The 114,297-nt window shown below is 50.1% G+C and carries 109 protein-coding genes, 1 tRNA gene, 1 rRNA gene and 5 pseudogenes (1 of these 116 only partly in view); 35 read left to right on the forward strand and 81 right to left on the reverse strand.

What is annotated here, in order from left to right:
* Nucleotides 1-319, reverse strand: a 16S ribosomal RNA gene (locus tag R2K26_RS11905); the annotation flags it as partial.
* 576 nt (nt 320-895) lie between these two features.
* Between R2K26_RS11905 and metA the strand changes: the two genes are divergently transcribed.
* From metA to R2K26_RS11920, 3 genes are read left to right on the forward strand one after another with little or no spacing between them, the layout of a single operon-like run.
* Nucleotides 896-1,816, forward strand: coding sequence for a homoserine O-succinyltransferase (gene metA / locus R2K26_RS11910; protein WP_176820968.1), 921 nt, complete (start codon nt 896-898; stop codon nt 1,814-1,816).
* A 46-nt stretch (nt 1,817-1,862) separates the two neighbouring features.
* Entirely contained in the window at nt 1,863-2,483 is a 621-nt protein-coding gene (locus R2K26_RS11915; protein WP_316521619.1) for an HAD family hydrolase, read from the forward strand.
* A 46-nt stretch (nt 2,484-2,529) separates the two neighbouring features.
* A complete protein-coding gene (locus tag R2K26_RS11920; RefSeq protein ID WP_316521621.1) occupies nt 2,530-3,171 on the forward strand; it encodes a GNAT family N-acetyltransferase in 642 nt (213 codons plus the stop codon).
* On the opposite strand, the gene R2K26_RS11925 is transcribed toward R2K26_RS11920, so the two are convergent.
* The 5 genes from R2K26_RS11925 to R2K26_RS11945 all read right to left on the reverse strand — a co-directional run bounded on the left by R2K26_RS11925 (nt 3,139) and on the right by R2K26_RS11945 (nt 8,577).
* Complete coding sequence (locus tag R2K26_RS11925; protein WP_316521624.1) at nt 3,139-3,783, reverse strand: sigma-70 family RNA polymerase sigma factor; 645 nt, start codon at nt 3,781-3,783, stop codon at nt 3,139-3,141. The two genes, R2K26_RS11920 and R2K26_RS11925, sit on opposite strands and share 33 nt — an antisense overlap.
* Complete coding sequence (gene spoIIAB, locus R2K26_RS11930; RefSeq protein WP_308449306.1) at nt 3,773-4,216, reverse strand: anti-sigma F factor; 444 nt, start codon at nt 4,214-4,216, stop codon at nt 3,773-3,775. The genes R2K26_RS11925 and spoIIAB overlap by 11 nt, the downstream gene beginning before the upstream one ends.
* Nucleotides 4,213-4,542 carry an anti-sigma factor antagonist gene (locus R2K26_RS11935; protein ID WP_176820964.1) on the reverse strand — a complete coding sequence of 110 codons (330 nt, stop codon included), beginning with the start codon at nt 4,540-4,542 and terminating at the stop codon, nt 4,213-4,215. The genes spoIIAB and R2K26_RS11935 overlap by 4 nt, the downstream gene beginning before the upstream one ends.
* A gap of 133 nt (nt 4,543-4,675) precedes the next feature.
* On the reverse strand, nt 4,676-5,956 hold the full coding sequence (locus R2K26_RS11940) for a folylpolyglutamate synthase/dihydrofolate synthase family protein (protein WP_316521636.1): 1,281 nt from the start codon (nt 5,954-5,956) through the stop codon (nt 4,676-4,678).
* Nucleotides 5,956-8,577, reverse strand: coding sequence for a valine--tRNA ligase (locus tag R2K26_RS11945; RefSeq protein WP_316521640.1), 2,622 nt, complete (start codon nt 8,575-8,577; stop codon nt 5,956-5,958). The genes R2K26_RS11940 and R2K26_RS11945 overlap by 1 nt, the downstream gene beginning before the upstream one ends.
* 424 nt (nt 8,578-9,001) lie before the next feature.
* Between R2K26_RS11945 and R2K26_RS11950 the strand changes: the two genes are divergently transcribed.
* The 5 genes and pseudogenes from R2K26_RS11950 (at nt 9,002) to R2K26_RS11970 (ending at nt 15,201) form a co-directional block, all read left to right on the forward strand.
* A complete protein-coding gene (locus R2K26_RS11950; RefSeq protein ID WP_316521643.1) occupies nt 9,002-10,594 on the forward strand; it encodes an SH3 domain-containing protein in 1,593 nt (530 codons plus the stop codon).
* Nucleotides 10,595-10,859: 265 nt separating this feature from the next.
* Nucleotides 10,860-11,945 carry a CdaR family transcriptional regulator gene (locus R2K26_RS11955; protein ID WP_176820960.1) on the forward strand — a complete coding sequence of 362 codons (1,086 nt, stop codon included), beginning with the start codon at nt 10,860-10,862 and terminating at the stop codon, nt 11,943-11,945.
* Between the two features lie 295 nt (nt 11,946-12,240).
* Nucleotides 12,241-12,894 (forward strand): annotated as a pseudogene (gene ftsE / locus R2K26_RS11960) (cell division ATP-binding protein FtsE); the annotation flags it as partial.
* A 215-nt stretch (nt 12,895-13,109) separates the two neighbouring features.
* Nucleotides 13,110-14,021, forward strand: a complete 912-nt coding sequence (gene ftsX / locus R2K26_RS11965; protein WP_176820958.1) for a permease-like cell division protein FtsX — start codon at nt 13,110-13,112, stop codon at nt 14,019-14,021.
* A complete protein-coding gene (locus R2K26_RS11970; RefSeq protein WP_316521652.1) occupies nt 14,014-15,201 on the forward strand; it encodes a peptidoglycan DD-metalloendopeptidase family protein in 1,188 nt (395 codons plus the stop codon). Before ftsX ends, R2K26_RS11970 begins: the two co-directional genes overlap by 8 nt.
* A 98-nt stretch (nt 15,202-15,299) precedes the next feature.
* Here R2K26_RS11970 and R2K26_RS11975 read toward each other — a convergent pair whose 3' ends face one another.
* From R2K26_RS11975 to R2K26_RS11990, 4 genes are all read right to left on the reverse strand, one after another.
* Entirely contained in the window at nt 15,300-16,262 is a 963-nt protein-coding gene (locus R2K26_RS11975) for an RluA family pseudouridine synthase (protein ID WP_176820956.1), read from the reverse strand.
* The gene (locus tag R2K26_RS11980) at nt 16,259-16,723 is read right to left on the reverse strand and encodes a threonine/serine exporter family protein (RefSeq protein ID WP_316521657.1); all 465 of its coding nucleotides are present in this window, start codon (nt 16,721-16,723) and stop codon (nt 16,259-16,261) included. The genes R2K26_RS11975 and R2K26_RS11980 overlap by 4 nt, the downstream gene beginning before the upstream one ends.
* A complete protein-coding gene (locus tag R2K26_RS11985; RefSeq protein WP_316521661.1) occupies nt 16,720-17,505 on the reverse strand; it encodes a threonine/serine exporter family protein in 786 nt (261 codons plus the stop codon). Before R2K26_RS11985 ends, R2K26_RS11980 begins: the two co-directional genes overlap by 4 nt.
* A gap of 114 nt (nt 17,506-17,619) precedes the next feature.
* Nucleotides 17,620-19,782, reverse strand: a complete 2,163-nt coding sequence (locus tag R2K26_RS11990; RefSeq protein WP_316521665.1) for a Tex family protein — start codon at nt 19,780-19,782, stop codon at nt 17,620-17,622.
* A 236-nt stretch (nt 19,783-20,018) separates the two neighbouring features.
* On the opposite strand from R2K26_RS11990, the gene R2K26_RS11995 reads away from it, so the two are divergent.
* Nucleotides 20,019-20,621: an HAD family phosphatase gene (locus R2K26_RS11995; RefSeq protein ID WP_316521668.1), complete on the forward strand. Its 603-nt coding sequence runs from the start codon at nt 20,019-20,021 to the stop codon at nt 20,619-20,621.
* Nucleotides 20,622-20,680: 59 nt separating this feature from the next.
* Nucleotides 20,681-21,583, forward strand: a complete 903-nt coding sequence (locus R2K26_RS12000; RefSeq protein WP_316521671.1) for a sugar phosphate isomerase/epimerase — start codon at nt 20,681-20,683, stop codon at nt 21,581-21,583.
* Between the two features lie 107 nt (nt 21,584-21,690).
* Here the strand turns inward: R2K26_RS12000 and R2K26_RS12005 are convergent, their stop codons facing one another.
* The 15 genes from R2K26_RS12005 to R2K26_RS12075 all read right to left on the reverse strand — a co-directional run bounded on the left by R2K26_RS12005 (nt 21,691) and on the right by R2K26_RS12075 (nt 36,029).
* A complete protein-coding gene (locus tag R2K26_RS12005; protein ID WP_308449317.1) occupies nt 21,691-22,008 on the reverse strand; it encodes a hypothetical protein in 318 nt (105 codons plus the stop codon).
* A gap of 134 nt (nt 22,009-22,142) precedes the next feature.
* Nucleotides 22,143-22,724, reverse strand: coding sequence for a Fe-S-containing hydro-lyase (locus R2K26_RS12010; RefSeq protein WP_176820950.1), 582 nt, complete (start codon nt 22,722-22,724; stop codon nt 22,143-22,145).
* Between the two features lies 1 nt (nt 22,725).
* Nucleotides 22,726-23,568: a fumarate hydratase gene (locus R2K26_RS12015; protein ID WP_316521677.1), complete on the reverse strand. Its 843-nt coding sequence runs from the start codon at nt 23,566-23,568 to the stop codon at nt 22,726-22,728.
* Nucleotides 23,569-23,596: 28 nt separating this feature from the next.
* The gene (locus tag R2K26_RS12020; RefSeq protein ID WP_316521680.1) at nt 23,597-25,198 is read right to left on the reverse strand and encodes an FAD-dependent oxidoreductase; all 1,602 of its coding nucleotides are present in this window, start codon (nt 25,196-25,198) and stop codon (nt 23,597-23,599) included.
* A 13-nt stretch (nt 25,199-25,211) separates the two neighbouring features.
* Nucleotides 25,212-25,886, reverse strand: coding sequence for a 4Fe-4S dicluster domain-containing protein (locus tag R2K26_RS12025; protein WP_316521683.1), 675 nt, complete (start codon nt 25,884-25,886; stop codon nt 25,212-25,214).
* A gap of 18 nt (nt 25,887-25,904) precedes the next feature.
* Nucleotides 25,905-26,762, reverse strand: a complete 858-nt coding sequence (locus tag R2K26_RS12030; protein WP_316521688.1) for an FAD/NAD(P)-binding protein — start codon at nt 26,760-26,762, stop codon at nt 25,905-25,907.
* Complete coding sequence (locus tag R2K26_RS12035) at nt 26,755-27,798, reverse strand: 4Fe-4S dicluster domain-containing protein (RefSeq protein WP_316521691.1); 1,044 nt, start codon at nt 27,796-27,798, stop codon at nt 26,755-26,757. The genes R2K26_RS12030 and R2K26_RS12035 overlap by 8 nt, the downstream gene beginning before the upstream one ends.
* Before the next feature lie 3 nt (nt 27,799-27,801).
* Nucleotides 27,802-28,770: a 4Fe-4S dicluster domain-containing protein gene (locus R2K26_RS12040; RefSeq protein ID WP_176820944.1), complete on the reverse strand. Its 969-nt coding sequence runs from the start codon at nt 28,768-28,770 to the stop codon at nt 27,802-27,804.
* Nucleotides 28,758-29,201, reverse strand: coding sequence for a hydrogenase iron-sulfur subunit (locus R2K26_RS12045; protein WP_176820943.1), 444 nt, complete (start codon nt 29,199-29,201; stop codon nt 28,758-28,760). The genes R2K26_RS12040 and R2K26_RS12045 overlap by 13 nt, the downstream gene beginning before the upstream one ends.
* Nucleotides 29,192-31,180, reverse strand: coding sequence for a 4Fe-4S binding protein (locus R2K26_RS12050; protein ID WP_176820942.1), 1,989 nt, complete (start codon nt 31,178-31,180; stop codon nt 29,192-29,194). The genes R2K26_RS12045 and R2K26_RS12050 overlap by 10 nt, the downstream gene beginning before the upstream one ends.
* Nucleotides 31,181-31,184: 4 nt before the next feature.
* Nucleotides 31,185-31,571, reverse strand: a complete 387-nt coding sequence (locus tag R2K26_RS12055; protein WP_308449322.1) for a 4Fe-4S dicluster domain-containing protein — start codon at nt 31,569-31,571, stop codon at nt 31,185-31,187.
* On the reverse strand, nt 31,568-32,362 hold the full coding sequence (locus R2K26_RS12060; protein ID WP_308449396.1) for a CoB--CoM heterodisulfide reductase iron-sulfur subunit B family protein: 795 nt from the start codon (nt 32,360-32,362) through the stop codon (nt 31,568-31,570). Before R2K26_RS12060 ends, R2K26_RS12055 begins: the two co-directional genes overlap by 4 nt.
* 38 nt (nt 32,363-32,400) lie before the next feature.
* A complete protein-coding gene (locus tag R2K26_RS12065; protein ID WP_316521704.1) occupies nt 32,401-33,339 on the reverse strand; it encodes an L-lactate dehydrogenase in 939 nt (312 codons plus the stop codon).
* 484 nt (nt 33,340-33,823) lie between these two features.
* A complete protein-coding gene (locus R2K26_RS12070) occupies nt 33,824-35,329 on the reverse strand; it encodes a HAMP domain-containing sensor histidine kinase (RefSeq protein WP_316521708.1) in 1,506 nt (501 codons plus the stop codon).
* Between the two features lie 13 nt (nt 35,330-35,342).
* Nucleotides 35,343-36,029, reverse strand: a complete 687-nt coding sequence (locus tag R2K26_RS12075) for a response regulator transcription factor (protein ID WP_316521711.1) — start codon at nt 36,027-36,029, stop codon at nt 35,343-35,345.
* A 381-nt stretch (nt 36,030-36,410) separates the two neighbouring features.
* On the opposite strand from R2K26_RS12075, the gene R2K26_RS12080 reads away from it, so the two are divergent.
* On the forward strand, nt 36,411-37,040 hold the full coding sequence (locus R2K26_RS12080) for an AAA family ATPase (protein WP_176820939.1): 630 nt from the start codon (nt 36,411-36,413) through the stop codon (nt 37,038-37,040).
* 113 nt (nt 37,041-37,153) lie between these two features.
* On the opposite strand, the gene R2K26_RS12085 is transcribed toward R2K26_RS12080, so the two are convergent.
* Complete coding sequence (locus R2K26_RS12085; protein ID WP_316521716.1) at nt 37,154-37,522, reverse strand: NusG domain II-containing protein; 369 nt, start codon at nt 37,520-37,522, stop codon at nt 37,154-37,156.
* A 13-nt stretch (nt 37,523-37,535) separates the two neighbouring features.
* A complete protein-coding gene (locus R2K26_RS12090; protein ID WP_316521717.1) occupies nt 37,536-38,624 on the reverse strand; it encodes an FAD:protein FMN transferase in 1,089 nt (362 codons plus the stop codon).
* 102 nt (nt 38,625-38,726) lie between these two features.
* Here R2K26_RS12090 and R2K26_RS12095 point away from each other — a divergent pair, with 102 nt between their 5' ends.
* Both R2K26_RS12095 and R2K26_RS12100 read left to right on the forward strand, forming a co-directional pair.
* Nucleotides 38,727-39,263 carry an SLOG family protein gene (locus R2K26_RS12095; protein WP_316521720.1) on the forward strand — a complete coding sequence of 179 codons (537 nt, stop codon included), beginning with the start codon at nt 38,727-38,729 and terminating at the stop codon, nt 39,261-39,263.
* Between the two features lie 243 nt (nt 39,264-39,506).
* A complete protein-coding gene (locus R2K26_RS12100) occupies nt 39,507-40,013 on the forward strand; it encodes a Gx transporter family protein (RefSeq protein WP_316521724.1) in 507 nt (168 codons plus the stop codon).
* Nucleotides 40,014-40,087: 74 nt separating this feature from the next.
* Here the strand turns inward: R2K26_RS12100 and R2K26_RS15485 are convergent, their stop codons facing one another.
* Both R2K26_RS15485 and R2K26_RS12105 read right to left on the reverse strand, forming a co-directional pair.
* The gene (locus R2K26_RS15485; RefSeq protein WP_396897249.1) at nt 40,088-41,389 is read right to left on the reverse strand and encodes a 2-hydroxyglutaryl-CoA dehydratase; all 1,302 of its coding nucleotides are present in this window, start codon (nt 41,387-41,389) and stop codon (nt 40,088-40,090) included.
* A gap of 15 nt (nt 41,390-41,404) precedes the next feature.
* Nucleotides 41,405-44,350 (reverse strand): acyl-CoA dehydratase activase, encoded by a 2,946-nt coding sequence (locus R2K26_RS12105; RefSeq protein ID WP_396897250.1) that lies wholly within the window; start codon nt 44,348-44,350, stop codon nt 41,405-41,407.
* Between the two features lie 312 nt (nt 44,351-44,662).
* Here R2K26_RS12105 and R2K26_RS12110 point away from each other — a divergent pair, with 312 nt between their 5' ends.
* Together R2K26_RS12110 and R2K26_RS12115 are read left to right on the forward strand one after the other, a co-directional pair.
* Nucleotides 44,663-45,658, forward strand: a complete 996-nt coding sequence (locus tag R2K26_RS12110; RefSeq protein ID WP_316521728.1) for a hypothetical protein — start codon at nt 44,663-44,665, stop codon at nt 45,656-45,658.
* Nucleotides 45,659-46,013: 355 nt separating this feature from the next.
* Complete coding sequence (locus R2K26_RS12115; RefSeq protein ID WP_316521730.1) at nt 46,014-46,730, forward strand: MBL fold metallo-hydrolase; 717 nt, start codon at nt 46,014-46,016, stop codon at nt 46,728-46,730.
* Between the two features lie 50 nt (nt 46,731-46,780).
* Here R2K26_RS12115 and R2K26_RS12120 read toward each other — a convergent pair whose 3' ends face one another.
* The 7 genes from R2K26_RS12120 to R2K26_RS12150 all read right to left on the reverse strand — a co-directional run bounded on the left by R2K26_RS12120 (nt 46,781) and on the right by R2K26_RS12150 (nt 53,805).
* On the reverse strand, nt 46,781-47,662 hold the full coding sequence (locus tag R2K26_RS12120) for a CehA/McbA family metallohydrolase (RefSeq protein ID WP_316521733.1): 882 nt from the start codon (nt 47,660-47,662) through the stop codon (nt 46,781-46,783).
* Between the two features lie 122 nt (nt 47,663-47,784).
* Complete coding sequence (locus R2K26_RS12125; RefSeq protein WP_316521734.1) at nt 47,785-48,354, reverse strand: ECF transporter S component; 570 nt, start codon at nt 48,352-48,354, stop codon at nt 47,785-47,787.
* 221 nt (nt 48,355-48,575) lie between these two features.
* Nucleotides 48,576-49,286, reverse strand: a complete 711-nt coding sequence (nagB, locus tag R2K26_RS12130) for a glucosamine-6-phosphate deaminase (RefSeq protein WP_316521739.1) — start codon at nt 49,284-49,286, stop codon at nt 48,576-48,578.
* Nucleotides 49,287-49,444: 158 nt separating this feature from the next.
* The gene (locus R2K26_RS12135) at nt 49,445-50,365 is read right to left on the reverse strand and encodes a DMT family transporter (protein WP_316521743.1); all 921 of its coding nucleotides are present in this window, start codon (nt 50,363-50,365) and stop codon (nt 49,445-49,447) included.
* A gap of 24 nt (nt 50,366-50,389) precedes the next feature.
* Entirely contained in the window at nt 50,390-51,751 is a 1,362-nt protein-coding gene (locus R2K26_RS12140) for an MATE family efflux transporter (protein WP_316521746.1), read from the reverse strand.
* A 139-nt stretch (nt 51,752-51,890) separates the two neighbouring features.
* The gene (locus R2K26_RS12145) at nt 51,891-53,171 is read right to left on the reverse strand and encodes a peptidoglycan-binding protein (protein ID WP_316521749.1); all 1,281 of its coding nucleotides are present in this window, start codon (nt 53,169-53,171) and stop codon (nt 51,891-51,893) included.
* Nucleotides 53,172-53,499: 328 nt separating this feature from the next.
* Complete coding sequence (locus tag R2K26_RS12150; protein WP_316521752.1) at nt 53,500-53,805, reverse strand: hypothetical protein; 306 nt, start codon at nt 53,803-53,805, stop codon at nt 53,500-53,502.
* A gap of 158 nt (nt 53,806-53,963) precedes the next feature.
* Between R2K26_RS12150 and R2K26_RS12155 the strand changes: the two genes are divergently transcribed.
* A tRNA-Ser gene (locus tag R2K26_RS12155) sits at nt 53,964-54,051 on the forward strand.
* Nucleotides 54,052-54,197: 146 nt separating this feature from the next.
* Here R2K26_RS12155 and R2K26_RS12160 read toward each other — a convergent pair.
* From R2K26_RS12160 to R2K26_RS12210, 11 genes are all read right to left on the reverse strand, one after another.
* On the reverse strand, nt 54,198-55,364 hold the full coding sequence (locus tag R2K26_RS12160; protein WP_117705379.1) for a site-specific integrase: 1,167 nt from the start codon (nt 55,362-55,364) through the stop codon (nt 54,198-54,200).
* 91 nt (nt 55,365-55,455) lie between these two features.
* Nucleotides 55,456-55,674, reverse strand: coding sequence for a helix-turn-helix domain-containing protein (locus tag R2K26_RS12165; RefSeq protein WP_087375964.1), 219 nt, complete (start codon nt 55,672-55,674; stop codon nt 55,456-55,458).
* The gene (locus tag R2K26_RS12170) at nt 55,671-56,036 is read right to left on the reverse strand and encodes a type II toxin-antitoxin system PemK/MazF family toxin (protein ID WP_117705380.1); all 366 of its coding nucleotides are present in this window, start codon (nt 56,034-56,036) and stop codon (nt 55,671-55,673) included. Before R2K26_RS12170 ends, R2K26_RS12165 begins: the two co-directional genes overlap by 4 nt.
* A 584-nt stretch (nt 56,037-56,620) precedes the next feature.
* On the reverse strand, nt 56,621-57,097 hold the full coding sequence (locus R2K26_RS12175; protein WP_117705381.1) for an RNA polymerase sigma factor: 477 nt from the start codon (nt 57,095-57,097) through the stop codon (nt 56,621-56,623).
* Nucleotides 57,098-57,545: 448 nt separating this feature from the next.
* Nucleotides 57,546-58,271: a transglycosylase domain-containing protein gene (locus R2K26_RS12180; RefSeq protein ID WP_117705382.1), complete on the reverse strand. Its 726-nt coding sequence runs from the start codon at nt 58,269-58,271 to the stop codon at nt 57,546-57,548.
* A 33-nt stretch (nt 58,272-58,304) separates the two neighbouring features.
* Entirely contained in the window at nt 58,305-58,694 is a 390-nt protein-coding gene (locus R2K26_RS12185; RefSeq protein WP_117705383.1) for a GntR family transcriptional regulator, read from the reverse strand.
* 155 nt (nt 58,695-58,849) lie between these two features.
* The gene (locus R2K26_RS12190; RefSeq protein ID WP_117705385.1) at nt 58,850-59,350 is read right to left on the reverse strand and encodes a hypothetical protein; all 501 of its coding nucleotides are present in this window, start codon (nt 59,348-59,350) and stop codon (nt 58,850-58,852) included.
* Between the two features lie 15 nt (nt 59,351-59,365).
* Nucleotides 59,366-59,650, reverse strand: a complete 285-nt coding sequence (locus R2K26_RS12195) for a hypothetical protein (protein WP_117705386.1) — start codon at nt 59,648-59,650, stop codon at nt 59,366-59,368.
* Nucleotides 59,651-59,657: 7 nt separating this feature from the next.
* Nucleotides 59,658-60,428 carry an ABC transporter permease gene (locus tag R2K26_RS12200; RefSeq protein WP_117705387.1) on the reverse strand — a complete coding sequence of 257 codons (771 nt, stop codon included), beginning with the start codon at nt 60,426-60,428 and terminating at the stop codon, nt 59,658-59,660.
* Nucleotides 60,425-61,147, reverse strand: coding sequence for an ABC transporter permease (locus tag R2K26_RS12205; RefSeq protein WP_117705388.1), 723 nt, complete (start codon nt 61,145-61,147; stop codon nt 60,425-60,427). Before R2K26_RS12205 ends, R2K26_RS12200 begins: the two co-directional genes overlap by 4 nt.
* Nucleotides 61,144-61,899: an ABC transporter ATP-binding protein gene (locus R2K26_RS12210; RefSeq protein WP_117705389.1), complete on the reverse strand. Its 756-nt coding sequence runs from the start codon at nt 61,897-61,899 to the stop codon at nt 61,144-61,146. The genes R2K26_RS12205 and R2K26_RS12210 overlap by 4 nt, the downstream gene beginning before the upstream one ends.
* Nucleotides 61,900-62,055: 156 nt before the next feature.
* On the opposite strand from R2K26_RS12210, the gene R2K26_RS12215 reads away from it, so the two are divergent.
* Nucleotides 62,056-62,760: a response regulator transcription factor gene (locus R2K26_RS12215; RefSeq protein ID WP_117705390.1), complete on the forward strand. Its 705-nt coding sequence runs from the start codon at nt 62,056-62,058 to the stop codon at nt 62,758-62,760.
* 1 nt (nt 62,761) lies between these two features.
* Nucleotides 62,762-64,150 carry a sensor histidine kinase KdpD gene (locus R2K26_RS12220; RefSeq protein WP_117705391.1) on the forward strand — a complete coding sequence of 463 codons (1,389 nt, stop codon included), beginning with the start codon at nt 62,762-62,764 and terminating at the stop codon, nt 64,148-64,150.
* Between the two features lie 57 nt (nt 64,151-64,207).
* Here R2K26_RS12220 and R2K26_RS12225 read toward each other — a convergent pair whose 3' ends face one another.
* Genes R2K26_RS12225 through R2K26_RS12235 form a run of 3 tightly spaced genes read right to left on the reverse strand, consistent with a single transcriptional unit; the run spans nt 64,208 to nt 66,308 of the window.
* Nucleotides 64,208-64,396, reverse strand: a complete 189-nt coding sequence (locus R2K26_RS12225) for a cysteine-rich KTR domain-containing protein (protein WP_117705392.1) — start codon at nt 64,394-64,396, stop codon at nt 64,208-64,210.
* Complete coding sequence (locus R2K26_RS12230) at nt 64,383-65,447, reverse strand: C45 family peptidase (RefSeq protein WP_199523054.1); 1,065 nt, start codon at nt 65,445-65,447, stop codon at nt 64,383-64,385. Before R2K26_RS12230 ends, R2K26_RS12225 begins: the two co-directional genes overlap by 14 nt.
* A 3-nt stretch (nt 65,448-65,450) precedes the next feature.
* Entirely contained in the window at nt 65,451-66,308 is an 858-nt protein-coding gene (locus R2K26_RS12235) for an AraC family transcriptional regulator (RefSeq protein WP_316521782.1), read from the reverse strand.
* Between the two features lie 272 nt (nt 66,309-66,580).
* On the opposite strand from R2K26_RS12235, the gene R2K26_RS12240 reads away from it, so the two are divergent.
* Nucleotides 66,581-66,940 (forward strand): helix-turn-helix transcriptional regulator, encoded by a 360-nt coding sequence (locus R2K26_RS12240; RefSeq protein ID WP_021425648.1) that lies wholly within the window; start codon nt 66,581-66,583, stop codon nt 66,938-66,940.
* Between the two features lie 27 nt (nt 66,941-66,967).
* On the opposite strand, the gene R2K26_RS12245 is transcribed toward R2K26_RS12240, so the two are convergent.
* From R2K26_RS12245 to R2K26_RS12395, 31 genes and pseudogenes are all read right to left on the reverse strand, one after another.
* On the reverse strand, nt 66,968-68,710 hold the full coding sequence (locus R2K26_RS12245; RefSeq protein WP_117705394.1) for a CHAP domain-containing protein: 1,743 nt from the start codon (nt 68,708-68,710) through the stop codon (nt 66,968-66,970).
* Between the two features lie 54 nt (nt 68,711-68,764).
* Entirely contained in the window at nt 68,765-69,529 is a 765-nt protein-coding gene (gene srtB, locus R2K26_RS12250) for a class B sortase (RefSeq protein WP_117705563.1), read from the reverse strand.
* Between the two features lie 10 nt (nt 69,530-69,539).
* Entirely contained in the window at nt 69,540-71,873 is a 2,334-nt protein-coding gene (locus tag R2K26_RS12255; protein WP_021425631.1) for a VirB4-like conjugal transfer ATPase, CD1110 family, read from the reverse strand.
* A gap of 3 nt (nt 71,874-71,876) precedes the next feature.
* Entirely contained in the window at nt 71,877-72,272 is a 396-nt protein-coding gene (locus tag R2K26_RS12260; RefSeq protein WP_117705395.1) for a PrgI family protein, read from the reverse strand.
* 13 nt (nt 72,273-72,285) lie between these two features.
* Entirely contained in the window at nt 72,286-73,122 is an 837-nt protein-coding gene (locus R2K26_RS12265) for a hypothetical protein (RefSeq protein WP_117705396.1), read from the reverse strand.
* 87 nt (nt 73,123-73,209) lie between these two features.
* Nucleotides 73,210-73,566: a glutamyl-tRNA amidotransferase gene (locus R2K26_RS12270; RefSeq protein ID WP_117705397.1), complete on the reverse strand. Its 357-nt coding sequence runs from the start codon at nt 73,564-73,566 to the stop codon at nt 73,210-73,212.
* Between the two features lie 16 nt (nt 73,567-73,582).
* Nucleotides 73,583-75,373, reverse strand: a complete 1,791-nt coding sequence (locus R2K26_RS12275; protein WP_021425625.1) for a VirD4-like conjugal transfer protein, CD1115 family — start codon at nt 75,371-75,373, stop codon at nt 73,583-73,585.
* A complete protein-coding gene (locus R2K26_RS12280) occupies nt 75,360-75,557 on the reverse strand; it encodes a hypothetical protein (protein ID WP_032521084.1) in 198 nt (65 codons plus the stop codon). Before R2K26_RS12280 ends, R2K26_RS12275 begins: the two co-directional genes overlap by 14 nt.
* 15 nt (nt 75,558-75,572) lie before the next feature.
* Nucleotides 75,573-76,436 carry a hypothetical protein gene (locus R2K26_RS12285; RefSeq protein ID WP_117705398.1) on the reverse strand — a complete coding sequence of 288 codons (864 nt, stop codon included), beginning with the start codon at nt 76,434-76,436 and terminating at the stop codon, nt 75,573-75,575.
* A 6-nt stretch (nt 76,437-76,442) separates the two neighbouring features.
* Nucleotides 76,443-77,258, reverse strand: a complete 816-nt coding sequence (locus R2K26_RS12290; RefSeq protein WP_117705399.1) for a PcfB family protein — start codon at nt 77,256-77,258, stop codon at nt 76,443-76,445.
* The gene (locus tag R2K26_RS12295; RefSeq protein WP_117705400.1) at nt 77,200-78,609 is read right to left on the reverse strand and encodes a relaxase/mobilization nuclease domain-containing protein; all 1,410 of its coding nucleotides are present in this window, start codon (nt 78,607-78,609) and stop codon (nt 77,200-77,202) included. The genes R2K26_RS12290 and R2K26_RS12295 overlap by 59 nt, the downstream gene beginning before the upstream one ends.
* Entirely contained in the window at nt 78,609-78,938 is a 330-nt protein-coding gene (locus tag R2K26_RS12300) for a plasmid mobilization protein (RefSeq protein ID WP_117705401.1), read from the reverse strand. Before R2K26_RS12300 ends, R2K26_RS12295 begins: the two co-directional genes overlap by 1 nt.
* Nucleotides 78,939-79,028: 90 nt before the next feature.
* On the reverse strand, nt 79,029-79,322 hold the full coding sequence (locus R2K26_RS12305) for a hypothetical protein (protein WP_117602805.1): 294 nt from the start codon (nt 79,320-79,322) through the stop codon (nt 79,029-79,031).
* Between the two features lie 74 nt (nt 79,323-79,396).
* A complete protein-coding gene (locus R2K26_RS12310) occupies nt 79,397-80,380 on the reverse strand; it encodes a DUF3991 and TOPRIM domain-containing protein (RefSeq protein WP_117705402.1) in 984 nt (327 codons plus the stop codon).
* 106 nt (nt 80,381-80,486) lie between these two features.
* Nucleotides 80,487-80,813: a DUF6664 family protein gene (locus R2K26_RS12315; protein ID WP_117705403.1), complete on the reverse strand. Its 327-nt coding sequence runs from the start codon at nt 80,811-80,813 to the stop codon at nt 80,487-80,489.
* 75 nt (nt 80,814-80,888) lie between these two features.
* Nucleotides 80,889-87,971 carry an LPD25 domain-containing protein gene (locus R2K26_RS12320; protein ID WP_316521824.1) on the reverse strand — a complete coding sequence of 2,361 codons (7,083 nt, stop codon included), beginning with the start codon at nt 87,969-87,971 and terminating at the stop codon, nt 80,889-80,891.
* A complete protein-coding gene (locus R2K26_RS12325) occupies nt 87,899-88,252 on the reverse strand; it encodes a TnpV protein (protein WP_087375893.1) in 354 nt (117 codons plus the stop codon). Before R2K26_RS12325 ends, R2K26_RS12320 begins: the two co-directional genes overlap by 73 nt.
* A gap of 853 nt (nt 88,253-89,105) precedes the next feature.
* Nucleotides 89,106-89,564 (reverse strand): hypothetical protein, encoded by a 459-nt coding sequence (locus tag R2K26_RS12330; protein WP_117705405.1) that lies wholly within the window; start codon nt 89,562-89,564, stop codon nt 89,106-89,108.
* Entirely contained in the window at nt 89,561-89,767 is a 207-nt protein-coding gene (locus R2K26_RS12335) for a hypothetical protein (protein ID WP_032521093.1), read from the reverse strand. Before R2K26_RS12335 ends, R2K26_RS12330 begins: the two co-directional genes overlap by 4 nt.
* Before the next feature lie 12 nt (nt 89,768-89,779).
* Entirely contained in the window at nt 89,780-90,478 is a 699-nt protein-coding gene (locus R2K26_RS12340; RefSeq protein WP_117705406.1) for a hypothetical protein, read from the reverse strand.
* A gap of 1 nt (nt 90,479) precedes the next feature.
* Nucleotides 90,480-91,082, reverse strand: a complete 603-nt coding sequence (locus R2K26_RS12345) for a hypothetical protein (RefSeq protein WP_117705407.1) — start codon at nt 91,080-91,082, stop codon at nt 90,480-90,482.
* Nucleotides 91,075-91,221, reverse strand: a complete 147-nt coding sequence (locus R2K26_RS12350; protein ID WP_316522066.1) for a hypothetical protein — start codon at nt 91,219-91,221, stop codon at nt 91,075-91,077. Before R2K26_RS12350 ends, R2K26_RS12345 begins: the two co-directional genes overlap by 8 nt.
* Nucleotides 91,211-91,480, reverse strand: a complete 270-nt coding sequence (locus R2K26_RS12355; RefSeq protein WP_079275717.1) for a hypothetical protein — start codon at nt 91,478-91,480, stop codon at nt 91,211-91,213. Before R2K26_RS12355 ends, R2K26_RS12350 begins: the two co-directional genes overlap by 11 nt.
* Nucleotides 91,481-91,488: 8 nt before the next feature.
* Nucleotides 91,489-91,791, reverse strand: coding sequence for a hypothetical protein (locus R2K26_RS12360; protein WP_032521095.1), 303 nt, complete (start codon nt 91,789-91,791; stop codon nt 91,489-91,491).
* Nucleotides 91,792-91,956: 165 nt separating this feature from the next.
* On the reverse strand, nt 91,957-96,153 hold the full coding sequence (locus R2K26_RS12365; protein WP_316521843.1) for a SpaA isopeptide-forming pilin-related protein: 4,197 nt from the start codon (nt 96,151-96,153) through the stop codon (nt 91,957-91,959).
* 82 nt (nt 96,154-96,235) lie between these two features.
* Nucleotides 96,236-96,943, reverse strand: coding sequence for a hypothetical protein (locus R2K26_RS12370; protein ID WP_117705409.1), 708 nt, complete (start codon nt 96,941-96,943; stop codon nt 96,236-96,238).
* 200 nt (nt 96,944-97,143) lie between these two features.
* Nucleotides 97,144-98,088 (reverse strand): ParB/RepB/Spo0J family partition protein, encoded by a 945-nt coding sequence (locus R2K26_RS12375; protein WP_117705410.1) that lies wholly within the window; start codon nt 98,086-98,088, stop codon nt 97,144-97,146.
* Nucleotides 98,042-98,869: an AAA family ATPase gene (locus R2K26_RS12380; protein WP_347474785.1), complete on the reverse strand. Its 828-nt coding sequence runs from the start codon at nt 98,867-98,869 to the stop codon at nt 98,042-98,044. Before R2K26_RS12380 ends, R2K26_RS12375 begins: the two co-directional genes overlap by 47 nt.
* Before the next feature lie 125 nt (nt 98,870-98,994).
* The gene (locus R2K26_RS12385; protein ID WP_087375883.1) at nt 98,995-99,174 is read right to left on the reverse strand and encodes a hypothetical protein; all 180 of its coding nucleotides are present in this window, start codon (nt 99,172-99,174) and stop codon (nt 98,995-98,997) included.
* Nucleotides 99,175-99,220: 46 nt separating this feature from the next.
* Nucleotides 99,221-99,826: a helix-turn-helix domain-containing protein gene (locus tag R2K26_RS12390; protein WP_087375882.1), complete on the reverse strand. Its 606-nt coding sequence runs from the start codon at nt 99,824-99,826 to the stop codon at nt 99,221-99,223.
* Nucleotides 99,827-100,571: 745 nt separating this feature from the next.
* Nucleotides 100,572-100,796: pseudogene (locus R2K26_RS12395) on the reverse strand (tyrosine-type recombinase/integrase); the annotation flags it as partial.
* A 260-nt stretch (nt 100,797-101,056) separates the two neighbouring features.
* Between R2K26_RS12395 and R2K26_RS12400 the strand changes: the two are divergent.
* From R2K26_RS12400 to ltrA, 16 genes and pseudogenes are all read left to right on the forward strand, one after another.
* The gene (locus tag R2K26_RS12400; RefSeq protein WP_316521858.1) at nt 101,057-101,971 is read left to right on the forward strand and encodes a ParB/RepB/Spo0J family partition protein; all 915 of its coding nucleotides are present in this window, start codon (nt 101,057-101,059) and stop codon (nt 101,969-101,971) included.
* Between the two features lie 51 nt (nt 101,972-102,022).
* Nucleotides 102,023-102,637, forward strand: coding sequence for a hypothetical protein (locus R2K26_RS12405; RefSeq protein ID WP_205488139.1), 615 nt, complete (start codon nt 102,023-102,025; stop codon nt 102,635-102,637).
* A complete protein-coding gene (locus tag R2K26_RS12410) occupies nt 102,627-102,890 on the forward strand; it encodes a DUF5720 family protein (protein WP_021633188.1) in 264 nt (87 codons plus the stop codon). Before R2K26_RS12405 ends, R2K26_RS12410 begins: the two co-directional genes overlap by 11 nt.
* Before the next feature lie 19 nt (nt 102,891-102,909).
* Nucleotides 102,910-103,413, forward strand: a complete 504-nt coding sequence (locus R2K26_RS12415; protein ID WP_007883215.1) for a hypothetical protein — start codon at nt 102,910-102,912, stop codon at nt 103,411-103,413.
* Nucleotides 103,414-103,447: 34 nt separating this feature from the next.
* Nucleotides 103,448-104,230: a phosphoadenosine phosphosulfate reductase family protein gene (locus R2K26_RS12420; RefSeq protein WP_316521877.1), complete on the forward strand. Its 783-nt coding sequence runs from the start codon at nt 103,448-103,450 to the stop codon at nt 104,228-104,230.
* A 27-nt stretch (nt 104,231-104,257) separates the two neighbouring features.
* Nucleotides 104,258-105,094, forward strand: a complete 837-nt coding sequence (locus tag R2K26_RS12425) for a DUF6017 domain-containing protein (protein WP_316521878.1) — start codon at nt 104,258-104,260, stop codon at nt 105,092-105,094.
* 48 nt (nt 105,095-105,142) lie between these two features.
* Nucleotides 105,143-105,490, forward strand: a complete 348-nt coding sequence (locus tag R2K26_RS12430) for a hypothetical protein (protein ID WP_116705172.1) — start codon at nt 105,143-105,145, stop codon at nt 105,488-105,490.
* Nucleotides 105,491-105,572: 82 nt separating this feature from the next.
* Nucleotides 105,573-106,049: a PcfB family protein gene (locus R2K26_RS12435; RefSeq protein WP_118684023.1), complete on the forward strand. Its 477-nt coding sequence runs from the start codon at nt 105,573-105,575 to the stop codon at nt 106,047-106,049.
* On the forward strand, nt 106,046-107,833 hold the full coding sequence (locus R2K26_RS12440; protein WP_316521890.1) for a VirD4-like conjugal transfer protein, CD1115 family: 1,788 nt from the start codon (nt 106,046-106,048) through the stop codon (nt 107,831-107,833). Before R2K26_RS12435 ends, R2K26_RS12440 begins: the two co-directional genes overlap by 4 nt.
* A gap of 93 nt (nt 107,834-107,926) precedes the next feature.
* Nucleotides 107,927-108,055, forward strand: a pseudogene (locus R2K26_RS12445) (Maff2 family mobile element protein); the annotation flags it as partial.
* A 785-nt stretch (nt 108,056-108,840) separates the two neighbouring features.
* A pseudogene (locus R2K26_RS12450) lies at nt 108,841-108,939 on the forward strand (Maff2 family mobile element protein); the annotation flags it as partial.
* Nucleotides 108,940-109,019: 80 nt separating this feature from the next.
* The gene (locus R2K26_RS12455; RefSeq protein WP_021633196.1) at nt 109,020-109,889 is read left to right on the forward strand and encodes a VirB6/TrbL-like conjugal transfer protein, CD1112 family; all 870 of its coding nucleotides are present in this window, start codon (nt 109,020-109,022) and stop codon (nt 109,887-109,889) included.
* Between the two features lie 13 nt (nt 109,890-109,902).
* Entirely contained in the window at nt 109,903-110,343 is a 441-nt protein-coding gene (locus tag R2K26_RS12460) for an XF1762 family protein (protein WP_118739823.1), read from the forward strand.
* 12 nt (nt 110,344-110,355) lie between these two features.
* Nucleotides 110,356-110,787, forward strand: coding sequence for a PrgI family protein (locus R2K26_RS12465; protein ID WP_007883202.1), 432 nt, complete (start codon nt 110,356-110,358; stop codon nt 110,785-110,787).
* Nucleotides 110,708-112,180: pseudogene (locus R2K26_RS12470) on the forward strand (VirB4-like conjugal transfer ATPase, CD1110 family); the annotation flags it as partial. The gene R2K26_RS12465 and the pseudogene R2K26_RS12470, both read left to right, overlap by 80 nt.
* 547 nt (nt 112,181-112,727) lie before the next feature.
* On the forward strand, nt 112,728-114,297 hold the 5' portion of the coding sequence (ltrA, locus tag R2K26_RS12475) for a group II intron reverse transcriptase/maturase (RefSeq protein ID WP_117477556.1). The gene runs 113 nt beyond the window's last position; 1,570 of the gene's 1,683 nt are visible here — the first part of the coding sequence; the start codon lies at nt 112,728-112,730; its stop codon lies off the right edge, out of view.

The following is a 114,297-nucleotide window of genomic DNA, read 5'->3' on the forward strand; positions in this document are numbered from 1 at the left end:
ATGTGGCCGATCAACCTCTCAGTCCGGCTACCGATCGTCGACTTGGTGGGCCGTTACCCCGCCAACTATCTAATCGGACGCGAGTCCATCTTTCAGCGGATTGCTCCTTTGATTGCTGTTCCATGCGAAACTACAATCTCATGCGGTATTAGCGTTCTTTTCAGAACGTTATCCCCCTCTGAAAGGCAGGTTACTCACGCGTTACTCACCCGTCCGCCACTGAGTTGAAAAAAGCAAGCTCCTTTCAACTCCGTTCGACTTGCATGTGTTAGGCACGCCGCCAGCGTTTGTCCTGAGCCAGGATCAAACTCTCTAAAAAATTGTATCTAAACGCTTTCGCATTCAAATCTTTTTCAGAGCTTTAATTCGCTCATAACGTCGTTCTGACGTTCGTCACAGATTTGTTGAGTTCTGTTTCTCGTAAGTTTCTTTGAGTTTCTCAAAGAAATTACAGGTTCCATTCTTTCTCTCGTTGTTTAATTTTCAAGGTCCTGTGCTCTCTTTCAAGCGGCTTTCCTTTCAAGCTTTTCGCTTTCGGTTTTTTGCCGTCTCTCTCGAGCGCTTGTATATAATACCACGGGGAACCCTTTTTGTCAACACTTTTTTTCGTTTTTTTTAAGTTTTTTTCGATTTTCTTTCTTGTGTACATATATTGTGTTTTGCTTTCGCAAAATCAACAACATACAGTGTAAACAAAACCACCGCTTTTGCTTTTTCTTTTGCGTTTTTCGGTTTTTTCTGAAAAAAGTCCGAAAAACTTTTGAAAAAACTTTGAAAAAAATCGCTTCAAACCGCTTTTACTCTCTTTTACAGAGGGACAAAGTATGCTATACTGAAACGTATCGGGCCCCTGTGCCCTATATAATAGTATATATGACGGAGGTAAAAAAAAGCAATGCCTATTCGTATACAGGCGGATTTGCCCGCCATTGAGGTTTTGGAGTCCGAAAACATCTTTGTGATGACGCACGAGCGTGCCGCTTTGCAGGACATTCGCCCTTTAAAGATTGCGATACTTAATTTGATGCCGACAAAGATCGAGACCGAGACGCAGCTTTTGCGTTTGCTGGGCAACACGCCGCTGCAGGTGGACGTTGAGTTGCTGCACATGGCATCGCATGTCAGCCGCAACACGAGCTCTTATCATCTGAATACATTCTATAAGACCTTTAACGACGTGAAGGACCAGCGCTTTGACGGCCTCATCATCACGGGCGCGCCGGTGGAAAAGATGCCGTTTGAGGAAGTGGACTACTGGGACGAAATGTGTGCCATTATGGAATGGAGCAAAACGCATGTGTATTCCGTTCTCTATATTTGCTGGGGTGCGCAGGCCGGTCTTTACTACCATTATGGCATTCAGAAGCATTTGATGAAGGAAAAGCTCTCCGGCATTTACAATCACCATGTGTTGAACCCGTATCACCCCTTGATGCGCGGCTTTGACGATAACTACTTTGCGCCGCACTCGCGCTACACGGAGGTTTACCTTGACGACATTAAAAAGCACGACGAGCTCATTGTACTTTCGCTCTCCGACCTTGCGGGCGTGCATATCGTCGCCGAAAAGAGCGGGCGCAAGTTCTTTGTGACGGGCCACGCGGAATATGACCGCGACACGCTGGCGAAGGAATACTTCCGCGACATCAATAAGGGCTTGAATCCCAAAGTGCCGTACAATTATTTCCCGGATGACGACGACCAGAAGACACCGCCGTTTACGTGGCGCAGCAACGCACATCTGCTTGTTGCGAACTGGCTGAACTACTACGTTTATCAGCAGACGCCGTATGATCTGAACCATTTGGAGGGCTGAGCGCCCTCTCCCCTATACTATTATATATAAAGGAGAAAGATTTCCGATGAAATACGATGGCATTATTTTTGACCTGGACGGCACCCTATGGGACGCTGTGGAGGAAGGACGCCTGGTGCTGCTCGAATATTTGAAGACGCAGCCGGACGTGACGCACCTGCCCACAAAAGAGGAATACGCAGGCGTGATGGGCCTTGGTATGGACGATCTGGCGGAGAAGCTGTTCCCGTACCTTTCTTACGAGCGCCGAATGCAGATCTTTAACGAGAATTTCAAACTGGAATGTGAATATCTTGCGGAGCACGGCGCAAAGCTGTACCCACACATGCACGAGACACTGAAAAAGCTTTCCGAAACGCACACGCTGTGCATTGTGAGCAACTGCGACAACGGGTATATTCAGGCGTTTTTGAAGGCGCACAACATGGCGCAGTATTTTACGGACTATGAGTGCATGGGCAGCACAGGTAAGCCGAAGGCAGACAACATCGCGCTGGTCGCGGAGCACAATCACTTGAAAGCCCCGGTATACGTGGGCGACACGGTGTGGGATTATAACTCCGCGACACAGGCGGGCGTGCCGTTTATTTTCGCCGCTTACGGCTTTGGCAATGTGGAAAACGTGCCGAAGATTTACGACATTGCGGAGCTGCCGGCACTGGTTTAAGACGCCGCTTCCGCTTACGATACTATGAGGGATGGGAGAAACCGAAATGAGAACCGAATTGCTTTTTGAGAGCTGCCCGTTTCTCACCAGTGCAAACGTGACGCTGAGCCGCCTTGGCTTTGCGGACGGCGACGCACTGTGGGAGATTATGCAGGACGAAGAACTGTATCGCTACGAATATGAAGCGCCCGCCAAGGAGCGCGTGCAGGCGGAATATAAGATTCAGGATGCAAACGCGCAGTTTGCCGCAAAGCGCACCGTAACGCTCGGCGTATATGCAAACACCGACCTCGCACACCTCATCGGGTGGATCGAGATCGGCGGTGCGGACGAGGGCATGAACATGGTGCAGCTGCGCTTTTTGTTCGGCCGCCGCTGTGTGGGCACGGAATATCCGGCAGAAGCCATAGGCGCGCTGTGCCGCTACCTGTTTGAGATGGCACGCGTGAACCGCGTGCAGTCCGTTTGCTTAGATGCGGACATTGACAAGCAGCGCATTTTGGAGAAATCCGGCTTTCAGCGCGAGGGCGTTCTGCGCGAATGCCACCGTTGGGAGCGCCAGGGCGTTGTGAATTTGGCGTATTACGCCATGCTGCTGAGCGACTACAACTTCTTAAAGAACACGCGCACCGTTTTGGCGGGCGCGGAAACAAGCTCACAGCAGCAGACCACGCAGACGGAGGAGTAATTTTTTCTCGCGACGGCTGATTTGCACCTGTGTGGTGCCGAGCCTTTTGGCCGTTTCCGTTTGGGTCTGATTTTTAAAATAGCGATAATAGATAAGGCGCTGATCCTCCTCGGGCAGCGCCTTTAGTATTTGCTGCAAGGCAAGGTGATCGGTGATTTTTTCTTCCGGTGCGTCGACGGGAATGTCCGTCTCGTTGTTTTCGTCATCACCGGTGAGGGAGACGGGCTGTGCCGCGGCATTCAGGGCTTCCGCGCACTTTTCTTCGGGAACACCGAGCTTTTCCGCAAGAACGGACACACTCGGCGCTTTGCCGGTCTCCGTTTCGATCTGTTCGGATAGGCGCACCGCTTTCATGGAAAGCTCTTTCAGCCCGCGCGAGACCTTTACCGTGCCGCCCTCGCGGAACAGGCGGCGCATTTCGCCCAAAATGACAGGCACGGCGTATGTGGAAAACTTATAGCCGCGGTCGGGGTCAAAGTGTGCGGCGGCTTTGATGAGCCCCTCGCAGCCCGCCTGAAAGAGGTCGTCGTATTCGATGCCGCGCCCGAGAAAACGCGGCACAAGCGCGCGCACAAGCCCCACGTTGCGCTCGGCAAAGTCTTTATTCTCCATTCGGCTTGCGCTCAAACCGTTTTGTGAGCGTCACGGTGGTGCCTTTTTGAGGCTTTGAAATGACACGCACGCTGTCGCAGAAACTTTGCATCACGGCAAAGCCGAGCCCCGCACGCTCCTCTCCCCCGGTGGTAAACAGCGGCTCCATGGCTTTTTCGATATCCGGGATGCCGCAGCCGCGGTCGCGCACCTTGACCTGCACGGTGCCGTCCGCGTAGATTACAGCCGTTATGTACACGGTGCCGATGGTATCGCGGTAGCCGTGAACGATGGCGTTCGTCACGGCTTCGCTGACGGCGGTCTTTAAATCGTTTAAGTCTGTGACGAGGGGGTCAAGGCACAGGACGAACGCGGAGACCGCGCCGCGCGCAAAGCTTTCGTTGACGGAGCCGGACGGGAAGCGCAGCTCCATGCGGTTGATGATCTGTTTCATGTTTTCGCTCCTTTCCCGGCGTCTTCCAGCACCGCGAGCGCGGAGACGCCGGAAAGCTCCGCCATTTTCTTTAACTGCGGTGACAATCCGCGTACGGTGACGTGCCCGCCCCACAGTGCCGCCGTGCGGACACGGCCGAGAATCAGCCCGATGCCGGAGGAATCCATAAACGGTACCTCTTTAAAATCTAAAATCAGTTTTTGCGGGCGCACTTTTTTCGCTGTACTGTCGATCTGCTCCCGCATTTCACCGGCAGTGTGGTGGTCAAGCTCGCCGCGCATGGAGGCCGTCATCGCACCGCCTTTTAATTCAATTCGCAAGTTCATCGTGTTCGCTCCTTTAAGGCCCGAAATGTCCGTTTGAAATTTAAATAATAACAAAAAGGACAGGCTCCTTAGAAAATTCTAAAGGAACCTGTCCGTATTTTTTGCCGCAGTGTGTCGGCCGATTAAATTTGTGTTACGCCTTGTATTTTTCGATGGCGAGGTCGCGAATTTCAGATGCTAAGAAGAATGAACCGCAGATGACGAGCACTTCGTCGCCCGAAACGGTCGCTTTCTCTATCGCGTCTTTCATGCTCTGCGCAGGCTGCACGTCTTTGCAGAAGTGCTTTGCTTCGTCCGCGAGGGCTTCCGCCGATAAAGAGCGCGGGTTTTGCGGCTGCACCGTGATAATTCTCTCAAAGTGCGGCGCGGTCAGCTCCAGATAGCGCATGCTGTCCTTATCCGCCATCATGCCCATAATGGCTGTGATATGACGGCCGGAAAGATGTGTTTTGAGCACTTCATGCAACGCAGAGGCACAGCCGGGGTTGTGGCCGCCGTCTAAAAGCACGAGCGGCTTTTTGGATAAAATCTCCATACGCGCCGGGATATACGCCGAGGCAAATCCCTTTTGCAGCGCCTCATCGGTGATGTTTGCGTGCTTTTCGCGCAGAACGTCGAGCACGGTAAGCGCCGTGGCGGCGTTGTGCACCTGATGCGCGCCCGTAAACGGCAGCGTGAGCGGCAGGCCGCGCCATGTGAGCGCGGTGCCCGTAAGCGCCGTGCCGTTTACCTGCATGTTCTTTTCATCCGGAATATGCAGGTGTGCACCGCGCTCGTTGCACGCCGATTCGATGGTCTCGAACACGGACGGATCCTGCACGGGGTACAGCACGACGTCGCCGCCTTTTTTGATGATGCCCGCTTTCTCGAACGCGATCTTCGCGTAAGTATCGCCTAAAATCGCCGTGTGGTCGAGCGAAATGGACGCAATGGCCGCAGCTTCCGGCGTATCGATGACATTCGTCGCGTCAAATCGGCCGCCAAGACCGACCTCGAGCACGACAAAATCGCAGTCTCGCTGCGCGAACCAATCGAACGCGAGCGCAGTGATGAACTCGAACTCCGTGATTGTCTCGCCTTTGGCTTCGAGCTCATCCGCAACGGGCGACACGCGCTCCACTTCTTCGATGAGCTCCGCCTCGGGGATCATTTCGCCGTCGATGCGGAAGCGCTCGCGGAAATCAAGCACATACGGGGACGTATAGAGGCCCGTGCGGTAGCCCGCCGCCTTGAGCACGCTCGCGATGAGCGTGCAGGTGGTACCCTTACCGTTCGTGCCGGCTACGTGGACAAACCGCGGCTTTTTCTGCGGATCGCCGAGCTTTTTGCAGAGCGCCTCAATGCGCTCCAATCCCGGCTTAATACCAAAAAGCAGCCGGGAATTGATCTTTTGCAGTGCTTCTTCGTAGGTCATTATTGATAGCCCTCCAATGTTTCGAGAATCAGTTTGATCTTTGCTTCCAGCTTTTCGCCGTTTGCCTTTACGCCGTCGATGACATTCTGCGGCGCTTTGGAGGTGAATTTTTCATTTGCAAGCTTCGCCTTGACGGTATCGAGCTGCTTCTGTGCGTTTGCAAGCTCCTTGTTGAGACGTGCGGTCTCCGCTGCCTTATCGACAAGATCGTCCATCGGCAACAACGCCTTTGCATCGTCGGTCACAGCCGTTACGGCACCCTGTACGTCAAAGCCCGTGCCGATCTCGACCTTGGAACCGTAAGCGAGGCGTGCGATAAATTCGCTCGCTTCCTCATACGGTGCCGGATGCGCGGTATCGATGTAGATGTGCGCTTTCTTCGACGGCGGCACATTCATCTCATTGCGGCGGGTGCGGATGGCACGGATGAGCGCCATAACGTTTTCGAGGTTCTTTGCTTCCTGCGGGAAGGAGAGGGCTTCGTCGTACTCCGGCCACTTTGCGACGATGAGGGCTTCACCGTCATGCGGCAGCGTCTGCCAAATTTCTTCCGTGATGTACGGCATAAACGGGTGCAGGAGCTTTAAGGTGTTGCTCATCGTCCAGACGAGAACGCGGCGGGCGCTGTCTGCGCTCTCTTCGTCCGCGCCGTTCATGCGGATCTTTGCAAGCTCAATATACCAATCGCAGAAATCGTCCCAGATGAAGTCATAGAGCTTGCTGACCGCCATGCCGAGCTCGAACTTCTCGAGGTTTTCGGTGACGGCTGCCGTAACGTTATTGAAGCGGTTTAAGATCCACTTATCGCTTGTATAGAGCTTCTTCGGCAGGGCGCAGTCGATGTCCTTGCCTTCGATATTCATAAGGATAAAGCGTGCGGCGTTCCAGATCTTATTGGCAAAGTTTCTGGAAGCGCTGACCTTTTCCTCGGAGAAACGCAGGTCGTTTCCGGGGCTGTTGCCCGTAACGAGCGTAAAGCGCAGGGCATCTGCGCCGTAAACGCTGATGACATCGAGCGGATCGACACCGTTGCCGAGAGACTTACTCATCTTTCTGCCCTGTGCGTCGCGGATGAGGCCGTGGAAGAACACCGTGTTGAACGGCACTTCGCCCATGTGCTCAAGACCCGAGAAAATCATGCGTGCCACCCAGAAGAAGATGATGTCATAACCCGTGACGAGGGTATTGGTCGGGTAGAAATATTTGAGCTCTTCGGTGTTATCCGGCCAGCCGAGCGTGGAGAACGGCCACAGCGCGGAGGAGAACCACGTATCAAGCGTATCGGGGTCGCGGGTCAGGTGTGTGCCGCCGCACTTCGGGCAGACGGTAGGCACGGTCTCGGAGACGATGGTCTCGCCGCACTCGCAGTACCACGCCGGAATCTGGTGACCCCACCACAGCTGACGGGAGATACACCAGTCCTTGATGTTCTCCATCCAATTATAATAGACCTTATCCATGCGCTCCGGAATGAAGCGAATGTCGCCGTCCTTAACGGCATCAATGGCCGGCTTTGCGAGGGGCTCCATTTTGACAAACCACTGCGTGGAAACGCGCGGCTCCACAACGGTGCCGCAGCGATAGCAGGTGCCGACGTTGTGCTTGATCGGCTCGATTTTAATGAGGAAGCCTGCTTCGTCGAGATCCTTGACAATCTGCTTTCTGGCCTCGAGCGCCGGCATACCGGCGTATTTGCCGCCATTTTCGTTGATGACACCGCCGTCGTCCATGACGTTGATGACGGGCAGATTATGGCGCAGACCAACCTCGAAGTCGTTCGGGTCATGTGCCGGGGTGATCTTCACAACACCGGTACCGAAGTCCTGCTCCACATAGCTATCGGCAATGATCGGGATTTCTTTATTGACGAGCGGCAGAATGACCGTTTTGCCGACGAGTGCTTTGTAGCGCTCGTCATCCGGGTGCACCGCCACGGCGGTATCGCCCAGCATGGTTTCCGGGCGGGTGGTCGCAAGCTCAATGTAGCCGGAGCCGTCGCTCAACGGGTAACGCAGATGCCAGAAGGAGCCTTCCTTTTCCTCGAACACGACCTCGGCGTCGGAAATGGAGGTCTTACAGTGCGGGCACCAGTTGATGATGCGCTCACCGCGGTAGATGAGCCCCTTATCGTACAGCTTCTTGAAAACGTGGTTGACGGCCTTGTTGCAGCCCTCGTCCATCGTGAAGCGCAGGCGGTCCCAGTCACAGGAGGAGCCGAGCTTTTTGAGCTGCTCGACAATCCTGCCGCCGTACTGATCCTTCCACGCCCAGGCGCGCTCCAGGAACTTTTCACGGCCGATTTCTTCCTTTGTGATGCCCTCTTTGCGCATGGCCTCTACGATCTTTGCCTCCGTTGCGATGGAAGCGTGGTCGGTGCCCGGCAGCCACAGAGCGGAATAGCCCTGCATTCTGCGCCAACGAATGAGCGTATCCTGCAGCGTTTCATCCATGGCATGGCCAAGGTGAAGCTGACCCGTGATGTTCGGGGGCGGAATGACGATGGTGTACGGCTTCTTTTTGGGATCTACCTCGGCATGAAAGTATTTGCCCTTCATCCAGAAGTCATAGATCCGGTCTTCAACTTCTTTCGGCTCGTAAGCCTTAGCAAGCTCTTTAGACACGTTTTCTCCCTCCAGTTTATCAAAACACAAGCGTGTTTATAAATAGTGTGTTTGATGACATTCTATTGACTTAATATTATTGCATTTTCACGGGATTTTGTCAAGGTTTCCGGGCGTTTCGGCGGGGGATTCTGCGGTTTTTACGGATACACCCAACTTTCCCCCACAGGGTGAGCGATTTGTGGAAAACCCGGCGGTCTTATAACATTTCACAGCGTGAAACATTCTGCGTTTTCAATGTTGTATACAGATCGTATAAGTCTCTTTGCACGTGAAAACGAATAGGGGTTGCATTTTTGTAATCTTTGTGATACAATGTTACCGATTTGTAATAACTGTTGCCCACATCTTTGCGGCGGACCGTCCGCCGTGAACACACGCTTATACGTTTATATAATGTAATGACGAACGGAGGAACTCAACAATGCAGAACGTGAAAAAGCTTTCCCGAACGGCTGCGGTCTTTTTGCTTGCCGCGCTTATTTTGATATGCAGCACTGTACTGCCGAACACCGGCACGACCGTCAGCGCGGCTTCCGCGGAGCTGACGTCCATCGGCCTTGCGGAGCACGCTTTAAAGGCCTATCGCGACGGTTGGCAGTATTCTTACGGCGCTTACGGCAACTTCAACTCGAACGGTGTGCGTGCCTCGGATTGCAGCGGTCTTATTTATTCTTACTTCTGCTGGGTGGATGATAACAGCAACATTCAGCCGAACTGGAACTATCCCCGCACCGTTACGGCGCAGGCGAACGACGCGGTGGAATCCGGCCCTATCGATACGATCCCGCGCACGCACGGCCTAATTGTGACCATTGCGAACTATGACCATGTGGGCGTGTACGTCGGCAACGGCATGGTGGTGGACAACAGCACATGGGGCGTTAATATGCGCTACGAATCCATTCCGGGCCATGGTTGGCTGCAATGGCACAAGCTTGGCAGCATTACATACCCCACGACAGGCTGGTATAAGTTTGACGGCGACTATTTCTATTATGAAAACGGCGAATATGTCATCAACACCACCCGCACCATCAACGGTGTGACGTATACCTTCGGCAGCGACGGTGTTTCCGACAAAACGCCGTCTTCCGCAAACGGCAGCTTCTCCGAAGCAGACTCCGCATTCAACGCGAAGACGACTGCCGGTGTGCGCCTGCGCAAGGGCCCGGGCCTTAGCTATGACACCATTACGGTGCTGGCAGAGGGTACAAAAGTGAACGTGACAAGCACGAAGAACAGCGAATGGTATGCCGTGACAACGGCTTCCGGTCAGAAGGGCTACGTTTTCTCCGAATATCTAAACGTGACCGGCACGGTGAACGAGGATGATTCTTCCGACTCCGGCAGCTCCGATAATTCCAACACGGGCACAAACGGCGAGGCCGCAAAGACGACCACCGGCGTGCACCTGCGCAGCGGCAAAGGCACGAATTACAGTTCACTCGGCGTGATTCCGGGCGGCACGGCCATTACCGTAACGGATAAAAGCGACGTGTGGTATGCAGTGACCGTAAACGGCAAAAGCGGCTACATGTACAGCGAATACATCAAGCTGACCGACACGGATAGCTCCGATAACAACACGTCTTCCGGCAGCACAGACGGCTCCGCTTCCGCACAGACGAACGAAGACGTACACCTGCGCGAAGGCCGCGGCACAAACTACCGCTCCCTCGGCGTTATCGCAAACGGTACGGCCATCACTGTGACGGACACAAGCGTGAGCGACTGGTACGGCGTGACCGTGAACGGCAAGAGCGGATATATGTTCAGCGAATATATCACAATGAACGGCAGCAATTCCGGCAGCACGGACAACTCCGTTTCTTCCGATACGATGCGCACCACGGCATATCTTAACCTGCGTGCAGGCACCGGCACGGACACAAATGTGCTGACGGTCATCCCGGAGGGCGCAAGCGTGACGGTTTTGGAAAAGACCACAAGCGAGTGGTACAAGGTGAGCTACGGCAGCCGCACAGGCTATGTTTTCACCGAATACTTAAAGTAAAGAGCATCGCAATTTCGGGCGGCACGGGCGTTTTTCCTGTGCCGCTCCTGTTTTTAGTCGCTATATGGGGCCTAAATTGCTTACAGAGCAAAAAAGAGTTTTTCAGTTTGTGCAGATTTACGAACTCTCAAAAAAAATACTCAAAAAGACTTGAAAAATCGGTTTTAATTCTGTAATATAGATAACATAGAGAATGGATAACTGTGCGGGAGCCGTCGAAAACCGCGCAGGACTGAATTTGAAGCGACGGAGAAAAGAGGAAATCATGTCCAATAGACTGTTTCAGGGCGTCATTCATCAGATGCGCGATTCCATTGACCGCACGATCGGCGTCATCGACGAGTCCTCCGTGATCATCGCATGCAGCGAGCTCGGCAAGATCGGCGAAGTAACGGAATCCGTAACGGCGGAAGACATTGCATCTCAGGCTGCATTTGTTTCCGGCAACTACACATATAAATCCTTCGGCAGCCGCCCGCGCCCGGAATACGCAGTGTTCGTCTCCGGCAACGACCCGGAAGCCGCAAAATATGTCGGCCTGCTGGCTGTTTCTCTGAACAGCATCAAGCAGTATTACGATGAAAAATACGACCGCAGCAACTTCATCAAGAACGTTATCCTCGATAACATCCTGCCCGGCGACATTTATTTGAAGAGCCGTGAGCTGCGCTTCAACTCTGATGTCAGCCGCGTCTGCATGCTCATCAAAGTGACGAACCAGACCGACGTTTCCGCGTACGACGTGGTGCAGAATTTGTTCCCGGACAAGAACAAGGATTTCGTCATCAACATCAATGAGACGGACATTGCGCTCGTGAAGGAGATTCGCTCCAACATCGACCCGCGCGACATCGATAAGCTTGCCGGTTCCATTGTAGACACGCTTTCGAGCGAGTTCTACACCCACTGCGTTGTGGGCATCGGCACCGTTGTGGACAGCATCAAGGATCTTGCGCGCTCCTTTAAGGAAGCCCAGATTGCGCTTGAGGTCGGCAAGGTATTCGACACCGAAAAGACCATTGTCAGCTATAACAACCTCGGCATTGCCCGCCTGATTTATCAGCTGCCGACCACGCTTTGCGAAATGTTCCTGAAGGAAGTTTTCAAGCGCGGCTCCATTGAGTCCCTTGACCATGAGACGCTGTTCACCATTCAGCGTTTCTTTGAAAACAACCTGAACGTTTCCGAGACCTCCAGAAAGCTGTTCGTCCACAGAAACACGCTTGTTTACCGCCTTGAGAAGATCAAGAAGATTACCGGCCTTGACCTGCGTGAGTTTGAGGACGCCATCGTCTTTAAGGTAGCGCTGATGGTCAAAAAGTACCTTTCCAGCAGCCCCTCTAAATTCTGATTGATTTCTCGTTTTATTTATTCCTAATGCAGCGCCGCACAGAGCCTTTACACGGCTTTGTGCGGCGCTGCTGCTTTCTGCGCAAATTTTTCATTACAAGAAGTTACAAAAGTTACAAAAGTATAACGAATAATTCTTTTTTAGAATTAAAAATGCAAACCATGTTGGTATAATAGCAAGGTGGTATCGTAGGCTTTCTGCGGTATTTCACCCAAATGAGATTTTCATTTGCAAATGACCGGGCGGGCATTCTGCCGCGCCGAGTTTATTTATATCTCCAAAGGAGGAGTACACTTTGATCGAATTCCGCAATGTTTCTAAAGTTTACAATAACGGTACGGAAGCGCTGCACAACATCAACCTGAAGGTCGAAAAAGGCGAGTTCGTCTTTATCGTCGGTTCCAGCGGCGCGGGCAAAAGTACCTTTTTGAAGCTCATCACCTGTGAGGAGCGCCCGAACGAGGGTCAGGTGCTCATTGACGGACAGGACATCAGCCACATCCGCAAGGGTAAAATCCCGTATGTGCGCAGAAAAATGGGCCTTGTGTTCCAGGATTTCCGTCTCATCGACCACATGACCGTGTACGACAACGTGGCGTTTGCCATGCGCGTTGTGGGCGCCTCCCCGAAGGCCATTAAAAAGCGTGTGCCGTATATTCTGGGTCTTGTGGGCTTACAGCACAAAGCAAAGCATTACCCCACCGAAATGTCCGGCGGCGAACGCCAGCGTGTGGGCCTTGCGCGCGCCCTTGTCAATAACCCCTCCATGATCATCGCGGACGAGCCGACCGGCAACATCGACCCGGCACTTTCCTACGAGATCGTAGATCTGCTCAGCGCCATCAACGAGCGCGGCACCACCGTGCTGATGGTCACGCACGAGCACTCCCTTGTCAAGCACTTCCACAAGCGCATCATTCAGATTCACAGCGGCGAGATTGTGGCCGATACCGCTGCCATCTCCAAGGAGCAGCAGGCTGCGGCACAGGCTGTTGCCACACAGGAGACCGTAGCCGTAGACCGCGAGGCCATTCGCCGTGCAAAGGAAGCACGCGCCAAGGCGGATGCCGACGCACAGCCGTATGCAACGAAAGAATTCACAACTCCGCAAAACAACGACCAGGCAAACGGCTGACCTGTGTGAAAGGATGGTAACAGATTCCCATGAAGTTTCATAATTTCGGATATTTGCTCAAAGAAGGCGTAAAAAACCTTTGGAAAAACAGAACGATGAGTATCGCCTCCATCGGCGTGCTGATCTCTTGCCTGCTTTTGACCGGCTGCGCAAGCCTTGTTTCCATCAACCTTACCTCCATGATGTCCTCCATTGAAGACAACAACAGCATCACGGTGTATCTGACGAACGGTTTGCCGTCACTTTCCGCCGTGCAGGTTGGCGACCAGATTCGCAGCATTGAAAACGTGAGTGAGTGCACCTTTGTACCGAAAGACGATGGTCTTGCCGACATGATGGACTTGCTCGGCGAAAATGCCGTTGTGCTGGAGGGTTTGGACGGCGACGAAAACCCGCTGCCGGACGCTTATCAAATTTCCATGCATGATCTCTCCAAATATGACGAAACTATACAGCAGATACAGGCCATTGAGGGCGTGGATCACTACACCGATTACAGCGACATTGCCACAAAGCTTTCAAACATCGATATGATCGTGCGCGTGGCAAGCCTCGCAATCATCGTCATCCTCGCCATCGTTTCCCTGTTCATCATTTCCAACACCGTTAAGGTCACGATGTTCTCCCGCCGCACGGAAATCAGCATTATGAAGTCCGTCGGTGCAACGAACGGCTTCGTGCGCATCCCGTTCATCGTAGAAGGCATGCTCATCGGCCTCATTTCCGGCGGCATTTCCGTTGCGATTCTGCTCGTTGCCTATAAGTACGCGGTACAGGCGCTTTATAACATCGTGCCGTTCCTTAACGCTGTGGATATCGACCCGTATGTGATGTACATCATTGCGGGCTACGCCATTGTCGGTGCGCTGTTCGGCCTCTTCGGCGGCAGCATTTCCATCGGCAAATATCTCAATAACGAAGGAGAGAACGCAGTTGCGTAAGCACAGCTTTCTGCGCGGTCTGACCGCGTTTACGCTTGCAGGTCTTTTAGCCTTTTATTCCGGCGTGGTGCAGCTGCCGAACGTTTCGGCAGAATCCATCACGGACTTAAAATCTCAGCTTGCCGAACTCGAAAAGCAAGAGGAAGAAAACAACAAGCGCCTTGAAGAACTGCGTGATGACGTAAGCCAAAAGCGCGCCTACCGCGACGAGCTGCAGGGCAAGATTGATATTATCCAGCAGCAGCTTGACATTCTGGTGCAGCGCATCAACGAGCTGGATGCGCAGATCGAACAGGGCGAGCAGGATATTGCCGACACACGCATCAGCATCAACGCAAATTATACGAAACTGAAAAAGCGCCTGCGCGCCTTATACATGGCGGGCGAAGCTTCTAACCTTTCCATTTTGCTGAGCAGCACAAGCCTTGTGGATTACACGCAGAAAAGTGAAGTCATACAGTCCGTTACAAAGCACGACACCGAGCTTTTGGACACGCTTGAAGAGCAACTGACCTCCATTCAGGAGCAGGTGGAAAAAATCAACGCGGACAAAGAAGAACTGAGCACCGACAAAAAGGATCTCGATTCCAAAAGCGATGAGCTCTCCGCACTGTACCTCGAAAACCAGAAGCTCTTAGACGAGGCCGAGCAGAACGAAGCCGAAGCACAGGCGGAAGCCGAGCGCCTCGAAAAGGAAAAAGAAGAGGCCGATGCGGCCATTGATAAATGGTACGAAGATTACTACGCCGCTTTGAAAGCCGCAAGCACGAACTCCGGCGGCTCTTACGACAGCGGTGTCGGATATATCGGCACGGGCAGCTTTGTGTGGCCGATGCCGGGTTACACCTACATCACCTGCTATTACGGCGACGGCGGCCACCGCGGCATCGACATTGCGGGCGGCGGCATCTACGGTAAGCCCATCGTTGCGGCAGACGGCGGCAAAGTCATTTACAGCGCTTGGATGGACAGCTACGGCTACTGCGTGTTCATTGACCACGGCAACGGCTATTCCACGCGCTACGCGCATGCCAGCGCCCTTGCGTGCTCTGTGGGTGATACCGTCTCCCCCGGCCAAACGATCGCCTACGTGGGCTCTACGGGCAATTCTACGGGCCCGCACCTTCACTTTGAAGTTATTTACTACGGCAGCACCACGAACCCGTTCAATTACTTTTAATATCACACTCCTCTGATCCTTATAACACACAAGAAACGCTCCCGTTCCTCTGCACTGCGCAGGGAAACGGGAGCGTTTCTGTTCTATTGGGATTTGAATTACTTTGGAAACGCGCGGAATTCATCGAGGAACCAGACGTCCTGTGCCGTGAACTCGCGGCCGTCGAGGTAGCTTAACATGCCGGCCTCGGTCGTAAAGCGGAAGATGAGCTTATAGGAATAAAGCGCCTGATACGGGAAGCCCGTCTTTTTGTTCTGCACGTTTTTGCCGTATTTGCCGTCGCCCGCAAGCGGGTGGCCGATGGACGCCATATGCGCGCGGATCTGGTGCGTGCGGCCGGTAAGCAGCTCCACCTCGAGCAGGCTGAAATCGCGGCGGGTCTCAAGCACCGTGTATTTTGTCCTGATGCTGCGGCTTTCGGGCGTTTTTTTATTCGAGATATACACGCGGTTCTGGCTCTCGTTTTTCTCAAGATAGCCCGTTAAAATATCCGTTTTTTTCTTCGGCACGCCGCACACAACGCAGAGATAGAGCTTATCCATCTCACGGTCCTTAACCTTTTGGTTCATGATACGCAGTGTCTCAGCATTTTTGGCCGCCATAACGATGCCGCCCGTGTTGCGGTCTATGCGGTTGATAAGCGCCGGGGCGAAAGAATTTTCCGCTTCCGGGTCATACTCCCCGTTTTCGTAAAGATAGTGCTGCACGCGCGCGATGAGCGAATCAAAATGATAGTGCTCGTCCGGGTGCACGATGAGCCCCGGCTTTTTATCGAGGATCATGATGTTCTCGTCTTCATAGATGATGTTGAGCTTCAGTGGGGCTTTCAGAAAATCGTATTCCTTCGGCGCCTGCGCGAAGAACTCGTCTTTCAAGTACATCGTCAGCACGTCGCCCTCCTGCAATCGCGTGGAAATCTCGCAGCGCTTGCCGTTTACCTTGATGTCCTTTTTGCGGATAGCCTTATACAGCATAGACTGCGGCAGGTTAGGGTATGTTTTTGTGAGAAATTTATCGACGCGCTGGTTAGCGTCGTTTTGAGCGATGGTAACCTGTTTCAAGTGGTGCTTCCTTTCCGGCGCAGTGTGAAGAAAAAGCGCGGCAGTGAGACGACGATGCCGATGCCGAGCGCAATGGCAATGGCGATTTTAATGGTCTCCACGCCCTTGGACATCGCCTCTACGTTGTTGTTCATGAAAATGTGATAGCCCGTATAATAAATACCGGCGCCGGGCACAACGGGAAAAATTCCGGCGATGAGGAACACGGGCAGCGGCGCTTTGCGCGCAAACGAGAATACACGCGCCAAATAGGTGAGGCCGAGCGCCGCAAAAAACGACGCGAACACAACGTCACCCGTAAAATAGACATAGACGATATAAATGAGCCAGCCGAACGCGCCGACAAGCCCGGCGCAGATGTATTGCTCGCGCGGGGTATGGAAAATGATGGCGAACGCGATGGTGGACACAAACGCCACCGCGGTCTGGATTGCCCAATCGAAAACAACTTCCGGTGTCATAAGAGCGGCGCACCTCCTGTTAGGCTGATGTAGGTCATCACCACGGCACCGACGCCGATGGCGATGCACCCGCCGACCAGAAATGCGTCGATTATGCGGATGGTTCCGCTCAGATAATCTCCGTTTAAAAAGTCGCGGATGGAGGTCGTCAGCGCCACGCCGGGCACAAGACGAATGATGGAGCCGATGATAATCTTATCTAAGCTGTCGCCGAGCCCCACGGTAAACAGCAGCACGGCGCAAACCGCCACAACGGCGCTTGACGCCAGATTGATGATGAATTTAGAGGCCGTGCGGCTATCGATGGCGTTTAGGAACACCTGCAAAACAAAGCCGCAGATGAACGCCGCAGCGGCGTCGAACACGGTGCCGCCAAACAGGTAGCTGAAGCACGCGCTGCCTACGGCACACGCAAGGTCGAGCCGAATGGGGTGCGTATACGGAATAGAGACGATCTCACGCAAGCGCGCATAGGCTTCCTCCACCGTGACTTTGCCCTCCACGATTTCGCGTGAAAGCTGGTTGATGCCCGCAATACGCCCGAAATGAATGGTGGAGCCGGGCACGAATTTTAGCTTCGTGTCGATCTTCTCTCCGTTTTCCACTGCGTTTGCAAAGATTGCGTTGGAAAGCACGTACACGTCGTATTCTTCTATGTCATAGGCGCGCGCCACGCGCTCCATGGTCTCCTGCACGCGAAAAATCTCCGCGCCGTTTCTGAGCAGCGCCTCCCCCATTTTAAAGGAAAGTCCCGCTGCACTTTCACTGCGTTCTTCTGCCATCTTATTTCCTCTTTCGCCCCATGTTTTCTGTGTTTTGCCGAAAACAAGTTTACCGCGTCCGAGCCTTCGTGTCAACCGTTCACGGACAAAAAGCGCAAAACTGTCCGCGATTTTTTAATTTTGCTGCTCTTTCGGCTTTTTCATCGTGAGGGAAATACGACCGCGCGCGACGTCTACGGCAAGCACCCACACGGTCACAATGTCGCCAACCTTCAAAACATCGGACGGGTGACGCACAAATTTATCAGAGATCTGCGTGATGTGCACAAGGCCGTCCTGATGCACACCGATATCGACGAATGCACCGAAATCGATGACGTTGCGCACCGTGCCGCGCATTTCCATGCCGGGCTTCAAATCCTTCATGTCCTTGATGTCGCTGCGCAGGATGGGACTGGGCAGCTCGTCACGCGGGTCGCGGCCGGGCTTTTCAAGCTCCGCGATGATGTCTTTTAACGTCGGCTCGCCTACACCGCACTGCACGGCGAGCTTTGCGATGCCCAGCTTTTCCGCTTTCTCCTTGAGCCCCTTAAAGCCGCCCTCCGACGCTTTTTTGAGGTCATAGCCGCAGGCGGTGAGTAAAGTGCCTGCCGCATCATACGATTCCGGATGCACACCGGTGTGGTCTAAGATATTCTTGCTTTCCGGCACACGCAGAAAACCTGCGCACTGCTCGAACGCTTTCGGCCCGAGCTTCGGCACTTTTTTGATCTGTGTGCGCGTTGTGAACGCGCCGTTTTCCTGCCGATACGCGACGATGTTCTTCGCCACGGCGGAGGAAATGCCCGCGATGTTTTCGAGCAGCGACGGTGATGCCGTGTTGAGGTCAACACCGACCGCATTCACGCAGGCTTCGACTACGCCGCCAAGCGCTTCATCCAGACGCTTTGCGGGCATATCGTGCTGATACTGCCCCACACCGATGGCCTTCGGGTCAATCTTCACGAGCTCTGCAAGCGGATCCTGTAAGCGGTGCGCGATGGAAACGGCGCTGCGCAGCGTCAGGTCGTACTCCGGATACTCTGCCGCCGCAAGCTTCGACGCGGAATAGACCGATGCGCCCGCCTCGCTGACAACCATGTAATCGATATCAAGATGATTTTCGCGCAGCGTTTCGTCGGTGAAGATCTCTGTTTCCTTCGACGCCGTGCCGTTGCCGATGGCGATGAGTGTGACGCCGTACTTTTTGATAAGCCTTACGAGCGTCTGTTTGGCTTCGCGCACGCGTGCCTCACTGTGCGTGGGATAAATAACGCCGGTGTCGAGTACCTTGCCTGTGGCATCGACGACGGCGACCTTGCAGCCCGTGCGGTAGCCGGGATCAAGGCCGATGGTCACGCGGCCTTTGACGGGCGGCTGCATCAAAAGCTGGCGGAGGTTTACGGAGAACACCTTAATGGCGTTGTCGCACGCTTTTTCGGTCAGCTCCGCACGAATTTCCCGCTCGATAGACGGGAAAATGAGACGGCCGTATGCGTCAACTGCGGCTTCGCGTACGACTTCGCTGCACGCGGAATTGCCCTTTACGTAAGCAGAGGTCAAGATTGCCTGCCCGCGCACGTCATCCATTTCGAGCGAAACTTTTAAAAGGCCCTCGCGCTCGCCGCGGTCCAGCGCCAGAACGCGGTGGCCTGCGATTTTTGCCGCCGGCTGAGAGAATTCATAATACATGCGATACACGGAATCCTCGTCCTTTGCGGCGCGACTCGTGATGACGCCCTGCGCCATGGCAGCCATGCGCAGGCGACGGCGCATAACGGCATCGTCGGAAATTGTCTCCGCGATGATATCCTTCGCGCCGCTCAGCGCGTCTTCCGATGTATTAACACCCTTTTCTGCGTTGACGTAACCCTCGGCGAGCTTCATCGGGTCAACACCCTTTTCCTGCGCCAGAATTTTCTTTGCAAGCGGCTCTAAGCCGCGCTCTTTCGCCATGCCGGCACGCGTTTTGCGCTTTGGGCGGAACGGGCGGTAAATATCGTCGATCTCTGCCAGCGTTGCCGCATTTGTAAGGCTTTTTTCAATTTCAGGCGTCAAATTTCCCGTGCCCTCGATAAGCTCGCGCACTTCCGCCTTGCGCGTATCAAGATTGCGCAGGTACTGCAGGCGCTCGTACACCGTGCGGATGGTCTGGTCATCGAGCGATCCGTGCTCCTCTTTTCTGTACCGCGCGATAAACGGGATGGTGTTGCCTGCGTCGATGAGCTCAATGAGCTTTGCCGTTTGCTGTTCTTTTAAGTGAAACTGCGCCGCCAGCGCGGCCGCGTAATTTGTCATGCTGTTTTCCCCGGCTTTCAAATTTGTGAAAGCTATCCTTTCCGTATAGACGCCCGACTTTACACACGGCAACTTCCCTTAAATGCGTATGTGTATTCCGTCTAAAAGGCATTGCAATTTTGAGTTTTTCATAGTATAATAAACAAAAGAATGTGAATTTTACCTGAAATTCCGTCTCTATTATAACACAAATCATCACAAAGGAAAAGCCGTGTTTGAGGCGAAGAAGATTTTTTATGATTGATACCGTTATTTTTGATATTGGAAATGTGCTGACCGAATGGCACTGGCACAACAGCTTTGTGGAGTGGTTCGGCGAAGATCTTGTCGATACACTTGCAAACGCAACCGTGATGAGTCCCGAGTGGGCAGAGATCGACCGCGGCGTGCTGACAGAGGAAGAAGTTGTCGCGCTGTTGACGAAAAACGCGCCGGACTACCCGGAGCAAATCAGGCGCATTGTTCACGACAGCCATGAGCTTGTCACCGTGTACCCTTACGCGGCGGACTGGGTGCGCGATTTGAAAAAGAAAGGCTACAAGGTCTACATACTTTCAAACTTCAGCGAATTCGGCTTTAACCGTGTGAAAGACACGTTTGATTTCCTGCCGTATGCGGACGGCGCACTCATTTCGTATGAGGTAAAGCTCGTAAAGCCGGACAGGAAAATTTATGAAACACTGTGCGAGCGCTTCGACATCACGCCGGAAAACGCCGTTTTCCTCGATGATAACGCGAAAAACACCGAAGCTGCGCGGAAATTTGGTCTGCACGCCATCACGGTAGAAAACAAGGAACAGACCGACCGCGACTTGCACGTGCTCGGTGTAACATGGTAAAAATCGGCAGTGTTTGCCGATCAAGTTATTGTTTAGTTTTTATGAGAGGATGAATCACAATGAAACTCGGTATTATCGGTGCACCGGAAGCCAAAACACTGGTGCACGCAAAAGAACTCGGACTCGACTTCGTTGAGTTTGACCTGAACCCGCCTGAATTTTTCGGTCGTCCGCTGGACGAAGTCGTCAAGAACCAGGACGAGATTAAAAAGGCCATTGAAGAAACCGGCGTTGAAGTCGGCGCGGTAGGCCGCTGGGCAAGCCATATTCTGGACGAGAACGGCGACGTGATTGAAGCGGAGTGGAGCGAAGTGAAGAAAGCCATCGATTTCGGCGCAGCACTCGGCGCAAAGCATTATCTGTGCAGCGTTGCGTATGTTCCGCAGCTTTCCTACTACAAGAACATCACCGCGGCTATTAAGGTTCTGAACCAGATTGTTTCCTACGCAAAAGAAAACGGCATGAAGTGCGGCATTGTCAACTGCATGATGGGCGGCAACTACATCCGCACACCGGAGCAGTGGAAGCTTGTTCTGGACGAAGTTCCGGGCCTCGGCATCAAGTATGATCCGTCCCACAGCTTCGTACATGGCGGCGACAAGGGCGCATACCTCAAGGAAGGTATGGAATGGGGCGACAAGTTCGTATATTGCCACGTAAAGGGCGTTATCCAGTACGGCGACTCCCACGAGCCGTCAGAGTGGAAAAACCGCGAGTTGATGGTTCGTCACCCGGAGCTCAAGGACGAGCTGATGGGCGACTTTGCAGCAGGCAGACGTTACTACGACAACCCGCCGGCAGGCATCGATTCTATCAACTGGCGCGCATTCTTCGCGGTACTGTATCAGCACGATTATGACGGCTACCTCGCGATTGAACCGCACTCCATGACTTGGCAGGGCGAAAAAGGCGAGAAGGGCGTTAAGTACACCATTAAGTACATCCGCGACCTTATGCTGTAATTTTAGCTTAATAAACGCAGGCGGACACCGGGCATTCGGTGTCCGTCTTTTTTTGATGCAACGCAAAAACGGCAGCCCGCAGGCTGCCGTTTCGGACACATGTGAAATTACTTACCCTCGTTCTCTTTATCGAGCTTCACGTTGCGGAAGTAGAGAAGCATATCGATGGTGATCTCGATGAAGTTCAGGCAATAGAAGACCCAGCTCAAAACGAAGATCGGGCCGCTCTTGCCGATGACAAAGAACTGGATGCACTTCATCACAATGCCGGCGATGTAGCCAAGCCAGATGAAGATCTCAAACTGCAGGCTCTTGCCCTTAGCGGTTCTGGACTTTACGGATTTGTAAATGGAAAGCGGCCAGGAAAGACCGAATGCAAGGATCATTACGGTTTCCAGTATTTCAGCAATCATTTCAGGTGTCATGCGTTTATTCCCCTTAAACTAAATTTTCGGAATGCACTGTGCAAAAAATTCTGAAAGCTGTGCGCGGCACATCCTGTTTAATATAAGCAAGAGCGGAACCTAACCCATAGCTCCGCTCCTGTTATTTTTACAACTTAAGCGTTCTTTTCCGCTTCATGTGCCTTGTGCTCTGCAAGGTACTCTGCGCGGCCTTCTTCGTAAAGGTTGTTGCCTTCGCTGTCGATGATGACGACGAGCGGCATGTCCTCTACATACAGCTTGCGCAGTGCCTCGGCGCCGAGATCCTCATACGCGATGAGCTCTGCCTTCTTGATGCACTTAGCGAGCAGCGCGCCTGCGCCGCCGATAGCACCGAAGTAAACGCCGTTATACTTCTTCATGGCTTCTACGACTTCCGGCAGACGAGCGCCCTTACCGATCATGCCGCGTGCGCCCACGGACATCATGGTCGGGGCATACGCGTCCATACGGCCGCTGGTGGTAGGACCTGCGGAACCGATGACATGACCCGGCTTTGCCGGGGTCGGGCCTACGTAGTAGATCGTAGCGTCCGTAGGATCGAACGGGATCTTCTCGCCGCGTGCAAGTGCCTCGCACATTCTCTTGTGGCCGGCATCGCGGGAAGTATAGATGGTACCGGTCAGCAGAACTCTGTCACCGGCATGGAGCGTCTTTGCGAGCTCCGCAGTCAAAGGCAGTGTAATACGCTTTTCCATTTTACAGCACCTCCGTCTTATGACGCGTTACATGGCAGTTGATGTTGACAGCGCACGGCATGCCGGCAATATGGGTCGGCATGGTCTCGATGTTGAGGCCGATGGCCGTCGTCTTGCCGCCGAAGCCCTGCGGGCCGATGCCGAGCTGGTTAACCTTTTCGAGCATCTCTTTTTCAAGGTCTGCATAGAACGGGTCAGGGTTCTCGGAATCAAGCGGGCGCATGAGCGCCTTCTTTGCAAGCAGCGCTGCTTTATCAAACGTGCCGCCGATGCCTACGCCGACGACCATCGGCGGGCACGGATTCGGGCCTGCGGTCTCTACGACCTCAAGGATAAAGTCCTTGATGCCCTGCAAGCCGGCGGACGGCTTGAACATACGGATCTGGCTCATGTTTTCGCTGCCGAAGCCCTTCGGGCCGACGGTGATCTTCACCTTGTCGCCCGGGACGATCTCGGTGTACAGCATAGCCGGGGTGTTGTCGCCGGTGTTGCCACGGCGAACCGGGTCCTTAACAACGGACTTTCTCAGGTAGCCCTTGTCGTAACCGCGGCGCACGCCCTCGTTTACGGCTTCTGTAAGGTCGCCGCCGACGAAGTGCACGTCCTGACCGATCTCAAGGAATACGCAGGCCATGCCGGTATCCTGGCAGATCGGAACGCACTCGTTATCTGCAATTTCAAAATTTTCGATGATGTTGTCCAGAATGCCCTGTGCGATCTGGCCGTCTTCGCAGGCGCGGCAGGAGCGGATGGCGCACTTTACGTCCTCCGGCAGGTGCTCGTTTGCCGCGATGCACAGCTTCTCAACAACGTCTGTGATCTGGCTGACTTCAATTTCACGCATGGATCTATCCATTCCTTTCCGGAAAAAATTATCTCTCGTGACGAGCGTAATGCGGCAGCAGCATCGGGGAAACATCCTCGGATTCGATGCCTGCGCTCTTCAGCTCTTCTGCATAGTCCTCAATATGCTTGAGGGTAAGGGTGCCGAGCTCGGTCTCCTTCGCCTTTGCGGCAGCAGCCTTACCGGCGTTGCGGCCAAATACGATGATGTCGAGCAGGGAGTTGCCCATCAGACGGTTGCGGCCGTGAATGCCGCCGACAGCCTCGCCTGCAACAAGCAGGTTACCGATAGCCTTTGTGAATCCGTCTCCGCCAATCTCGAGGCCGCCGTTCTGGTAGTGGAGCGTCGGGTAAACGAGAATCGGGCTCTTGCGCATATCGATGTCATAGTTCAGGTACATGCGCAGCATAGCCGGGATACGCTTCTCAATGGTGCCCTCGCCGCCGATCTGCTCGATCATCGGGGTGTCGAGCCAAACGCCGGAGCCCAGCGGGGTGGTAACGCCCTTGTGGCGGTCTGTGCACTCACGGATGATGGAAGCCGCAGCAACGTCGCGGGTCTCCAGCGGATGCATGAACGCTTCACCATCTACGTTGACGAGCATTGCACCGAGGGAACGAACCTTCTCCGTTACGAGTGCGCCGTAGATCTGTGCCGGGAACGCAACGCCGGTCGGGTGATACTGAATGGTATCCTGATACAGCAGCGGAGCGCCTGCACGGTAGCCGAGCACAAGGCCGTCGGCCGTTGCGCCGTAATGGTTGGAGGTCGGGAAGTTCTGGTAGTGCAGACGTCCCGCACCGCCGGTGGCGATGATGACGGTCTTTGCACGTGCGACCATGTAGTCGCCGGTCTCCATGTTGAGGAGAACCGCGCCCGCTACCTGACCCTTTTCGTCCTTGATGAGCTCAACAGCAGAGGTGAACTCAACGACCGGGATGCCGCGGTTGATAACTTCGTCGCGCAGGGTACGCATGATCTCCGCACCGGAGTAGTCCTTGCAGGCGTGCATTCTCTTTCTGGAGGTGCCGCCGCCGTGGGTGGTGACCATGGTGCCGTCTTCGGTCTTATCGAACATAACGCCGAGCTCGTTCAGCCACTTGATAGCGTCCGGAGCTTCCATAACAAGGCGGCGCAGCAGTTCCGGGCGGGCAGCGAAGTGGCCGCCGCCGAACGCGTCGAGGTAATGCTGAACCGGGGAGTCGTTCTCTTTATCGGCAGCCTGAATGCCGCCTTCTGCCATCATCGTGTTCGCATCGCCGATGCGCAGCTTTGTCACGATCATGACCTTTGCACCTGCGTTGTCCGCCTCAATAGCTGCGGAAGCACCTGCGCCGCCGCCGCCGATGACGAGCACGTCGGTGTCGTAATCGATCTTCGTCAGATCGATCGGGTGGTGGAGCAAACGGCTGTTGGAGTGCAGCAGATGACCAAGCTCCTTCGGTACCTTCTCACCCTTGTTCGGGCCGATCTTAATGGTATCGAAGCCGTCTTCTCTGTAATCAGGATGGTACGCCTTCAGAAGGGCATCCTTTTCTTCTGCGGTCATACGTCTGGGTTCCATGCCCAGGCGTTCCTGTCTGGTTGCCTCTACTTTTTTGACAGAGGCAAGCATTTCCGGTGTAAACATGGCTATACCCTCCTTATTTCTCGATCTCTCTGTTGTTATAGAGCTCCTGCATCTCGGTGATCGGCTTCTGCATGATCTGCTCGATCAGCTCGTCGTATGCACCCTCGTGGATCTCTTCAACACGCTTTGTCAGGTGCTTGCTCACCGGCTCGATGTACTTGCCGGTGAGACGTCTTGCCAGCAGGCCGACCATCGGGTGAGAGATGCCCGCGGGACATCTGACGGTGCAGCAGCCGCAGCTTACGCAGTCGAAGGACTCTTCTGCGCACTTTTCAAGCTCGCCGCGCTGTGCGTATGCAATGTACTGCATAACGTTCAGGTTCTGCGTGCAGGCCTTTGTGCAGGCGTTGCAGCCGATGCAGCTGTAAATTTCCGGATAAAGCTCCATCATGATCTGCTGGTTCGGCTTGATCTCGTTGATGTCATAAGTACGCTTGTCTGTGGGGAAGAACGGAATGCTTGCAACATACATGCCCTCCTGCACCTGTGTCTGGCAGGCAAGGCAGGTCTTCAGCTCGTTCACACCCTTAATGCGGTAGATAGTTGCGCAGGCGCCGCAGAAACCGTGACGGCAGCCGCAGCCTCTTTTCAGCGTATAACCGGCATATTCCATAGCGGTCATAATCGTGAGGTCTGCGGGGACGCTGTACTTCTTACCGAAAAAATATACATTTACCATATTTTCCATGTTACGCCAACCCCTTTCTTAATACTCGTTCGGCAGCTCGTCGATCTCGTCGCAGCGGAACACCGGGCCGTCCTTGCAGACGTACTTGGAACCGATGTTGCAGCGGCCGCACTTGCCGATGCCGCACTTCATGCGCAGCTCCAGCGTGGTGTAGACCTGTTCTTTCGAGAAGCCCATTTCAATCAGCGATGCTAAGCAGAATTTGATCATGATCGGAGGTCCGCAAAGCAGCGCCGTTTTGTTTGTATCGAAGCCGAGCTCCTTGAGGTATGCCGGAACAAAGCCGACGTGGCCGTCCCAGCCCACCTGCTCGCGGTCGATCGTGAGATATACGTTCACGCCTTCCGTCTTCATCCATACGTCCTGAATTTCCTTCAGCTGTACAAGGTCGTCCTTGGAACGGGAACCGTACAGAATATCTACGGTGCCGTAATCACTGCGGTTGTCGAGCACGTAGTTGATGACAGAGCGCAACGGTGCAAGACCGATGCCGCCGGCGATAAAGAGCAGGTTCTTGCCCTTTAATTTGTCTTCTACCGGGAAGTGGTTGCCGTACGGGCCGCGCACGGTAATCTCATCGCCCACCTCAAGGCTGTGCAGGTAGTCTGTAAGCTGACCGCACTTCTTGATGCTGAATTCCTGGTATTCTTTGTTCGTCGGCGAAGAGGTGATGGAGAACATACCCTCGCTGACGCCCGGTGCGCACAGCATAGCGCACTGGCCGGGCATATGCTCGAAGAGCTTGCCGCCCTCCGGCGCATTGACGCGGAACGTCTTGACGTCCGGGGTCTCCTCACGGATGTCCGTGATGACGCCGACCTGTGGGATCAGAACGTCTTTTACATAGTTATCATGGCAATGACAGGTATCACTCATGGTTTGCAGCCTCCTTTTCAAACGCCTTGATGACCTTCACGATATTGAGCGAGGACGGGCACTTTTCCACGCAGCGGCCGCAGCCTACGCAGGAATACATGCCGTCGTTGTTCGCCGGGAAGTACACGAGCTTATGCATGAAGCGCTGACGGAAGCGCTGCATCTGGCTCGTTCTGTTGTTGCCGTGCGCCATCATCGTAAAGTCGGAGTACATGCAGGAGTCCCAGCAGCGATAACGCTGAATGCCGTGGCCCGTGTCGTAGTCCTTGATATCATAGCACTGGCAGGTGGGGCACACAAAGGTGCAGGTGCCGCACGCAAGGCACGGCTTATAAAGCTTCTCCCAAACGGGGGAGTTGAATTTTTCTTCGGTGACGTTGCCGTTCCAACCCTCGAGAGAGAGGTTCGTGTACGGCAGCTTCTCTACGATTGCGCGGATGTTCTCCTGTTCGGTCTCCACGGCCTTTTCGTCCGCTGCGTCGGCATTTTCGAGCACGCCGGAGAGCGCTTCGGTGAGGGCGGTGCCCTTGTCCGTTACAGCTTTCCAGTAGAGCGTGTCGTTCGCGTTCCACATGACGACATCGGCGTCCGGCTCAGCGCAGTCAACGCCGAAAACCTTACAGAAGCAGGACTCTTCCGGCTCGTGGCAAGCAAGCGCCACGATGGTACCGTGCTCGCGTCTTGCGCGGTAGAACGTATCGACCGGCTCAGCGAGGAAGACCTTATCGAGGACCTTAATGCCCTGAATGTCGCAGGCCTTCATGCCGAAAGCGACGAAGTTCTGATCTGCAAGCGCCTGCGGCTCAACGGAGAGCTTGTGCTGCTCTTTTTTGACCGTGTAAAGCGTTTCGCTCTGCGGGAAGAACATGTCCTTCGGAGATTTCACCGTCTTAAGTGTTTCAATGTCTGCATTGCAGCCTTCAAACCACGCGGCGAAGTTGACCTGACCGTTGTTGTTCACCGGCAGGAACAGCTCCTGCTGTGCCGCGATCGCTTTCAGCAGCTCGGGCAGCTTACTTTTTGCAATCTTGAACATGGCTTATCTCCTTCCCCCGGTAACGCCCGGCTCTACGTCGTTGAAGGTAAAGCTCGTCAGCGGGCTCTTTGCCTCCGGATCGACACCGGCCTGGAACTCACCGTAAAATTCGTCGATATCCTTGATGAACTTGCGGTTGAAGAGATGCAGCGGAATGCCTTGCGGACATACGCGGCTGCACTCGCCGCAGTCTGTGCAGCGGCCGGCTACGTGGAATGCACGGATGATGTGGAACATTCTCTCCTCAAAGGAGTCCACGTTCGCCTTCTGTGCGCTGTCGAACTTCGTGCTGTCGAAGACGCACTTGCGGCAGCTGCACGCCGGACACACATTGCGGCAGGCGTTGCAGCGGATGCAGCGGCTGAGCTCATTCTGGAAGAAAGCGAACTTTTCTTCCGGGCTCATGGCTTCGATCTTCTCGACCTCTGCAAAGCGGTCTGCGTCCTTTGTGTCGCGGCTCTCGCCGATGGTCTCGTCGAAAATCTGGTGCTCCTTGCCCTTGCAGACATGGCAGCGCTCCAGCATGCAATCCTTATAGGCGAGCGTCTTTTCGCCGTAGAGCGTCTCCACGGTGATGTTCTCGTTTGCATCGTCGATCGTGATGTTCGTGATGCCCTTAACGCCCTGCTCCTTGATCTTCTCGAAGCTGAGCTTGCCCATGCAGCCGACACCGATAATGTAAGCCTTGTCACGGTCTACGCGGTGCTCTGCTATGAGCTGGTTGAAGCTGTAAGAATCGCAGGGCTTCAGGAAGACAAGCGTCTTGCCCTCAAGCTTCGAGCCCTCGATCATATATTTACTGAGGTTCGCGCCGCAGAAGCCGTTGTAGACGAAGTTTGCGTCCAGATCCTCCGCCGTCTCAAAGTAAGACGGCTCCGGGTTGTAGGACATATCGCCACGGCGCCAGCCGAGCACACGGTTTACGGTGCCGTCGCTGAGCAGCTCTTTTGCGCGGTTGATCATTTCCTGCATCTCAAATCCTCCAGTCTGACGTTCTTGCCGAGCGAAGTAATCTTCGCCACGAACTCATTCATGGTCTGGGAGAACTTTACGCCCTCTGCTGCGGAGACCCATTCCACGCGGGTGCGTCCGTGCTCCACGCCGATGTAATCGAGCATAGAGAACAGAAGCGCCATTCTTCTTCTGGCATAGTAGTTGCCGGTGCTGTAATGGCAGTCGCCCGGGTGGCAGCCGCACAGGATAACGCCGTCTGCGCCCTTTTCAAAAGCACGCAGGATGAACATGGGGTTCACACGGCAGGAGCACGGCACGCGGATGATCTTAACGTCTGCCGGATAAACCAAGCGGCTGCTGCCTGCAAGGTCTGCGCCGGCGTAGCTGCACCAGTTGCAGCAGAACGCAACGATCTTCGGCTTGAACTCTTCGTTTGCTGTTATCGACATATTGCATCCACCTCCGCAAGAATCTGTCTGTTTGCAAAGCCCTGCAGATCCATTGCGCCGGACGGGCAGGTAACGGTGCAGGCACCGCAGCCCTGGCACAGCGCACTGTTGACAACGGCTACGCGGCGATCTTCACGGATGCCGTGGTCGTTGATGAGCTTTGTCTCATAGCTGATTGCGCCGTAGGGGCAGACGTTTGCGCACTGCGAGCAGCCGTTGCAGAGCAGCTCGTCGCTCTTAGCGGTGCACGGGTTCGTCATCAGCTTATCCTTCGCGAGCAGACCGATGGCCTTAACAGCCGCCGCGCCTGCCTGCGCGACCGTTTCCGGAATATCCTTCGGGCCCTGGCATACGCCGGAGAGGAATACGCCTGCCGTCGGGGACTCGACCGGGCGCAGCTTTGCGTGAGCCTCGGTGAGGAAGTTATTGGTATCGATGCTGGCGGTCAGCATGGTCGCAATGCGGCGCACGTCCGCGTTCGGCTCAATCGCCGTTGCGAGGACGACCATATCCGCTTCCATCAGGATCTGCTTGTTGTCGAGCAGGTCAACGCCCTGCACAAGCAGCTGGCCGTTCGGCTGCGGCATAACCTTGCCGACCTGACCCTTGATGTAGTTTACGCCGTAATCTTCCACGGCGCGACGGTAGAACTCATCGAAGTTCTTACCGGGGGTACGCACGTCGATGTAGAACACCGTTACGTTGACATCCGGGTATTTATCACGGATCAACATGGCGTGCTTTGCCGTGTACATGCAGCAAATCTTGGAGCAGTAGCTCTTACCGCGCTTATCGGAGCAGCGACTGCCTACACACTGGATGAACACCATGTTCTTCGGGTGCTTGCCGTCGGAAAGGCGCTCCAGATGACCCTTCGTGGGGCCTGCCGCGTTCATGATGCGCTCGAGCTCGAGGGACGTGATGACATCCTTGCTCTGGCTGTATGCGTACTCGTCGTACTTATCGAGCTTGATGGTATCGAAGCCGGTAGCGACGACGATAGCGCCGTACTTCTCGGTGACGATTTCATCCTTCTGCTCGTAATCGATGGCGCCCGCCTGACAAACCTTCTGGCACAGACCGCACTTGCCGGTCTTGAACTTGATGCAAGCTTCACGGTCGATGACCGGGACGTTCGGGATTGCCTGTGCGAACGGGGTATAAATAGCGCTTCTCGTGTTCAAGCCGCGGTTGAATTCGCTCGGGGTCTTTCTGGAAGGACATTTCTCCTGGCAGACGCCGCAGCCGGTGCACTTAGACATATCGACGCTGCGCGCCTTCTTGCGGATGTCCACGGTGAAATCGCCCACGAAGCCTGAGACCTTCTCCACTTCGCTGTATGTATACAGATGAATCTTCTCGTTTGCGGAAGCCTCCACCATTTTCGGGGTCAAAATACATGCGGAGCAGTCGAGCGTCGGGAACGTCTTATCGAGCTGGCTCATACGGCCGCCGATGCTGGGGGTCTTCTCAACGATATCGACTTCATAGCCTGCGTCTGCAATGTCGAGCGCAGTCTGAATGCCTGCAATACCGCCGCCGATGACGAGCGCGCGCTTTGTTACGCGGCTTTCGCCCGGGAACAGCGGCGCGTCAAGATTGACCTTTGCGATAGCCGCTCTGGCAAGGATGACGGCCTTTTCGGTCGCTTCTTCCATGTTCTTGTGGATCCAGGAGCAGTGCTCACGGATGTTTGCAATCTCGACCATGTAGGGGTTGAGGCCGGCTCTTTCCGCCGTTTTGCGGAAAGTCGTCTCGTGCATACGCGGGGAGCAGGAACAAACCACAAGACCGGTCAGGTGTTTTTCGCGGATGGCTTCGATGATCTTCGCTTGGCCGACCTCGGAGCACATGTACTGATAATCTTCCGCGTGCACGACACCCGGCTCATGACTGACCATTTCTACGACTTTCTTTACATCTACCGTAGCTGCGATGTTGCTGCCGCAATGGCACACAAATACACCAATTCTCTGCACGCTATCACCTCCTGTATCTTCTGAACGCGCTCACAAGGAGCTGCTGGGGCAGATCCGGATCCAAAAGCTCCGGGATCTCGTCCGGCGTAAGGTATGCTTCACCGCGCTGGCGCACGACAAGCTGTCTTGCCGCATCGATGAGCTTGCCGGGCTTAACGTCTCTCGGGCAGCGCTCAATGCAGGCAAAGCAGGAAAGGCACTTCCAAAGGGACTTGGAATTCACAAGGGACTCAATGTCGTCATTCAGCACATAGGAAACGAACTGGTGAGGCTTAATGTCCATTTCGTTGAACGACGGGCAGGATGCGGAACATTTGCCGCACTTCATGCACTTGTAGGGGTTGACGCCGCTGATCTCGCGGATCTGCTCCGCCTGTTTGCTGATGCTCACTTTAACGCCTCCTCTTTCACGCCGAGGGCCTCTGCGAGAAGCTCGGTGAAGTAATACACCGGGATCTTGCCGCTGCCGCTCTTGTTGAGATTATACATGCAGAGTGGACATGCCGTGATGAGCATTTCTGCGCCTGCACCGGCTGCGCTGTCTACGATATTGCAGCTCATACGGCCGCTCATTTCTTTTTCTTTAAGGGAGATATAGCCGCCGCAGCACTCGTTGCGGTACGGATATACGACCGGCTCTGCGCCGATGGCACGAATGAAGTCTTCAATGATCTGCGGGTTCTCCGGATCGTCAAAGGCCAGCACGGTGCTCGGTCTGAGCAGCAGGCAGCCGTAATATGCGCCGATCTTTCTGCCCTTTAACGGGTTGACGACCTTTTTCTTCAGTTCGTCAAAGCCCACGCGGTCGCGCAGAACTTCAAGGTAATGCAGCACATTCGTCTCGCCGGCATAGGGCTCGTCAAGCTGCATGTAGTTGTTGGCTCTCGTGCGGATGTCCTCCACGTTTCTCATGTCGTCGTTGACTCTTTTGATGACATGATGACATGCGGAGCAAAGCGTCACGAGGTCCTGGCCCTTTTCCTTCGCTTCGTTCAAAGCGCGGACGGAGGAAAGTTTTGTTGCGATCTCGTCGGACCCGAGCGGGTAGACGCCGCCGCAGCACTGCCAGTTTTCGATTTCTTCCAATTCAAATCCGAGCGCCTTTGCGGAAGCTCTGGCATAGGCATCAAGATCCTTTGCCTTCGTTCTCAAGGTACATCCCGGATAATAGCTGTACTTCATAGCTACTCCTGTCATCCTTTCTATAAATTGATTTTGGGTTATGCTTCAAAATAAATTTGACCGATGGTTTCTTTCAGCTTGTCTGCGGAAGCGTGGAGTTTTTGCATTTCGTCCTCCGTCAGCCTCACAGGCAGCTTGCCCTGCACGCCGTTCGGGCCCACAATGGCGAGTGTGCTGATGCACACGTCCTCTAACCCGTATTCACCGTGCATCATGGTGGAAACGGTCACGATGGAATTGTATGCGGAAAGCAGCATGCTGCACAATCTGCACACGGAAACCGTGACCGCGTAGAACGTGGCGCCCTTGTTCTTGATGATCTCGCCGCCGGATTTATGTACATACTCCGTCATGGCGTCCTTGTCCACGGGCAGGGCATGCATCAGCTCCACATAATCGTCCAGTTTCGCACCGGAAACCTCTGCGCACGACCACGGGATAAAGGAAGAATCACCGTGTTCACCGAAAACATAGGCATGAATGTTCTTCTGCGCAATGTTAAAGTGGCTGGCAAGTCCAAAACGCAGACGCGCGGTATCCAGCGCGGTGCCGGAGCCGATGATCTGGTTTTCCGGGATGCCGGAGATTTTCATGAACACGTAGGTGATGATGTCCACCGGATTGCTGACGATGATGTACAGCGCGTTCGGTGCGGCCTTTGCGATGTTCGGTGCAATGCTTTTGATGATGTCGACATTCGTCTGCGTCAATTCAAGGCGCGACTGACCGGGTTTTCTGGCCACGCCGGACGTAATGATGACGATGTTGGAGTCCTTTGCATCCTCGTAATCTCCCGATTTAATGGAAATCGGGTCGCGGAAGCAGGTGCCCTGAATGATATCCATCACTTCGCCCTCTGCCTTTTGCTTGTTGATGTCGATCAAGACAATCTCCGTTGCGATGTCTTCGTTGGAAAGCGTATATGCAATGGTTGCGCCTACGCTACCGGCACCAATCACGGTGATTTTGCTTTTCATTGTCCCGGATCACTTCCCTTCCTGTGCTGTGCCCGATGGGGAGCACAATGTTCCTCCGCGGGCGGGATCTTCTGAGTTACATGAAAACAAAGGGGCGAAACACAGTTTTCCCCTTTCCCCACTCACGGGGTACATACTCAGCCTAATAAATTCTATCATATCGATATCTTTTTATCAAGCATTTTCGCGATTTTTCTATATGAAAATATCGGAATTTACGGCTTTTTCAGAAAGTAAAACAAAAGCCGCGCGGGCCTCTTTTGAGTTTGATACATCTTTCACAAATACGAATTTCGTGTTTCGTTCTCTGTGCGAAAAAAGCGCGCCCAAATCACCTTCGGGTACGCTTTTAGTTCGTTTATGCTTGCTGTTTTCAGTTTAATTCAGCCGACTGTGAACATCTTTCTGACGACGTTTCGTAACGCCGTTTGGGAAACCCATTGACCGGGTTTCCGCAGCCTTTTGAAAAAGGCCGGCGAAAACTTTATTCGTCCCGTTCCGCGTCAGCTTTTTGTTCCGGTAATGTCGGCGGTTCCGGCAGAATCAAAGATTCCGTACGTAACACCGGCAGTTCAAACCAGAATGTGCTGCCTTTACCCTCCACGCTCGCGACGCCGTACCGCCCGCCGTGCAGGTCCAGAATTTTCTTCACGATGGAAAGCCCCAATCCCGTGCCGACCTGTGCGCGTTTGTGCTCCTTATCGACCTTATAGTAGCGATCCCAGATGTACTGCAATTTATCCGCCGGTATACCCTCGCCCGTATCGCGAATAGATACGCGCACGGTGCTTTCCGTCACGGTCTGGTCGATATACACGGTCTTGTTCCCGCCCGAATAGTTAATGGCGTTGTTCACAAGGTTATACAGCACCTGCGAAATTTTCAGCTGATCGGCGCAGACATACACCGTGCGGTCATACGTGAACGGGAAGCTGAAATCCGCCAACTTGTCGTAGCGGTGCAGCGTATTGCGGATATCCTCCGTCAAATTGAATTCGGAAACCGTCAGCGTCAATGCGCCCGCCTGTAATTTAGAGAGATCTAAAAGGTCGTTGACGATGCCTGTCAGGCGGTTCGCTTCGTCGATGACGATCTGCACGTTTTCCGGCGTGTTTTCGCCCGGAATGTCGCGCATCACCTCGGCATAGCCGGAGATCATCGTCAGCGGCGTGCGCAGATCGTGCGAAACATTGGCGATCAGCTCGCGGCGCAGATCTTCAACCTTGCTCAGCTCCGCCGCGGCATAGTTCAGTGTCGCGGCAAACTCCGCCACCTCTCTTGCGCCCTGTTCCGGGAAACGGATGTCATATTTTCCCTCGCCCAGCTGCTTTGCAGATTCGTTCATCTGTTCCAAGGGCTTTGAAAGACGCGAAGAGATAAACAGTGCCAGCCCGAACGAAAGCAGGATCATTACGCCCGTCAGACACCACAATTGTATTTTCAGCGTTTCCACCGTGGAATCAACCGGGATCACGTCGCAGGACAGCAGCACAAGATACTCGTTCCCGCTCGAAAGCGTGACCGTCTGCGCGTAAATGATCGTGCGATCCTGCCGTTCTATGGTGCTCGTCGGGTCTGTGATGTTGTCGTCCATCACGCTGCCGCCCGCCGCTTTCACCTCGGTGAAAAGCTGCTTGCAATCGAGGTAATCAAAGCGCTCCAGCACGCCGCCGCGCGCCGCCGGGGAAAACGACACATTTGAGCCGTCGCTGTTGGAAATGAGGATAGAAATATTCGTCGAGCGCGTCACTTCAAAATAATCGCTCGCGGAGGCACTTTCGTCCAGCATCGCCACCACACGGTTCGCCACGCTGCGCACCTCATTGACCTTGATGGCTTTATAAAATGTGTTGAGCAGTGTGATCTGAAATGTCCACAGCAACGTCACAATGACCGCCGTAAACAGCACGAACCCCAGCATGACCTGCATGCGTATGCCCGGCTTGCGCCATTTTTTGAATTTATGCTTCTTTACTGTCTGTTCGCCCATAATCCCGCCGTCCTTATGCGCCGTGCGTTTCAAAGCGATAGCCCACGCCGCGCAGCGTCACAATAAATTTACTGTACGGGCCGAGGCTGCGGCGCAGCAGCTTGATGTGCGTATCCAGCGTGCGGTCGTCACCGTAGAAATCATACCCCCAAACATTTGTGATAAGCATTTCGCGTGTGAGGGCGATGTTGCGGTTGTTCACCATGTAAAACAGCAGGTCGTATTCCTTTGGGGACAAATCGGCACGCACGCCGTCCACCGTGACGATCCGTCCGGTAAAATCGATTGTCAGGCCCTCCGCCCGGAACAACTCGTGCTTCGGTATTGCGGTGCGCTGCACACGGCTCATCACAGCGGCAACGCGCATCATCAGCTCTTTCGGAGAGAACGGCTTCACGACATAATCGTCCACGCCGAGTTCAAAGCCGTGGATCTTATCATACTCCTCACCGCGTGCGGAAAGCATGATGACGGCCGGCGATGCAATCTTCTTAATCTCCGCCACGGCCGAAAAACCGTCAAGCTCCGGCATCATCACATCCATGATGACAATATCGAACGCATCGGGCGTTTTGCGGAACAGGCGCACCGCCTCCATGCCGTTTTCCGCTTCCGTCACCTCGTGCCCCTCAAACTCCGCGTATTTGCGGATGAGCAGGCGAATTTTCGCTTCATCGTCCACGACTAAAATTCTGTACATGACAAGGCCTCCTTTTAACTGTTCCGCTCCGTATACCTGTATCATAACGCACTTTTGTGAAAAAGCGGTGAATGCCGAATGAAAACTGCCATGCCGTATGCGCCTTCCCGCTTTTATTCCATGTGGAAATTATATAAATATTCGGCCCTGTTTTCAAGTATTTCCACGATTTATTTCTTTCACGAAGAAATTTTTCTATTGCCTGTTGACATTTCGGAAAAAGTGGAGTAAGATATTTTATAGAAAATACATACAAATCATTCAAGTGTTTTCCCTCATTTTAGAGTGTTTTTACAATCCCCTTTCCGGTTTTGTCGCGTAGAGATGGGCGGAACGGGTGTTTTGTACACTTTATATTGAGAAACCCGAGGAGGCGAGTCTATGTTACCGATTATTACCATTGCGCGTCAGTACGGAAGCGGCGGCCACGAGGTCGGCGAGCGCCTGGCGGAAAAATTGAATGTCCCCCTTCTCGACAAGCAGCTGATCGCCATGGCGGCAAAAAAGAGCGGGCTGAGCGAGGAAGTCTTTGAAAAGGCGGACGAAAAAGCAGGCAACAGTCTTTTGTATTCCATGGTGATGGGAAACTACACCTTCGGAAGCCGTATCACCGGCATCAACGATATGCCCATCAACGATAAGCTGTTCATTCTGCAAAGCGACATCATCAAGTCGGCTGCGGATAAAGGCCCGTGCGTCATCATCGGACGCTGCGGCGACTACATCCTGCGCGAGTACGACAACGTGTTCCGCGTATTCATCCACGCCAACAAGGAAGCGCGCATCAAGCGCATTTTGAGCAAAGGTCTGTGCGATGAGAAGAAGGTCTCCGATTTTATCACAAAACGCGATAAGCAAAGAGCGAATTACTACAACTTCTACTCGAATAAACGCTGGGACGATCTCTCGAATTATCACCTCACCATCGATTCTTCCGAATTCGATATTGACGAGGTTGCGGAGATCATCATTACGGCCATCGGCAAGATCAAGCCGCCCGCAAAGAAGTAAGCCTTTGCACATTCAATTTGAGTTTACCTTACCTTTTATATTTTTCATTTTTTATCCCTTCAGAAAAAGAGGCGTACCTTTTGGTGCGTCTCTTTTTCTATGGTCATATTCTTTTATCCCGTTACGGAGTCTATCTCGCTGTCGCCGCCCTCTATGCGCACACTCACGCGCTGCGGCAGGCACACGGCAGATTCTCCCGCACGCTTGATAATCCCCTTGTTCACACAAATTTTGTCCGGGCACGGGCTCGAAACGAAATGTGCGCCGTCTTTATCAAGCTCAATCACCGCGCCGTTTACTTCCAGCGTTAATGGCTCCTTTAAATCGGCCAGCACAACGCGGCGGTACACTTCGCCATCCTGCTCAATGACGGCCACTGCCCCCTTCGGGCGCGTTTTGGCATAGAGATACACGCCTGCCGCCACAGCGAGCACCAAAACGAGCAGGAGCGCTTCTTTCCATGAAAATTTTCGCTTTTCCATCGCAGCCCCTCTTTCAGGAAACAAGCGTGTAATCGCGGCTTGTGCGTGTAAAGCGGTCTTTCAGTCCGTCCGTCACCGTGATGTTGTTGTCCGAATCGATGAAAATACCTTCGGCATCGAATTCTTCCAGCAGCTTCATGCCGTCTTCTCTGCCGAGCACAAAGCACGCTGTGGAAAGCGCATCGGAAAGCACGCCGCTTTTCGCGACGACCGTCACGGAAACAAGGCCGCTTTCTGCCGGATAGCCCGTTTTCGGATCGAGCAGATGGTGGTATAAAACGCCGTCCTGCTCAAAGTATTTTTCGTAGCTGCCGGAGGTGGAGACAAAACCCTCCGCCAGCGTTACCGAACCGAGAGAGCCGTCACCGTTCGGGTCGCGCACTGCCACGCTCCACGGCTTGCCGGAGCTTTTTTCGCCGTATACGCCCACGCTGCCGCCGACCGCGATGATAGCCGCTTTTGCGCCCGCTTCTTCGTAGGCTCTGACTGCCGCGTCACACGCCGCACCTTTGCCGACCGAACCGAGGTCCACCGCCATGCCGAGATTTTTCAAAGACGCCGTCTGCTCCGTTTCGTCTATGCGCAGCAAAGAGTAATTCACATACGGCAGTAAGGATGTGATGAGGTCACTGTCCGGCACTTCGTTCAATTCGTCATCAAAGTCCCATAAGCGCGAGATCGGCGCAATGGTCACATCGAATGCGCCGCCGCTTTTTTCCGAAACCGACTGCGCCTGCGTTAAAACGTTCAGCGTTTCATCACTCAGCGTCACCCAGTCCTTGCCCGCGTTGTTATTCAGCTTCTGAATATCGCTGTTCGCCACACGCCAGGAGATTTTCTGTTCCAGCGCTTCCACCGCATCCGCCGCTTTCACGGCCGCGTCCTCGCGGTTTTCGCCGTAAACAGTTTGCTGCACGTAGCTGCCCATGGCGTAGGTCGTCACCTCGTACCGTTCTTCTTCGCGGTCCAAAAGCGGAAACAGCGCCAAGACGACGATCACCAAAAACAAAACTGCAACAAAAATCAGCGTCAGATGTTTCGCTTTCTTTTCCGTAATCGTTTTAAAAGAAAAACGCGCCGGGCGCTTTACGTTTGCTTTCATAAAGACGAAATTCCTTCCGTTTGAGTTTCGGAACAATTTTAGCACAGATTGGTTTTAAAGTCCACCGTACATCTTTACAGCGGTATGAAAAAGCTGTAAACTATGAGTATCAAACGAAAAGGAGGCTGTGCCATGCGGAAAAATGCCTGCTGCTTTACAGGACACCGAGAAATTCCGCCCGAAGACCGGGAACCGCTCCGCGCGGCGCTGCTCTCCGAAATTCAAAGATTATATGCAGAAAAAGGCGTGACGGAGTTTTACACCGGCGGCGCAAGAGGATTTGACACCATGGCGGCGGAAGCCGTCTTGAAAATTCGCGAAGCTCTGCCCGTGCGGCTGCACCTCATTTTGCCGTGCAAAGGGCAAAGCGACCGCTGGCATTTTGCGGAAAAGCGCCGCTACCGTGAAATTTTAAAGCAGGCCGATACTGCGGAATTCCTTTTTGAACGGTATACGCCGGACTGTATGCTGCGGCGTGACGACGCCATGGTGGCGCGCAGCGGTTACTGCGTCTGCTATCTGCGCGACCCTGCCGCCAAACGCGGCGGCACCGCTTATACCGTAAGAAGAGCGAAAAAAGAAGGGCTTGAGGTTATCCACTTGATCCCCGTAGAAGTTGAACAGCTCACGCTGTTGTAGCGTGAAACGGGACGAATAAAGTCTTTAGTCAAGTTTTCTTCAGAAAACTTGCGGGTTTTTAGGGCAGCGCCCTAAAGCGCTTTCCGCAGAAAGCGAAATCTTTTTGCCTACCTCAAAATCAGGAGGATAGGCTAAACTGTCCAGTGGACAGTTTAGCCGCAAGGGACCCAATTAGGGGGTCCCTTGAAAGGGCGAGCCAACGCGAGCCTTAGAAAAAAACACCTCAAAATCGAAAGGACATCCATGAAGAAAAAAACGGAGCGCATCGCGCTCATCGGACTATTGGGTGCACTGGCACTGGTGCTGGGAATCCTCGAAAATCTCCTGCCCCCGCTGCCGGGCATGCCGCCGGGCGCAAAAGCCGGGCTTTCAAACCTTGTCACCATGTTCGCCGCCGGCGCTATCGGCCTGCCTGCGGCGCTGTTTATTGCGGCGATCAAGGGTCTGTTTGCGTTTTTGACGCGCGGTGTTTCCGCCGGGCTGATGAGCCTTTGCGGCGGACTTTTGAGCACGCTCATCATGGGCATACTGTGGAAAAAAACAAAATTCACGCCGGTCTTCATCGGTGTCTGCGGTGCGTTCGGGCACAACCTCGCACAGCTGCTCGTCGCGTTATGGATGACAGGCTTCGGCGCACTGGGGTATATTCCCGCGCTCGCGCTGTATTCGGTCGTCTGCGGCATCTGTACCGGGCTTTTGCTGCAGGTTTTACTCCCGCTGTTGGAGAAGCTGCCGGTTTTGAGGAAATAGAGAAAAAGGGCGGCAATGCCGCCCTTCGGGAAACGCCTATCCTCGCAAAAAGGACAGGCGTTTTTCAGCTTATCTTATTCTTCCGCTTTCGGAGCGTTCTCTTTTTCGGCCTGCTCCATGTTTTCCTTTGCAACCGCCAGCATCAGCTTGATACGGTTCTCCTGGTTGACCTTCGTCGCGCCCGGATCGTAATCGATCGGCACGATGTTCGACTTCGGGTACAGGTTTTTCAGGCTGCGGATCATGCCCTTGCCGACGATGTGGTTCGGCAGGCAGCCGAACGGCTGTGCACAGATGATATTCGGGTAGCCGCTTTCAATAAGCTCCATCATTTCCGCGGTCAAGAGCCAGCCCTCGCCCATCTTGCAGCCGTAGCCGATAACGCCTGTAATGAGCTTTTTGAGGTGCGCATACGAGGACGGCACAGTGAAGCGGTTAGAAACGGTGTTCGCGTGCTCTACGGCACGGATAACGTGGCTTTCGATGCCGACGAGGTAGTCAAAGAGGATCTTCACAACCTCAAACTTCGCTTTGCTGCCGCCGAAAAGCTTAATATCTTCCATGCGGTTATCGACTTTAAACAGCATGAAGCCAAGCAGACCCGGCACCATCGTTTCGCAGTTCTGGCTGAACAGGAACTCTTCCAGATCGTTGTTGCCGATGGGCGAATACTTGACGTAAATTTCGCCGACAACACCGACGCGCACTTTCTTTTCGCCGGTCACGGGCACGTTCGCAAAATCCTCCGCAATCTGCGGCAGGATCGTCTCCATCTCCTTTGCGGAGTAGCCTTTTTCCTTTGCGAACATATCGGTCAGCTTTTTCGTCCAATCGTCCACAAGCTTCCGGCTCGCGCCCGCCTCTTTCTCATACGGTCTCGTCTGGTTGTGCAGCAGCATCAAAAGGTCGCCGTACGCAAGCACGCCCAGCGCCTTGCGGATCATCGGCAGCGTCAGCTTGAAGCCGCTGTTTTTCTCAAGTCCGGACATGTTGAGCGAAATGACCGGAATATACGAAAGGCCGTCTTTTTCCAGCGCCTTCCTCAAAAGGTGAATGTAATTCGAAGCACGGCAGCCGCCGCCCGTCTGGGTGATGATGAGCGCCGTTTTATGCAGATCATATTTGCCGCTGTGCAGCGCGTCCATCATCTGGCCGATGGTGAGCAGCGCCGGGTAGCAGGTATCGTTGTGGACATATTTCAGACCCTCGTCCACAATCTGACGGCCGCGCGTCTGGAGAATCTCCACGTTGTAGCCGTAAGAAGCGAACAGGTTTTCAAATAAACGGAAATGGATGGGCGCCATGTTCGGCGCAAGGATCGTATAACCCCCTTTTTTCATTTCCTTTGTAAATTCAACGCGATCGGTAAAAGCCATATTCGTGCGCCTCCCTTACTGTAAATCCAGCGCCGCAAACAGGCTGCGGAGACGAATACGCACCGCGCCGAGGTTTGTGATCTCGTCGATCTTGAGCTGGGTGTAGATTTTGCCGCCGTCGTGCAGAATGCCGCGCACCTCGTCGGTCGTGATGGCATCCACGCCGCAACCAAACGAGACAAGCTGAATGAGGTTCACGCGCTTATCCGCACGGTCTACAACGTACTTTGCAGCCGCGTACAGACGGGAGTGATACGTCCACTGGTTGAGGACCTTCGTCGGGAATTTCTTCTCCTTGCACGCAACGGCGTCTTCCGTCACAACAACCGCGCCGCAGTCGCAGATGAGGCTGTCAATGCCGTGGTTGATCTCCGGGTCCACATGATACGGACGACCGGCCAGCACGATAACGGGCTTATGCTGTTCTTCGGCGAGCGCGAGGAATTTGTCGCCGATGGCACGCACGGCGCGCATGTAGAGGTCATACTCCGCATACGCCGCGTCGGATGCTTTCTTCACGTCTTTTTTCGTGAACGTACCGTTCGGGAAATGGCGGCGCAGGATTTCGTACATCTTGCCGGGGAAATCGTGTCTGCGGTGCAGGCCAACGTAATCGCCGATGAAGACGGTGTCCTTTAATTTCTGGATATTGGAGGAGATGACCTCCGGGTAATAAGCGACGACCGGGCAATTATAGTGGTTGTCACCGAGGTTTTCGTCAAAGTTATACGTCATGCAGGGGTAGAACACCGCGTCCACGCCCTCGTCAAGCAGCGCTTCCACGTGGCCGTGCATCAGCTTTGCCGGGAAGCACGCCGTATCGGACGGAATGGTGTGCTGCCCCTTTAAATAAAGCTGGCGATTCGACGCCGGTGACGTTTTCACATCGTAGCCGAGCGTTGTGAAGAACTTATACCAGAACGGCAAAAGCTCGTACATGTTGAGGCCCATCGGAATGCCGATGATCGGCTTGCCCGTGTCTTTGTATGTATAGCGCGCGAGCAGTTTGCGCTTTTCTTCAAACATGTTGTACTGCGCTTCGGTGGATTTCACGCCCGTCACCGGCTTTTCACAGCGGTTGCCGCTGATGAACTTGCGTCCGCCGGAAAAGGTGTTCACCGTCAACTTGCAGCTGTTGGAACAGCCGCGGCAGGTGATGGCCTTTACGCTGTGGGTGAATTCTTCGAGCGCTTCCTTGCTCAAAAGCGTCGAAAGCTCCGTCGCCTTACCCGCAGCCTGTGCTTTTTCGCGTGCATACAGTGCAGCACCGTATGCGCCCATCAGGCCCGCAATGGTCGGGCGGATGACATCGTGGCCGATCTCCTGCTCAAACGCGCGCAGCACGGCGTCGTTCAGGAACGTACCGCCCTGCACGACGATCTCCCGGCCGATTGCTTTGGAATCAACCGCACGGATAACTTTATACAGCGCGTTCTTGACAACGCTGATGGAAAGACCCGCGGAGATGTTCTCCACCGTTGCGCCGTCCTTCTGCGCCTGCTTCACAGAGGAGTTCATGAACACCGTGCAGCGGGAGCCGAGGTCGACCGGGCGATCCGCAAACAGACCGAGTTTTGCAAAATCTTCAATGGAGTAACCCAGCGCACCCGCAAACGTCTGGAGGAACGAGCCGCAGCCGGAAGAACAAGCCTCGTTGAGGAAAATATCGTCGATGACGCCGTTTTCGACCTTGAAGCACTTGATGTCCTGACCGCCGATGTCGATGATGAAATCGACTTTCGGGTTAAACGCGCGCGCCGCGTAGAAATGCGCCATCGTCTCTACGATGCCGTAATCGACGGAAAACGCGTTTTTGATGATGTCTTCGCCGTAGCCGGTCGCCGCGCAGGCGCAGATCTTCGCCTGCGGGAAACGCGTGTAAACTTCAAGCAGGAATTCGCGCATCAGCGGGACAGGGTTGCCGCTGTTCGACATATAGCGCGAACAAACAATATTGCCGTCCTTATCCGTCACAACGGCTTTAACGGTTGTGGAGCCCGCATCGATGCCGATATAAACCGGCTCGCCGTCCTCCAGTGTGTCGCGCACCTTAACGCCGGCGTTAAGGTGGCGCTTTGTGAATGCTTCATAATCCGCCTTGTCCTTAAAAAGCGGCGGGCAGGCGCGGTATTCTTCCTTTGCCGTGTAATGCGCAATACGGTTGATGATCTCCGCAAGCGTCGTCTCTGTGCCGTCTGCCGCAAACGCCGCACCCAATGCGACGAAGTACAGCGAATTTTCCGGACAGATACCCGTAATGCCGAGCGTCTTATCAAACGCCACGCGCAACTCACTTAAAAACGTCATCGGGCCGCCGAGGTATACGACCTTACCTGCGATTTCTCTGCCCTGCGCAAGACCCGCAACGGTCTGGTTCACAACGGCGTAGAGAATGCTTGCCGCCACGTCTTTTTTCTGCGCGCCCTGATTTAAAAGCGGCTGAATATCGCTCTTTGCGAACACGCCGCAGCGGGAAGCAATGGTGTAGATCTTCTCATGCTCTTTTGAGAGTGTGTTGAGCGCATCCGGGGTGATGTTCAAAAGCGTCGCCATCTGGTCGATGAACGCGCCGGTGCCGCCCGCGCAGGATCCGTTCATGCGCACCTCAAGGCCGGAGGCGTTATTGCCGTCCGTAAGGAACAAAATCTTCGCGTCCTCGCCGCCAAGCTCGATGACCGCATCCGTACCCGGCACAAGGCGGTTCACCGCAATGCGCGTCGCGTATACCTCCTGCACGAACTGAATGTCACTGCGCTCTGCAAGACCCATACCGGCCGAGCCGGAAATGCTCAAAAGCACCTTTTCTTTCGGAAACTGCTCTGCCACTTCACGCAGCATCTCGACGGATTTCTCCACGATGCGCGAAAGATGACGCTCATATTTTTTGAAAAGCACCTCATTCTGCTCGTTCAGAACAACGCACTTTAAGGTCGTGGAACCAACGTCCAAACCGATTCTCATCATGTTGATTCATCCTTTCTGCGGTACCCTTGCCGCATCGATATACCGGCACCGCATAAATGCCGCCTGTTTCGGCAGCTCTTACATATCCGCAAAATTACCCAAATATACTCTTAATGATACCACAGGCGCGCGCGCAATTCAATACGCATCACCGCGGCGAGATTGTAAAAAATTCGTGACACAGCGCGGTTTTTCTTGTGTGGGAAAGCTATTTTTCGCACGGGTTTTCCACTTTTTGTTTTGTCCGCGGCGACTATTTTAACGGCTTTTCGCATATAACTCACCGATGAGAAATGAGGAGGGTTTCCTATGTCAAACGGCAAAAGAAGGTATTTTCCGGGCGCCAACACCGGGCGCGGATTCATCGGGCATTTTGAGGGCATCGTGCCGCCGTGGAGCGAGCCGCACTACACCTACGTTTTAAAGGGCGGCCCCGGGGTAGGAAAAAGCACATTGATGAAAAAATGCGCCGCCATCGCACGGGCAAACGGGTTTACCGTCGAAGAATTTCGCTGCGCAAGCGACCCCGAAAGCTTTGACGCCGTGCGTATCCCGCAGCGGCGGCTCGTCTTACTGGACGGCACCGCGCCGCACACCATAGATCCCGCCATGCCGGGCATCGACGGCGAAACGCTGGATCTCGGACGGTTTTTGCACAAAGAGGTCTTCAAACGCCGCCGCGAAGAGCTTTTTGTCCTTGCAGAAGAAAACCGCGCGCACTACAAAAACGCGTTCGCGTGCCTTTCCGCCGCAGGCAGCCTGCGCCGTGCCGCCGTAAGCGAAGCCGCAAGGTCTGCCGACCTTACCATGATCCGCACATTTTTAAAAGAGGGTTTCACACTGCCGAAGGAAGGCACACCGCGCACACTATTTTTAACGAGCCCCACGCCCGCCGGCGTTGCGGATTTCCGGGAAGCACAGGATGCCGAAAACACCGTGTACCTGCCCGGCGTTTTGGGCTCGGTGTTCTTAAACGAAGCCATGAAGCTCATGCAGAATACGCAGACTGAAATTTTCCTGCATCCGCTCACGCCGGAAGCACCGCAGTGCGTGCGCATCGGCGACACCATGCTGTGTGTCGCGGACGATACCCGCAGCACATTAAACGAGTTCCTTTTGAGCCCGCTTTCGGACTTCATCCCGTTCGCCATGCAGGAGGCCGAGACCTTGACTGCGCAGGCCGTGGAGGAGCTCAGGCTCTGCAAGCGCACACATGACGCGATTGAAACCATCTACCGCCCGTTCGTCGACTACGACCATGTAGAGCGAGAAACGAACCGTCTGCTGGAAACCCTAAAGCTGTGATAGACAAAAACGAAAGCGAAAATCTGTGAATTCGGCGCATTGCAGTCGATACATAAACGTGTTAAACTGAAGACAGCGAAGCGATGCAAAAGTTTTTGATCGACCTTCTTTCAAATGAAGGTCAAACCGAACCTATGGTTCGGTCGTGAAATCCAAAGGCAACGCCTTTGGTCGAACTCCGCAGAGTTCGGAACTCTTTTGCCTACCTAAAAATCAGGATGGGAGCTTTAACAGTCCAGCGGACTGTTAAAGTGCGGGAGACCCAATTAGGGGGCCTTCCAAAGAATTTGCGGTGCAAATTCTTGAAAATCTCAGAAAGCACTAAAAGTATTGAAAAGAAAGGAATTTAAACTCTATGCAGATCACATTTCTCGGCGCAAGCCACGGCGTGCCGGAGGCGAATCGCCGCTGCTCCTGCACCTTGATCGAAACGAACGGCCGATATTATTTCATCGATATGGGCGTTAACGCCATCGATGCCCTGCGCACACGCGGCATCGAGGTAGAGGACGTCAAGGGCATCTTCATCACGCATGTGCACGGCGACCATACAAACGGGCTCATCTCGTTCGTCGACCTTATCAGCTGGTATTTTAAAACCGCCGACCCCGAAATCTGCCTGCCGAACTTGGAGGGCGTTGAGGCCATCCGTGCATGGCTCAAAGCGAATCACTGCGAAATGCGCGACCTGCGCTTTAAAAAGGTCACGGACGGCACAATCTTCGACGACGGATATTTAAAAGTCACCGCCATTCCCACGCAGCATTGTCCGGATTCCCATGCTTTTTTCGTGGAAGCCGAGGGCAAAGCCGTGCTGTTCACGGGCGACTTAAAGCATCCCAACGTCGATTTTCCGAAAATCGCCAAGGAAAAGCCGACCGAATTTATCATCTGCGAGGCCGCACACTTCCCTGCGACTGATTACGCGCCCGTTTTGGCCGCCTGTCCCACAAAGCAGGTGCTCGTCAACCACTACGCGCCGTGGAATATCCCGAACGTCATGCAGCTTGCGGAAACGCTCGCTCCGCTGCCCGTCAAATTCGTGAACGACGGCATGCAAGTCACGCTTTAAATTCATACGCAAAAAGGTCTGCTCCGTTTTGGTGAGCAGACCTTTTCCTTTTACTTTTTGTTGACGGGATAAATACCCGACCAGCCGCAGTTGCCGTCTTTGTCTTTCAGCTCCACGCGCACGAACGTGTCCGTAGGCTGCACTTTATACGTCGCTTCGGTCACATTTTCGCCTACCGTCGCGCGGTCGCCCGCCCAAACGGTATCGGTGAAGAACACGATCTCCTGCACCGGCGAGGTATGCACCGTGACCGTGCCATTTTCAATTTCAACGCGGAAATTCGGCCCCTGCGTTGCGTAGAAGCGGTTTGCACGGATAGCCGCCAAAACACCCTCGCGCGTCAATTCATCCGCCTGCACCATGATGTACGAACGCGTCTCGTCACCCGTGTAGTGGTGTGCATCGTCCGCCGCCATGCACGGCAAATAGTGTCCCAAAAGCGCCATTTCGTCGAAAAACACACCGGAATACGGACGGCAGTTCCACGGCAGGCCCGAAGTAGTGTTGTAAATCTCGCACCCGTCAATGCCGTACAGCTTTGCGACCTCCGAAGCGCGATCCAGCGACCATGCGGGATGTGCCAAGATTGCAATGCCGTTCACGTTATGGATTTCATCGATGATCTTCTGCGCGGAAAGCCCCGGCGCGCGTTTTGTAAGCGCAGGCGCTTTCTCCATGCCGATACCGACGATGTGGTAAATACCCTCCTGCACGGTACTGCCCACGTCGAACTCCGTGCCGTTTAAGAGGAGAAAAATTTCCCCCTGCCGCCCCTCACCGTGGAACCAGTGGTCGGTCAGCGCAAGGAAATCATAGCCTTTTGATTTGTATAATGCAATCGTTTCTTCCGGCGTATACGCGCCGTCCGAGTTCGTCGTATGGGTGTGCAGATTGCCCTTATACCAGGTTTTGCCAAACACATCCGTAAACATAGTCTTTCCCCCATCCTGCTTTTTGTCTCTTTGGGATTATCATAGCACGATGGCGAGGTGAGTGCAAGCTTTGTGCATGAAAAAAAGGCGGCAATGCCGCCCTTTCAGGGAACCCATAGTGCTTACGCTTTTTCCGCGCTCGGTGCTTCTATCAGCTTTGCTTTCTGCAAGGCGACGACGACGGCCGGGACCAGAATAAGCTGCACCACGATGCCCGGGATTGCGTTTAAGAGTGCGCCGGAGATGAACGCCGCAAATGTGAACGCGCCCGCGTCCGCCGCGATGCCGCTGAGAATCACCTTCACGATACCCCAGACAACTCTGCCCGCGACCATAGCGGTCAAAAGGCTGCCGTACAGCGTGCCGACGGTCTGCTTTTTGAACACCTTGCGGTACATGATGCCGCTTACAAGTCCGTATGTCAGCAGCTCAAACGCCATAGCGATGGCGGTGTAGAACGGCGGCATGCCGAACATCACCATGCGCAGCAGCGGGGCGATAAAGCCCACAACCGCGCCCACAGGCCCGCCGCACACAAAGCCCGCAAGTAGGATCGGCAGGTGCATCGGGCACAGCATTGCGCCAATCTGCGGGATATGCCCGGTGAAGATCGGCAGTACTAACGCAAGCGCCAGAAAAAGTGCGCCGAGCACAAGGTTTTTAACGGAAAATTTACTGTTTGTACGGTTCATTGAAATACCCTCCCAGATACAAAAAGACCACGAAGCATTCCGCCCATACCGAGCGAAAAGACCTTCGTGGTCTATTTTTTAAAGTGGCTTTAAAATACTTTCAAACGGCGTTTCGCCGCGCGGTCTTTTGACCGTTACCGCTTCCTGCGGCTTTGCTGTCTACATCATAGCATAAGTTAACCTTAAAGTCAACTACCGAATTTCAATGTTGCCGAAAAAACTTACTTTTCCGCGCTAAGGATAACCGTAACATCCGGGTGCAGCTGCAAAACAGAAGCCGGCACCTCCGGCGTAACCTTGCCGAAGCAAGCCTTTTCGACGATCTCCGCCTTATCCGGGCCTGCGATGAGAAGAATCTTCTTCGCCTTCATAATGGTGCCGATGCCCATGGTGATGGCCTGCGTCGGCACATCCTCGCGGCGCTCGAACAAACGAGAGTTCGCGTTGATGGTGCTCTCCGTCAGCTGTACGGTGTGCACTGTCGCCGGGAAGTTGTCCGTCGGCTCGTTAAAGCCGATATGCCCATTGTGGCCGATGCCGAGCAGCTGCAGATCGATGCCGCCGAGAGACTGAATAAAGCTCTCATAGCGCACAGCCTCTTCTTCAAGGTCATCTGCGTGGCCGTTCGGCACATGTGTGTTCGCCTTGTCGATATTCACGTGGTCAAAGAGGTTGTCGTTCATGAAATAGCGGTAGCTGTTCGGGTTCGTACCGTCCAGACCGCAGTATTCGTCGAGGTTTACGGTGCGCACTTCGGAAAAGTCCAACACGCCGTCCTCATAGCTCTTTACAAGATCTTTGTAGGTGCCGATCGGCGAAGAGCCTGTTGCAAGACCCAGCACGCAGTTCGGCTTCAAAAGCACCTGACCGCCGATGATGCCGGCTGCAATGGCGCTCATTTCTTCATAGGTTTTCGTTTTGACAATACGCATTTGAATATTCATCCTTTCAATACAATAAAGCGCCGGCCTTATGCCGTGCGCGTTTTTACCAAAGAGTTTCTACCTACAACTATACCATAAAATTTACAAAAGTAAAGGCATTCCCGCAGAAAACCGCGAAACGGTTCCCGGAAATGCCCAAATTTACTTTATGCCGTCTTATTCACCGCTTTTCCCTTTTTCAGCGTCTCAAGCGGGATCTGCGCCAAAATGACCGCCGCAAACACTAGAACGCAGCCCAAAAGCTCGCGTCCGTTCATGCTTTGGCCGAGGAGCAGCCAGCCGGAAAGCGCCGCAAACACAGATTCAAGGCTCATGATAAGAGACGCCACCGCAGGCGGGGTATCCTTCTGCCCCAAGATTTGCAGCGTGTATCCCACGCCGCTCGACATCAGGCCCGTGAAAAGCAGCGGCCCCGCGCTTTTTAAAATGTCCGCAAGCGTGAACGTCTCCGTAAACAGCGCCGCTGCCGTGCAAAGAATGCCGCAGACAAGAAACTGCACGCACGAAAGCGCCACGCCGTTCACCATCGGTGAGAAGTGGTCGATGATGAGGATATGTACGGAAAAGCCCAGCGCACACAAAATGACGAGCAGGTCGCCCGGCGCGATGGTGAAGCCCTCCTGCACGCTCAACAAATACGTGCCCGCCGCCGCAATAACAACACTCACCCAAACCGTTGCGGGCACGCGCTTTTTGAGGAACAAACCGAGTATCGGCACAATCACGATGTAAAGCGCCGTCAAAAATCCGGCCTTGCCCACTGTCGTAAAGCTGATGCCGAACTGCTGCAAATTAGAGGCCACGGCAAGCGCCGTGCCGCACAGCACGCCGCCCACCCACAGGGTCTTGCGGCTCTGCTTTCTCTCTTCGTCCGTCTGCGTTTTTTTCGGCGCTTTGCGCTGCATAAACAGCAGCACGGGCAAAAGCGCCAGTGCGGCAATGAAATTGCGTACGCCGTTAAACGCAAACGGGCCCAAATGGTCCATGCCGAGGCTCTGCGCTACAAACGCCGTGCCCCAAATAAGGGCGGTGATCGTCAGGAGCAAGGCTCCGCGAAATTGCTTCATGAAAATTCCCTTCAAGTCGTCGTTTTACACTTCGTTCGTCTCGCGCGTCAGATTCTTCATCCAGTTATACCGGTTGATCTTCACCACGGCAACGAAGCATTTTAAGATCTGGTCGCATTTGAGGCACGCAAAAACCACCCAAGGCGGCGCACCGAGGTAGGACGCGATAATGGCAGACGGCAGCACCACAAGGAACACGAAAATCGTGTCGTTGCGGAACACAAACGAAATGTCGCCGCCGGATTTAACAAGGCCGAACAGGCACGCCGCCTGATAGCACGTGCCGATAATCGTAACGGAAATGACATTGATGAACTCACGCGCATACGCCACGGCCGCATCGCTCGCGCCGTACAGCCCGATGAACGGGTCGCGCAGGAAGTGCACCGCAATGCCGGAAAGAATGCCGAGGCCAAGGAAAATGACCTGCGTCGTGCGGGAATACTCGCGAATTTTGTCCATACGCCCGGAGCCGACCGTCTTGCCGGTGATAATGCCCACCGCGCTCGAAAGGCCGTTCATTGCAATGTACATCATGTTGTGCAGCATGTTCGCGATACTCACCGCCGCAATGACGCCCGCGTCATAACGGCCGAGAATCATCGTCTGCCCCAGCATGTTCACCGACCATACGACCTGCCCTCCCATGATGGGCAAACCGTAGCGCAGGAAATCGCGCGTCAATTCGCCGCCGCGCTTTAAGAGGTCGGCAAAGCGAAGCTTCAATTTTTTATCGATGCAGCGCACGTAAACGACCATCACAGCCGCTTCAATGATGCGCGAAAACAGCGTAGCCACCGCCGCGCCGGTCACACCGAGCGCCGGGAAGCCAAGCTTACCGAAAATCAAAATATAGTTGCAGATGACGTTCACAATGAGCGTCACAAATGACACGTAAAGACCGATCTTTGCCGTCTCCACCGCGCGCATCGTCGCCACCATCACCTGCGAAATGCAGAAGAAAATGTACGAAAGGCTCACCACGCGCACGTAAACCGTGCCCGATTCAATGACCGAAGCATCACTCGTGAACAGTGATACGATCTGCGACGGCAATAAAAACGCCGTCACCGTAATGACCAAACCGATGAGCAAAGCAAACCGCACACCGATGGCCGCAATGCGGCGGATGCTTTTCGTATCGCGTTTACCCCAATACTGCGCAGCCAAAATGAGGATAGCACCCTCAATGCCGCCGATGAACATTTGCAGCAGCGTCTGCAGCTGGCTGCCCACATACACACCGGAAATCGCACTGTCGCCGAGCGTGCCGATCATCACGTTATCTGCAAGGCCGACCGCAAAGGTTACGGCGTTCTGCAGCGCAATCGGTATCGCGAGCGTGACGAGCGTTTTGTAAAAACTCTTGTCTCTTGTGAAAAACATGTTTCCTCCCCCGGGGCCTGCGCCCCAAACTCAATACAATAGCGCGTAAAAGCGCATCTTGTTTCTGATTATAAAAAAAAGCGGAGAAAAAGTCAATACAAAAAAGGGCGGCAAGGCCGCCCTTTCAAGCTCTCAAATTTTACGCATTTTCGTGTGTCGTCACGGCGCCCTCCGCCGTGCTCGTTTCCGATTCCGGCTCCGGCGTCGCCGTGGCTTCCGCACCGTCTGCGGCTTTTGCTTCCGCGGAATAGAGCACCGTCAGCGTCTCGGCATCTGCTTCGCCGGTCGCCGTAAGCCCGTTCGCTTTCTGGAACGCCTTTACGGCCTCCATCGTCACTTCTCCATACATGCCGGTGTATTCCACCGTCAGATAGCCAAGCTCCGCTAAGCGCTGCTGCATCGCGAACACATCGTCGCCCTCCGTGCCGGATTCGATCGCCGTGTATTCCGGCGCGGGCGAGGGGCTCGCCGTCGCTTCCGCTTCCGAAAGCTCGGAATCCAGTTCCAGCGCAGCGGAGTTTTCCTCCGTCAATTCGGGGTATGCAAGGCCCATCATGTCGATGCACGCGTTGTACACCGTCTTGCCCTGCCAATTCATATAATTCGGGTCGACGGCGTAAACACGACCGTTTTTTACCGCCGAAAGATTCGCATACTGCGCGTCCTGCATGATCTGTCCGCGCACATCTTCTGAACAGAAAATCATCGTCGGGTCGCTCAATCGCAGATCGTCAAACGTGAACGTGCCGCCCGTAAGGCCCTTAAAAATGTTCGTCAGACCGATATACGACATCATCACGCTGCCAAGCTCATCGCCCGTCACCGCAGAGCCGTTTACATCCGAAATATAGCACGCCGTCACCACGGTGTTGCTTTCCGGTGCCAAGCGCGAAAGGTCGTCGAGCGAAGAGAAAATCTTCTGCGCTGCCTTCACGCCTACATTATAACCCGTAGAGCCGCCGTTCAAAGCCGTGCCTACCTGCGCGTACAGGCGTTCAAAATCCTCGCGGTTTTTCGCACGCGTCAAAAGGAGCACCGTAATGCCCGCATTTTCAAGCGTCTGCTTTTCGCTGTCGTCCATCGTCTCCGCCAAAACGAGATCCACACCTGCAGAGATCACACTCTGCGCATCCGTTGCGGAAACCTTCGGCAGCACTTGTAAATCGGGCTGTGTGCAGTCGTCGCTTGCAAGCGATAAGCTCGTCTCGTACCCCATCGCCAGCACCACATCCGCCAAACTGCCGGAGAGTACCGCCACCTTCTGGGGTTTTGCGTTTAACGTCACTTCGTTCACGGTCACAGGGTATTCCTGCGAAACAGCGCCTGATTCAATATTCGCCGGCTGCGAGCACGCCGTCGCGCTGAACGCCACCAAAACGCTCAAAACGACCGCCGCAGCGCAGCGCATCCATTTTTTCATATCCATAAGCATTCGCCGCAAAAGCGGCATCCTCACTTTCCGGGTCATATCCGCACAGCTTTAGCCGTGCGAAAACAAAAGGTCTAAGCATCATAATACACAGTTATTGTAACCGCATTGCCCTGTATATGTCAACCTTTTTGCCAAAAAACGCTTGACTTTTTCTCTAAAAACCGATAAAATAGTATGCGCAAAGCGTGTTTTTCCATGCTTTAGCCGAATATGGAAACGTATCGAAGCGGTCATAACGGGACTGACTCGAAATTTCGGCAGAAGCTGGGAATTTCGTCCCCCTGATTCTCCTTGATATTCCTCAACACAGAAAATCTCAAAATCGAATATTTTTTGCCGTCTCTCCTGTTTTCTCTCCAACGAATTTTTGAGCAAATTTCTGGAAAGAAAACCGGACGAAAATAGACACGGAGAGTTGTCCGAGTGGTCGAAGGTGCAGCACTCGAAATTTTTTGTAGAGTTGGCTGTTTGCTCCGCTTAAAAAGCCCATAAATACAGGGTTTTCTCCGGTTCGAAAATTGAATATTTTGTTGTTCTTTCCGTCAGTTCTTTCCAAAAGTTTTTGGAAGAAATGCGGAATTACATACACGGAGAGTTGTCCGAGTGGTCGAAGGTGCAGCACTCGAAAACGAATGCCCTTTTTGGAAGCTCACCTCTGAAAAACCTTGATTTTACGGGGTTTTTCGGCTATCATTGAAAAGTAAATATCCCTTAGTTCTCTCCATCAGTTCTCTCCTTTTTCCGAGATGTTTTTGAGGGCTGATGTGAAGATAAATACACGGAGAGATGTCCGAGTGGTCGAAGGTGCGACTCTCGAAAAGTCGTGTTCCTAACGGAACCGTGGGTTCGAATCCCACTCTCTCCGCCAGAATGTTCAGTCTGCAAGCGGTTTTTACCGTTTGCAGGCTTTTTCTTTTTCTCCACTCTGGAAAGATTTTTCCGTAAGTTCTCTCCGTGATTTGAACTTAGGATATGTAGTTGGCGTATCCTTAGTGAAGCGATACGCCGCAGAAGTTATGAAATAGCCTCTAATGCGCCACTCAGACCGTTTACCATTGCGTCAGCCGATGACAGCTTGGAATTGTAATCCAAATGGGCATATACATTTGCCGTAGTTGAAAAATCGCTGTGTCCGAGCCATTCCTGTATCTGTTTCATAGGAACACCGTTCGCAAGAAGCAGCGAAGCACAACTATGGCGCAGGTCGTGGAAACGAATGTGGCGCAAATTGTTCTTTTCAAGTAGCTTTGGAAATGATGATGTGAGATAGTGCGGAGAAATCAATGTCCCCATCTCATCTACACAGATATATTCCAAATACTTTTTGTTGTAGCATCGTCCGCATACTCGTTTGTATTCTTCCTGCTGTTCCTTGAGCTTTAGCAACTTCTCTTTGAACGCAGGAACAAGGGGCAGCGTTCTCATACTCGACTTGGTTTTGGTCGTATCCTGTGCTATCTGGATATGCTTGCCATCAAGATTGCAGGAAGTAACGGTGTGTCTAATGGTAATCGTATTGTTTTGAAAATCAATAGCGTCCCATTTTAAGCCGAGGGCTTCACTTCGCCTTAGTCCATAAAACGCACCGAGAAAAATCGGTATTTCAATCAGCGTTCCTTTGGCGGCTTCAAATAGTGCCTGTACCTCGTTGCTGTCATAGAAGCTGCCGATGAACTTATCAGCTTTAGGGCGTTCCACTTTATCCGCAGGATTGACAGAAATAAGGTCAATCTTTACGGCATATTTCAAAGCCCTGTGAATAACAGCGTGATAGTGAATAACCGAATTAGCTTTTACTCGTTTCAACTGCTTCATATAGAAAGCCTGAATGTCTGTTGCCTTCAGTTCGGAAAGCGTGATTTCTCTTTCCTTGAAATACGGAATGATAACGCTCTTTGCCATACCTGAGTATGATGCGTATGTGGTAAGTGCGATAGTCGGCTTTGCGATTTCCAACCATTGAAGCAGAAAATCCGAAAACAGCATATCGTCCTTTATGGGTTTGCACTCAGGAACAAAGGTCTGCCTTGTTTCCATCAACATCTTTTCCGCTTTCTTTTTATTGCCCTTGACAGGCAATCCTGTCGGCAACCATTTCGTTTTTCTTTTTCCCGCAGCATCGGGATAGCTCAAAACCATATAAAAATAGCCTTTTTTCTCTTGCAGATGTCCTGCTACCATAAATATAACCTCCTTTGCGTAGCACCGACTTCTGCTGTTGACCATATACATTGTAGCAACTTAAGCCAAAGAAGTCGAATGTGCAAATTCTTTAATTTTCCGCATTTCGCAGACCTAACCTCAAATAAGAAAGAAGATGGGCTTTCGGTACTTTGTACGCTCTGCCCACCTTCAAGTGTTCTATTTTGTTTTCACGAAGTAATTGATAACCTGTTTTTGTGCTGACACCAAGAGCCTTGCTCATTTCATCAACGGTTAAAATGTCTGGGTATTCTTTTAAGACTAACGCATATATATCTCCAAAGTTCATAAGCTCCTCCTTTTTTCAACTCCGATACTGATGAGGAGAGGAAATTCAAGCGATTTCAAATACTGCTCATCAAGGTGTGTGAGATGTTCTTTCAAGCGGCTTTTATCAATCGTGCGTAACTGCTCAAAGAGAATGATTGAATTTGCAGGAAGCCCCTCAATTTGCCCCAAATACAAGTGTGTAGGTAATTTCTTCTTTTTGCGTACACGACTTGTTATGGCGGCAATAATGACCGTAGGACTGTGCTTGTTTCCTATATCATTGGAGATAACAAGTACAGGTCGTGTCCCACCTTGCTCCGAGCCGACAACAGGGTTTAAGTCTGCGTAGTATATGTCACCACGCTTAATTGTTTTATCCATTAGTTTGACCTCCTATCTGGATATAAGCAGGTAAGCTCTGCCTATGTAATCAGCCAAACACAAGGAAGTTTTTAAGGTCGGGAGAGCATAAACAATTCTCTGTTCCATAGACCGCCTTGTATTTGGCTTTATGATAGAAGCATCTCTATTTGTCCTCGACACCCCAAGATGCCAATGCGTTTCACGCTGGGAAGTCGCCAAACGGTCAGCAGCGAACTGACACCACGGGAGTTTCACCCCAACTGACGGTCTGCCAGAGCCGCCCTCATTGCCTGCGACGGTTTTATCACGCTCGGACTGTGACTGGACGGGAGTATCATTATCCTCTTTGTGGGTTACGGCGAAATCGGGAGCTGCCCGATATTTTGAGTAGGTAGTTATCGCTCTCCGCCTTGCGGCAGGTCGTGGCGTACCTCTCGACACGCTTATGCTTATCACAATCACAAAGAGAAGGTATTTGGCGAATGATTATTCGATTGACAAGGAACAATCCTGTTTTCGCCACACAAAGGAAAACAGGTGAAAGGGTTTTGATACCCCTTCACCTGTTTGCTCACTAAAAAAGGATTGGTGTAGTGTTAATCTTAAAAAATCCCAAAATCTTTTTTCAGCTTTTCAATAGCAATATCAACACTAAACTTGACTGCTCTTTTCGTACAGCCCTCTAAGGCTGCAATCTGCTCATAGGTCATCTCACCGAAAAAGTACAGTAACAGCCTACGCCGTTGTATTTCGGGTAGTTTTGCGATTGCCTTATGTAACAGTTCGTATTCTATATTCCTTGATACTTTTTCCTCAATGCTTTCTGGCTTACAGAATACACGGTCATTTAATGACGCTTCTGTCAGCTCCGAATGTTCAATATGCCTGCTTAGCTTGTTGAGATATGATATATCCTCAAGCTCAAAGCGGTTAAACAAACCGTACAGTATCTCGTCAATCTCAATGGTCTGCAATTCACCTCGACTGTCCTTAAAAGAAAGGTAATAACGCCCGTCTGATATAATCAAGGTGTATGGATTGTACTTGTCTTTTTTACGATTTGGATGCTTTTCACCCATTGTCTATTCCTCCTATCAATCTGAAATTTGAAAAATCCAGACTGATAGGGGCGGCGAACGGCAACCTACGCCAGATATAGGCTTGTCCTTTATTCCGACAAATAACGACAAACAAAAAACCGCAAAGGGTGTCATACCTTTGCGGTTATAAGCAATATAAACTCTATTATGTAGATATATGGCTTCTACTTTAGGGGCGTAATAGTACCACGAATAACTTAGGATTTTTTTAACAGGTTATCCTCACTTATTCGTGATGCTATGTAGGTAACTGCTGCTTCTGATAAGCAGCAAGGCGCTCAGGGCAGACCAGCGCATAAAAAATCCCTCCAAACTCAAAACGGGTTTAGAGGGCTGTGATATTTTATTCGGGCGTGACAGAGCAGCCCACCAAAGCACCGTTTTTTTTATTTGGTGGGCTTGCCATATTGATTATTTAAAAGTATCTTTAATTGCCGTTTGCTAAAATGTCATTAGCTTGCTCTTGCGTAATAACGCCACATTCAACCATTCGTGATAGAACAATTTTCATACGGCTATATGCTAAGTCAGGATTTGTATTCAGCGAATAGGCAGATGGGGCGTTAGGCAAGCCAGCTAACATTATGGCTTCATAATCACTTAATTCAGAAGGGAGTTTTCCATAATAACCTTTTGCAGCATCATAAATCCCGTAATATCCATTACCAAAATAAATTGTGTTTACATACAACTCAAATATTTCTTGTTTTGAACAATACTGTTCTAACTCAATAGCCGTAAATATTTCTGCAAATTTCCTTTCGAGCTTTTTTTCTTGTGTAAAGTATTGATTTTTAGCAATTTGCTGAGTAATTGTGCTTCCGCCTTCCACAAAAGACATTGCCTTAATATCGTTTACAACCGCACGACTAATTGCAATTAAGTCCACACCGCAATGGGTTTCAAATCTTTTATCTTCAGCCGAAATTACAGCGTCTATATAAATTGTCGGCAACTCATCGTATTCGACAAAGTTCTCTCTATTTTGGATTGATGATACCATTTGAGAAATGGGATATGCTTTTACAGCTTCTTGATACATAAAGTATCCTTTTACTCCAAATACAAGGAAAATGATAGTGGTAATGAAAAACAGGACTGCAAACAAATAAAGTACAAATTTTCTTATAAGACTTCTTGGCTTCTTTTTCATTTGACAGCTCCTTTCGCACTATTTTTGATGATTTCATTTATTCAGCTCTTTCAATGTATTTGAATATTCAATCAAAAAATCAGTTGCTTCCTTTTTGGAAAATCCGAGCCTTATCATATTGCTTAAATATAAGCAGCTTAGCTCCTTCGCTTTTTCTTCTCTCTTTTGAAAGATATACTGTTCATTTGCAATTACTGAATAATGTCTATTTGTTGGCGAAACAACCAGTTCCAAATGCTTTAGATGTGTATATGCCTTCATTACGGTGTTGGGACTAATATGTAACAATTTTGCCATTTCACGAACAGAAGGTAGTTTTTCTCCAGCAGAAAGTTGTTTGCTTAAAATTGCGTACTCGATTTTTTGAATAAGTTGCAAATAGATTGGCTCCACATCGTGGAATGCCCATTCACTAAAATTCATCTCTTTCTCCTTTTTCACACCAATAAATGATACGGTCTGTAACAGACCAAATCAAATAGATTAGTGTTGCAAGTATGCCGATGGGTATCAGCAGCAAACATATAAAAGCCAAGCTGATACCCAATACTGCATACCGAAAATAAATCTTTATTTTTTTAATTCTGCACATCTTTAACTGTTAATTCGAGGTTTCCGTTGAAATCATCACCTCTCAGCACAATATAGTTATCTCCTGAGCTGAGAGTAAATTTGTAAGTGTCGTCTGCGCTTTCTTCGCAAATGATATGTTCTTCTCCAGAACTCAGCCAATAGAGAGTGGCTTCTCCAGATGTAATTGTCAACGAATAAGTTGCTTCCAGATTGCTTCCATTGTCCCTCTCTAAAGCAGTGCCACCGAAAATAAACTCCTCGCCGTTAAAGCCGTCATACGAAGCTGTGTAACTACCTGTGTATTGGTCAATGTCATTTTCCCTTTCACCTTGAAGATTTTTATCTTTCGTAACGGCGTGTTTACTGAATGATTCCAACCAATTATTAAATCCGTTCACCAGATTGTCTTTCAGATTTCCTTCATCGTGATTAGAGCTACAACCTGCAAAACAAAGCACCATACAAAGTGCCAAAGATACAGCGACAAGCGATTTTATTTTTTTCACTTGAAATCCCTCCCATTAAGAAAACTTGGTAACTGCCATCAGAATAAAGGCACAGACACCAAATATGGCATAAAGGCTATTTACTACCAAATCAACTTTCATCAAATTGTTCTGCACTTTTGCTTTTGCATAAGAAACAATGGTAAAAATCCCGCTGAAAATCATAAATGCGGCATAGCAGGAAATCATTATTTCTGCAACAGGCGACTCTAAAGCCCAATCGAAAGTTCGCAAAGGTAAAATAGTCCACGGAACAAAAAGCATAATGGTACTGATAGCGGTCAAAATCTTGTTTTTCATAATAGTTTTATCTCCTTTCTGCCTGCCCAAAACGGAAGCAGGAAATGCACAAACAAACAATAGTGATGGCGATTGCTACGGGTATCCACGGGAAAAACTCTACCTGTGAAGTTGTGAGGTTTGTTGCAAGTTTTCCGTATTCTGAAGTAATAACGAAAAACGGATACGACATTGGGTACGCAAACCACGCTTTTGTGTTAATCATCAGAACTGACGGCACAATGGAAGCTAATCCGATGCCGATGGAAAAAATCGGAGTTTGAATACATACTGCAAGCAACCAGAAAAACGCCAACATTGGTATGGTTGAAACGGCTATAAAACCAACCTCTTTAAAAACGAATAGCGGGGACAAAATAAAATTGTAATCCTGCGTTCCTGTTACGATGGCAGCACTAATGTAGTACATTCCGACCATCATCAAAATCTGCGATGCGGCTAAAGCAAGCAACACGACAAATTTTGCCAAACAAAGTTTTACCGTGCTGATAGGCAAAGCAAGCATTTTTAAGATACCCTTATTTGTTCTTTCTGTTTGGCTTAAAAGAACAGTACCGACTACCATACTTGCAGGAAACATAAACCAAGCCATTCCCATAAAGCCCTGAATGAAAAAATTATTTTCTGGAGAAATCCCCTCGGCTTGCATATTAAAATTCATTTCAGCATTGAGGATTGACGGTATCCAAAGAATAACCGTTGCAACAAACAATATGAGGAATATCTTTGAGCGTTTTATTTTCTTGAATTCAACGCCGACGAGAGATAAAAAACTCATTCAAACGACCTCCTAACCTTTATAAATACAAGCTCTGCAATGCCGATAACAACGATTTCAATAATCGCCGCATAAACATAGTGCATTACCTGTGCCATTTCCGTATTCACAAAGACTTGAAATGGAGTGGCAAAGGGGAAAAGAGAAAGAACGAAGTTATCCGTTGGCAGCATTGTTGCAGTAAACACGCATACAACGCCAATTCCCAGAGATACCCACATATTTTTACAAGCCGATGAAATCAACAAAGATAACAGCACACAAGGTAGCATCAGCAAAAACGAATATCCGAAGCTTTTACCTAATTCCAGCCAAAAATCATTTCCAATTTCAAACCAGTATGAAACGCAAAACGCAATCGAAGCTGCTTCAATGGCAAGTACAACTACGCTCATAATCGAGGTTAAAAGAAATTTCCCAAAGAAAACTGAGCTTTCTCTGGTTGGAAGTGACTTCATTTTCTGCATTGCGTTATCAGCAAACTCTGTATGATACAACAGGCAGCTTCCCGCAACAATAAGCAAAATATTAAGCATAGCCATCATTTGCCAATTTGCTCCCATTAGGATTTGCATCGGGGAGTTTTGCTGTCCGACATACATTTCAGAACGGACTGCCATATTGACAATCGGCACAGCCGCCGCCAAAATACCGCCGCATAAAAATGCGGGGATAAATCCTGTTCGCTTTGCTTTTTTACATTCCAGAGATAGGCTCATTTTGCTGCTCCTCTCTGGCGGTTGTCTGCGTCAATCAAAGCAAGGAATGTATCTTCCAAGTTATCGGTAGGATACCCTTGTGCGGCGGCACCGTTTCTGAGCTGTTCAAGCGTTCCCTCAAACAGCAAACGCCCGTGATTTAAGATGCCGACTGTATCCGCCATCAGCTCAACTTCCGACAGCAGATGTGACGATACAAACACCGTACAATTAAATTTTTCAGGCAGAGAACGGATAAGCGTTCTTATCTCGTGAATGCCCACAGGGTCAAGTCCATTGGTCGGCTCGTCCAAAATCAAAATCGGCGGTTGACCGATTAAAGCGCTTGCAAGTCCTAACCTCTGCTTCATTCCGAGGGAATATTTTTTTGCAAGACGCTTTTTGAACTGCGTAAGCCCCACAATTTCAAGCGCTTCGGAAACGGCAGACTTTGGCAGTCCTAATATCTTACGGATAATTTCCAAGTTTTCTTCACCGCTTAAATTTCCGTAAAAAGCAGGGGCTTCAATGAATGAGCCAACTTCTTTCAAAATTTCTACTCTTGCTTCAGGGTACTTTTTTCCATCAATGGTAAATGAGCCGCTTGTGGGTTTTGTGAGTCCCAAAAACATTTTCATTGTAGTGGATTTTCCCGCACCATTCGGGCCGAGGAAGCCATATACAGCTCCTTTTGGAATATGCAGATTGACATTTGACACGGCTGTAAAATCAGCGTATGATTTTGTCAAGTTTTGAGTTTCAATGATATTCATAGTTTTTTTGCTCCTTTCTCATCATTGCAAGTTTATTCTAACTTGCCGACCTTGTGATAACCTTCTCCCCACCTTACATTTACCTTACTTTTCATTCGCACATTATAAAAAGACATATTTATATGCTATAATAAAAAGCACAAAGGGGGTGTAAAAATGGATTTTGACTTTTTAAAGCAAAAACGCATTTTGCTCGTCGATGATGAGCAGGAGCTTTTAGATATGGTTTCCTCTATCTTTGCAGACGAAGGGTTTTGCGACCTCAAAACAGCCAAAACGGTTAAAGAAGCGCTTAATATAGCGGAAGCGTTTCAGCCAGAGCTTGCAATTCTTGATGTAATGTTGCCTGACGGTAATGGTTTTGACCTTATGGAACAATTAAAAAGTAAGTCCGATTACCCTGTTCTGTTTTTGACAGCTCGTGGCGAGGACGATGACAAATTTCGTGGATTTGGACTTGGGGCTGACGATTATATTGTGAAACCATTTTTACCAAAGGAGCTTATCTATCGTGTAAACGCCATTCTCCGCAGAAGCTATAAAGGCGAAAGTCCGATTGTTAAGTTGTCGGGCAGCGAAATAGATTTTGACCGTGCTGAAGTGATTAAAAAAGGAGAGCATATTGCTCTCACAGCAAAAGAACACGATATACTTGCCGCATTATATCGAAATGCAGGACGAATTGTTACGATTGATGCTTTATGTGAAGCTGCTTGGGGCGACAATCCATATGGGTATGAAAATTCTCTAATGGCGCATATTCGCCGCATTCGTGAAAAAATTGAAATCAACCCTTCGCAGCCTGTTTCTCTGATAACGATTAAGGGATTGGGATATAAGCTCATCGTGGGAGATAAATAATATGAAAAGCGTACCAAAGTTAATTAAACGCTTTGTTGGCATTTTGATGTTAAGCTCTCTTGTTATTCTTTTTATGAATTTTATTATTTTAGCCATCATAGCTGCCACACAAGCGCCGAACGGCTCTCCGTGGAAAACGGCGGAGCAAGCCGCAGAAAGTATAAATAAAACAGAACAAGGCTATGTGATGCCCGATACAATGATTGAGGAACTGAATGCTCAAAATGTATGGGCTGTTTATATTGATAACGCAACGGGAGAATGCGTCTGGCGTTCGGACAATCTTCCCGATACCGTTCCTTTGGAATATACAGTTTCCGATATAGCTAATCTTACCCGTGGATATATTGACGGATACCCGACTTTTACGGGAGAAGGCGAAAACGGGCTGATGGTTCTTGGCTATCCCAAAGATAGCTACTGGAAGCATATGTGGCCGAGTTGGGATTATCAATTTATTGCCAACTTGCCCAAAACCGTCCTTATCGTTTTAGCTATAAATATTTTTATTGTTTTTCTCATTTATATGGCAGCAAACACCAAACTACTGAAATCTATTAAACCAATTACGGACGGTATTCAAGCATTGCACACAGGACAGCCGATTGTGCTTAAGGAAAAAGGTGTACTCTCAGAAATAGCTGCGAACATCAATCGAACTTCCGAAGTATTGCAAAGTCAAAATTATCAGCTCAGGAAAAAAGAAACAGCAAGAGCAAATTGGATTGCAGGAGTATCGCACGACATACGCACACCTCTTTCAATGGTTATGGGTTATGCAAGCCAGTTGGAAAGCAACAAACAGTTGCCAGAAGATGAACGAAAAAAGGCTGCGGTTATCGTTAAGCAGAGTCAGCGAATGAAAAATCTCATAAACGACCTTAACCTTGCTTCAAAGTTGGAATATAATATGCAGCCAACACATATTGAGCAGGTGAATGTTATTTCTGCCGTTCGGCAAGTGGTTGTAGATTTCATCAATTTGGATATTGGCGGTAAATATCCCATTGAATGGCTCACCGACAGCGACTTAAATACCCTTATCATAAATGCCGATAAAGATTTGATAAAAAGAGCTGTCAGCAATTTGATACAAAACAGCATTAACCATAATGAAAACGGTTGTACTATTTATGTTGCTGTCAAGGAAGAATACAGTAAAATCTGTAAAATAGTTGTTTCAGATAATGGCGTTGGAGCTACGGACGAACAAATCGACAAACTAAACAATTCGCCTCACTATATGGTCTGTGATGAAAACACATCAGAACAACGCCACGGCTTAGGCTTGCTGATTGTGAAACAAATTGCTGCTGCTCACAAAGGTACAGTAGAAATAAGGCACAGCGAATACGGTGGGCTTGAAGTTGAAATATGCTTACCCTTATAATTAATCCGAAGTTAAATTAACCATATAAAGAGCCGATGACTGTGATTGCTCACAAATTCATCGGCTCTGCGTCTGTGCGTCTGGCTCTTTGATGACGGTTATATGTAGTTCCTTTGCATTTATCAAAGTTTCCTGTTTACATTTCGGGCAGTAGAGAGGATAGTTCTTCAACAATGTATCCTCTCTAAGTCTGTCACGAGTTTTGCTGCCACAAACAGGGCATAATATCCATTTATTTTTCGGCATCTTTTCTTCCTAATACGATATTGTGTAATCTTATATCGGTTATAAATTTCTTCCTTCTGGGGTCACCTTCTGCACGATAAATCATTAAATTTGACAAATCAAATATAGAACTCCATACTGTTTCAAAGTCTGGCTCATCATCGTATTGACACATAAAACCATATTCACCTTTTAGCAGTTTTTGAGTTTCAACAACAGGGTCAGCGTTTTTTACATTTTTAATGCAATTATCCATAACAACAGAGTATCTTGTATAAGAATGATAATCATCCCCTTTAGCAAAGTCATAAGGCTTAAGTTCGTCCGAAATAAAACTATTAACCGTACATACCAAGTAACCATCGTCAACGCTTTTTGCTTCACGGATTTTCTTTATATTCGGTGTGCATTCAACTACCACCATTTTACCGCTTTTGTCTGCAATCAAAATATTATAATTTGACGCAATAGGTAACTGCATTAAAAGATTAAGTGCCTGCTCTGTGGTATTTGCTTTTTCAAGCAAATACCTAACCGTAAAACAAGAGTTAAAACCTGCTTTAATTTTTCCAAGTTCAGTCAGAACAAAAGTCATAGCAACAGCTAAACCGTGTTCGTTCAAACCTTCTTCACCATTGATAAAAGAAGAAGTTGTTAAATTAAATCTATTCCCGTTTTCTGGAGCATAAATTTCGCTGCTGCTACCATTTTTTAAATATGGTGGCAAATCATTATTTCTGCCATATATTACTCTATTGTCTTTAGAATATGCGAATGCCGTACACCCTCTAATTTCAACAGGAACATTTTCCTCCAAGTTGTACATACAGCACCCCATACACAGCATCCAAGAAACAAACTCAATGTAATCTACACCTATTGTTTCACTTAAACCTCGGATTTCCTCACATACCTCTGGAAAGAATTTATTTAATATTTTTTCGCTTTCCTTACCGTGTTTCATCTGAAACTCATCTAAATGCAGCGGAAAGGTTATGCCGCCTTTTTTGAATATATTTCCTCTCTTAACCCCCATCTGATAGTGATTACCTTTTAGTCTTAAATGATACATTTTTTAACTCTCCTTTGTCTTTTTTATTGCAATCCAAACTTCAGAATGCCCTTTGGTTGGTCGCCCTTCGGAAATAGGATATATCTCAATGTCTGGAAGTCCAGCGTATTCATATCCAGAAAACGGAAGAAACTCTGTTAAGAAGCGATGAAATACACTTTGTACATCTTCTTTGAATAAACCATCGTTCTCAAATACTACCCACATAGCTTCTGGAATAACAAACTCTGTTATGTCATCAAATATAGGAACATCACTTGCAACTGCTATATAATAGTAAATATCTTGTGGGTTTGTATAAACACTTACTCCCATTATTCCAGTTGGCTTTCCATTGGATAATTTCGAAAGTTTAGAAATCTGATTATTGTCTAATGCCTGTTCCCAAAACATTGGGACAATACGCATATTTTCTTCTAAATCTTCCGTTAAAGGTGTCTTAATTCCCACAATACGGATATTCTCTTTTTTCTCAATGTGATACGACATTTCTTCTCCTCCTGTTACTTTAATTGAAAATTTGATTGGTGGATATGCACTTAGTGTGCAGCCCATATTTTTAGCCAACATAGGTGTTATTCCGTGAACATTTTGAAATGCACGATTAAATGAAGTAGGAGAAGAGTACCCGTATTTCAAAGCAATATCAATTACTTTACTTTCTGTTCTTTGAAGTTCAAATGCTGCCTGCGTCATTTTACGACGGCGCACATACTCAGATAGCGTAATCCCAGAAATATACGAAAAAATACGCTGAAAATAATATGGTGAACAACACGCAATACGGGCTGCTTCCTCATAAGATAAATCTTTGTCTAAATTTGTTTCTATATAATCAATGGCTGCACTGATTTTTCTCAATCATTCCATTAACTCGCCCTCCCTTTATGTTATAGTAATCTGTTTCTATTGGTATTTCCTCTCTTTTTCTGCTCACTTTTGTAAACTTGTATATAGTGTATCTGAATAAAAAATATGTTTCAATCTTCAAATTACAATATTTAATATGAATTTTTGCTTCTGTTTATAAGAAGTGAAATATCTTATAGTCGGCATTTTCACATCGTTTAACAAGAAGCCACAAATCCATACAATATAATAAGATAATTATATTGGTACAAGGTGGTGAGCTTATGGACGAGAGAAACAACGATTTTGATTTCGATTTTATGCCGATAGGACAGGCGATTAAGAAAGCCCGTGAAGCAAGAGGAATGACGAGAGAGCAGCTTTCTGGGATAATCGGCTATGCCCCCAGACACATTCAATCTATCGAAAACGAGGGAAAATATCCAAGCATCGAGCTGTTTATTCAGCTTATTACAATGTTCGATGTTTCGGTTGATGAGTATATATTTCCTAACAAAGAAGTCAAAAAGAGTTCCGTCCGCAGACGCTTAGACGCACAGCTCGACAATTTAGATGATAAAGAACTATCAGTTATAGAAGCAACTGTAAACGGACTATGTAAAGCAAAAGAGCCAGAGGAATAAAATCCTCTGGTTTTCTTTTGCCCATTTTTAATAAGCAGGGATACCGTAGCCGTAGATAACGCTGCTGCCGATAGAGTAGCTGTTCTGTCGGCAAGCATCACCTGAGTTACCTTCAACGGTATAGACCGTTCCGTTCTCCACACGCTCTACAATACCCACATGGTCTGTAAGACCGTCACCTTCCCAATCGAAGAAGATAATGTGTCCTGCTTCTGGCGTAAAGCTGCCGTCCTGCCATTGTCCTCTTTCCTTAAACCACTCAGAGCCTTGTATGCAGCCTGCAAACTTCGGGATAATCCCGTTCTCGATATAGCCGCATTCGTTCGCACACCACGAAACAAAGCAAGCGCACCATTCCACACGAGAGTTGAAGCCATACCACGACCAATAGGGTTGACCGCCTGTATTGCCGACCTGAGACAGAGCCACGGTCACGATTTCGCCGTCGCCTACGGATATGCCGTAAAGCACCTGCGACCATAGCGAATTGTTTTCATCGGCAAGTAATTCGGACAACATCTGCCGCTGCTCGTCATCAAAACCGTATTGGTCTGCCATTTCTTCGGCGGTTTTGTGACTGACTGTAATATACAGGTAAGTCCGTGTTTGGGTAGTTTCGGTCTGAACAATATTTCCGTGACCGTCATCTGTTTCGGTTATCACGGTTTCGGTCTTGCTTTCCGTTCTGGAGCTTATTTCGTTCATTTCCCAGAATATGTCCGTCAGAAGCTGCTTTTTATTATCGTCCATTGTCGCTACTTCCTGCGGATTATCTGGGTCGGTAGTAGTCTTGACCGAGTAAACCGCAAGCACCTCTTTCCAGACGGCACGGCTTCCCGACATTTCCAAAACATCATAAGCCGTATCGCTTTTGATTTCATCAAGGCGGGTGTCATATTCGGTATTGATTTCTCTAACCACGGTCTGCATTGTCATTCCGTTTCCTGAGTCCTCGCCCGAAAAGAAAATACCAAATACCGAGCTTACGAGCAGACCGATAAGGCAAATAACCAAAATGACAACAACCGCAACCCAACCGCCCGCCGCAATCGCCGCAATTAACGCTTTTGTTCCTGCAATAATCGCCTTAACTGCCGCAATCGTAGCTTTGACCGCCGCTTTCACGGCAAAAATCGTAGCCTTCGCCGTGGCTCTTGCTGCCTGTGCAGCTCTCTGAGCCGCTTTTACGGAAGCCTTCGCCGCCGCCTGTGTTGCTTTGGCGGTATGCTCGGCAGTTTTTATCGCTGCCTTTGAGGTTGCCTGTGCGGTTTTTACGGATTTTTGCGTAGTCTTTACCGTACCTTTGGCGGCTGTTTTAATCGTCTTTTTACCGCTTCGGGCAGTCTGCTTTATGTTTTTTTCCGTTTGCTGTGCGCCTTTGACCGCCTTATCTGCGGAACGGCTTACGGTACTGCGATAGGTCTGCACGCTGTTTCCAGACATACGCTGCTCGGCGGCTTTGGCGGCTCGCTTTTGCTTAAACTCAGATATTTTATCCTTTGCCTTAACCACATTGTCCTTTGTGGTTTTTACTCCTTTTTGACCTTGCTTGTTGAACTGATGAACGCCCTCGTCCGTGATGCGCTCCGAAGCTGCTGAAACTTTATCGGCGGCATATTCGGTGGCGGAGTTTTCATCGGCGTAATAGCCTTGTTCAGCCTTACTTTTTATCTTGGAATAAGCAGACTTCATACGCTCAGAAGCTACCGCAGCCTTGTCAATGGTCTTAATCGTTCCTTTGACTGCATCTCTGGTCTTTATATCAGCCATAGATAACCTCCTTTCCAAGAATACAGAGTATTCTTTAAGATTTTGCGGTCAAAATCAAGCTGTCTTTTTTGCGACCACCACAAGCCTGCCGTTCTGCGCTGAGTATTCGCAGGTAGAGAGCGTAATGAGCCTGTCGCCGTATTTTGCATTTACGCCTGTTTCGTATAATGCAAGCTCTTTGCATTTTTGAATATAGGCGTTGAACTCGTCCTCGCTTTCCGCATCGACAAAATCATAGTAGCGGAAGCCCTGAGAGCTGTACGCCACGGTCTTAAAAACAGCGATAATTTCATATTCGCCACGCTGCGTAAGGGTATCAAACTGAATGGTCTTGTGTTCCTCATAGAAGCTCTGGGACTTGTAATTCTCCAAAGCCCCGAACATTTTGCCGCCCTTAATGTGATGACCGTAAATAACAAGGTTATCGCTGCTCGTAAGGTCGCAGTTTTCCTGAATATAAGGTGTACCCAAGTCGCTGTATTCCTTTTCAAAATTGCGCTTCAAATAGTAGTTAGGCTCATTCGGTGTCTGCATCACGGGATAATTGAGGGTCGTGCCGGCTATGGAAAGCCAGCCGACCATATCCGTGTTTTTCAAATACAGTTCGCCGTATTCCGTGAGGATATTTTCTTCCTCTGTCAAGGGAACTTCTGGGGCGTTGCCGTCCTCTGCCTGTGCCTGCTCTACAATTTCGGCAATATTCTCAAAGGCTTCGGTCTGTTCGGCTTCGTCGGCATAATGGTCGTAAATGTGATAGCCGCAAAAAGCCGCCGTACCTAAAAGGCACACGGCGGCAATCAGACAAATATACTTTTTCATTTTCATACGGTTACACCTCTCCAAACTTGGTAGTCATCAGCTTGTAAAGCTCGGTATTGCGTGGGAACTTGTTGACGAACGGAACAAGGGAGCTGCCGACTTTGAGCAAGCCCTGACCTGCACCGACATTCGTGATATAACTCATCTGAAGGTCGGAGATATTAAGCAATTTGGCAAGCTCAATCCTATCGGTAGACGCTTGATTTAACATAATGATAAATTCACTATTGGCAAGCATCGTCCTCGCCGTATGGCTCTGCAAAAGGTCGTCCACATTCTGCGTAATACCCGTACAGTACGCACCGTACTTACGCACACGCTTCCAGAGAGTAAAGAGGAAGTTTGCCGAGTATTCGTGTTGGAACAGCAAATAGATTTCGTCAATGAAAATGAATGTGTTTCTGCCTTTTGCTCTGTTCTGGGTAATACGGTTTAAGATACTGTCGAGAACGACAAGCATACCGATGGGCTGTAACTGCTTGCCTAAATCCAGAATGTCATAACAGATAAGGCGGCTGTGCGTATCCACATTGGTATGCTTTGCAAAGGTATTCAGAGAGCCGTCCGTAAACAGCTCGATAGCAAGGGCGATTTCTTTCGCTTCTGGCTCGTCCTGCTTTAACAGTTCCTCACGGAAGTCCTGCAAGGTGGGCGGTACTCCCTGATAATTGCCTTGCTGATAGTGGCGGTACACGCTTGCCGTACAACGGTCAATAATCGACTTTTGTTTTGCACCCAGACTTGCGCCACCGATGAGCTGCTCGCACAAAGATAAAATAAACTCCGATTTCAAAATGACGGGGTTTGCACCGTCACCGTAATCGGAGTTCATATCCATAGCGTTGATATGGTTTTCGCTCGTTGCCGAGATGTGAATGACCTCACCCTGCATAGCCTTTACAAGCGGCGAATATTCTCGCTCAGGGTCAATGATAATGACATCGGCATTAGGGTCTGTGAGAATAATATTTGTCATTTCTTCTTTCGCCGTAAAGGATTTTCCTGCTCCAGACACACCGAGAATAAAAGAGTTGCCGTTGAGCAAATAGCGGCGGTTAGCGATAATCATATTTTTGCTGATAACATTTTGACCGTAGTAAACGCCGTTTTCGTGATGAATTTCCTGTACTCTGAAAGGAATAAATACCGCAAGACTTTCCGTTGTAAGAGTACGCATTGCATTGATTTTGCGAACACCAAACGGCAAGGCGGTATTCAGTCCGTCCATCTGCTGATATTTCAGCACCGCAAACTGACACAGGTGCTTTCTGGCAGTTGTGAGCAAGGCTTCGGTGTCATTGTCAAGCTGTTCCTTTGTTTCAGCCGTATGCACCATTGTCAAAACCGCAAACATCATTCTTTGGTCACGGGTTGTCAAATCGTCCAAGAACTCCTTGCTTTCTTTGCGCTGCTGTTCAAGGTCGTAAGGAATGACCGCCGAAAAATTGTTGTTCTGATTTTGTTTACGCTGCCAATTCGTGATATTGGTTTCCACACCGAGCAGTCTGTTTTCGACCTCACGCACGGCTTCGTCTGTGGGTACGGGGATAATGTCAACGGACATCATCATATTGCGGTTAAGCTCGCAAAGCTCCGCCACCATACTGTCCTTAATATATGCTGCATATTCACGCAGGAAAATCACACGCCCATATCTATCGCCAATGCGGAAATAGTCTTTTTCAAACTCAAAAGTATCGGGACAAATGAAATCCTTAAAATCGTGACCTTTACGCATTGTCTGCTTCAGGTCAAAATGGAACGCCGTTTCCTCGCCTGTGCGGTAGAAGTCGTGGAAGATACGGAGTTTTTCTTCCGCTTCAAGCTCCACGCATTTTGAGCCGAGCCGTGCGAAATGGGAAATCAAATCAGCTCCCACACGGGCAAAATAGTTCCTTGCTTCCTCGATATTCTTTTTGCAGACGGAAACCGTTACATATTTATCCTGTACGATAGAATTAGCCCCCGTTACTTTATCAAGCAGCATCTTGTTGTATTCTTTACGGTAATTATCCAATCCGTCCTCTGCCATAGGAATTAAAATGGTCTGTTCAAAGTCCGTTTTATTAAGGCGGCGGTTGTTGACCGTAATTTTTGTGGTCGCTCCGCTGTCGAGAGCGTTTAACAGCTCTGAGTATTCAAGAAACATCGCCTCTTTGTCCTCACGGCTTGCCACGGAATAGTTTATATCCTCAAACTTAAAGGTCTTTGCGTATTTGTTGTTGCCGACAAGAAAAATGCCGTCCTCCCAGATAGTCTTAATCGGAATAATCGCCTGTACCGATTTGGGAATGACAAACTTTTCCTTATCTTGCTTAAACAGAGTTTTAAGAGTTTTCAGCATTCTTTACCTCCTTGCTGCGCTTTGCTTTTTTGATTTTTTCGCCACGGGACAAATGCCTTTTTCGTGGTTTTGAATTGTGGTTTTCAGCGTTTCATAGTAGAGATTGTCGGGATTAAACATCAGCTTTTTCGGCATCAAAAACTCCGACTTAATCCACGCCCATACAAATTGCTCTGCGGTCATACCGTTGTACTTAACAAAGCCCATTACCGCAAAGGGAGCAGCACCGAGAATGCACACCCAACTGAGGGTTTCTGTCCCGAAGTACGGGCGGAGAATAAAATACAGCCCTACCGCCACACCGCAGGCAAGTAAAGAAAAAATGAACTGTCTGAGCGATAGTCCAAAAAACATACTCTCCGTGTAATTACGGATTTCCTTGTTTATCTTGACTTCCAAAAGTTACACCTCCTTATAAGCCCATCATTTCTCTTACAACACGGTCTGCCATTTTGACCGCACCGACCAAGACGAGCATATTAAATACCAGCTCACCGATATAGCTCCACACCATAGATACCGCCGCAGCGTTCGGGTCAACAGCAGGGGGCGAAGCCGCAAAGAGTGAGAAGATGATACAGGCAAGCACAATGATTGCACCCTCCAGACAGACGGCGGCATAAGACTTGATAAAGCTCTTGCCGACACTCTGGCTCGGCTCTCCCGCAAAAGTGGAAAGAGGAACGGGAGCGATTGCGGTATAGAGATACAGGCGGAAAAATCTTCCGTACACCGACATAATCATAATGAATGACAATATCGTGATGAAAAGCCCACCGATGAGCGTAACAGCCCACAATGGAATACTCTCAAAAAAGCCGCAGTCCTCAACAGCCGTAACAATCTCCTGCGGCAATACCGTCTGTGCAGCCGAGCCGAAACCTGCGGCGTTCATAATGGTTGATATTAAACCCTGCACAATGTTGAACAGAGCCATCATCAGTTCCAAACCATAGGTCACAACACCTTTTGCAAGGGCAAAGCGAATAAACAGCTTCAGAGCGTGTTCGGGCTTTTTAACCTCGGCAAAGCTGCCGCAGGTTTTCATTACACCGATTACAAAAAACAGCACGAGCAAGGCAAGTCCGATAGCCTGTACTGCGCCGTGAATATCTACAATGACATTCCAAATCGACCCGCCTTTGAACTGTTCTGGAGATTGGGTAATGAGCTGCCATATTTCCGATAGCTTATCGTTCCAAGTCTTGAGTGCGTTCTCCAAGTTTTGCACAATCCAATTATCCGACATTTGACCACCTCCTTAGATAATTGGATAACGGGAGTAAATCCGCAAAGCGGATCTGCTCCCGTTATCTTGTCTTGTGTCAGTTCCTCATCAGCCTGTAATGAGGGTAAGGATTTCTTTTGCAAAAGTAATGACAACGCCGCCTGCAAGGGTCAAGAAGCCGTTAGCTCTCTGGGACGGGTCGTGGGATTTAAGGGACAGACCAATCTGCACAATACCAAAGCCAAGCAAAATCATACCGACGGCACGAATTAGACCGAAAATAAAGTCGGACAGATTATTGACTACGGTAAGAGGGTCGCTTGCTGCAAAGGCGGTCACAGATGTGCCGACTACCAAAGCCGTTGCCATAACTGCCACACAGTAAAAGCGGAAGCCCTTTTTTACCTTGCCAGACATCGGCAGCTTTACGGTTTCCTTGCTTTCGTTTTTCTTAAAAAGTTTCATAAATAAAAATCCTCCTTTAGATATTAAAGATTTCTTCCAAGTCCTCATTGGAGAGAAGTTCATAGGAAGTGCTGACAGCTTTTACGCTTACGGCGTTCTTCGGAATATCGCTGTCAAACACAAGGGTTGCGACAGCCTGTGTCGGCTCACCGTGGATATACGGCGGTTTACCTCCGTCGGTTGTCAACCTTACATTGGGGTGCTTCATAATGTCGTACTTAAAGTCCATTACAGGGCGTTCCCCACGAACGAAAAGAAGTGCGTAGCGGTTATCAAGCATACGCACTTCATCGGGCGTCATCAGTTCACGCCCAGATATTTGATAGTTGGTTGAGTAGCTGCCGCTTCGACCCTCGCTCTTTCCGTAAGTGTTTGTATCAATCGTTTCCTTGCCTAAAAGCTCCGACACATATTTGTGGGTGCTTTGTTCGTTGCCGCCCAAATACAGAAAAGTATCGCAGTTGCCGACAATGCTTTCCCATTGCTTTTCAAAAAGAGCTTTGAGCTGCGCCAGATTTTGCAGGATAATACTGACCGACACGCCTCTGGAACGCATAACGCTCAAAATCTTATCGAAATCATCAGGCAGGCTCACATTGGCAAATTCGTCCATTATGAAATGGCAATGCACAGGCAGGCTTCCTCCGTATTTGTGGTCTGCCAGATAGAAAAGCTGCTGAAATAACTGCGTATAAAGGATACTCACCAGAAAATTAAAGCTCGTGTCGTTATCGGGAATGAGAGCGAACAGAGCAACTTTCTTTTCGCCCAAAGAGGGCAGGTCAAGCTCATCGGTGGCGGTAAGCCCCGCAAGGCTTTCAAGGTTGAACTTTTCAAGCCTTGCGGCAAGGGTAATCTGGATACTCTTTAAGGTCTTAGCCGAGCCTGAGTGATAGTCCCTGTAATACTTCAGGGCAATATGCTCTGGGTTTACCATTTCCAGACGGTCAAACAGTTCGTCCAGAGGGCTTACATAGCTGTCATCGTCCTCACGGACTTCACCCGCACGAAGCAGCTCCATTACCATCGGGAAGTTTTGCTCATCGGGCGGTGCTTCATATTTCAGATAGAACACCAACGCCAACAGAAGCATACTTGCCGCCGTATCCCAGAATGGGTCTTGAGACTGTGAGCCTTTCGGAGTGGTCGCCTTGAACAGATTGGTCACAAGCCTTTGCACATCATTGTCATTCCGCAGATAAACAAAGGGATTGTAACAATGGCTGCGGTGCATATTGATAAGGTCAAGGACACGCACCTCATAGCCTTTCTTTTCAAGCAGTCCGCCCACATCTCGCACGATTTCGCCTTTCGGGTCTAAAATTACCATTGAGGTGTTGCATTGCATTGCGTTCGGCTTACAAAAAAACCTCGTCTTTCCTGCTCCAGAGCCGCCGCACACAAGGATATTCAGATTTCGGCGGTGCTTTTTCCCGTCTAAGCCTATGCGGACATTCTGGGTTAGCAGCTTATTTGCGGACGGGTCTTTATCACGGTATTTCTTGTTCAAAGTCCCCGCATCGCCCCATTTAGCCGAGCCGTGTTCCTCACGCCTGCGGTAGTTCCTGCGTGTAGAGAAATAAATGCCGATACCCATAGCGTAGGCAAGCAAAAAAATAAGGACAGTCTTTACGCTGTCCTCACACACCGTTATTTGAAACGGATTGCCCATTGCCACAGGCAGACCTCGGATTATTTCAACTAAACCTCCACCCACATAGGGTGCTGTCATCAAGGCAAGCCATATAACAGGAACAATACCGCAGACAGAAAGGATTAAGCCCGTTTTTTTGTCATCGTTCCTCATTGCACCTGCACGGAACAACCTTGACCTTTCTGGTCGGTGCGTTGGCTACCTTGTCAATCAGCTCATCAACAGGCTCGGTGGGGCGTTCCTCCTGTATCTGCCGATTTCTCAGGTTGTTGAGCGCATTGATAACGATATTTTTATCGTACTTATCAAGTGCGATATGGTATCGTTCTTCTTTCATAAGCTGCACCTCCGATTAGCGTTCCTGCTCTTTATTCCTTGCAGGCTTGTTTTTCTCCATACTCTTATACATATCATTCTGGATTTCACCCAGAACATCACGCATTGTACCAAGTTCTCCCTTAAATACCTGCGTATCCATTCCGTCATACTCTCTGGGCAGTCTGGAAAAATCAAAGCCTTTGGTATCCACTCCGTAACGGGAGCTTACCATATAGGCAACGCAAAAGGATTTGAAATCGGAAGTATCACGGCTCTCATTGTACTTAAAGTCATAAACCGCCGCAGATACTTCCTTTGCCATACTGATAAACAGCACTTCCTCAGAGAGTCCCTTTTTGACAAAGATAGTCTGCTGAGAGCTGTCATAGTAGGCAGGCAGTTCCAAGTCATCAACAGGAACGCAAGGCACGGGGCTTGCGTCAATCAAAGCCGATACAAGCTCACGCATAGATTTCTGCTCCTGCGGCTGCATTCTTTCTTTTGCCGATGTTTCGGAAATGTCATATACCACTTTGGCGTTATAGGAAATACCTTTTGTACCGTCATCACGGGTATATTCCTTGCTCGGCTCAAGGATAACAACTTTCTGTGCGTCCTTGTTCACATAGACACGGCTCTGCTTCCAAGTGTTGTAGTCTTTAAGCTGTGTCGCTTCGGGCATCTGTGCCGATACCAAAATAGCGTTTGCAACCGAGTAACGGTCAAAACGCCCCTGCACATCAAGATACTGACGGAAGCTGTCGCCGCTTATCATCATTTCAGCGCAGGTGTTGTCAATCAGCTCATAGGCTTCTTTGCGCTGCGCCTGTTTCTGGGCTGCCCATTCCGCTTTATCAAACGGTTTGCTGCTGCCGTTAAACACATCATAAATGCTCATACTGTTTTACCTCGTTTCTTTAGATTTGGGTTTCTTTTTCTTTCTCTGGGGCTGCTTATGCTCGGTCTTGCCTGCGGGCTGCTTCTTCACCCTGTCAGAAGCAGAGCTTTTTTCCAAAGCAGAAGAAGTATCCGCTTCCTGTTCCTTTCGGCTCTCCTTGATTTTCCGCAGTTCCTCTCTGACAGACGGTTTTTCTTCCTTAGTCATAGTAGCCCCCTCTGCGGACTTCTTTGGCTGCTCTGAGATAGGCTCGGACTGAGGGGATTTTTCGGTCTTTGCCAATGAGGGGTTTTGAGCATTTTCCTCCTTTTGGATAGGCTTACCCATAAGCTCATCGAGCAGCTTGTCTTTCTCGGCTTTTTCCTGTACGCCGATGTCGGGCTCTGGCTGACCTGTTTTTTCATCTTTGGATTTCTCGGTTTCTGTCACAATAGAAGCGGTGGTTTCCGACGCCAATTTGAAGCGTTCCGCAATACGGCTGATTTTCGATGCGTCCTCCGCACGGGCAATCACATCGACCTCCGCATTGGGGTCTTTGTTTCCTCTGTCCGCAAGGACGCAGTAAAGTACGCCGTACTTTTTAGCTTCCTGCGTAAACTTTTTCAGGTCGCCGTTCTTTACGGTAAAGACTTTCAGTTCCTTGCCAGAACGGAGCATATTGGTAAGCCTTGCTTTGCCCTTTGTTTTCTTTTCCTCTTTCAGAATGGAATAGAGGAGAACGGCGATGTTCTTCGCACCTGCGCCTGTGATTTTGGCTGCGACCTCAAATCCTTCCAAGCTCATTCGGACGATTTGTTCTGCCGCTTCGCCGCTTGTATTCATTCGTCATCAGCTCCTTTCGTTGTTGTTCTTCATCTGCCCGTATGGTGGATAACTTTTCTTTGAGAGCAGCGTTACGGGCTTCGATACTCTCGCACAGCTTGACCTCCTTTCGTATAACGCTCAGGCGTTTGGATAAATCGGAAAGCTGTGACCGTATTGCTTCCTTTTCTTCGCCGCCTGTTTTGCGGGAGATAGAATAAAGTTCCTTACGCTTTTGAAGCAGGTCGGTTTTTTCCGTTTCCAAAGAGCCTTTATATGACAAGAGCTGCTCTACCGTATCAATGCGATTACGGCATAGCAGCCTTGTTTCCTGTGTGATAGCTTCCATTTTCATTAAGTCGTCTTTCAAAAGATAATGAAGCCTTGCGTAATTCTGTTTTTTATTTTTAGGCAGGATACCGAGCTTGTAACAGTAGTGCAGATACAGCCCCCGCAATCCACCGATTTTTTTAGCCCCCGTTAGAGAGCCTTTGACACGGAATACCTTGACCGTCCTTTGCGGCTCGGTAAATCTGGAGAACTTTACGGCGTAGGAGTTTTCTGTGATACGCTCCATAATCCTCTCGTTGGTATATTCTTCTCCGAGCTTATACAGCCGCTTCGGGCGTTTCCACCCCTTACCGATGACCGTCCAATATTTGCGGTTTGGGTCAAAGCTCACACGGTATCCCATTTCAGCCATAATGCGGTCAAAGTCTTTCAGCGTGAATGACTTGCTGATAGCTTCGTCCACCGCCTGCCGTGTAACATTATCCCTCGTGGGCATACCGTTTTTCTCAGCCTGATACAAAGCGTATGGCTTTTTCCTTCCGCTTGGGTGTTCAATGACGGACAGGGCATATTCACGGCAAAGCTCATCGGAACGCTGTCGTAAAAGCCGCAGGTTTGCTTTGTTGTCGTGGTAATGCTTGCCGTCCGTAAAGGATACGGAGTTTACGACAAAGTGGTTATGCAGACAGTCGGTATTTAGGTGAGTGGCAACGATAACCTGAAATCTGTCGCCCCACATCTTTTGGGCAAGTTTTACACCGACCTCGTGCGCCTGCTCTGGCGTAACCTCACCGTGCTTAAAGCTCTGGAAACCGTGATAGCAGACAATCTCGCTTTCATCGTTCCATTGCGCTTTTGCAATCATCATTTCATCTCTGGCGGTGGTCGGGTCGCAGTTTACGCCTGTGACAAAATAACGCTGCTCGGTCTTATCCTTGTTGGTGGCATATTCCATTACATCGACCATAGCCTGCAAATCCGCTTCGGTGTATTTGGGGTTAGCTGTCTTTTCAGGATTTTCCGCATAATCTATGGGGTGGTCGAGCCTGCCACGCACATCCCATATTTCACAGACTGCCATTACGGTGCTTTTCTTGGAAGCAGATATTTTTTTCGGACAGCGATTTGAAACTCGTGCCACCTTTGCGCTTCCTCTTTCAGCATCGGAGCGTCCACAAAGTTCAGAGCATTGGCTTTTGCCGCAAGCTGATTGATACGGTTGCCGATGGCAGACAGCTCACGCATCATTTTATAAAACTCTGGGTCAGGCTTTTCGCAGAGCCGATAGCCTTTTACCATTCCTCTCAGGAACGCTTCTTTTGAGCAGCCTGATTTTTTAACGAGAGAGTAGAGCTGTTCGGCTTCTTCCTCAGTCAAGCGGAAAAGTATCTGCACATTTCGTTTTCGCATTTTGCTGCACCTCTCTTTCTGCTGCGGGGTATTAGGGGTTGCCCCCTAACAAGCGAATTTGGATAACCAAATTCAGTGCTTGGTAAGACATTACTCGTCGCACTCGTCCTCATACATACATTCTCCGCACACGGGACAGAAGTACGGACAGTCCGAACAACATTCGTCCTCGTTCGCTTCTTCTTCGTCGGTATCTTCAGCACCGTCCTCGCAAGACTCGTTGATTTTGGCTTCACCGCAGATAAAATCCTCATCGGTAAAGTTGATAAGGTCGGTATCGAACAGGATAATTTCGGTCTTTGCCTTTGCCTGTTCTGCGCTTTCAGCACAAACAGAAATGGTCTTTTCATAATGGGCAGTCAGGGTTACATCATACTTTTTCAATGGTTATTTCCTCGCTTTCAACATTTAATTTTTTTGTTTGTCGTGTTATTCTTCAGGTCAAAATCTGCGGACAATCAACGGGCATCACTCCTTTCACGGCTTGAAATCGGTCTTGCAATCCCCAGATAGGATAATAAAAAATCGTTGAAGTCCTTACCGACAGGCGGCGGCTCATCAACGATTTTGTAGTATTTCTGCAAAAGTTCTTTGAGGGCGGCGGTACAAAGCCTGCCCGTTCTGTCATTGTCCAGATGCAGAAAAATAGTCTTGATATGGGGATTTGCTTTCAAAAAGGTGGTTAGGGCTATGGGGATTTTGCTGTCTTTTATCTCTTTTTTTGGCTGATACACACCCGAAAGAGAGAGCAGATTTTCCGATTTATAGTCCTTTCCCTCACACTTTAGATGGGTGGCGTAGGACAGTAAATCAATGGCGGCTTCAAATAAATGCACGGTATCACTCGGTTTGTCTGCCAGAAGTCGGAACGAATACCGCTTGTCGCTGCCCGATGCGTCCCCCTTAAAAGAACTGCTCATTGTGCCACGGTAGGCGGCATACTTGGGTGTTCCGCTTTCGTCCTTTCCGATAAACACGACATTGTGATACTTGGAGCTTTCAAAAATTGTACCGTCCGCAATACAGTCCTGTATGATTGAAAGGTCAATCCCACGCCCGAAAAGGTACTCGGTCACTCGGTTACAGTCCTTATTCTTCGGTGGTAAAAGCAGTTCCTTCGGCTCGTCTTTTGAAACAAGGACAGGCGGCGGCTTCCAATCCGCCGTGATACCCGTAAGCAGTTCTACGGCTTCCACAAAGCTGTATTCCTTAACCTTGATGAGATAATCAAGGGCAGAAACGCCGCCGAAACCTCTCGACCACCAATACCATTTGCCGTTGGAAATCTTCAAGCTGTCGTGTTCTTTGGTACAATACACATTGCTTGCCACACGCTTTAGATTGTTCGGCTCATACCGTTGCAGATAGGATAGCAAGTCCATTTGCCGTGCCTGCTCAATCACGGCAGGGTCAAGCTGCACATAGGGTCGGTTACTTCTCATTCAATAAAATCACCTCCAGAAATAGAAAAAGCCGAGGGATTTTCCGTTAAGAAAACCTCTCGGCTATGTAAAAGCGGCATCAGCTTCACGCCAATGCCGCAATGGGTTAGAGAATACTTAGCTTTTTAAGGTAGCTGACGCAATCAATACAGCCTTTGAAATAAACCTCTTTCAGCTCTAAGTTTGCTATTTCGTTTTTGCATTTCAGCACTTCACTCAAAGCGGTACATTCTTCCGCAGACAGCTCGCAGGGTCTATCTACATCAAGGACTTTCCGCACATTAGGATATTGTTCATAGAGTGTTTTAATCTTTTCCGTCAGCTCTTTATACCTCGTTTCGGAATGACAAGCTGTGCTTGTTTTGCTGAGATAATCGAAAAAGTCAGTATCGTATTCATCAAGAAATGTGCTGAAGCTCAAATCCTTTGCCATCTAACCACCTCCGAATTTCATTTCACAGCCCTATTATACATCTCGAAAAAGAGCTTAACAAATGTGGAAATCTGATTATCTCTCACGATTTGCACATTTTCTTTCGGGCTGTTCCCCGGCTTCTTCTGGCTCTGCGTCAAGCACGGCAGGGTCTTTTTTATCCAGATTTAGCTCAATGTTGAGAGCGTTCAGCCGTTCCGACTTTTCTTTCAGTTCTTCCTCAAAGGTGAAAGGCTTTTGTACCTCGACTTTTGCGGTTTCAAGCTGTTCGATAGTTTCCGTCAGTTTAATCTGTGCGGCTTCCAACCGTGCGGGGAGCTTGGCAAGCTCGTTTTCAATTCGGGTCAGGTTTCCCAGAGGGTCAGAGCCTAATTCCACCTTGTATTTTGCTTGCCCGCAGAGGTTAAGGCAGTAATGAGTACCCACCGTATCATAGAAAATCTCCATTTTGAAGCCACGATAAGAGCCGATTTCGATAGGTGCGGACAAGGGATATTCCTTGCAAATCGCAAGGAGCATTTCACCTGCGGCGGCTTTTTCGGTGTAGCTAATACCACGCAATGTCATCGGACAGAACTTTTCCTCACCCTGCGGTCTGTGCTGTTCGGCAAGAGCTGTGTCGGCTTCGTAGCAGACAATACGCTGTTCATACTCCGCAATGGTCTGAGGGAAGTGTTTGAGTATCCTGTCCTCAAGGTCGTAATGCTCGGATAGATAGCTTTGTTTCAGCACCTTGAGCTTGGAAACCTGAATGTCTAAGTCCATTTTTTCCTTAAAACGCTCGTCGCCTGTAGCAAGCATTTTGACCTCCGCAAAGGACAAAGCAACCTCGTCCACATCTTCGGCAGAACGGACAGGGCTTTTGCTCGTCATTATCTGGGATATGAATTTCTGTTTGCTTTCTACCAACTGATAGAGATAAGCGTCAAAGGTCTGCTCGGTTACATAGCGGTAAACCTCAACCTCTGGGAACATATTTCCCTGTCTTTCAATACGCCCTTGTCGTTGTTCAAGGTCGCTCGGTCGCCACGGACAGTCCAAATTGTGAATGGCTATGAGCCTGTCCTGAACATTCGTGCCTGCGCCCATTTTTGGGGTAGAGCCTAACAATACACGAACTTCGCCGCTTCGTACCTTTGCGAACAGTTCTTTTTTCTGTGCGTCTGAGGTCGCTTCGTGGATAAATCGTATCTGCTCGGCAGGGATACCACGGGCAACCAATTTCTCACGCACATCATCGTAGATGTTAAATGTGCCGTTATTCTTCGGAGTGGAGAGGTCGCAAAACACAAGCTGCGTAGCTTTTGTGTCGGCGTATTCCTCCCAGATACGGTACACATTGTCGATACAGGCGTTGACCTTGCTGTTCGGGTCATCTGGCAGCATCGGGTCAATCATTCTCTGGTCAAGAGCAAGGTTGCGCCCGTCATTCGTGATTTTGAGCATATTATCAACATTCGGCTCTACAAGCCTTGCCCTGACTTTCTCTGCTCGGCTTGCAAGAGCAGCTACCATTTCGGTCTGTATCTCGCTCGGCTTGGTCTTGATATTATGGTAATTTACTTTCGGCACGGGGAGTTTTAACATATCGGCGGTCTGTATATCCGCCACCTCACGGAACATCAACATCAGCTCTGGCAGATTAAAAAACTTGGCAAAGCGTGTCTTAGCTCGGTAGTTTGTACCCTCTGGGGCAAGCTCCAGAGCAGTCACGGTTTCTCCAAAGGTAGACGCCCAACTGTCAAAATGCTGCAAGCCGTTTCGCAGTAAGGTATCATACTGCAAATACCGTTGAACAGAATACAGCTCTACCATTGAATTGCTGATAGGCGTACCCGTTGCGAATATTGTCCCTCGGTTGCCTGTGATTTCGTCCAGATAACGGCATTTCATAAACAGGTCGCTTGATTTTTGAGCTTCGGTCTGGGCAATTCCGCCGACATTCCGCATTTTCGTGTAGAGATACAAGTTCTTGTAAAAATGGCTCTCATCAATAAAGAGCCTGTCAATGCCGAGCTGTTCAAAGTCGATTACCGTGTCCTTGCGCTTGGTATCGTTGAGCTTGTCGAGCTTTGCTTTTATCCCTTTTCGGGTTTTCATAAGCTGCTTGACCGTGAACTGTTCTCCTTTGCTTGCCTGCACATCATCAATACCACGCTCAATATCATCGAGCTGCTGTTCGAGCTGTTCCCGTTGCCGTTCAATGCTCATCGGGATTTTTTCAAACTGACTATGCCCGATAATGACCGCATCATAATCGCCTGTGGCAATGCGGGAACAGAACTTTTTGCGGTTTCCCGTTTCAAAATCCTGCTTTCGTGTCACAAGGATATTGGCGCTCGGATACAGACGCAGATACTCAGAAGCCCATTGACCGACAAGATGATTTGGAACAACGAACATCGCTTTATTGCAAAGTCCGAGCCGCTTGCTTTCCTGTGCGGCGGCTACCATTTCAAAGGTCTTTCCCGCACCCACCTTATGGGCAAGGAGAGTATTGCCGCCATAGAGGATATGAGCGATAGCGTTTACTTGGTGCGGTCTTAGGGTGATTTCTGGGCTGATGCCGCCGAAAGTAATATGACTTCCATCGTACTCACGGGGACGGACGGAATTAAAAGTGTCATTGTAATACCTGACAAGGCGGTTTCTCCGTTCTGGGTCTTTCCATATCCAATCCTGAAACGCCTGTTTGATTGCTTCCTGTTTTGCCTGTGCCGCCGTGGTTTCCTTTGCGTTGAATACGGCTTTTTTGTTTCCGTTCTCGTCATACACATAATCAAAAATACGGGTATCACGGAGATTTAGAGTATCCTCAATAATACGATAGGCGGAAGCCCTCTTTGTACCGTAGGTGCTGTCCGCCTTTACATTTCCGTAATCGGAACTCTTATTCTCAATAAACCAATCGCCGTTAATCGGGGTATATCTTACCCTGATACGGCTTTGTGCATAGCTTGACGGAGTTAAAAGCTCCATTACAAACCTTTGAATATCCTCCTGCGGTATCCAAGTCGTACCCAGACGGACAGAGATTTCAGCCGCCGACAGGTCTTGCGGTATGACCTGCTTTAAGGCTTGTGCGTTGACCGCAAACTCTGGATTTTCTTTTGCTGCGGCTTCGGCGGTTATGAGTTTGGCTCTTACATTGCCAGACAAATACTCATCGGCAGTTACATACTGAGCAGGCTCGGTTGCGGGGATACGGAAGATAACGCCTTGCAAGTCCTTAATGATTTTTTCTTTCGGTTTGCCTGTAAGCTGTTCCATATAGGGCAGGTCAACACGGGCTTTTTCACCGATAGACAAGGCAAGAGCTTCGCTTGCAGTTTCAACGGAAGTGATTTCACGGTGAGGCTTTATCGTCCTTTTCGTGAACATATCCGCTTTTCTTTTGAAATTACCCTCATCGTCAAGCACCTCCAGAGAACACAAAAGGAAGTAACTCTCGTCCGATGCAAAAGCGAGATAGTTTCCTCGGTTGTTGATTAGTCCGTACTGCTTCGTAAAGCTGTCATACAAACGGTTTAGGTTTTCCTGTTCGGTGTGTATCAAATCATCTGGGTAATCCTCGGTCTGATACTCTATGAGCTTTCTCACGCAATCACGGATTTGGATAAGTCCCTTGATACGGTTTTCTGCGGTAACAGACGCCGCCGCAGGGGTCATACGGTCATCTTCTCTGAAATAAACCTTGCCGTCCACCAACGCATACGAGAAGTTTCGCACATTCGGGTCGGCGGGAATAGAAGCGTCCTGCCCGTCAGAGATTTCATCAAGCTCGTTTTCGTACTCTGGGATTTCTCCCTGAATGTTCTGAACAGCGTTATGAAGCAGCTCCGACAAAGGTATATCCTGATAGGCTTTGCAGGCGGAGTCAAAACCAAAGCGTGTGCTTTCCATTTTCATCTCGCCTAAAATCATCTCTGGGTGCTGCACAAAATAGCTGTTCATCGTAATACCGTTCTCATCGGTATCAAGGTGTACCCAATCTGGCTCTGCGTCAATCACTCGGTCACGCTTCTGCAAAAAGAGAATGTCGCTCGTAACCTCTGTGCCTGCGTTTGCTCGGAAAGTGTTATCAGGCAGTCGGATAGCTCCGAGCAGCTCGGCTCTCTGCGCAATATACTTGCGTATTTCGGGGCTTGCCTTATCCATTGTTCCCTTAGAGGTAATGAACGCAATAACACCGCCTGCACGAACTTTATCAAGAGCCTTTGCGAAAAAATAATCGTGAATAAGGAACTTCTGGGCGTTGTAACGGCTGTCGTTGACCTTAAAATCGCCAAACGGCACATTGCCGATAACCACATCAAAGTGGTCGTCTGGGAGCTTTGTTTCTTCAAAACCCTGCACGGCAATATTGGCTTTCTGATAGAGCTGCTTTGCGATTTTTCCCGTAAGAGGGTCGATTTCTACACCGTGGAGCTTTGAGCCTGCCATCGTATCGGGGAGCAGTCCGAAGAAATTGCCCGTTCCGCAGGACGGCTCTAAAATACTGCCCTCGGAAAATCCCAAACGCTCAAGAGCTTCATACATACCTTTGATTACAACAGGCGGCGTATAAAATGCTGTCAGGGTGGACTCCATTGCCGCACGGTATTCTTCTGGGGAAAGACTTGCATACAGCTCTTTGAACTCATCAGCCCACGCCGCATTGTTTTCATCAAATGCCATAGACAGACCGCCCCAACCGACATACTTTGAAAGGATTTCCTGTTCTTCGGGTGTGGCAAGTCGGTTTTCAAGCTCCAACTCGTGCAAGAGATTGATAGCCGCCATATTATTACGGAACTTTTCTTTTGCGCCGCCGACACCCAAAGTATCCTCGGTAATGCGGTAATTGTGCCGTGGCTCTGAAGGAGCAGGGACAGGAGATACAGCCTTTTCGGGTTGTTTTTCTTCCTGTGCCTTACTGAGCAGACTGCGGATATAGCCGATTTTCTCAACACGGTTTATGGGAAAGCCTACGGCATTTGCAAAGGTCATATCCCGCATTGACACATCGCCGCTTATTTCGCTGATACTTTCAATGACATAGCGGCGGTTATCAATAAGGATTTCCTTACCGATGAGGTCAGAGTTATCCTGTATATCGGGCTGTTCCTGCTGGCTTCGTTCCTCATCTTTCTGAGCGAACAGCTTGACGATATTTTCGGCACTATTCAAGGTGTCGGCATATTCCTGTGCTTCTTCCTCGGTTTCAAAGGTCTGGTAAATACCGTCCACATCGTAATATTGCCCGTCCTCTCCGTATGGTACGGTGTTATCCCGTATGATAAACGGGTCGGCAAAGGCATCGGAAGTCAGTTCTACGGTATAATGCGGAGTTTGCTTTTCCTCTGTTATATCTATGGCTGTCGGGCGGTGAGCGTATAAGGTTTGCTCGGCTTCTTCAAAGGTATCAAAGCCGCCTGCCGCAGAAGCAAAGTTGTTGCTGTCCTCATCGTAGCCGTAGTGATTAAAATATTTTCCGTTGGAAGCCTGCACAATGACAATATTTTCGTCATCGGATTTATAATAAGCGACAATCTGCGGCTGCAAATCAGAAGCCTGCTGTTTATCCTCAACAGGGACAAACCAATCGCTTTCCGTTGCCATAATCTCCGCATAGAGCTTTTCGTCCTCTGGGGTGAGCGTTTTATGCTGCTCCAGATATGGTACAAACACATCTCGTCCCCATTGCAGGCTTTCTATTTGTTCACGGTAATAATCCTCGCCCTGTTTCTTCCATTCGGGAATAAACGGGCAATTCGGGGACAGAGAGTATCCGTAAAAGTTTTTGATATGGGAGATAAGGTCGCCCTCGCCGTCGCCAATATCAAACCGTCCTTCATAATGGAAATCTTCGCCGCCGATAGTAGCGGTAATCTCAAAATCGGTCTTATGATACCAACCGACATTATCCTTGCTTTCACGCTCTCGATGCTGCCTTTCGTCCAGAACGCCGAGAAGATAGTTACCCAGAGCAAAGCTCAAATCGGTATATCGGTCATTAAACTGCCTGTCATAAAAGGCGGGGTGTTCCGAAAATCCGATAGAGAACTTTATGCCGTCTGGCTTTTCTTCGGACGGTGTCTGAACACTCTGCTTTTCGGTAACGACTACTTTCAAGTGGTCGTTAGCAGGGTTTTCCTTTAACTTTTCCTCAAAATCAGCTCGGCTGAGTTCCTTTCCGAACAATGGAAAGTCAGGATTACGCAGAGAAACAGCGTTTTCGTCAAACGCCGCAATCTCATATTTGTCTGCCCCGATATATACAACATCGTCCTCGTGATAGACATAGCGGAGAGGATACAGCTCCATAAGTTCCTGTGAAAACCGCCACGCATTGCTGCGGCTGTAAACATCGGCGGTCTTTCCCTGTACCAAAGCAAGAAAATCAATGAGCTGCTGGACAGTAGCGGGGTCGCCTAAATGCTGTTCCATTTGTTCGGCGGTCACATCTGCAAGGTCGGTACGCTCCACATTTTCAAGCAGGTCTTTCTCATAACCGTCTAAATCACGGATAAAATCGGACAGCCGCAAAGCAAGGGTATCTCTCTTATCGGCAGGCGGAAGGTCACGGTTTGCGTCAATGAAACGCTGCCTTGCCATTTTCCTTTGCGTGTCGATTTCGTACTGCGGAGCTTCCTCGCTTTCGAGATAATCGGCGTAATGGTCTTTTTCCTTTTCATTCAGGTAGCGGTCATTCTTTATCAGCTCACGCAGCCGTTTTTCTACCTTTGCCCAAGAAAGAACAAGGTCGGGGTTTGCAGATGAGCCGTACTTTTCAATCGCAATGCCTTTCCCGTCGTGCCAAGTGTGTCCCTGCATACCGTCTGGGAAATAGTGCGTACCGCCGCCTGTGCCGTACTCTTTTTTGAGAAAATCAATATTGCCTTTGCTGTCCTCATTCTTTTGAAACTGACGGTAGATACGGTATTTACCATTCTGAAATCCGCTTCCTCTTTGGAGAACAGAGTTAATATCTTCCTGAGAAATAACAAAAGCAGAGGATTTTTCGTCCTCTGCTTCAGCTAACATTTCAATCTGTTCTTCTACGGTGGGGAGATTAACTGTGACCTGCTGTTCATCAGCGACATTTAGCTGTAAATCAGCTCGTTCAGTATCGTTTCCTCCGCTTGACTGCGGATATTGTTCATCAGCCCGACCCATTGCATCGGTGCTTTTTCCTTCAGTTCCTCCGTCACGCCCTGCTCCTTGCAAAGCTGTTTTGTCAGAAGCTCCAACCTCGTGAGAGCCGTCTGTTCCACCTCGTAAAGATGTTTGTTCAGCTCGCCCGATGTCAGCAGGTTGAGGTAGGTCACTCGTTTGTGCTGCTCCAGATAATCCCTGTGCATCAAAGCGTATCTGCCAAGCTGAATTTCTGGCTCTGTCGGTAATGTTAGGTCGGGAATAAGATAATCCCCTTGTTTGGTGTATGTGATTTCGCTCATTATGATTACTCCTTTCGGCTTGTTCTCTGCCTACATCATAGCGTGTTTGAGATTGCGGCGCAAAGGTGCGATTTTGACTTTTCTCCGCAATTTGCACATCTCGGATAGTCTGAGAGATTTCTCTGAGTGCCATTTCAGAAATATCGCTTGTAGCAATACCGAGAGCGTTGATAGTGGCAGGAGTATTAAAGTTAATGATTTCCGCAAAATCCTCACGCTCAAATACCGCTTCGGTATCAACACCGCAACGGCTCATCAGCATATATGCTACGCTGTTGACCGCAAGCTGTCGGTAAATGACCTCGATATTATATTCGTCAAGACCCTCTAACAAACTATCCTGCGTACAGGATTTGAGCTGCGGCATATAATCCTGCAAATTATCCTCAACTGCGTTTTTTGCCGTTTCCATCAGCACCGAAGCAAGGTCGGTGCTTTCCACATCGCCAAATCTGTCGGAAAGCCGTTCAATAACTGCCTGCTCGTATCGCTCACTCATCTGCCATATCGGAACAGGGCGGCTGCCGTAATAACCCTCGTGCGTATCGGATATATCAAAATAGTATTTCAGCGTGTTCCTACGACCTTTCGGGTCGAACACCGCAATGCCTTTGCTGTCTTTATTTACCCAACGCTTAAACTGCTTGTTCCAAGTTTCAAGCTGTGCTACCGCAACAGCGTCAGGGCGTTGAGCGTAAATCAAGAGCTGTTCATCAAATCGGCATTTATAGTTGCGGCAAGCGGCAGACAAAAAGCTCTGCCACGCCTGCGGATTTTTAGCAACCGCCACGCCTGTGCGCCGATACAGCTCTGTAATTAGCTGATACTTCGCAGCCATTCTTTACACACCTCCTTATCGTTCTAAATCTCGGTTTTTGTGTTTGCGGTCATACTCGCCGCATCGCTCGGCAATCTCAGCATACATTTTGTTACGCATTTCACGCTCAAAGGCTCGATATTCCTTTGCCTTTTCTGTCGGCTTGTACCATACGCTGTCCTTATCTGCTTTGTCCATCTGTTCGTATTTGTCGTCAATTTGGTCGGTATATTTTTTATAGATGGCGTGAGCAGCAGGACTTTCAATCGCATAGCGATAACGGTCAAGGCTTTTATGACTGCCACGGAGCTGTGCGTATTCATACAGCATACAAACGATTTCTCGGTCAAGTCCTGCCTGTCCCTCGGCGGCATAGATTTCCGAAAGGCTTTTACACCGCCAAGAGTGAAAGGGGGCGGTATCATTTGAACTGTGTGAGGACAGATATACACCGTCTTTCTTTACTGTAATACGGTTGATAAGCTCTGTACTCATTCAGCATTACCCCCGAAAAAGGAAATGACCTTATTTGCCTTGATACTCTTTTGCAGCTCATTGATAATACCGATGTCGGCTATGGTGATACCCTGTATCGCAAGAATATCGTCCATTGTCATAGCGGCAATCGACTTTTCATCAGTAAAGCCTGCTTCAAAGACCTTACCAAGCACCTTGATTGCCTTTTGGTTGAGTGCCATTTTCAAAACCTCCTATCGTTCTAAATCTTTATGCTTTGGGGCTTTTGTTACCGTCTGCGGCTCTGTGGGCTTTGGCTCATAGGTCGCTCCGTTTTGTTCCATACGCTCGGCAAACTCGCAGATATGGAAAATGTTATTTCCAATCTCGGTATGATACTCGTCAATAAAACGGCAGGGGCGTTCGGTTTTTTCTCCCCACGATGATGTGATGATGATTTTGCCGCCGTCTGGGATACGAAACAGCTCTTTGTAATTTGGGTCGATAAATCGGATACCCTGTTCAGCTTTTTGGATATGCTTATCAAGCCATTCTTTCACAAAGCAATAGCAGTAAAAATTGTAATCGCCCTTAGTCGGATTGCACCGAAACAGAAAGGCGTGTTTTTCCGTATCCACACGGAAACCGTACTCGGTGCAATAGCTTCCTGCAAATGCGCTTTCGGGATAATGCTTTGCAAACGCACTCATATCATAGCGGTTGTGCAAAAGTCCCTTGTCCTCACGAAGCGAATTGATAACCTCGTCAAGCTCTTTCTTAAACTCGTCCGTTTTCCATTGCGGTCTTGTATCAAACCAAGTAGTGTAAAAGCCATATCCAGAAGATGCAAAATCTCCACGCAAGTGTCCGATATTACTTGTCTGTCCCTCAAGCTGCATACTTTGAGCGTAGGTGTATTTCTGTTCGGCAGGGGTTAAGGCTCGTATCTCCATATCAGCGTTCCTCCCGATTTTTCTGTTTTTTCTCTTTCTGCTGCTCCTTGATTTTTGCAAGAGCTTCCTTTGCCCAATCAGGCATACATTCGGGCTTGATTTCTCCTAACACATCGTACCGTTCCCATCTGGATTTTTCGCCTGTGGCAAGGCAAGTACCAAAGACAGCGTTACCTCTGCCGCCTGTTGCTCCATTGCCGCCGTCCGCCAAAACGAGCTGAAAAGCAGGGTGCTGATATTCATACCGTTTCGGCTCTGCATTGATAACGACAACCTTGCCGACAATACTGCTGCTGCGTTTGTCGGGAATACAATGGTCTTTCGTGAACACGGTATTGTCAAAAGCGAATTTGGATAATTCGGATTTGGTTTGCTCTATCTGGGACTGTACTCGCTGAATGAAAATCCCCATAGCTTCCAGATAATCGTCACAACCAACGCTTTCTGTTGCCCACGGCACACCAAACGGATTATGGTAGTCGCAGTAGCTTACAAGGAAAGGGTATTTATCGCTTTTATCTACACCGAAAACAACCTCTTTGTCGCCAATATAAATGCTGTTCACGACCTCATAATTGCCGAGCATTCGTTTTTCTTCACTCATTCGATTGCTCCTTTCGTTTCTTTTCCTCTTTCTGCTCGTCTAAAATCCTGCGGATACAGACATCGCAGAAAATAACAGACCCGTCCTTATATCGGGGATAAGGACAGGTCGTGCAGTCATATTTTCGTTTATCGCTCACGGTCATCACGGCTTTTCTGTTTTTTATCGGGCTGGTTGTAGGGCATACAGCACTCTCTTTGGTAGCGTTCATTCAGCTTTTCCCTCGCTTCCGATAACTGATTGCAGTAATATCCCCAAAAATAATCCGAGCCGTCCTTGCAGTACCAACACACATACGGGTTGGGGGCTTTGGCGTTATGACCGATGACAAGCTCGTTGTTCCCGATAGTACAGCTTTCGATGATTTCATAACCGCCGTTTATGCGTTTTTCTTCCATTTCACACCTCATTCCTTAGCGTATTTGCGGTATGCCTTTTCGCCTTCGGCACGGAGCCGCCTTACACGGGCGTTCCCCGCAAGCTCTGGATATTTTGCTTGCAGCTTACGGCGTGTTCTTCCCACGCTCTCAAAGCTCGGCAGACCGAGATATTTATACTGTTCCATTACTTCCGCAAAGGGCATTGCACCTGCACCTTTCAAGTAGGTGTTGCACACAATCAGATAGAGGGTCATATCATCGTTTCTTGCGTCCTCGTTCTTTTGCAGAATAGCCTTTACCTTAGCTTCAATGGTTTTCAGATTTTTCATAGATTGCCTCCATATATGGAAAGAGGGCGGCTTATCAACATAAGCCGCCCTCTTTCCTGTCATATCGGGTTATTTCTTCTTTCTGTTTCGGATATTAAGCCATATTGCCGCACCGACGATAAACACTACAAGCACAATGGCGATAATGGTTTTAGCGTCCATAAATCAGTCCTCCTTTTTCTTTTTCTTGAAGCCGACAAAGCCGAGAACGCCTGCACCGATAACGGAAGCAGCCGCAAGGCTTACCCACAAGCCCAGATTAAAGTCATCGCCTGTTTTTGGCGTATCCCTGAACTCGTTGTGCATTTCAACAATCGTAGTAGAGTCTGTTTTGACGGTTGCCTGTTTGTCGGCAGGAAGGATATATCCTGCGGAAGCCGAGTCGCTGACTTCGGACACGGTGTATTCACCGATACGCAAGCCCTCAATAAAGATTTCTCCATTCTTGTCTGTCTTAAAATTCTGGTCGTAGCCGTCAGCACTTGTCACACGGAAAGAGAAGCCCTCAACTTTACCGTCAGAGGAAGTCTTTACGATTTTGAGAGAGCCTTTCTGTGCGTCATTGATAAAGCCAACGCCTGCTTTGTTTTCTACGGTATAGGTCTTGCCGTTTTCCTCGATGGAAACTCCGTACACGCCATCATCAAGCACAAAGCCGTCTGGAGCTGTTTTTTCACGGACGAAATACTTGCCGTAGCGCAGCTCGGTCATTTGATAAACGCCGCCCTCAAGCTCAGTCATTTCGCCGCACAGCTTATCGTCTTTATCAAATTCGCCGTTGCCGTTTGTATCGGCATACACCTCAAAGACCGCACCTGTGAGCTTATTGTCGGGATAATCTGCGTCAACCTTAGTCAGTTCAATATTCCCCTTGATAAAGTAGTTCACAAGCTCGATTTCCACGACCTCATCAACTTTGCCGACAGTTACGGCGATTTCTTCCTCGGAGAGTACAAAACCTGTGGGACTTTCAATTTCACGAATTACCCAAGTGCCATACGGTACTTTTTCAAAAGAAAAACTACCATCATCGGCTGATGTGGTAGTCTGGATAGCATTTTCTTTCGTAAACTCCTCTGTACCTGTCTTAAAGATACCGATGACCGCACCGCCCAGAGCCTTTCCGTCCTCATCGGATTTCAGACCGCTTACCGAGCCGTAAATGATTTCATTCTCAATGGCTTCGCCGTCATTTGCGGAAAGATGAACAACCGCCGTGTCCTGACCTGCGTACTCAAAATGGACAGGGTATTTCTGCTCATTCAGCACATAAGCGGAATTGGTTGACAGCTCTTTTACATAGTAGCTGCCGAACGGAAGGTCACTATTGACCGTGCCTTTGCCGTTTTCGTCCAGAGAAATAATCTCAATCAGACCATCGGCGGGGATAACCGTACCGTCTGCGGCGGTAAGGTCTGTTTCTGCATACAATCCAAAGGTTACATCAAAGATTTCGCCATTATTGCCAACACCATAGGCTTCGTCTGTTTCAAGGCTCTTTACAAGGTCAATTTCCACACGCTGCCTTTCATTGTAAAAGCTCGTTTCGGTTTCGGTAACAGCAATATTCTGACCTGCATACACAAGCTCGACAGCGTGAATTTCGTCATTCAGCACCATTCCGTAAGGAGCTGTGATTTCCTTGACCTCATATTTGCCCAGATACAGCTCTTTGGATTTTGCAGTTCCGTCCGTGCCTGTGGTAATAGTGTCAACAACCTCTCCCTTAGAAGCTCTCAGCGTTCCGTCCAGAGTATAAATATCCTCGGCGGCGGTAATCTCATAAACCGCACCTTCAAGCCCCTGTACTGCAAATACGGGCTGATACATTCCATTATTCTCAGAAACGGAAGTGAACACCTCACCAGACTTAGAAACGGTAATTGTGCCTTTCTGCGCCATATTGGAGCGAACTACCTCAATGACCGTAATGCCGCTTTCTTCGGCAGAGCCGTCCTGCGTTACATCAAAATAGACAGGCTCGGAGTTCAGAACATAGCCATACGGAGCCTGCACTTCCACGATTGAGTATCCTGTGCCGTATTCCAAAGTCTGCGGCGTAATGAGATAACCGTCTGCTGTGGTATAAAAGGTGTCAATGGTCGTCACTTCGGGATAAGTGAAAGTCATTGTCACAAGCTCACCGTTGGGGTCGTAAATCTGGAAGCCTGCGCCTGTATACGGAATGGTAGCACCTGTTTCCGCATCTTTCTTTACGATTTTGATATAGCTTTCAAAATTAGCGTTATTGATAAGATAGCGGTAGGTCTGACCGTCCTTGCTGATAAATACCTCAAAAGGCTTCATCAGCTCTCGACCTTCCCACCCAGAGGTCTGCTCCACGACATAAACACCGTAAGGCATATCCTTTGTTTGAGCAAAGCCGTTTTCATCACAGGTGAGTATATCTCGCTCGGTTTCCTTTGCGGCGTCATAGCTGCCTGCGGCTTTCAAATAGACCTCAAAGGTTGCTCCCGTTTCGGGTGTTTCAATCTGGGTTTCTCCGTCATCGGTGTGCTTGATAATGGCGATATTGCCCTTGATAATCTGCTCAGTCACATCGTTTGCGGTACTGTTGCGCTCTACGGTATAAAGCTCTGGCTCTGCGCCGATATGATGAATTGTAGTATCGAGCAGATAACCCTCAGACGGGCTGATTTCTCGGATAGTCCAATCATCATCACAGATATAATAGTCTGTTGTAAACTGCCCGTTCTCGTCCGTAGTGTAGGTGTCAATCAGTTCTTCGCCTTTATAAATGCCGTAAACTGCACCTGCAAGAGAAGCGTCGCCCTGTGCCGTGCCTGTTTCCGCATCGGATTTCGTCACGGTCACATTGAACTTTTTGAGAATGTTCGTAAAGCTGCGGCTTGTAACCTTTTCCCATTCAATAGGAGCTGTCTGGCTTTCGGGAACAACATAGCGAATAGCCGTATCTACTTCCTCTACGGTGTAAGGTGTTTCGCCGCTGATTAGGACATTTTCAAATCTTGCCACACCGTTTTCATCGGTAACAGCATACTCATCAACGGGCAAGCCGCTAAGAGATGTGCCATAAAGGTGGAACTTCACACCCTCCACAAGATTGTCCTCAGAGTTTTTGATAATCTCCAGACTGCCACGCTTCAAGGTGTTGTTAAAGGTTACGGTAGCAGTATGACCGCTTACAATCGTTACCCTTTGAACGCTCTGCGGCTCGTATCGGTCAATGGACTGCTCTGTGACGGTGTAAACCCCCGGCATTAGCTGAACATCTACCGTACCGTCTGCGCCTGTGATAACGGTTTTATTTACACCGTTTCCAGAAATATTGAAGCTAATGCCAGACACAACACCGTCCTCAGAGGTCTTTTTAATCTGCCCTGTGCCGTAGGTTTCTGTGTCGATTTTAAGATAGAAATATACGGGGTCGGAAGCTCCAGAAACCATTGTCTGTTTACCAACACAGCCCCAGATAAGCATTTCTCCGCAATCGAGATTGACATTTTTCTGTGCCGATACTGTTACGGGAGAAGTAATCATCTTATCGCTCGTAAAAGTATATTTGTTGCCGCTTCTTGTTACGGAAATACCGCTTGCGGAAAACTTAATATCGGACAATGTGTTGTTGGTATCCTCAAGCGTCAGGCTGTATTTCTTTGTATCGGGATTGTATTTGAGAGTGTAGGTGTCCGCATTGCTCTGGCTTCTTGCTGCAAAGCTCGGAATGGTATAGTGTTTTGACATCTGCGACAAAATCCAGTTGTAGCATTTCTCGGCGGGTCTGCCTTTCAGGGAATAGTAGTAAGTGTCCCCGTCAATCCCGTTTGCACTCTGGCGGTTTGAGGGGCTTGTGCGGAGCTGCTGCTGATATTCCCAGATAATTGTCTGGGTCGCAAAAGCATAATCATCTACATTTGTGCCTGCAACGGGAGAGGATTTACCCTCGTGCCAGCCGTACATCAAAGCCATCATAATACCGAACTGAGCGTCAGTCGGCAGGTTTTGAAAATACGAGCTGTTCTTTCCGCTTTTGGACACATAGGAATTGCCCGTGTTGAAATCAACGCCAGACTCCACGCAGTAAACCTGATGTGTTCCGCTATTATCTGTCATCAGATATTTTCGCTTGGCATTACCTGCGTTAATGCTTTGCACGGTAATGTTGCCTTTACTGTCATAAACGATAAAGGAATAGGTCGCTTTGCTTCGGTAATACTCGCCGTCAGAGCCGACATAGTAATCGCCAAAGGAAGATGTGCAGCTTTTACCTTCCTCGCTCGTCCACGCAAAGGCGGACATCGGCAGAGCTGTTATCATCATCAGCAAGCAGAGAGCCGCCGACAGGATACGCCTGCCTTTCTTTGTAAACTTAGTTTTCATAGGCTGTTAAACCGTCCTTTCTTGATTTTGGGCATAAAAAAATCCCTCTGTCTTTGAACAGAGGGAAAAGCCTGATAGCTGCTCACGCAAAGAGGAAATAAATCGAGTAGCTGCCGTTTCCTCTTGCTTCGCAATAAATATTAAAAGTTGTGATTTCATCAATTCCGTATGCGCCGAGATTTTCGACAGTATGGAATGTGATATAGCGTTCAAGGCTCTGCTTTAATGCTTCGCCCTGATTGTTCTGTGATGCCGTTACAGGTTTCCACCAAGTAGAATTACTCGGAGTGAGTGAGCTGTCTAAGGCAAGCCCCATATCCAGACCAATGCCGATACAATCTTCCTTGACCGTTTCAATGTCAAATTCATAATCATAGGCGGTTTTAGGCTTTGTATCTTCGGGAACTGTCTGCGGTGGTATCTCCGCAGGCGGCTCTGTTTTCTCTGGCTTTTCGACAGGAGCAGAGCTGCTTTCCGTTACCGCAGGTTTTGTTTCAGATACTTGATTTTTTCCTTGCGATACAGGCTCGTTCTGTTTTGAAGTTTCGCTTTCAACAGGCTCATACTCTGTAACTTTGGCATTGCTTTCAAGCTCAGTATCCGTTTTGGCACTTTCACTTTCTTTACTTTCCGAGAAAAAACTGCTTTCTGTGCTTTCTGTTTCGGCGGCGGCTTCTGTTTCCGCTACAAACTCATAATTATCACTTTCTTCGGGAGCTGTTGAAACATCAGCACAGCCGCTTAATGTCAATATCAGCACAAATAGCATTGCAATCATCTTTTTTCGCATAGCATAGACCTCCTTTGCGGCTTCATTATACGAAAAACCTCAGAAGCTCTCAAAGGTAGAAAATCTTTCAAACAAAGAGTTTTGCATATATTCCTTTTTCGGATAGTCTTGGTAGTAAAAAAGGGGGTGAGGTGTGGAGAGGGGGAAGCCGAAAAAGCGGCTATCCACGAAAACGGGCAGACCTCGCCCTCGGTGTGCGGCTATCGTTCCTGAGCTTTGTTTCGCTGCAAGTGTCGGTTGTAAAACTCCAACGCTTTTACAACAAAATCCGCTTCCTGTCCTTTGGGAACAGATTTAGGAATGAGTTTGGTTATCCTCTCGTCACGGAAAGCAGGCTTTTCCCTTTGATTGGGTTTTTCTTCCTCCATAATGCTCTGGATAACCTCGCCTGTCAGCTTACCCTCCTGCATAAACTTCTTCATTTTGATAGCCTGTGCAAGCGACGGGGTAGCGTCGTTGTAGCTCATAGCTTCAAGCAAGGTGTATTGCTGTTCTTCGGTCAGATAAGAGATTTCAACGGCAGGACGAAAAGCAATCTGCCTTTCATCTACCATTTGCAGGATTTCGGGAACAAGCTCGGTCAGACGGATAAAACGGCGGATTTGGTCTTGACTTTCTCCGACAAGTTCTCCTAATTTTTCACGAGAAGTCTTTTTTTCGGACTTCTGTGCCATTGGCACAGAAGTTAAATCATTCCTTTGTCCTTGCCTGTTCATCGCTTCAAGCCGCATTTTATAGGCAAAGGCTTTCTCACTCGGTAAAATCGTTGACCTCTGTAAATTGCTTTCTACCATTACAATAATGGCTTCATCACGGGTCAGCTCTTTAACCTCACATTTCAGCGTTTCAAGCCCCGCAAGCTCGCAAGCCTTTTTTCTTCTGTGTCCGCTTACAAGCTCATACCGTCCGTCCTCTTTAAGCCGAACGGTAGCAGGGGTCATTACGCCGTTTCGCTTAATGCTCTCGACAAGCTGCTGCATATCCTCGTCCATTAAAACCTTGAACGGGTGGTCTGGAAACTCGTCAATCTGCGATAAGGGAATATCTCTGATTTTACTCAGCTTTGCTTCTGCACGGCTTTCATCTGTCTGAAAAAGGTCATCGTAAGCGGTCAGTTCGATTTTGGTTTCTCTGCTTCTCGCCAATCTCTGCCACCTCCTTTCCGAACTGCTCATAAGCTGCGGCAACCTTACCGCTTTTGTCGTAAGCAAAAATGCTCTTGCCCTCTGCGGTAGCTTCCACCGCACGGATAGAATGCGGTATCTCAGTATCAAACACCTTGATTTTTTGACCGTAGGCACTTTTTACCGTTGCCGTGATTTCCTTAGAAATGTTGGTACGGGGCATTACCATAGTCATTAAAATACCGTCTATCCGCAGCTTGGGATTGATTTGTCGTTTTACCATTGACACAGAGCGAAGCAACAGCTCCAAACCTTTCGCTGAAAGGTAGTGCGGCTGTGTTGGGATAATCACGCTGTCTGCCGCCGCCAGAGCATTTATCGTTATCATACCGAGAGAGGGCATACAGTCGATAAGCACATAATCGTAATTCTTCTTAACCTCATTTACATAGGTTTTCAGAACACGCTCACGGCTCATAGCATTGATAAGCCTTACTTCAAAGCCTGATAACTCAATGTTGGACGGAAGCAGGTCAACGCCCTCGCTATGGTGTATGATACCTTGCGAAACATCAAGAGATTTATCGTCTATGATGTTCTGCATTACGGTGGAGAGCGTTATGGGTATATCGTCAGGTCTGTTGTAGCCGAGTGCCATTGTGAGATTTGCCTGTGCATCAGCATCAATGAGCAGAACTTTCTTTCCTTGCTGTACCAGACCTACGCCCAGATTGACCGCCGTGGTCGTTTTACCGACACCGCCTTTCTGATTGGTCAGAGCAATCACTTTGCAATTTGACATTTGTGCGTCCTCCTTTCGCATAAATTTAGCCGCTTTGTCAAGGCGGCTATGTAAAAGAGTGAGAGAACGCAAAAAAGCCGCTTACTCTTAGGTGAATAAGAATAAGCGGCTATGTGTGATATGCCTTAGATATGTTCAATTTTCATTTTCTTAACAGGAGCATTGACAACCTTGAAAATCAGCTCGTCAACGCAGTCCGTGTATCTACCTTCCTGTATCAGTCTGTTTTTCAGCTCTACAAGGCTATGTATTACCAACTGTCGCTCGTGGCTATCCAGATATGCGTGGTAGGTTTTATCTTTCATAACGAATACCTCCGTTTCATTTTTCATTATAGATATGTTTAAGAAATTACGCCATTGTGCCATCGCTGCCTGTACGCAATTTTCGTATTTGCTCATTAAACCTCTGGTGCTTGACAGACTTCACGGCAATTCCTATGAAATATCTGCTTACAAGGAAATCCAATAGATACTCTTTAGGGATTTGATAACGCTGTTTGATATAAAAGCATTTCAGCTCTTTTTTACCGCACCAGCGACTAACCGAATTTTTATTGTAGCCCGTAAACTGAGCTACCTGCTCAACCGACATAACATCTGGGTTGTTTTTTAGCAGTCGTTCATAATACTGCCGCATACGGATTAAATCCTCTTGTGTGAACACCTCATCAAAGGACGGAGCTTTTTTATCTCCGCCTTTTCCTTTGTAAAAGCCGTCTGGAGCTTTGAATAGCTCTGGGTAATCATCTCTGTCTTTCAAATACTGAATAACATCAACCGTCTTGATTTTGAAGCGGCGTGTTTTTTTGCCGCTATCTATGTTCGGCACAAGACCGCTTTCCAATAAAAACAAGCAGGTCTTTTTGCTGATATGACAGATACGGTACATTTGGTCTTTGGTTATGTATTCGGGGTATTGCTGCAAAATCTCGTTGCAATATTTTTCTGTAATCATCACTTACACCTCTTTGCGCTTTTTGGTCAACAGCAGAAGAAAGGTGTAAAAGTTCTCTCCAATAGTATTTTGAGAGTGCCTGAAAAGTAGGTGGGAAAAGGGGTTTTGTTCTCTCCTGAGTTCTCTCCGTTCTCTCCAAGTTCTCTCTTTTTTGCTTTTTTTGAGCCATTTTTGAAACCCATTCGAACTCACGGTTTTTTGCCGCTTTTCGCCGCTTTTGGCTCGGATTTTACCTGTAAATAAAGTAGTTTTTCTTGCATTATTTTCTGCTCCTTTCTAACACTTTCCATATCACATAACACATTCGAAATCGAATGACCTTTTTAGTTGCCGTATTCCTCAAAACCATTGATTTTACGGGCTTTTTCGGTTATTATGTTTGATAGCAGTACGGTTAGTTCTCTCCGATAGTTCTCTCGCATTTCGAACTGTCGGAAGCAGCCAAAACGGAGATGGTAACCACTTTTTGCGGACAAGAGCATTTACTCTTAAAATGGGGCATTTTTTCTCAAAATCCGCTAAAGTGTGTTGGGAGTAAAACACTCGAAATGCTGTGTTCCCAAAAGGAACCTAGGGTTCGAATCCCTAACTCTCCGCCAAAAAGTCCAGTAAACAAGCGGGTTTGCCGGACTTTTCTTTTTTGCTCGTTTGCTCAAAATCGGCTCAAAACTATGGAAAGAACAGTCCGTTTTTTGGAAAGAACAAGGCGATTTTCGGCATTTTGGCGTATTCGAACCGAAAAAAATCAGTTCTTTCCGTCATCAGCTGAAATTTCAGCCCACTTGCTGCCGAAATTCACCGATTCGGGAAGTGCCATTCCGCTGACCATTGCCTTTGCCGAGGACAGTTTTGAAGTGTAGTCAAGGTGGGCGTAAATGTTAGCGGTGGTGGAAAAATCACTGTGCCCCAACCACTCTTGAATTTGTTTCAGCGGTACGCCGTTTGCAAGAAGCAGGCTTGCACAACTGTGCCCTTACGGTATAATTACGACAAACCGGAAAAGCCCCGTATATCAAGGGTTTTCGGTTATCTGGCAAGGTTTTTCATCCTTTTCCAAACCGAAAAATCGAGCCGCGAAGTAGTTATTTCGTAGGGGGTGTTATAGTAACGACAAAAATAAAATACCGTTTGGGCGGGCTGTCAGTCCGTCCAAGAAATCAGGACATTTCCTCTGAAAAGAAGAAATGTCCTTTTTTGTACCCAAAATCAGATGCCAACAGGAGGAACACAATGCCTGAAAAAACAGCGCAAAAAGAACCGGGCAAAAAGCCCTCGACATCCAAAAAACTGAAACCGCCGCAGGAGGTTGTCATCCAAATCACGCTCTCCGAGCTGCACCCGTTCCCGGATCATCCCTTTCAGGTGCGAGAGGATGCGTCCATGCAGGAAACCGCCGAAAGCGTCAAGGAGTACGGCGTCCTCGTCCCCGCGCTGGCGCGGCCACGGGAGGACGGCGGCTATGAGCTGATCGCAGGCCACCGACGCAAACACGCCTGCGAGCTGGCAGGACTGGCCACCATGCCGGTTATTGTCCGTGACATTGACCGGGACGCTGCCACCATCATCATGGTGGACAGCAACCTTCAGCGTGAGAACATTCTCCCCTCCGAACGCGCCAAAGCCTACAAGATGAAGATGGAGGCCATCAAGCGGCAGGGCGCACGAACGGATCTGACTTCGCCGAAAATTTCGGCGAAGTTCCGCAGCGATGATGAAGTTGGTCAGGATGCCGGTGTGAGTGGAGATACCATCCGCAACTACATCGCCCTGACGCAGTTAGTCCCGGAGCTTCAGCAGATGGTGGACGAGAAGAAAATCGCCCTCAGTCCCGCTTATCAGATCGCGGCGCTGACTCCCAAAGAGCAGGGCTTGCTTTTGGAAACCATCGACAGCGAACAGGCCACCCCCTCGCTCTCGCAGGCACAGCGGATGAAAAAGCTCAGTCAGAGCGGTGAGCTGAACGAGGACACCATGCTCTCCATTATGATGGAGCAGAAGAAACCTGAGAAAAACGACATTACCCTTTCCGGTGAAAAGCTCCGCAAATACTTCCCGCGTTCCTATACCCCGTTCCAGATCGAGAACACCATCTTCAAATTACTGGACGCATGGCAGAAAAAGCGCCAGCGCGACCAGAGCCGTTGAGCGGACAAGCAGTTTGTTTGTCCGCTATTTTCATGCCAAAAGGAGGACGCCATGTATATCAACACGTTCAAATATACCCCCAAAGATGTGAGCTGCCAGCTCTGTACCGAGTATGTGAAAAAGCTGGGCTGTACCGCCCTGCGCTGCCCGTGGCTGGCCGAGCGTATCGAGGCCGGTGTGGTCGGCTACCGCGAGGCCGTCATGGAAACATTCCCCCGCGACCGCCGCCTGTCCTCGCGCCTGAACCTGCTGATCAAGCACTATCCCGGAAGCCTTTGGAGCAACGAGCAGCATGAGCGCCGAATGCAGTATCAATGTGCCGTGCAGGGCTATCGCCGCCGCAGAGACACCAACGCCTACTATGCGGCCATGTACCTGCTGACCTCCAACGACGATATTTACCGCCGCACGGCAAATTGCTTCTGCAAGGACGGGATCGAGTTCGGCTATGCGGTGCTGAAAAACACCTCGCCGCACAACTACGCGCTGTTCATGGCGGCGCGCGACCTCTGCGACAAGACGGAGGCGGTCACGATGGCGGACTTAGCAGAACCGGAGGTGATTGACCCGGAGGCGCTGCGCCTGATCGTCAACGCCACTCTGATCGCCCGCTATGGGCTTGCCGCCTTTCAGATCAGAGCGCGAGGTGCCGAATATGAACGCTGATGATTTTGTCGGCGGGCACAGCATCCTTGCGCTGGAGCGCTTTATGGACGAAACCCGCCACATGATTATTTTTGATGTCCTGTCATGGAAATCTCCTGTGGGTGAAAAGGGCGAACGGCTGAGGTTGTTCCTCTCCGACGTGGGATATGCCAAGGCGCAGGCATCCGAGAGGCGCGGAGAAATCAAAATCCGCAAACACGCCGCCGTCATTGAGGGGCATATCCTCCCTGACCGGAAAAAGCGGCGTCACTAAAGTGATTGGAGGAATTACCATGAGCAGAGTAACAGAGCTGGAAAAAGCGCTGACCACGCTGTTCCGCAAGGGTACGGAGGTCGGCTACACGGAAACGGAGATCGACGAGTTTCTGGAAAACATCGACTATCACGCCCTGCTGCAAGCCGTTTGGAACAAGGCTGAGACGGTCTATGCCTACCGCGCAGACGGCAAAAATGCGCTGAGTCTGGACTATCGCAGCGCGGAGCTGTTCAAGCAGCGAGCGACACTTCTCTATGAGGACGTGGGCGACAGCTATATCGGCGCGGTGTTTGCCGCCCGGTCGATGGAGCTGTGGCTGCTGGAGGATATGGGCTTTGCCGTCGTTGCCAAATTCAGCGTGAACGCCGGAGAAGGCGAATACGTCACCGAGTATCGCGTCTACAAAGGCAGCGATTGGGCAGACAGCGAGATTTCTCTGGATTTGGAGGACTTGGTGGCCGAGCTTGCCGCCCTGTGCGATCCCTACTACGAACACGAGCAGCCCATCTATGAGCTGTGATGTGGGAAAGGAGTGAAAACGGAGCGGCTTCCCCATGCGGGAAACCATTCAGAACGCAAACGGCAAGCAGTTTCACGCCGTCAGCCTGTCCGGTGGCAAGGACAGTACCGCCATGCTGCTTTTGATGATCGAACGGGATATGCCCATCGACATGGTGCTGTCAGCGGACACCGGCATGGAGTTCCCGGAAATGTATGAACACCTTGCCAAACTGGACGAGCATCTTTTCCGGGAGCGCGGCATCCATATCACCACGCTGCGGCATCCCAAGGGCTTTGAATACCTGATGTTCGACGAACCCAAGCAGAAACCCCGCAGTCTGGGAAACCGCGCAAAGCTGGGCATCCCGCCCTACGGCAACGGCTGGCCGGGAATCCGTGTCCGCTGGTGTACCGGGCAGCTCAAAACGCACCTTATCACCAAGGAGGTCAACCGGCTCAAAGGCGAGCTGGGCGCGATTCACTATGTCGGCATCGCCGCCGATGAAGCGTGGCGCTGCAAGAATGAGCGGTATCCCCTCGTGGAATGGGGCATCACGGAGGCGCAGGCGCTCCAAGCCTGTTACGACCGTGGCTTTGACTTCGGCGGACTGTATGAGATTTACCACCGTGCGTCCTGCTGGTGCTGCCCGTTCCAGCGTATCGACGAGCTGCGGAAGCTGCGAAAGCATCACCCGGAGCTGTGGGAAAAGCTGCTGGAGCTGGATCGCCGTGCGCTGGCGCAGTTCGGCACCGGCCCGCTGGGACAGTTCAAGCAGAACTGGAGCGTAAAGCGGCTGGATACGCGGTTTGCCGAGGAGGACGGCCAAACAGGTTGACTGCCCTGCGGAAAGGATTGAAGCAATATGGCTGTATTTCGCGTTGAACGGACGCGGGATTACACGGTGATGTGCAACCATCACCTGAAAGACAGCAATCTTTCCCTGAAAGCCAAGGGGCTGCTCTCCATGATGCTCTCCCTCCCCGACGAGTGGAATTACACCACGCGGGGGCTGGCTGCGATCTGCAAGGAGGGCGTGGACGCCATCGGGAAAACGCTCAAGGAGCTGGAGCTGGCGGGCTACATCATCCGCCGTCAGCTTCGCGGCAAGGACGGGCGCATTTCCGACACGGAGTACACCATCTTCGAGAAGCCCCGAAAGCCCTCTCCACCGGATACGACTTTACCAGATACGGAAAACCCGTATCTGGATAACCCGGATACGGAGGCACCGGATACGGATAATCCCGCGCAATTAAATACTAAGAAATCTAATACTCAAAAATCAAATACTGATCGATCAAGCACTCATTCATTCTTTCTGCCTGCGGCGGACGGAATGACGGACGGATTTGAGAAAAAAGCGGAGATCAGAGAGCAAATCGAATACGACATTCTCTGTCAGCAGTATGACCGGATGCAGCTTGATGAGCTGGTGGAGATCATGCTGGAGGTCGCTATGAACCGCAGCCCCACGGTCAAGATCGGGCGGGATGCGGAGTATCCCACCGGCTTCGTCCAACAGCGCTTTGAAAAGATCACCTCCATGCACGTCGAAAAGGTCATGGACGGTATCCGCGAGAACACCACCCGCGTTTGGAATACGAAAGCCTATCTCATGGCGGCGCTGTTCAATTCCGTTTCCACCATCGACAACCACTACGCCATGCTGGTCAATCACGATTTTCACGGCGGCCCCTAAAGGCCGTCATTTTTCATGCCCGATTCCGGGAGAAAGGATTTGATACCGATGAAACGCCCCCTTGCCTACATCACCGCTCCGTGGAGCGAGAACGAGTTTGAGAACACCGAAAATGCCGCCAAGTATTGCAGGGCGGTCTATGACGCGGGCTTTTCGCCCGTCTGCCCCACGCTGTTTCTGCCGCTGTTCCTACGCGATGAGATTCCGCAGGAGCACAAGGACTGCATCGACATGGCGCGGGAGTATCTGCGCCGCGCTCGTGTGCTGGTGGTTTGCGGCGGCACCGTGAATGAAAGCGTGAAAAACGACATCGCCGTGGCCGAGCGCCTGCGGATCACCGCCACCACGCTGGACGGCATCCTGACCGTCAAGGGACAGGGGCGCAGAAATGAATGAGCATCTTCTGCACCGGCTGGTGGTACCGCCTTAGTGTCCCGGCGTTCTCCCTGCAAATCGGAGGAAAGGAGCGTGATAAGTCATGCAGGAAGAAGTTGAACAGAGAATCGTATCCCTGATGATCTCCTGCGGAAAGCTGGGCGAACAGGAATTTCGCAAAGCCGTTGCCAAGCTGCTGGAGCAGCTGAAAAACGACCGCCAGAAGCATCAGTACAGCAAGGCCAATCCCCACGGGAAAATGACCGTCAAGCAGCTTGCCGCCAAGGATAAGGGATTGCAGAGCATTGAAGTCACCGATCAGAATATCGGCTCATTCAACCGGATTGCCCGGAAGTATGGCATTGACTTCGCTCCATTCAAGGTCAAGGGTGAAAAGCGATACATGGTGTTCTTCAAAGCGCCGGACGCCGACGCCATGACCGCCGCGTTCAAGGAATATACCGCCAAGCAGGTCAGAAAGGCGGAACGCCCCTCGGTACTGGAAAAGCTGCAACACTTCAAGTCGCTCATTCAGGCGGCTGTGGTGGACAGAACCAAGCGGAAGGAGCTGGAACGATGAAGCAAGTCAACGTCAAAAAGCTCATTCTTCCCAATATTCCGTATGTGTCCATCGCACTGCTGGCCACCAAGGTCAGCGAGGCGGTGCGGCTGGCTCCCGGTTCGGACGCTTCCGCGAAGCTGCTGAACATTATGACCGGTCTGAACACGGCGTTTCACTCCCTTGTCCCCAGCTTTCATCCCATTGACCTGTGCGTGGGCGTTGCCGCCGCCATCGCTATTCGGCTGGCGGTCTATATCAAGGGCAAAAATGCCAAGAAATTCCGCAAAAATCTGGAGTACGGCAGCGCCCGCTGGGGAACCGCCGAGGACATCAAGCCCTACGTCGATCCCGCGTTTGAGAACAACATCATTCTCACGCAGACGGAGCGGCTGACGATGAACAGCCGCCCCAAAGACCCAAAAACGGCGCGGAACAAAAATGTCCTAATCGTCGGCGGCAGCGGTTCGGGCAAGACCCGCTTTTGGTTGAAGCCCAATCTGCTCCAATGCACATCAAAAACCTATCCCACCAGCTTCGTTGTCACCGATCCCAAAGGGGACATCGTGGTTTCCTGCGGCCATGTTCTGCAAAAGAATGGGTATCAGATCAAGATACTCAATTCCCTGAACTTCAAGAAGTCCATGCACTATAATCCGTTCGCCTACATCCACTCGGAAAAGGACATTTTGAAGCTGGTCACGACGCTGATCGCCAACACCAAGGGTGAGGGCAAGGCCGGGGACGATTTCTGGCAGAAAGCAGAAACGCTGCTCTATACCGCCCTTATCGGGTACATCCACTATGAAGCGCCGGTGGAGGAACAGAACTTCTCCACGCTCATTGAGTTTATCAATGCGATGGAGGTGCGCGAGGACGATGAGGACTTCAAAAATCCGGTAGACTTGATGTTCGAGGAGCTGAAAAAGCGGAAGCCAGACCACTTCGCCGTCCGCCAATATGCCAAATTCAAGCTAAGTGCCGGCAAGACCGCGAAAAGCATACTTATTTCCTGCGGCGCACGGCTTGCTCCCTTTGACATTCAGGAGCTGCGGGAATTGACGGCCTATGACGAGCTGCAACTGGACACGCTGGGCGACCGGAAAACCGCCCTGTTCATCATCATGTCCGACACGGATGATACCTTTAACTTTCTCATTTCCATGTGCTATACCCAGCTTTTCAATCTGCTTTGCGAAAAGGCAGATGATGTGTACGGCGGACGCTTGCCGGTTCATGTCCGCTGCCTGATCGACGAGGCCGCGAATATCGGGCAGATACCGCGACTTGAAAAGCTGGTTGCGACGATCCGTTCCAGAGAAATCTCCTGCTGCCTTGTCTTGCAGGCACAGAGCCAGCTTAAAGCCCTGTATAAAGACAGCGCGGATACGATCATCGGCAACATGGACTGTTCCATCTTTTTGGGTGGAAAGGAACCCGGTACGCTGAAAGAGCTGGCGGCGGCGCTGGGCAAGGAAACCATCGACAGCTATAACACCGGCGAGAGCCGTGGCCGCGAGGTTTCCCATTCGCTGAACTATCAGAAATTGGGCAAGGAGCTGATGAGCGTAGATGAGCTTGCCGTGCTGGATGGCGGCAAGTGCATCTTGCAGCTTCGCGGCGTCCGCCCGTTTCTGTCCAACAAATATGATCTCACCAAGCATCCCCTCTACCGCTACACAGCGGATTATGACAAGAAATACGCCTTTGACATAGAGCGTTTTCTGTCCCATCGCCTCAAGCTCAAGCCGGATGATGCAGTTGAGGTGTATCAGGCAGACCTTTCCGGTGAACCTGTCGCCTGACGGCGGCAGTCTAATTTGACAACGACTCGATGAAACTTCGTGGAAGAAATGTACCCTCCAAAATCTAAAACATATTTTTCGGAGGTACTATTTATGGCTTTCTTTAATTCTGCTGTTGGTGTTCTTCAGACCCTCGTTGTGGCGCTGGGCGCTGGCCTCGGCATTTGGGGTGCGATCAATCTGCTGGAGGGCTACGGCAACGACAACCGTGCGATGCGTTCCTGACTGAAAAGGTCAGGCACAGGTCGAAGGACGAATGAAGTCCAAAACCTAGGAGAACTGATATTTCGATGGATGAAATGAGGGGGGTAACGCCCCGAAGCGTCCACACTAATACTCCGACTGGCATAGGTGCGCAACCGCCGATTGTCAGAAGCTCGGTGAAGTCGGCAGAGAGATGCCGTAGTTTTGGCTGCAAGGCTGAAATCGAAAGCTGTCCAGAGGTGGATAGCGCATCCTATATGCCGGGTGTCAGCCGCACATGGTTAGTATGTATGGAAATACTGACGAACTTCTGAATGTACAAGTCTAAACGTTGATACCATCGAAACGGTGGTACTCCTTATACGGAGGTATTCGTGGACAAGTAAAAATGGTTGTTATGAAAGTCCATGTGCCGTTACAGGCGGCACGATTCGTAAAGAATTGAATACAGGCTTAGAGGAAGAACCTAAATGCGGCCCATGATAGAAATATCGGAACGCAGGAAGCTGAAAACATTTAGCCTGTTGCAAGGCTGCGAGATGGTGGATGGGAATACCTTCGTGAGAAGGCAATAACCATTCTTTGTTTCAGTGAAAGTAGTGGCGTAGTACCTATGAAGCCGTGAAAAAGTAAACGGTGGAGGAAAGGCCACAAGTCGAATTTGGCAAAAGAAGCACACACAAAGTGTCGCAAGCCCTGTATGACCAAATTCGATGGAACGCCGTGTGCGGTGAAAGCTGCACGCACGGTGTGGAGCCGGGGAAAAGCTGGAGATCATATCAAATGCTTACCTATGGCTATCTGGTGCTAAATCTCAGGGCATGAAGCAGCTGATGGCCGGTGGCGGGGTGGCTTTGATTGGCATTACCCTCGTGCCGCTGCTGTCCGGTCTGTTCGGCTAATCAGGCAGCTCGTTTGCTTCCCATAAATCCACGGAGGGTGCCGCTTTCTGGCGGCATCCTCCCGAAAGGAGGGCAACCCTATGGATTTCTTATGGGATAAGATCACGGAATGGCTGAAAGAAATGCTCATCGGCGGTATCGTGAGCAATCTGTCCGGGATGTTCGATGCGACCAATCAAAAGGTTGCCGAGATCTCCGGTCAGGTGGGCTTATCGCCGCAGGCATGGAATGGCAGCATTTTCAGCATGATACAAAACCTGTCGGAAACCGTGATCGTCCCCATCGCAGGCGCAATTCTCGCCTTTGTGATGACGCTGGAGCTGATCCAGCTCATTACCGACAAAAATAACCTCAACGACATGGACACATGGATATTCTTCAAGTGGGCGTTCAAGTCCGCTGCCGCTGTCCTGATCGTAACAAACACATGGACGATTGTGATGGGCGTGTTCGATGCCGCCCAAAGCGTCGTTGCCAGCGCCTCCGGGCTGATTATCGGCGACACCAGCATCAACATTTCAAGCGTCATGGTGGGCATTGAGGATCGGCTGATGGAAATGGAACTGGGGCCGCTCTTCGGCCTATGGTTCCAGTCGCTGTTTGTTGGCATTACCATGTGGGCGCTGACCATCTGCATTTTCATTATCACATTCGGAAGAATGATTGAAATATATCTCGTCACCTCTGTTGCCCCAATTCCGATGGCGACCATGATGGGCAAGGAATGGGGCGGCATGGGGCAGAACTACATCCGCTCCCTGCTGGCACTGGGCTTCCAAGCGTTTTTGATTATCGTCTGCGTTGCCATTTACGCGGTTTTGGTGCAGAACATCGCGCTTGTAGATGACATCATCTACGCCATCTGGACTTGCATGGGCTACACGGTGCTGCTGTGCTTCTGCCTGTTCAAAACCAGCAGCCTTGCCAAGTCTGTGTTCAATGCACATTAACGGGGGTGATACTATGCTGACGCTCACGCCCGTTACCCTTGCAACAGCGAACGCTTTTGTTAATGCGCATCACCGGCACCACAAGGCAACTGCTGGGCATAAGTTTTCCATCGGCTGTGCCAAGGATGGAGAGCTTGTTGGCGTTGCAATCGTAGGCCGTCCGGTAAGCCGGTATCTGGATGATGGCTGGACATTGGAAGTCAATCGTCTTTGTACCACCGGCGAGAGAAACGCTTGCAGTATTCTCTATGCCGCATCTGCGCGGGCGGCAAAGGCAATGGGATACCGCAAGATCATCACCTATACGCTGGATAGCGAGAATGGCAGCAGCCTCCGCGCCGCTGGCTGGAGCTGTGCAGGCATGGCAGGCGGCAAATGCTGGACAGGCAGCCGCAAGCCCGCCTCCGCTTTGTACCCGGCGCAGATGAAACTTCGATATGAAAAGCTCTTGTAAAGGGGGATTTCTATGGCCTATGTCAACGTCCCAAAGGACTTAACCAAAGTTAAGACCAAGGTATTATTCAACCTCACGAAACGGCAGCTTATCTGCTTTGGAAGCGGCGCGCTCATCGGCGTACCGCTTTTCTTCTTGCTCAAGGGCAGCATCGGCACCAGCCCCGCCGCCATGGTAATGATGGTGGTGATGATCCCGGCTATGCTGTTCGCCATGTATGAAAAAAACGGTCAGCCGTTGGAGGTCGTCATCCGCAACATCTACCGCGTGTGCTTCCAGAGGCCGAAGCAGCGCCCGTATAAGACCAACAATTTTTATGCCGTTCTGGAGCGGCAAAACCAGTTAGACCGGGAGGTGTATCAAATTGTCCGAAAAGAAAAAGCTGACCCGCGCCGAACGAAAACAGATCGAAGCCGCCATCGCAAGAGCGAACCGAACGGATAAGAAGGAAAAATCGGCGCAGGACAGCATCCCGTATCAGCGTATGTGGCCGGACGGCATCTGTCGTGTGACCGATACGCGCTACACCAAAACGATCCAATATCAGGACATCAACTACCAGCTTTCGCAGAACGAGGACAAGACCGCCATCTTTGAGGCGTGGTGCGATTTCCTGAACTACTTTGACAGCTCCGTGCAGTTTCAGCTTTCCTTTGTGAACCTCTCGGCTTCGCAGGAAACCTTTGCACGGAGCATTTCCATTCCGCCCTGCGGGGATGAATTTGACGGCATCCGCGCCGAGTACGCCGGTATGCTGCAAAATCAGCTTGCCCGCGGCAACAACGGCCTCATTAAGACCAAGTATCTCACTTTCGGCATTGAAGCCGACAACCTCCGCGCGGCAAAGCCCCGTCTGGAGCGCATCGAAACCGATCTTCTGAACAACTTCAAGCGGCTGGGCGTTGTGGCTGCGCCGCTGAACGGCTTTGAGCGCCTGCACATCATGCACGACATTCTGCGGATGGACGAGCAGGAGCCGTTCCGCTTTTCGTGGGACTGGCTGGCTCCCTCCGGGCTGTCCACCAAGGACTTTATCGCGCCCAGCTCCTTTGAGTTCAAGACCGGCAGGATGTTCCGCATGGGCAAAAAGCTGGGCGCGGTCAGCTTCGTGCAGATTCTGGCACCAGAGCTGAATGACCGGATGCTGGCGGACTTTCTGGATATGGAGAGCAGCGTCCTCGTCAATCTCCATGTGCAGTCTGTGGATCAGGTCAACGCCATCAAGACCGTCAAGCGCAAGATCACCGATCTCGACAAATCCAAAATCGAAGAACAGAAAAAAGCCGTCCGCGCCGGGTACGATATGGACATCATTCCAAGCGACCTTGCTACCTACGGCGCAGAGGCCAAAAAGCTGTTGCAGGATTTGCAGTCCCGCAACGAGCGAATGTTCCTGCTGACCTTCCTCATTCTCAACACGGCGGACACACCCCGGCAGCTCGACAACAACATCTTCCAGACCTCCAGCATTGCGCAGAAGTATAACTGTGCGCTGACCCGGCTGGACTTTCAGCAGGAGGAAGGACTGATGAGCAGTCTCCCGCTGGGGCTGAATCAGATCGAGATTCAGCGGGGCTTGACCACCTCCAGCGTAGCGATCTTCGTCCCCTTCACTACGCAGGAGCTGTTCCAGAACGGTTCGGAGGCGCTGTACTACGGCATCAACGCCCTTTCCAACAACCTCATCATGGTAGACCGGAAGCTGCTGAAAAATCCCAACGGTCTGATTTTAGGCACTCCCGGCAGCGGCAAGTCGTTTTCGGCAAAACGTGAGATTACCAATGCGTTTCTCATCTGCCCCAAGGATGACATCATCATCTGTGACCCGGAGGGCGAAGTGCGACACGAAGTCGCGTAATGTATTGTGTATAAACACTGCTCTATCCATTTGGAGTAACCCTACTGTGACCTGCACTGGTCAAAAGCCGGCGTTGGGAAGCTCACAGGACAATATGGGAAATCTGCCAGCCTAAAGCGGATGTACTGTTAGGGTAAAGAATGCTATGTCGAACGTAATGTGAATCATCGTAAGGATCGTTACAGGGAATAGGTGAAATAAGGCTGATACACCTACACCAAAAGGTGTTGGAGGTGGCCGAGGGGCCTTTCGCTACCCCGAAGCAAATGGACACAAATCCTCCCGGTTCAAAGATGGCGGCTAAGGCATTCGAGAATTATGCATTACGTGGAACGTGGAAAACCCTATGCGTTCCTTGAACAAAGGTATCGACCTCGCAAGAGGAAGAAATGGCGCAGAGGGTATGAGATGGAATAAAAAGCGAAAGGTTCACTGTAACGGTGAGCATAGGGGTTCAAAATTTGCCCTGACCTGAAAGGGTGCTGACTTATTCCGGGTATTTCATGGCAAGATTGGAGGTATTCCTGTGAACGATAAGTATTCAACGACGGAAGGTAAAACTTCTGAGAAGCTGTCGGACGAAGCTATGTTGAGTGCCCAATGGAAAAATATTGACTGGCATAAGGCAGAGCAGGAAGTCAACAGGCTACAAATCAGGATTGTCAAGGCAACTCAGCAAAAAGACTACAACGCAGTAAAACGACTTCAGTATCTTCTGACACATTCCTTTTACGCCAAAGCACTGGCTGTCAAGCGTGTCGTTACCAACGATGGGCGCAAGACTCCCGGTGTGGATGGTGTTCTCTGGAACACCCCGGCGAAGAAAATGAAAGCGGTTCTATCGCTGACAGATAAAGGGTATCGTGCGCGTCCTCTCCGCAGAGTGTATATCGAAAAGAAGGACAAGAAGAAAAAGCGTCCATTGGGCATTCCTACAATGTATGACCGTGCAATGCAGGCTCTCTATGCTTTGGCACTGGAGCCGGTGGCGGAAACAACAGCAGATGGGAAATCCTTTGGTTTCCGAAAAGGAAGATGCGCACAGGATGCCTGCGAATATCTGTTCAATGCACTGTCGCGCAAGCACATTTCTCCGAAGTGGGTTTTGGAGGGTGACATCAAAGGTTGCTTCGACCATATCAGCCATGATTGGCTTCTGGCGAACATCCCCATGGACAAGAACATTTTGAAGCAGTTCTTAAAGGCGGGATTTATCTATCAGCGCGAACTCTTTCCTACCGAGGAAGGAACTCCGCAAGGTGGTATTATCTCCCCCATTCTGGCGAACATGACGCTGGATGGTATCGAGAAGAAGCTGGTCGAACGCTTTCACACGAACGCGCTCGGTAAGGTCGATTCAAGATTTAAGAATGCCCACAAAGTAAACTTCGTCCGCTATGCAGACGATTTTGTGGTCACAGCGGCAACACCTGAACTGGCTCTTGAAGCAAAGGAGCTGATTCGAGAGTTTCTCGCTGAACGCGGATTGGAACTTTCTGATGAAAAGACCGTTGTCACCAACATTGACGATGGTTTCGACTTCCTCGGCTGGAACTTCAGAAAGTATAACGAAAAGCTGATTATCAAGCCTTCCCAAAAGGCGGTTAAGGCTATCGTTTCCAATATCTCTGACACGATTCTCCGCAGAGGAAAAGCGTGGCAGCAAGATGTTCTGATTATGAAGTTGAATGAACAAATTCGAGGTTGGACTAATTACCACCAGTCCGTATGCGCAAGTGATGCGTTCGCGCATCTGGACTATGTCCTGTACGAACTGCTGTGGCGATGGGCTAAAAGACGGCACCCAAAGAAGAACAAGTGGTGGATTTCCACGAGATACTGGCATCGTGTCGGTAATCGGAACTGGGTGTTCTCTACGGAAAACAAGGAGCTGATACGGGTGGACAGCACAGCCATTGTGCGACATACCAAGATAAAAGCTACTGCAAATCCGTTCCTCGATGAGGCGTATTTCCAAAAAAGGAAATTCGATAAAGGAATGCACCGGCTGACTGGAAAATTCAAGATGATTTGGAAAAACCAGAACGGACTGTGCTACCACTGCGGAATGCCGATGGATGTAACGGAAGAAAGAG

The sequence above is a fragment of the Neglectibacter sp. CSJ-5 genome (genome assembly GCF_032490475.1).
GTDB classification, from domain to species: Bacteria; Bacillota; Clostridia; order Oscillospirales; family Acutalibacteraceae; genus Hominenteromicrobium; species Hominenteromicrobium mulieris.

Excerpts from the sequence above, each read along its gene's own strand:
- R2K26_RS11995 (WP_316521668.1), top strand. The coding sequence starts at position 20,019 with ATGATTGATACCGTTATTTTTGATATTGGAAATGTGCTGACCGAATGG.
- R2K26_RS12315 (WP_117705403.1), bottom strand. The coding sequence starts at position 80,813 with ATGGCAAAGGATTTGAGCTTCAGCACATTTCTTGATGAATACGATACT.
- R2K26_RS12385 (WP_087375883.1), bottom strand. The coding sequence starts at position 99,174 with ATGAAAGATAAAACCTACCACGCATATCTGGATAGCCACGAGCGACAG.
- metA (WP_176820968.1), top strand. The coding sequence starts at position 896 with ATGCCTATTCGTATACAGGCGGATTTGCCCGCCATTGAGGTTTTGGAG.
- R2K26_RS12330 (WP_117705405.1), bottom strand. The coding sequence starts at position 89,564 with ATGAGTACAGAGCTTATCAACCGTATTACAGTAAAGAAAGACGGTGTA.
- R2K26_RS11955 (WP_176820960.1), top strand. The coding sequence starts at position 10,860 with ATGTCCAATAGACTGTTTCAGGGCGTCATTCATCAGATGCGCGATTCC.
- R2K26_RS12015 (WP_316521677.1), bottom strand. The coding sequence starts at position 23,568 with ATGCGTGAAATTGAAGTCAGCCAGATCACAGACGTTGTTGAGAAGCTG.
- R2K26_RS12085 (WP_316521716.1), bottom strand. The coding sequence starts at position 37,522 with ATGGAAAAGCGAAAATTTTCATGGAAAGAAGCGCTCCTGCTCGTTTTG.
- R2K26_RS12080 (WP_176820939.1), top strand. The coding sequence starts at position 36,411 with ATGTTACCGATTATTACCATTGCGCGTCAGTACGGAAGCGGCGGCCAC.
- R2K26_RS12415 (WP_007883215.1), top strand. The coding sequence starts at position 102,910 with ATGAGCAGAGTAACAGAGCTGGAAAAAGCGCTGACCACGCTGTTCCGC.
- R2K26_RS12310 (WP_117705402.1), bottom strand. The coding sequence starts at position 80,380 with ATGAGAAGTAACCGACCCTATGTGCAGCTTGACCCTGCCGTGATTGAG.
- R2K26_RS12185 (WP_117705383.1), bottom strand. The coding sequence starts at position 58,694 with ATGAATTTTAGTGAATGGGCATTCCACGATGTGGAGCCAATCTATTTG.
- R2K26_RS12225 (WP_117705392.1), bottom strand. The coding sequence starts at position 64,396 with ATGCCGAAAAATAAATGGATATTATGCCCTGTTTGTGGCAGCAAAACT.
- R2K26_RS12455 (WP_021633196.1), top strand. The coding sequence starts at position 109,020 with ATGGATTTCTTATGGGATAAGATCACGGAATGGCTGAAAGAAATGCTC.
- R2K26_RS12285 (WP_117705398.1), bottom strand. The coding sequence starts at position 76,436 with ATGAGCATTTATGATGTGTTTAACGGCAGCAGCAAACCGTTTGATAAA.
- R2K26_RS12270 (WP_117705397.1), bottom strand. The coding sequence starts at position 73,566 with ATGAAACTTTTTAAGAAAAACGAAAGCAAGGAAACCGTAAAGCTGCCG.
- R2K26_RS12255 (WP_021425631.1), bottom strand. The coding sequence starts at position 71,873 with ATGCTGAAAACTCTTAAAACTCTGTTTAAGCAAGATAAGGAAAAGTTT.
- R2K26_RS12290 (WP_117705399.1), bottom strand. The coding sequence starts at position 77,258 with ATGAATACAAGCGGCGAAGCGGCAGAACAAATCGTCCGAATGAGCTTG.
- R2K26_RS12460 (WP_118739823.1), top strand. The coding sequence starts at position 109,903 with ATGCTGACGCTCACGCCCGTTACCCTTGCAACAGCGAACGCTTTTGTT.
- R2K26_RS12205 (WP_117705388.1), bottom strand. The coding sequence starts at position 61,147 with ATGAGCCTATCTCTGGAATGTAAAAAAGCAAAGCGAACAGGATTTATC.
- R2K26_RS12370 (WP_117705409.1), bottom strand. The coding sequence starts at position 96,943 with ATGCGAAAAAAGATGATTGCAATGCTATTTGTGCTGATATTGACATTA.
- R2K26_RS11920 (WP_316521621.1), top strand. The coding sequence starts at position 2,530 with ATGAGAACCGAATTGCTTTTTGAGAGCTGCCCGTTTCTCACCAGTGCA.
- R2K26_RS12410 (WP_021633188.1), top strand. The coding sequence starts at position 102,627 with ATGAACGCTGATGATTTTGTCGGCGGGCACAGCATCCTTGCGCTGGAG.
- R2K26_RS12200 (WP_117705387.1), bottom strand. The coding sequence starts at position 60,428 with ATGAGTTTTTTATCTCTCGTCGGCGTTGAATTCAAGAAAATAAAACGC.
- R2K26_RS12295 (WP_117705400.1), bottom strand. The coding sequence starts at position 78,609 with ATGGCAGTCTGTGAAATATGGGATGTGCGTGGCAGGCTCGACCACCCC.
- R2K26_RS12340 (WP_117705406.1), bottom strand. The coding sequence starts at position 90,478 with ATGGAGATACGAGCCTTAACCCCTGCCGAACAGAAATACACCTACGCT.
- R2K26_RS12300 (WP_117705401.1), bottom strand. The coding sequence starts at position 78,938 with ATGCGAAAACGAAATGTGCAGATACTTTTCCGCTTGACTGAGGAAGAA.
- R2K26_RS12355 (WP_079275717.1), bottom strand. The coding sequence starts at position 91,480 with ATGGAAGAAAAACGCATAAACGGCGGTTATGAAATCATCGAAAGCTGT.
- R2K26_RS15485 (WP_396897249.1), bottom strand. The coding sequence starts at position 41,389 with ATGGCTTTTACCGATCGCGTTGAATTTACAAAGGAAATGAAAAAAGGG.
- R2K26_RS11950 (WP_316521643.1), top strand. The coding sequence starts at position 9,002 with ATGCAGAACGTGAAAAAGCTTTCCCGAACGGCTGCGGTCTTTTTGCTT.
- R2K26_RS12210 (WP_117705389.1), bottom strand. The coding sequence starts at position 61,899 with ATGAATATCATTGAAACTCAAAACTTGACAAAATCATACGCTGATTTT.
- R2K26_RS12440 (WP_316521890.1), top strand. The coding sequence starts at position 106,046 with ATGAAGCAAGTCAACGTCAAAAAGCTCATTCTTCCCAATATTCCGTAT.
- R2K26_RS12075 (WP_316521711.1), bottom strand. The coding sequence starts at position 36,029 with ATGTACAGAATTTTAGTCGTGGACGATGAAGCGAAAATTCGCCTGCTC.
- R2K26_RS12115 (WP_316521730.1), top strand. The coding sequence starts at position 46,014 with ATGCAGATCACATTTCTCGGCGCAAGCCACGGCGTGCCGGAGGCGAAT.
- R2K26_RS12230 (WP_199523054.1), bottom strand. The coding sequence starts at position 65,447 with ATGTATCATTTAAGACTAAAAGGTAATCACTATCAGATGGGGGTTAAG.
- R2K26_RS12245 (WP_117705394.1), bottom strand. The coding sequence starts at position 68,710 with ATGGCTGATATAAAGACCAGAGATGCAGTCAAAGGAACGATTAAGACC.
- R2K26_RS12215 (WP_117705390.1), top strand. The coding sequence starts at position 62,056 with ATGGATTTTGACTTTTTAAAGCAAAAACGCATTTTGCTCGTCGATGAT.
- R2K26_RS12030 (WP_316521688.1), bottom strand. The coding sequence starts at position 26,762 with ATGAGTGATACCTGTCATTGCCATGATAACTATGTAAAAGACGTTCTG.
- R2K26_RS11990 (WP_316521665.1), bottom strand. The coding sequence starts at position 19,782 with ATGACAAATTACGCGGCCGCGCTGGCGGCGCAGTTTCACTTAAAAGAA.
- R2K26_RS11985 (WP_316521661.1), bottom strand. The coding sequence starts at position 17,505 with ATGGCAGAAGAACGCAGTGAAAGTGCAGCGGGACTTTCCTTTAAAATG.
- R2K26_RS12425 (WP_316521878.1), top strand. The coding sequence starts at position 104,258 with ATGGCTGTATTTCGCGTTGAACGGACGCGGGATTACACGGTGATGTGC.
- R2K26_RS12070 (WP_316521708.1), bottom strand. The coding sequence starts at position 35,329 with ATGGGCGAACAGACAGTAAAGAAGCATAAATTCAAAAAATGGCGCAAG.
- R2K26_RS12220 (WP_117705391.1), top strand. The coding sequence starts at position 62,762 with ATGAAAAGCGTACCAAAGTTAATTAAACGCTTTGTTGGCATTTTGATG.
- R2K26_RS12325 (WP_087375893.1), bottom strand. The coding sequence starts at position 88,252 with ATGAGCGAAATCACATACACCAAACAAGGGGATTATCTTATTCCCGAC.
- R2K26_RS12165 (WP_087375964.1), bottom strand. The coding sequence starts at position 55,674 with ATGAACTTTGGAGATATATATGCGTTAGTCTTAAAAGAATACCCAGAC.
- spoIIAB (WP_308449306.1), bottom strand. The coding sequence starts at position 4,216 with ATGAAACAGATCATCAACCGCATGGAGCTGCGCTTCCCGTCCGGCTCC.
- R2K26_RS12320 (WP_316521824.1), bottom strand. The coding sequence starts at position 87,971 with ATGGGTCGGGCTGATGAACAATATCCGCAGTCAAGCGGAGGAAACGAT.
- R2K26_RS12020 (WP_316521680.1), bottom strand. The coding sequence starts at position 25,198 with ATGTTTACACCGGAAATGCTTGCCTCTGTCAAAAAAGTAGAGGCAACC.
- R2K26_RS12170 (WP_117705380.1), bottom strand. The coding sequence starts at position 56,036 with ATGGATAAAACAATTAAGCGTGGTGACATATACTACGCAGACTTAAAC.
- R2K26_RS12195 (WP_117705386.1), bottom strand. The coding sequence starts at position 59,650 with ATGAAAAACAAGATTTTGACCGCTATCAGTACCATTATGCTTTTTGTT.
- R2K26_RS12105 (WP_396897250.1), bottom strand. The coding sequence starts at position 44,350 with ATGAGAATCGGTTTGGACGTTGGTTCCACGACCTTAAAGTGCGTTGTT.
- R2K26_RS12000 (WP_316521671.1), top strand. The coding sequence starts at position 20,681 with ATGAAACTCGGTATTATCGGTGCACCGGAAGCCAAAACACTGGTGCAC.
- R2K26_RS12140 (WP_316521746.1), bottom strand. The coding sequence starts at position 51,751 with ATGTTTTTCACAAGAGACAAGAGTTTTTACAAAACGCTCGTCACGCTC.
- R2K26_RS12135 (WP_316521743.1), bottom strand. The coding sequence starts at position 50,365 with ATGAAGCAATTTCGCGGAGCCTTGCTCCTGACGATCACCGCCCTTATT.
- R2K26_RS11980 (WP_316521657.1), bottom strand. The coding sequence starts at position 16,723 with ATGACACCGGAAGTTGTTTTCGATTGGGCAATCCAGACCGCGGTGGCG.
- R2K26_RS12040 (WP_176820944.1), bottom strand. The coding sequence starts at position 28,770 with ATGCAGGAAATGATCAACCGCGCAAAAGAGCTGCTCAGCGACGGCACC.
- R2K26_RS12420 (WP_316521877.1), top strand. The coding sequence starts at position 103,448 with ATGCGGGAAACCATTCAGAACGCAAACGGCAAGCAGTTTCACGCCGTC.
- R2K26_RS12390 (WP_087375882.1), bottom strand. The coding sequence starts at position 99,826 with ATGATTACAGAAAAATATTGCAACGAGATTTTGCAGCAATACCCCGAA.
- R2K26_RS12435 (WP_118684023.1), top strand. The coding sequence starts at position 105,573 with ATGCAGGAAGAAGTTGAACAGAGAATCGTATCCCTGATGATCTCCTGC.
- R2K26_RS12125 (WP_316521734.1), bottom strand. The coding sequence starts at position 48,354 with ATGAACCGTACAAACAGTAAATTTTCCGTTAAAAACCTTGTGCTCGGC.
- R2K26_RS12095 (WP_316521720.1), top strand. The coding sequence starts at position 38,727 with ATGAGTATCAAACGAAAAGGAGGCTGTGCCATGCGGAAAAATGCCTGC.
- R2K26_RS12145 (WP_316521749.1), bottom strand. The coding sequence starts at position 53,171 with ATGAAAAAATGGATGCGCTGCGCTGCGGCGGTCGTTTTGAGCGTTTTG.
- R2K26_RS12400 (WP_316521858.1), top strand. The coding sequence starts at position 101,057 with ATGCCTGAAAAAACAGCGCAAAAAGAACCGGGCAAAAAGCCCTCGACA.
- R2K26_RS12090 (WP_316521717.1), bottom strand. The coding sequence starts at position 38,624 with ATGAAAGCAAACGTAAAGCGCCCGGCGCGTTTTTCTTTTAAAACGATT.
- R2K26_RS12380 (WP_347474785.1), bottom strand. The coding sequence starts at position 98,869 with ATGTCAAATTGCAAAGTGATTGCTCTGACCAATCAGAAAGGCGGTGTC.
- R2K26_RS12025 (WP_316521683.1), bottom strand. The coding sequence starts at position 25,886 with ATGGAAAATATGGTAAATGTATATTTTTTCGGTAAGAAGTACAGCGTC.
- R2K26_RS11940 (WP_316521636.1), bottom strand. The coding sequence starts at position 5,956 with ATGACCTACGAAGAAGCACTGCAAAAGATCAATTCCCGGCTGCTTTTT.
- ftsX (WP_176820958.1), top strand. The coding sequence starts at position 13,110 with ATGAAGTTTCATAATTTCGGATATTTGCTCAAAGAAGGCGTAAAAAAC.
- R2K26_RS12360 (WP_032521095.1), bottom strand. The coding sequence starts at position 91,791 with ATGAAAAATCTGAAAACCATTGAAGCTAAGGTAAAGGCTATTCTGCAA.
- R2K26_RS12045 (WP_176820943.1), bottom strand. The coding sequence starts at position 29,201 with ATGTCGATAACAGCAAACGAAGAGTTCAAGCCGAAGATCGTTGCGTTC.
- R2K26_RS12365 (WP_316521843.1), bottom strand. The coding sequence starts at position 96,153 with ATGAAAACTAAGTTTACAAAGAAAGGCAGGCGTATCCTGTCGGCGGCT.
- R2K26_RS11925 (WP_316521624.1), bottom strand. The coding sequence starts at position 3,783 with ATGGAGAATAAAGACTTTGCCGAGCGCAACGTGGGGCTTGTGCGCGCG.
- R2K26_RS12345 (WP_117705407.1), bottom strand. The coding sequence starts at position 91,082 with ATGAGTGAAGAAAAACGAATGCTCGGCAATTATGAGGTCGTGAACAGC.
- R2K26_RS12110 (WP_316521728.1), top strand. The coding sequence starts at position 44,663 with ATGTCAAACGGCAAAAGAAGGTATTTTCCGGGCGCCAACACCGGGCGC.
- R2K26_RS12065 (WP_316521704.1), bottom strand. The coding sequence starts at position 33,339 with ATGAAAAGCAAAATCACCGTGATTGGTGCCGGTAGCGTAGGCGCAACC.
- R2K26_RS12465 (WP_007883202.1), top strand. The coding sequence starts at position 110,356 with ATGGCCTATGTCAACGTCCCAAAGGACTTAACCAAAGTTAAGACCAAG.
- R2K26_RS12160 (WP_117705379.1), bottom strand. The coding sequence starts at position 55,364 with ATGGTAGCAGGACATCTGCAAGAGAAAAAAGGCTATTTTTATATGGTT.
- R2K26_RS12100 (WP_316521724.1), top strand. The coding sequence starts at position 39,507 with ATGAAGAAAAAAACGGAGCGCATCGCGCTCATCGGACTATTGGGTGCA.
- R2K26_RS11915 (WP_316521619.1), top strand. The coding sequence starts at position 1,863 with ATGAAATACGATGGCATTATTTTTGACCTGGACGGCACCCTATGGGAC.
- R2K26_RS12010 (WP_176820950.1), bottom strand. The coding sequence starts at position 22,724 with ATGGAAAAGCGTATTACACTGCCTTTGACTGCGGAGCTCGCAAAGACG.
- srtB (WP_117705563.1), bottom strand. The coding sequence starts at position 69,529 with ATGAAAAAGTATATTTGTCTGATTGCCGCCGTGTGCCTTTTAGGTACG.
- R2K26_RS12240 (WP_021425648.1), top strand. The coding sequence starts at position 66,581 with ATGGACGAGAGAAACAACGATTTTGATTTCGATTTTATGCCGATAGGA.
- R2K26_RS12120 (WP_316521733.1), bottom strand. The coding sequence starts at position 47,662 with ATGTTTACGGATGTGTTTGGCAAAACCTGGTATAAGGGCAATCTGCAC.
- nagB (WP_316521739.1), bottom strand. The coding sequence starts at position 49,286 with ATGCGTATTGTCAAAACGAAAACCTATGAAGAAATGAGCGCCATTGCA.
- R2K26_RS11935 (WP_176820964.1), bottom strand. The coding sequence starts at position 4,542 with ATGAACTTGCGAATTGAATTAAAAGGCGGTGCGATGACGGCCTCCATG.
- R2K26_RS12405 (WP_205488139.1), top strand. The coding sequence starts at position 102,023 with ATGTATATCAACACGTTCAAATATACCCCCAAAGATGTGAGCTGCCAG.
- R2K26_RS12280 (WP_032521084.1), bottom strand. The coding sequence starts at position 75,557 with ATGAAAGAAGAACGATACCATATCGCACTTGATAAGTACGATAAAAAT.
- R2K26_RS12335 (WP_032521093.1), bottom strand. The coding sequence starts at position 89,767 with ATGGCACTCAACCAAAAGGCAATCAAGGTGCTTGGTAAGGTCTTTGAA.
- R2K26_RS12005 (WP_308449317.1), bottom strand. The coding sequence starts at position 22,008 with ATGACACCTGAAATGATTGCTGAAATACTGGAAACCGTAATGATCCTT.
- R2K26_RS12175 (WP_117705381.1), bottom strand. The coding sequence starts at position 57,097 with ATGGGTGAAAAGCATCCAAATCGTAAAAAAGACAAGTACAATCCATAC.
- R2K26_RS12180 (WP_117705382.1), bottom strand. The coding sequence starts at position 58,271 with ATGAAAAAGAAGCCAAGAAGTCTTATAAGAAAATTTGTACTTTATTTG.
- R2K26_RS12265 (WP_117705396.1), bottom strand. The coding sequence starts at position 73,122 with ATGTCGGATAATTGGATTGTGCAAAACTTGGAGAACGCACTCAAGACT.
- R2K26_RS12035 (WP_316521691.1), bottom strand. The coding sequence starts at position 27,798 with ATGTTCAAGATTGCAAAAAGTAAGCTGCCCGAGCTGCTGAAAGCGATC.
- R2K26_RS12275 (WP_021425625.1), bottom strand. The coding sequence starts at position 75,373 with ATGAGGAACGATGACAAAAAAACGGGCTTAATCCTTTCTGTCTGCGGT.
- R2K26_RS12060 (WP_308449396.1), bottom strand. The coding sequence starts at position 32,362 with ATGAAGTACAGCTATTATCCGGGATGTACCTTGAGAACGAAGGCAAAG.
- R2K26_RS12430 (WP_116705172.1), top strand. The coding sequence starts at position 105,143 with ATGAAACGCCCCCTTGCCTACATCACCGCTCCGTGGAGCGAGAACGAG.